This is a genomic window from Paenibacillus sp. FSL R7-0273, from assembly GCF_000758625.1.
Taxonomy (GTDB): Bacteria; Bacillota; Bacilli; order Paenibacillales; family Paenibacillaceae; genus Paenibacillus_AQ.
The window spans coordinates 2,257,326-2,372,668 of record NZ_CP009283.1 but is presented as its reverse complement, the minus strand read 5'-3'; the positions used below and the strand labels follow the sequence as shown (position 1 = coordinate 2,372,668).

Annotated in this window: 103 protein-coding genes and 2 pseudogenes (1 of these 105 only partly in view); 24 read left to right on the top strand and 81 right to left on the bottom strand. The window is 49.6% G+C overall.

Translation table 11 applies throughout. The annotated features are described in order from the left end of the window. Positions 1–5 precede the first annotated feature (5 nt). Positions 6–581 (top strand): LURP-one-related family protein, encoded by a 576-nt coding sequence (locus tag R70723_RS10055; protein ID WP_197071797.1) that lies wholly within the window; start codon positions 6–8, stop codon positions 579–581. Between the two features lie 93 nt (positions 582–674). Here R70723_RS10055 and R70723_RS10050 read toward each other — a convergent pair whose 3' ends face one another. Continuing rightward, positions 675–1,016, bottom strand: coding sequence for a YlbF/YmcA family competence regulator (locus R70723_RS10050; RefSeq protein WP_039871742.1), 342 nt, complete (start codon positions 1,014–1,016; stop codon positions 675–677). Between the two features lie 191 nt (positions 1,017–1,207). On the opposite strand from R70723_RS10050, the gene R70723_RS10045 reads away from it, so the two are divergent. The 7 genes from R70723_RS10045 to R70723_RS10015 all read left to right on the top strand — a co-directional run bounded on the left by R70723_RS10045 (position 1,208) and on the right by R70723_RS10015 (position 8,753). After that, positions 1,208–2,575, top strand: a complete 1,368-nt coding sequence (locus R70723_RS10045; RefSeq protein WP_039871739.1) for a YheC/YheD family endospore coat-associated protein — start codon at positions 1,208–1,210, stop codon at positions 2,573–2,575. A gap of 10 nt (positions 2,576–2,585) precedes the next feature. Further along, positions 2,586–3,755, top strand: coding sequence for a YheC/YheD family endospore coat-associated protein (locus R70723_RS10040; protein WP_047171089.1), 1,170 nt, complete (start codon positions 2,586–2,588; stop codon positions 3,753–3,755). 13 nt (positions 3,756–3,768) lie between these two features. Then, the gene (locus tag R70723_RS10035) at positions 3,769–5,142 is read left to right on the top strand and encodes a YheC/YheD family endospore coat-associated protein (RefSeq protein ID WP_039871738.1); all 1,374 of its coding nucleotides are present in this window, start codon (positions 3,769–3,771) and stop codon (positions 5,140–5,142) included. Continuing rightward, positions 5,139–6,251 (top strand): YheC/YheD family endospore coat-associated protein, encoded by a 1,113-nt coding sequence (locus tag R70723_RS10030; protein ID WP_039871736.1) that lies wholly within the window; start codon positions 5,139–5,141, stop codon positions 6,249–6,251. Before R70723_RS10035 ends, R70723_RS10030 begins: the two co-directional genes overlap by 4 nt. 93 nt (positions 6,252–6,344) lie before the next feature. Continuing rightward, positions 6,345–6,860 carry a GNAT family N-acetyltransferase gene (locus tag R70723_RS10025; protein WP_039871734.1) on the top strand — a complete coding sequence of 172 codons (516 nt, stop codon included), beginning with the start codon at positions 6,345–6,347 and terminating at the stop codon, positions 6,858–6,860. Then, complete coding sequence (locus R70723_RS10020; protein WP_039871732.1) at positions 6,842–7,972, top strand: YheC/YheD family endospore coat-associated protein; 1,131 nt, start codon at positions 6,842–6,844, stop codon at positions 7,970–7,972. Before R70723_RS10025 ends, R70723_RS10020 begins: the two co-directional genes overlap by 19 nt. 466 nt (positions 7,973–8,438) lie before the next feature. Then, positions 8,439–8,753, top strand: coding sequence for a hypothetical protein (locus tag R70723_RS10015; RefSeq protein ID WP_039871730.1), 315 nt, complete (start codon positions 8,439–8,441; stop codon positions 8,751–8,753). 220 nt (positions 8,754–8,973) lie between these two features. Here R70723_RS10015 and R70723_RS32855 read toward each other — a convergent pair. Continuing rightward, positions 8,974–10,013 (bottom strand): IS630 family transposase gene (locus R70723_RS32855; protein WP_197071796.1). Its coding sequence is split into 2 segments (ribosomal slippage): positions 8,974–9,507 and positions 9,510–10,013, totalling 1,038 coding nucleotides; the frame shifts between segments, so codons are not numbered across the junction. Positions 10,014–10,320: 307 nt separating this feature from the next. Here R70723_RS32855 and R70723_RS10000 point away from each other — a divergent pair. Continuing rightward, positions 10,321–11,265 (top strand): ABC transporter ATP-binding protein, encoded by a 945-nt coding sequence (locus tag R70723_RS10000; protein WP_052421254.1) that lies wholly within the window; start codon positions 10,321–10,323, stop codon positions 11,263–11,265. Between the two features lie 13 nt (positions 11,266–11,278). Then, positions 11,279–12,031 carry an ABC transporter permease gene (locus tag R70723_RS09995; protein WP_039871726.1) on the top strand — a complete coding sequence of 251 codons (753 nt, stop codon included), beginning with the start codon at positions 11,279–11,281 and terminating at the stop codon, positions 12,029–12,031. Positions 12,032–12,735: 704 nt separating this feature from the next. On the opposite strand, the gene R70723_RS09985 is transcribed toward R70723_RS09995, so the two are convergent. The 7 genes from R70723_RS09985 to R70723_RS09955 all read right to left on the bottom strand — a co-directional run bounded on the left by R70723_RS09985 (position 12,736) and on the right by R70723_RS09955 (position 21,984). After that, positions 12,736–13,014: a hypothetical protein gene (locus R70723_RS09985; RefSeq protein ID WP_039871724.1), complete on the bottom strand. Its 279-nt coding sequence runs from the start codon at positions 13,012–13,014 to the stop codon at positions 12,736–12,738. A gap of 284 nt (positions 13,015–13,298) precedes the next feature. Continuing rightward, positions 13,299–13,976 carry an HAD family hydrolase gene (locus tag R70723_RS09980; RefSeq protein ID WP_039871723.1) on the bottom strand — a complete coding sequence of 226 codons (678 nt, stop codon included), beginning with the start codon at positions 13,974–13,976 and terminating at the stop codon, positions 13,299–13,301. Between the two features lie 169 nt (positions 13,977–14,145). Further along, positions 14,146–14,403: an AbrB/MazE/SpoVT family DNA-binding domain-containing protein gene (locus tag R70723_RS09975; protein WP_039871721.1), complete on the bottom strand. Its 258-nt coding sequence runs from the start codon at positions 14,401–14,403 to the stop codon at positions 14,146–14,148. Between the two features lie 387 nt (positions 14,404–14,790). Beyond that, on the bottom strand, positions 14,791–16,887 hold the full coding sequence (locus R70723_RS09970) for a glycoside hydrolase family 36 protein (RefSeq protein WP_039871720.1): 2,097 nt from the start codon (positions 16,885–16,887) through the stop codon (positions 14,791–14,793). Positions 16,888–17,138: 251 nt separating this feature from the next. Next, entirely contained in the window at positions 17,139–18,467 is a 1,329-nt protein-coding gene (locus R70723_RS09965) for a type 2 periplasmic-binding domain-containing protein (protein WP_039871719.1), read from the bottom strand. A 123-nt stretch (positions 18,468–18,590) separates the two neighbouring features. Beyond that, complete coding sequence (locus R70723_RS09960) at positions 18,591–20,237, bottom strand: response regulator transcription factor (protein ID WP_039871716.1); 1,647 nt, start codon at positions 20,235–20,237, stop codon at positions 18,591–18,593. Between the two features lie 4 nt (positions 20,238–20,241). Continuing rightward, positions 20,242–21,984 carry a cache domain-containing sensor histidine kinase gene (locus R70723_RS09955; protein WP_231574860.1) on the bottom strand — a complete coding sequence of 581 codons (1,743 nt, stop codon included), beginning with the start codon at positions 21,982–21,984 and terminating at the stop codon, positions 20,242–20,244. Positions 21,985–22,280: 296 nt separating this feature from the next. Between R70723_RS09955 and R70723_RS09950 the strand changes: the two genes are divergently transcribed. From R70723_RS09950 to R70723_RS09935, 4 genes are all read left to right on the top strand, one after another. Beyond that, positions 22,281–23,171 (top strand): carbohydrate ABC transporter permease, encoded by an 891-nt coding sequence (locus R70723_RS09950; protein ID WP_039871714.1) that lies wholly within the window; start codon positions 22,281–22,283, stop codon positions 23,169–23,171. Then, on the top strand, positions 23,171–24,004 hold the full coding sequence (locus R70723_RS09945; protein ID WP_039871712.1) for a carbohydrate ABC transporter permease: 834 nt from the start codon (positions 23,171–23,173) through the stop codon (positions 24,002–24,004). Before R70723_RS09950 ends, R70723_RS09945 begins: the two co-directional genes overlap by 1 nt. Positions 24,005–24,328: 324 nt before the next feature. Next, positions 24,329–24,643 (top strand): helix-turn-helix domain-containing protein, encoded by a 315-nt coding sequence (locus R70723_RS09940; protein ID WP_052421141.1) that lies wholly within the window; start codon positions 24,329–24,331, stop codon positions 24,641–24,643. A gap of 5 nt (positions 24,644–24,648) precedes the next feature. After that, on the top strand, positions 24,649–25,581 hold the full coding sequence (locus R70723_RS09935) for an IS3 family transposase (protein ID WP_052421140.1): 933 nt from the start codon (positions 24,649–24,651) through the stop codon (positions 25,579–25,581). Positions 25,582–25,820: 239 nt separating this feature from the next. Here R70723_RS09935 and R70723_RS09930 read toward each other — a convergent pair whose 3' ends face one another. The 4 genes from R70723_RS09930 to R70723_RS09915 all read right to left on the bottom strand — a co-directional run bounded on the left by R70723_RS09930 (position 25,821) and on the right by R70723_RS09915 (position 29,644). Next, a complete protein-coding gene (locus R70723_RS09930) occupies positions 25,821–26,855 on the bottom strand; it encodes a CapA family protein (protein WP_052421253.1) in 1,035 nt (344 codons plus the stop codon). 77 nt (positions 26,856–26,932) lie between these two features. Then, positions 26,933–27,592, bottom strand: a complete 660-nt coding sequence (locus tag R70723_RS09925) for a class I SAM-dependent methyltransferase (RefSeq protein ID WP_039871710.1) — start codon at positions 27,590–27,592, stop codon at positions 26,933–26,935. 72 nt (positions 27,593–27,664) lie between these two features. Next, positions 27,665–28,687, bottom strand: a complete 1,023-nt coding sequence (locus R70723_RS09920) for an SDR family oxidoreductase (protein ID WP_039871709.1) — start codon at positions 28,685–28,687, stop codon at positions 27,665–27,667. An 18-nt stretch (positions 28,688–28,705) separates the two neighbouring features. After that, the gene (locus R70723_RS09915) at positions 28,706–29,644 is read right to left on the bottom strand and encodes an aldo/keto reductase family protein (RefSeq protein ID WP_039871707.1); all 939 of its coding nucleotides are present in this window, start codon (positions 29,642–29,644) and stop codon (positions 28,706–28,708) included. Positions 29,645–29,998: 354 nt separating this feature from the next. On the opposite strand from R70723_RS09915, the gene R70723_RS32000 reads away from it, so the two are divergent. Continuing rightward, positions 29,999–31,363, top strand: a complete 1,365-nt coding sequence (locus R70723_RS32000; protein ID WP_052421252.1) for a tetratricopeptide repeat protein — start codon at positions 29,999–30,001, stop codon at positions 31,361–31,363. Positions 31,364–31,443: 80 nt separating this feature from the next. Here the strand turns inward: R70723_RS32000 and R70723_RS09905 are convergent, their stop codons facing one another. After that, positions 31,444–32,151 carry a glycosyltransferase gene (locus R70723_RS09905; RefSeq protein ID WP_144027221.1) on the bottom strand — a complete coding sequence of 236 codons (708 nt, stop codon included), beginning with the start codon at positions 32,149–32,151 and terminating at the stop codon, positions 31,444–31,446. Positions 32,152–32,280: 129 nt separating this feature from the next. On the opposite strand from R70723_RS09905, the gene secD reads away from it, so the two are divergent. Together secD and secA are read left to right on the top strand one after the other, a co-directional pair. Next, the gene (gene secD, locus R70723_RS09900) at positions 32,281–34,521 is read left to right on the top strand and encodes a protein translocase subunit SecD (RefSeq protein WP_231574859.1); all 2,241 of its coding nucleotides are present in this window, start codon (positions 32,281–32,283) and stop codon (positions 34,519–34,521) included. A gap of 12 nt (positions 34,522–34,533) precedes the next feature. Continuing rightward, positions 34,534–36,906 (top strand): preprotein translocase subunit SecA, encoded by a 2,373-nt coding sequence (secA, locus tag R70723_RS09895; protein ID WP_047171086.1) that lies wholly within the window; start codon positions 34,534–34,536, stop codon positions 36,904–36,906. A 94-nt stretch (positions 36,907–37,000) separates the two neighbouring features. On the opposite strand, the gene R70723_RS34240 is transcribed toward secA, so the two are convergent. After that, positions 37,001–39,301, bottom strand: a complete 2,301-nt coding sequence (locus R70723_RS34240; protein ID WP_052421251.1) for a BclA C-terminal domain-containing protein — start codon at positions 39,299–39,301, stop codon at positions 37,001–37,003. A 374-nt stretch (positions 39,302–39,675) separates the two neighbouring features. Then, a complete protein-coding gene (locus tag R70723_RS09885; protein WP_039871705.1) occupies positions 39,676–40,815 on the bottom strand; it encodes a response regulator in 1,140 nt (379 codons plus the stop codon). A 395-nt stretch (positions 40,816–41,210) separates the two neighbouring features. Between R70723_RS09885 and R70723_RS09880 the strand changes: the two genes are divergently transcribed. Both R70723_RS09880 and R70723_RS09875 read left to right on the top strand, forming a co-directional pair. After that, entirely contained in the window at positions 41,211–41,753 is a 543-nt protein-coding gene (locus tag R70723_RS09880; RefSeq protein ID WP_039871702.1) for an NADPH-dependent FMN reductase, read from the top strand. A gap of 210 nt (positions 41,754–41,963) precedes the next feature. Further along, positions 41,964–42,176: a hypothetical protein gene (locus R70723_RS09875; RefSeq protein WP_039871701.1), complete on the top strand. Its 213-nt coding sequence runs from the start codon at positions 41,964–41,966 to the stop codon at positions 42,174–42,176. A gap of 65 nt (positions 42,177–42,241) precedes the next feature. Here the strand turns inward: R70723_RS09875 and R70723_RS09870 are convergent, their stop codons facing one another. The 25 genes and pseudogenes from R70723_RS09870 to R70723_RS09750 form a co-directional block, all read right to left on the bottom strand. Then, the gene (locus R70723_RS09870) at positions 42,242–43,060 is read right to left on the bottom strand and encodes a serine/threonine protein kinase (RefSeq protein ID WP_039871700.1); all 819 of its coding nucleotides are present in this window, start codon (positions 43,058–43,060) and stop codon (positions 42,242–42,244) included. Between the two features lie 358 nt (positions 43,061–43,418). After that, the gene (locus R70723_RS09865) at positions 43,419–43,850 is read right to left on the bottom strand and encodes an SMI1/KNR4 family protein (RefSeq protein WP_039878524.1); all 432 of its coding nucleotides are present in this window, start codon (positions 43,848–43,850) and stop codon (positions 43,419–43,421) included. A gap of 7 nt (positions 43,851–43,857) precedes the next feature. Next, entirely contained in the window at positions 43,858–43,959 is a 102-nt protein-coding gene (locus R70723_RS32850; RefSeq protein ID WP_081957334.1) for an HNH endonuclease family protein, read from the bottom strand. Between the two features lie 173 nt (positions 43,960–44,132). Beyond that, positions 44,133–44,525 carry a hypothetical protein gene (locus tag R70723_RS09855; RefSeq protein WP_039871694.1) on the bottom strand — a complete coding sequence of 131 codons (393 nt, stop codon included), beginning with the start codon at positions 44,523–44,525 and terminating at the stop codon, positions 44,133–44,135. A 314-nt stretch (positions 44,526–44,839) separates the two neighbouring features. Then, a complete protein-coding gene (locus R70723_RS34235; protein ID WP_256704685.1) occupies positions 44,840–44,965 on the bottom strand; it encodes a hypothetical protein in 126 nt (41 codons plus the stop codon). A gap of 513 nt (positions 44,966–45,478) precedes the next feature. Further along, positions 45,479–46,081 (bottom strand): pentapeptide repeat-containing protein, encoded by a 603-nt coding sequence (locus R70723_RS09845; RefSeq protein WP_039878523.1) that lies wholly within the window; start codon positions 46,079–46,081, stop codon positions 45,479–45,481. An 11-nt stretch (positions 46,082–46,092) separates the two neighbouring features. Further along, positions 46,093–47,772, bottom strand: coding sequence for a hypothetical protein (locus R70723_RS09840; RefSeq protein WP_156123802.1), 1,680 nt, complete (start codon positions 47,770–47,772; stop codon positions 46,093–46,095). A gap of 773 nt (positions 47,773–48,545) precedes the next feature. Next, complete coding sequence (locus R70723_RS09830; RefSeq protein WP_039871692.1) at positions 48,546–49,013, bottom strand: DUF6985 domain-containing protein; 468 nt, start codon at positions 49,011–49,013, stop codon at positions 48,546–48,548. 18 nt (positions 49,014–49,031) lie between these two features. Further along, positions 49,032–49,649: an HNH endonuclease gene (locus tag R70723_RS09825; protein WP_047171373.1), complete on the bottom strand. Its 618-nt coding sequence runs from the start codon at positions 49,647–49,649 to the stop codon at positions 49,032–49,034. A 2,330-nt stretch (positions 49,650–51,979) separates the two neighbouring features. After that, entirely contained in the window at positions 51,980–52,210 is a 231-nt protein-coding gene (locus R70723_RS33360) for a hypothetical protein (protein ID WP_144027227.1), read from the bottom strand. Continuing rightward, positions 52,189–52,448: pseudogene (locus R70723_RS32845) on the bottom strand (zincin-like metallopeptidase toxin domain-containing protein). Before R70723_RS32845 ends, R70723_RS33360 begins: the two are co-directional and overlap by 22 nt. Positions 52,449–52,952: 504 nt before the next feature. Continuing rightward, positions 52,953–53,462 carry a hypothetical protein gene (locus tag R70723_RS09815; RefSeq protein WP_039871688.1) on the bottom strand — a complete coding sequence of 170 codons (510 nt, stop codon included), beginning with the start codon at positions 53,460–53,462 and terminating at the stop codon, positions 52,953–52,955. After that, a complete protein-coding gene (locus R70723_RS09810) occupies positions 53,449–53,814 on the bottom strand; it encodes a hypothetical protein (RefSeq protein WP_144027226.1) in 366 nt (121 codons plus the stop codon). The genes R70723_RS09815 and R70723_RS09810 overlap by 14 nt, the downstream gene beginning before the upstream one ends. A 101-nt stretch (positions 53,815–53,915) precedes the next feature. Then, positions 53,916–54,824: a hypothetical protein gene (locus tag R70723_RS09805; protein ID WP_039871684.1), complete on the bottom strand. Its 909-nt coding sequence runs from the start codon at positions 54,822–54,824 to the stop codon at positions 53,916–53,918. Between the two features lie 634 nt (positions 54,825–55,458). Then, positions 55,459–55,968 (bottom strand): hypothetical protein, encoded by a 510-nt coding sequence (locus R70723_RS33965; RefSeq protein WP_231574858.1) that lies wholly within the window; start codon positions 55,966–55,968, stop codon positions 55,459–55,461. Beyond that, positions 55,961–58,147 carry a hypothetical protein gene (locus R70723_RS09795; protein ID WP_156123801.1) on the bottom strand — a complete coding sequence of 729 codons (2,187 nt, stop codon included), beginning with the start codon at positions 58,145–58,147 and terminating at the stop codon, positions 55,961–55,963. Before R70723_RS09795 ends, R70723_RS33965 begins: the two co-directional genes overlap by 8 nt. Positions 58,148–58,256: 109 nt before the next feature. After that, positions 58,257–58,556: a WXG100 family type VII secretion target gene (locus R70723_RS09790; RefSeq protein ID WP_039871682.1), complete on the bottom strand. Its 300-nt coding sequence runs from the start codon at positions 58,554–58,556 to the stop codon at positions 58,257–58,259. Positions 58,557–58,660: 104 nt separating this feature from the next. Beyond that, positions 58,661–61,207: a DUF5704 domain-containing protein gene (locus tag R70723_RS33960; protein ID WP_231574857.1), complete on the bottom strand. Its 2,547-nt coding sequence runs from the start codon at positions 61,205–61,207 to the stop codon at positions 58,661–58,663. An 876-nt stretch (positions 61,208–62,083) separates the two neighbouring features. Beyond that, positions 62,084–62,647, bottom strand: a complete 564-nt coding sequence (locus R70723_RS09780; RefSeq protein ID WP_039871681.1) for a hypothetical protein — start codon at positions 62,645–62,647, stop codon at positions 62,084–62,086. Beyond that, entirely contained in the window at positions 62,634–63,269 is a 636-nt protein-coding gene (locus R70723_RS09775; RefSeq protein ID WP_039871678.1) for an S-layer homology domain-containing protein, read from the bottom strand. The genes R70723_RS09780 and R70723_RS09775 overlap by 14 nt, the downstream gene beginning before the upstream one ends. A gap of 122 nt (positions 63,270–63,391) precedes the next feature. Continuing rightward, complete coding sequence (locus tag R70723_RS31490) at positions 63,392–63,679, bottom strand: hypothetical protein (protein WP_144027222.1); 288 nt, start codon at positions 63,677–63,679, stop codon at positions 63,392–63,394. 365 nt (positions 63,680–64,044) lie between these two features. Further along, positions 64,045–64,296 (bottom strand): hypothetical protein, encoded by a 252-nt coding sequence (locus R70723_RS09765; RefSeq protein ID WP_039871677.1) that lies wholly within the window; start codon positions 64,294–64,296, stop codon positions 64,045–64,047. Positions 64,297–64,308: 12 nt separating this feature from the next. Next, positions 64,309–64,635: a hypothetical protein gene (locus tag R70723_RS09760; RefSeq protein ID WP_047171085.1), complete on the bottom strand. Its 327-nt coding sequence runs from the start codon at positions 64,633–64,635 to the stop codon at positions 64,309–64,311. A gap of 148 nt (positions 64,636–64,783) precedes the next feature. Next, positions 64,784–66,027, bottom strand: a pseudogene (locus R70723_RS31485) (IS110 family transposase). A gap of 123 nt (positions 66,028–66,150) precedes the next feature. Continuing rightward, the gene (locus tag R70723_RS09750) at positions 66,151–66,927 is read right to left on the bottom strand and encodes a recombinase family protein (RefSeq protein ID WP_039871675.1); all 777 of its coding nucleotides are present in this window, start codon (positions 66,925–66,927) and stop codon (positions 66,151–66,153) included. A 167-nt stretch (positions 66,928–67,094) separates the two neighbouring features. Here R70723_RS09750 and R70723_RS09745 point away from each other — a divergent pair, with 167 nt between their 5' ends. Continuing rightward, positions 67,095–67,295 carry a helix-turn-helix domain-containing protein gene (locus R70723_RS09745; protein ID WP_039871674.1) on the top strand — a complete coding sequence of 67 codons (201 nt, stop codon included), beginning with the start codon at positions 67,095–67,097 and terminating at the stop codon, positions 67,293–67,295. 2 nt (positions 67,296–67,297) lie between these two features. Here R70723_RS09745 and R70723_RS09740 read toward each other — a convergent pair whose 3' ends face one another. The 30 genes from R70723_RS09740 to R70723_RS09595 form a co-directional block, all read right to left on the bottom strand. After that, positions 67,298–68,146 carry a hypothetical protein gene (locus R70723_RS09740; RefSeq protein ID WP_039871673.1) on the bottom strand — a complete coding sequence of 283 codons (849 nt, stop codon included), beginning with the start codon at positions 68,144–68,146 and terminating at the stop codon, positions 67,298–67,300. 513 nt (positions 68,147–68,659) lie between these two features. Then, positions 68,660–69,106 carry a contact-dependent growth inhibition system immunity protein gene (locus R70723_RS09735; RefSeq protein ID WP_231574856.1) on the bottom strand — a complete coding sequence of 149 codons (447 nt, stop codon included), beginning with the start codon at positions 69,104–69,106 and terminating at the stop codon, positions 68,660–68,662. Between the two features lie 17 nt (positions 69,107–69,123). Next, positions 69,124–71,166, bottom strand: a complete 2,043-nt coding sequence (locus R70723_RS31990; RefSeq protein ID WP_156123800.1) for a polymorphic toxin type 28 domain-containing protein — start codon at positions 71,164–71,166, stop codon at positions 69,124–69,126. A 107-nt stretch (positions 71,167–71,273) separates the two neighbouring features. Then, on the bottom strand, positions 71,274–71,573 hold the full coding sequence (locus R70723_RS09725; RefSeq protein ID WP_039871671.1) for a WXG100 family type VII secretion target: 300 nt from the start codon (positions 71,571–71,573) through the stop codon (positions 71,274–71,276). Between the two features lie 182 nt (positions 71,574–71,755). Next, positions 71,756–74,116 carry a DUF5704 domain-containing protein gene (locus tag R70723_RS09720; protein ID WP_156123799.1) on the bottom strand — a complete coding sequence of 787 codons (2,361 nt, stop codon included), beginning with the start codon at positions 74,114–74,116 and terminating at the stop codon, positions 71,756–71,758. Positions 74,117–75,081: 965 nt separating this feature from the next. Beyond that, entirely contained in the window at positions 75,082–75,972 is an 891-nt protein-coding gene (locus R70723_RS09715) for a copper amine oxidase N-terminal domain-containing protein (protein ID WP_039871669.1), read from the bottom strand. A gap of 18 nt (positions 75,973–75,990) precedes the next feature. Further along, positions 75,991–76,872 carry a hypothetical protein gene (locus tag R70723_RS09710; RefSeq protein ID WP_156123798.1) on the bottom strand — a complete coding sequence of 294 codons (882 nt, stop codon included), beginning with the start codon at positions 76,870–76,872 and terminating at the stop codon, positions 75,991–75,993. An 85-nt stretch (positions 76,873–76,957) separates the two neighbouring features. After that, on the bottom strand, positions 76,958–77,509 hold the full coding sequence (locus R70723_RS09705) for a hypothetical protein (RefSeq protein ID WP_039871667.1): 552 nt from the start codon (positions 77,507–77,509) through the stop codon (positions 76,958–76,960). A 15-nt stretch (positions 77,510–77,524) separates the two neighbouring features. Then, positions 77,525–77,887, bottom strand: coding sequence for a hypothetical protein (locus tag R70723_RS09700; RefSeq protein ID WP_039871665.1), 363 nt, complete (start codon positions 77,885–77,887; stop codon positions 77,525–77,527). Next, the gene (locus R70723_RS09695) at positions 77,887–78,426 is read right to left on the bottom strand and encodes a hypothetical protein (protein WP_039871663.1); all 540 of its coding nucleotides are present in this window, start codon (positions 78,424–78,426) and stop codon (positions 77,887–77,889) included. The genes R70723_RS09700 and R70723_RS09695 overlap by 1 nt, the downstream gene beginning before the upstream one ends. A 26-nt stretch (positions 78,427–78,452) precedes the next feature. Continuing rightward, the gene (locus tag R70723_RS09690; protein WP_039871661.1) at positions 78,453–78,977 is read right to left on the bottom strand and encodes a hypothetical protein; all 525 of its coding nucleotides are present in this window, start codon (positions 78,975–78,977) and stop codon (positions 78,453–78,455) included. A 26-nt stretch (positions 78,978–79,003) separates the two neighbouring features. Then, positions 79,004–79,510, bottom strand: coding sequence for a hypothetical protein (locus R70723_RS09685; RefSeq protein WP_039871660.1), 507 nt, complete (start codon positions 79,508–79,510; stop codon positions 79,004–79,006). Between the two features lie 13 nt (positions 79,511–79,523). Continuing rightward, entirely contained in the window at positions 79,524–81,605 is a 2,082-nt protein-coding gene (locus tag R70723_RS09680; RefSeq protein ID WP_039871658.1) for a hypothetical protein, read from the bottom strand. Then, complete coding sequence (locus tag R70723_RS09675) at positions 81,602–83,449, bottom strand: Flp pilus assembly complex ATPase component TadA (protein ID WP_052421247.1); 1,848 nt, start codon at positions 83,447–83,449, stop codon at positions 81,602–81,604. The genes R70723_RS09680 and R70723_RS09675 overlap by 4 nt, the downstream gene beginning before the upstream one ends. Then, on the bottom strand, positions 83,442–84,218 hold the full coding sequence (locus R70723_RS09670) for a hypothetical protein (protein ID WP_039871657.1): 777 nt from the start codon (positions 84,216–84,218) through the stop codon (positions 83,442–83,444). Before R70723_RS09670 ends, R70723_RS09675 begins: the two co-directional genes overlap by 8 nt. Before the next feature lie 56 nt (positions 84,219–84,274). Continuing rightward, positions 84,275–84,853, bottom strand: coding sequence for a hypothetical protein (locus R70723_RS09665; RefSeq protein ID WP_039871656.1), 579 nt, complete (start codon positions 84,851–84,853; stop codon positions 84,275–84,277). 5 nt (positions 84,854–84,858) lie between these two features. Beyond that, positions 84,859–85,905 carry an SAF domain-containing protein gene (locus R70723_RS09660; protein WP_039871655.1) on the bottom strand — a complete coding sequence of 349 codons (1,047 nt, stop codon included), beginning with the start codon at positions 85,903–85,905 and terminating at the stop codon, positions 84,859–84,861. 21 nt (positions 85,906–85,926) lie between these two features. Continuing rightward, positions 85,927–86,193, bottom strand: coding sequence for a hypothetical protein (locus tag R70723_RS09655; RefSeq protein ID WP_144027204.1), 267 nt, complete (start codon positions 86,191–86,193; stop codon positions 85,927–85,929). Between the two features lie 99 nt (positions 86,194–86,292). After that, positions 86,293–87,747 carry a hypothetical protein gene (locus R70723_RS09650; RefSeq protein ID WP_039871651.1) on the bottom strand — a complete coding sequence of 485 codons (1,455 nt, stop codon included), beginning with the start codon at positions 87,745–87,747 and terminating at the stop codon, positions 86,293–86,295. Positions 87,748–87,775: 28 nt separating this feature from the next. Further along, positions 87,776–88,027 carry a hypothetical protein gene (locus R70723_RS09645; RefSeq protein WP_039871650.1) on the bottom strand — a complete coding sequence of 84 codons (252 nt, stop codon included), beginning with the start codon at positions 88,025–88,027 and terminating at the stop codon, positions 87,776–87,778. Beyond that, positions 87,996–88,754, bottom strand: a complete 759-nt coding sequence (locus R70723_RS09640) for a hypothetical protein (protein ID WP_039871649.1) — start codon at positions 88,752–88,754, stop codon at positions 87,996–87,998. The genes R70723_RS09645 and R70723_RS09640 overlap by 32 nt, the downstream gene beginning before the upstream one ends. Positions 88,755–88,774: 20 nt before the next feature. Further along, entirely contained in the window at positions 88,775–92,764 is a 3,990-nt protein-coding gene (gene essC / locus R70723_RS09635) for a type VII secretion protein EssC (protein WP_076418553.1), read from the bottom strand. Between the two features lie 521 nt (positions 92,765–93,285). Further along, positions 93,286–93,855 (bottom strand): manganese catalase family protein, encoded by a 570-nt coding sequence (locus R70723_RS09630; RefSeq protein ID WP_039871648.1) that lies wholly within the window; start codon positions 93,853–93,855, stop codon positions 93,286–93,288. Positions 93,856–93,888: 33 nt separating this feature from the next. Beyond that, the gene (locus R70723_RS09625) at positions 93,889–94,158 is read right to left on the bottom strand and encodes a spore coat protein CotJB (RefSeq protein ID WP_039871647.1); all 270 of its coding nucleotides are present in this window, start codon (positions 94,156–94,158) and stop codon (positions 93,889–93,891) included. Between the two features lie 4 nt (positions 94,159–94,162). After that, positions 94,163–94,381 (bottom strand): spore coat associated protein CotJA, encoded by a 219-nt coding sequence (locus tag R70723_RS09620; protein ID WP_039871645.1) that lies wholly within the window; start codon positions 94,379–94,381, stop codon positions 94,163–94,165. A 167-nt stretch (positions 94,382–94,548) separates the two neighbouring features. Continuing rightward, complete coding sequence (locus R70723_RS09615; RefSeq protein ID WP_039871644.1) at positions 94,549–95,907, bottom strand: hemolysin family protein; 1,359 nt, start codon at positions 95,905–95,907, stop codon at positions 94,549–94,551. Between the two features lie 18 nt (positions 95,908–95,925). Further along, on the bottom strand, positions 95,926–97,062 hold the full coding sequence (yfkAB, locus tag R70723_RS09610) for a radical SAM/CxCxxxxC motif protein YfkAB (protein WP_039871643.1): 1,137 nt from the start codon (positions 97,060–97,062) through the stop codon (positions 95,926–95,928). 284 nt (positions 97,063–97,346) lie between these two features. After that, positions 97,347–98,435, bottom strand: a complete 1,089-nt coding sequence (locus R70723_RS09605; RefSeq protein ID WP_039871642.1) for an HD-GYP domain-containing protein — start codon at positions 98,433–98,435, stop codon at positions 97,347–97,349. A gap of 95 nt (positions 98,436–98,530) precedes the next feature. After that, on the bottom strand, positions 98,531–99,358 hold the full coding sequence (locus R70723_RS09600) for an undecaprenyl-diphosphate phosphatase (protein WP_039871640.1): 828 nt from the start codon (positions 99,356–99,358) through the stop codon (positions 98,531–98,533). Between the two features lie 77 nt (positions 99,359–99,435). After that, positions 99,436–100,875, bottom strand: a complete 1,440-nt coding sequence (locus R70723_RS09595; protein ID WP_039871638.1) for a bifunctional metallophosphatase/5'-nucleotidase — start codon at positions 100,873–100,875, stop codon at positions 99,436–99,438. Between the two features lie 138 nt (positions 100,876–101,013). Between R70723_RS09595 and R70723_RS09590 the strand changes: the two genes are divergently transcribed. The 3 genes from R70723_RS09590 (at position 101,014) to R70723_RS09580 (ending at position 103,232) form a co-directional block, all read left to right on the top strand. Beyond that, positions 101,014–101,727: a molybdenum cofactor biosynthesis protein gene (locus tag R70723_RS09590; protein WP_039871635.1), complete on the top strand. Its 714-nt coding sequence runs from the start codon at positions 101,014–101,016 to the stop codon at positions 101,725–101,727. Positions 101,728–101,806: 79 nt separating this feature from the next. After that, positions 101,807–102,850, top strand: a complete 1,044-nt coding sequence (locus tag R70723_RS09585) for an HD-GYP domain-containing protein (RefSeq protein WP_039871633.1) — start codon at positions 101,807–101,809, stop codon at positions 102,848–102,850. Between the two features lie 136 nt (positions 102,851–102,986). Next, positions 102,987–103,232, top strand: a complete 246-nt coding sequence (locus R70723_RS09580; RefSeq protein WP_039871631.1) for a DUF7667 family protein — start codon at positions 102,987–102,989, stop codon at positions 103,230–103,232. A gap of 125 nt (positions 103,233–103,357) precedes the next feature. Here R70723_RS09580 and R70723_RS09575 read toward each other — a convergent pair whose 3' ends face one another. The 10 genes from R70723_RS09575 to R70723_RS09530 form a co-directional block, all read right to left on the bottom strand. Next, positions 103,358–105,229 carry an ABC transporter ATP-binding protein gene (locus R70723_RS09575; protein WP_039871628.1) on the bottom strand — a complete coding sequence of 624 codons (1,872 nt, stop codon included), beginning with the start codon at positions 105,227–105,229 and terminating at the stop codon, positions 103,358–103,360. Then, the gene (locus tag R70723_RS09570) at positions 105,219–106,994 is read right to left on the bottom strand and encodes an ABC transporter ATP-binding protein (protein WP_039871627.1); all 1,776 of its coding nucleotides are present in this window, start codon (positions 106,992–106,994) and stop codon (positions 105,219–105,221) included. Before R70723_RS09570 ends, R70723_RS09575 begins: the two co-directional genes overlap by 11 nt. A gap of 410 nt (positions 106,995–107,404) precedes the next feature. Further along, entirely contained in the window at positions 107,405–108,802 is a 1,398-nt protein-coding gene (sufB, locus tag R70723_RS09565) for a Fe-S cluster assembly protein SufB (protein ID WP_039871626.1), read from the bottom strand. Between the two features lie 18 nt (positions 108,803–108,820). Continuing rightward, positions 108,821–109,258 carry a Fe-S cluster assembly sulfur transfer protein SufU gene (sufU, locus tag R70723_RS09560; protein ID WP_039871624.1) on the bottom strand — a complete coding sequence of 146 codons (438 nt, stop codon included), beginning with the start codon at positions 109,256–109,258 and terminating at the stop codon, positions 108,821–108,823. Then, positions 109,245–110,471 carry a cysteine desulfurase gene (locus tag R70723_RS09555; RefSeq protein WP_039871623.1) on the bottom strand — a complete coding sequence of 409 codons (1,227 nt, stop codon included), beginning with the start codon at positions 110,469–110,471 and terminating at the stop codon, positions 109,245–109,247. The genes sufU and R70723_RS09555 overlap by 14 nt, the downstream gene beginning before the upstream one ends. After that, positions 110,468–111,769 carry a Fe-S cluster assembly protein SufD gene (gene sufD / locus R70723_RS09550; protein ID WP_039871620.1) on the bottom strand — a complete coding sequence of 434 codons (1,302 nt, stop codon included), beginning with the start codon at positions 111,767–111,769 and terminating at the stop codon, positions 110,468–110,470. The genes R70723_RS09555 and sufD overlap by 4 nt, the downstream gene beginning before the upstream one ends. 29 nt (positions 111,770–111,798) lie before the next feature. Beyond that, entirely contained in the window at positions 111,799–112,581 is a 783-nt protein-coding gene (sufC, locus tag R70723_RS09545; RefSeq protein WP_039871618.1) for a Fe-S cluster assembly ATPase SufC, read from the bottom strand. Positions 112,582–112,813: 232 nt separating this feature from the next. Then, positions 112,814–113,383 (bottom strand): DUF1802 family protein, encoded by a 570-nt coding sequence (locus R70723_RS09540; protein ID WP_039878510.1) that lies wholly within the window; start codon positions 113,381–113,383, stop codon positions 112,814–112,816. 262 nt (positions 113,384–113,645) lie between these two features. Then, a complete protein-coding gene (locus tag R70723_RS09535; protein ID WP_144027205.1) occupies positions 113,646–114,110 on the bottom strand; it encodes a Dps family protein in 465 nt (154 codons plus the stop codon). A 250-nt stretch (positions 114,111–114,360) separates the two neighbouring features. Next, positions 114,361–114,663 carry a YunC family protein gene (locus R70723_RS09530; RefSeq protein ID WP_039871616.1) on the bottom strand — a complete coding sequence of 101 codons (303 nt, stop codon included), beginning with the start codon at positions 114,661–114,663 and terminating at the stop codon, positions 114,361–114,363. A 229-nt stretch (positions 114,664–114,892) separates the two neighbouring features. Here R70723_RS09530 and R70723_RS09525 point away from each other — a divergent pair, with 229 nt between their 5' ends. Beyond that, positions 114,893–115,343: the 5' portion of a hypothetical protein gene (locus R70723_RS09525; protein ID WP_039871615.1), read on the top strand. 89 nt of this gene lie beyond the right edge of the window; only the first 451 of its 540 coding nucleotides appear in the window; its start codon is at positions 114,893–114,895; the stop codon falls past the right edge of the window.

The window sequence follows — 115,343 nt, the reverse complement described above, 5'->3', positions numbered from 1 at the left end:
CGCACTTGAATCAGGCATATGGCTACACGGAGTATACGATCCGTAAAAAGGTTTTTTCGATTATGAGCACCAAGCTGCACATTTATAACAGCTCTGAGGAGCTGGTGCTTTATTCGCAGATGAAGGCGTTTAAGCTAAAGGAGGACATTGCGCTCTACACGGATGAATCGATGCAGCGGGAGCTTTTGCGGATCAAGGCACGGAGTATTATCGACTTCAGTGTTACCTTTGACGTGATCGATTCCGAGACTGGTGAGCATGTAGGTGCGCTCCGCCGCAAGGGGCTCAAGTCGATTCTTAAGGATGAATGGATCATTCTCGACAGGCATGACCAGGAGCTGGGCCTGATTAAGGAAGACAGCACCTTTATGGCACTGCTGCGCCGGGTGATTTCTTTTATTCCCCAGAAGTACAGCATCGAGCTGCAGGGGGACCCGATTCCGACCTACAGCCAGAATATCAATCCGTTCGTCACCAAAATAACCGCCGATTTCTCCGGCGACCGCACCGGCCAGCTTGACCGCAGACTCGGGCTGGCAGCCGGCATTCTGCTCTGCGCCGTTGAAGGCAAGCAGGATTAGCAGAACAGGCAAAGCAAACAAAAAGGGGATTCTCCAGCCAGCCGGCCGGGGAGTCCCCTTTTGCTTATTGTGCTCCAGCAGGAGCAGTGATGATTATTGTCCGCCGTACATCTGCGACAGGCTGTCCGTAATGATCTTGTTCACATCTTCAATGACAACACTGAGGCGGCGCTCAGCGTCGAACAGCCGGCGGATGCCGAGATTCAGGTTCAGCACCTCGAACAGCTTCTCCATCTTTTCCATTTCCTCCTGTGGAGGCATTTCCCCGTTCATCATCCGCTGCTGCAGCTCAATCTGGTTCTGGCGGAAATTGTCCAGCATCTGCTTGCTTTCCGGATCGGCTTCAATCACCTTCATGGCGCTGCTGATATCGGAGAATTCCGTGCTTTCTTTAATGGCTCTGGCCAGCTCATGGGCCTTGTCGATTACGTTCATTGTGTTACCTCCTGAAATTTGTTGTTGTGTCTGCGGTCTGCCGCCTGCTGCAATAGCGATTTACGCCCGGCACGGCTTTTTACAGAATAGGTCAATCACCAAGGGTCAGATGTCTCCATATGATGAATGATATGTAACCCTTATGATTCATAATTGCCGGCATCATGCTGCCTACCGGAAGGAGATCCACGATGTCTAAGTTCAAGATCCCGGTCCAAACGGTCCACTCGGGCATCCTGCAGGAAAACGCGATAATGCTTGGCGACAAATCAATGAAAAGGCTCAAAATACCGGCTCACGGCGTCATCCAGCTGAGCTTCGGCTCATTCAGACAGGAGGTCACTGTCATTCCGGTCCCCAAAGCAGACAGCCTGCGCGTTAGCGAAGGGCTGGCCCGCCGGCTCGGCTGGAGAGGACGTCCTTCACTGAATGCGACCTACAGCACCGGAAGCCGCACCCTGCGGCTCGGGCCGCTGATCGGAGTGCTGGTGAGCCGCGACCATCCGGACCAGCCGGACAGAGTGTTCGGACAGATCACGATGTTCTGCCGGGAGCTTACCAATGCCTGCCAAGCACAAGGTGCCTATGTATATTTCTTTACCCCGGAAGCGCTGGAGACACGCAGCTCTTCCATCCAGGGCTGGGTATACGACGAGGGCTGGCGGAAGCTGAGTCTTCCTGTCGCCGATGTAATCAACAATCGGCTTACTACGCGCAAGGTGGAGAACAAACCTAGCGTACAGCATTTTCTGGCGGATGTAAAATCCCGCTACGGAACCCATTTCTTCAATGAGAAGTTCCTTGACAAAACCGAGGTATTCGAAGCACTGGCCCAGGATGCCGCCCTGCAGCGGTATTTGCCGGAATCGCACGCCTTTAACGGTTTTGCCGTCCTCAAAAAAATGTGCAACAGCTACTCCAGCGTCTTCCTGAAGCCCGTACGCGGAAGTCTGGGCAAAGGCATCCTGCGCATCTCCAGAGAAGAAGGCGGCGGCTACCGGCTGCTGTCCACAACGCCAATGGGCACCCGCAAGCAGAGCTATCCCAGTCTGGCAAAGCTGTTCCAGTCGATCTCCCCCAAGATGAAAACCACCCGCTTCCAGATTCAGCAGGGTCTCCCTCTGATGGAGCTCGGCAAGCGGCCGGTAGATTTCCGGGCACTGGTGCAGAAGAACGGAACCGGCAAATGGGGCGTCACCTCCATTGTGGCCCGTACGGCCGGAAGCAACCATTTCGTCTCTAACCTGGCCCGGGGCGGCACGCTAAGCACCGTAAAGGAAGCCATCAGTAAAAGCAATCTCCCGGCGGGAATGAAAGAGAGCTCGCAGGTGCAGCTTCCCCGGGCGGCACTGGCAATTGCCAGAGGTGTCGAGACCTTTATCCCGGCACACTTCGGGGAGCTGGGCATTGACCTCGCCCTGGACCAGTCCGGAAGAATCTGGCTGCTTGAGGTCAACTCCAAGCCGTCTAAAAATGACAACACCCCGCTAAATGACCAGAAAATCAGACCGTCCGTTAAACAGATGATTCTATATTGCCGTTATCTGGCCGGGTTATAAGGAGGGCATTATGACAGAGACAGCACAGGGCTTCCTCGGAATAATGACCGGCCGCCGCCAGGGGAATCCGCCGATTGCAGAGCCGGAATTCTGCAGCCAGCTTAGCGCTGCGGCCCCGCTGTTTGATCTGAAGGTGCTTGTATTCCACCCGGAGGATGTTGCTGATAACGGCAGCTCCATAACAGGCTATACCTGGAGCGGGGGCCACTGGCAGCAGACGGTGGCGCCTCCGCCTGATATCCTGTACAACCGCTGTTTGTATTCGAGCCCGCAGGAGAAAAAAGCGGCTGCCGCCGCACTCTCCGCACTATCCCGCACCGTTCCCTGGTCAAGGGGGCTGCCTGATAAATGGAGGGTGTATGAGCTTCTCCGGCGCAGCCCAGCCGTGGCATCACTGCTTCCGGAGACGAGACTCTACACCGGTCCGGACGGCCTCGGCTCCATGCTGGCTGAACGGGAATATGGCGTTTTTTTGAAGCCCAAGGCAGGCTCTCACGGCAAGCGGACCCTGCATGCCAGGCTGCTGGGCGGCAAGGAAGGCGGCGGACTAAGCATCCGCGGACGGGACCGGAACAACGGGGCGTTCCGCCTTCACTTCAGAACGCTTGACCAGGGCCTCAGCTGGATTCACCGGTTCACCGGGTCCCGCCGCTACATCATGCAGCCCTACCTGCATCTGACCAGCAGCCGGAATCAGCCCTTTGATGTGCGGGTGCTGATGCAGAAGAACGGCCGCGGTGCATGGACACTGACCGGCATGGCTGTACGGCTCGGCGGCTGCGGGAGCCTGACCTCCAACCTGCACGGCGGAGGCACGGCCGTTGCCGTGTTGCCCTTTCTGCTTGCAGAGTATGGAGCAACCGGAGCTGAGCTCCATGAAGAGCTGGCCGCTGCAGCAGCCGTCCTCCCTCCGCTGCTGGAGGAAACCTGCGGAAGGCTCGGAGAGCTGGGACTCGATTTCGGGATCGATGCCGGAGGCAGAATCTATCTGCTGGAGGCCAATTCAAAGCCGGGGCGCTCCGTGTTCCGGCTGACGGGCGACAGGCGGGCTGCTAAGCTCGCAGCCGAGAACCCGCTGCGTTATGCGCGTCACCTGCTGCTGCACTCGCCGGCAGGCCGCAGAAACAGCAGCTATAATACGCTCCGCTACAGACAGGAGAATGAAATCAATGGTTCCTAAGGAGGATTCATCAATGAGTCTCACTTTTTGCAACGTCCATTTTACCAAGCAGCCCCAAAGAGTTGTGTATGTGTCGGGTGAACTGATGAAAAGCCTAAAGTTATCCGGCAAAAAAAACATCCGGCTGCGGCTCGGCAAGGATGCCATTCCGGCTATGATCAAGCCGATCAAGCGGGCGGGAAAGCATCTGTTCCTGGCTTCCGGCGTAAAGAGCGCCATCAAGGTTCCCAAAACGGGCGGCGTCTATCTGCGCAATCTGCAGAATGACGAGGTGCAGCTCGGTCCGCTGGTCGGCATTCTGTCCGATGGTCCTACCTCATCCGTCAACCCCTTCGGCTCACGTACCGGGTTCATCAAGCAGCTGCTGCGCGAGGGCAGCAACAAATGCTATATCTTTGCCTTCACGCCGCGCGACATTGACTGGCAGAAGGAGCAGGTCAACGGCTTCTTCCTGAATGCCAGCGACAAATTCGAGCGCAAACTGGTCCCGCTGCCGGATGTCGTGTACAACAGGCTGCCGAGCCGCCGGGCCGAAACCTCCCCATACATCAATCAGCTCCGCGAAAGGTTCGGGCGGAAGCGGATTCCATATTTCAACTGGAGCTTCTTCAACAAATCGGATGTATACCGGCTGCTGGAGAACGACAATGCAGCCTACCGCTACGTCCCTGAGACCGTCTCTAACCCAAGCTCAGAAAAAATGCGGGATATGCTGGACCGTCATCATTTCGTATACTACAAGCCGTCTGCGGGCAGCCTGGGACACGGCATTTACCGGCTGACCTACCTGCCCAAGAAGGGCTACTTTGCCCGTTACCGTAAAGGCGGCAAAAATGTGCTGCTGCGCTTCACCAGCTTTGACAGCCTGATGCGGATGCTCCGCTCCCGCCACGGGCAGCACCTGCAGAACTATGTGGTGCAGCAGGGCATCCGCCTGATTGAAATCGACGCCTGCCCGATCGACTTCCGCTTCCATATGCATAAAAACGGCAGCAACCAGTGGGTCGTAGTCGGCATCGGAGCCAAAAAAGCCGGCCGCGGCAGTGTCACTACACATCTTAAGAACGGGGGAGCCCTGCTCACTCCACAGCAGGCGCTGGGTCGGGTGTTCGGCGCAAGATCGGATGAAGTGCTGCAGCGGGCCAAAACAACGGCTGTCAAGCTCGCTGAAGCGCTGGAAATCCAGCACCGCCATCTGCTTGGCGAGATCGGCTTTGACCTGGGCATTGACCAGGATGAAGATATCTGGATGTTCGAGGCGAATGCCAAACCGGGACGTTCCATCTTCCGCCATCCTTCCCTGCGTGCTGAGGGCAAAGCTTCCGTTGAGCATATTCTGGAGCACTGCCTGTATCTCAGCAAATTCCGCAGGAGGGATGACCTGTGAATACCCGCTCCCCTGACTCCGGTAAACCGGTAATTGCTATACTGACAACCAGCGACAGGCTGAAGCAGTTCCGCGGCAACCGGAACAACTTCCGCGACATCATCCGCACCGGCAAGGAAATGGGCTATCTCGTCTATGTCGTCACCGTCCGCGACCTGAAGTTTGAGGAGCAGACGGTGAACGGCTTCATCCCTTCGCCCAGCGGTAAAATCTGGTATAACGCTCCGATGCCCCTGCCGCAGGTCATCTACAACCGGATTCCGAACCGGGATGAGGAGGAGAAGGCTCCGGTCGCCCGCAAAATAGCCGAATGCCTGGAGCACGAATCCATCCTGATGTATAACCCCGGGTTTTTCAACAAATGGAATCTGTTTGAATGGCTGAAGGAATCGAAGGCCACTGTCCGGCATGTGCCCAAAACAAGACGCCTGCGCAGTGCCTCCACGCTCGTTGCAATGCTGAAAAATCATGACAGCCTCTACCTCAAGCCGGAAAACGGCAAGGCCGGCAAAGGCATCATGCGGATTAAATACGCGGCAGAGGCCAGCCTCCCCTTCCGGCTGCAGATCCAGGGCGGCAAAAAAAATATAACCTACAAGGCGGCCTCCATCGACCGGCTGTGGACCCGGATCAAACGGGAAAAGGGGATCTCCCAGTACATCGTCCAGCAGGCCATCGGGCTGGCTACCCACCGCGGCCGCCCCTTTGATCTGCGGGTGCTGCTGCAGAAGAACGGCCGCGGCGCCTGGGCGGTGACCGGAATCGGCGCCCGGCTGGCCGGTGTCCGCAGCATTACCACCCATGTGCCCAGAGGGGGCAGCATAGAGGAGCCTGCGGCCATGCTGGAGGGAACCTTCGGCACGGAGCGGGCTGCCGTCATCCTGAAGAACGTCCCTACCACCGCCTTGCTGATTGCCCGCCAGATTGAGCGGGCTTCGGGCGCCATGCTCGGTGAAATGTCGATGGATCTCGGCGTCGACGAGGAAGGCGGCCTCTGGTTCTTCGAGGCCAATTCACGCCCGATGAAATTTGATGAGCCGGCCATCCGCAAGCTGTCGCTGGAGCGCATCTTCCATTACAGCCAGCATCTCGCCCGGCAGGGTAAGTAGAAACGGCTACGCCGTCCTAAACAGGACGGTAGCCGTTTCTGCGAGAAAGATAAGGATAAAGGATAGCGTGAAATCCTCTAAGGAAGTGAACCCATGCAGATTACTTCTATATATGACAGCAATCCTGACCGCTGGAAAGCAAGGATCGCGGGGCTGCTTGATTTCCTCCGGGAGCACGGAGACCGGCGGATCACACTGCGCGGCTGCCGCCTGCTGGCCCGGCTGACGCCGGAGCAGCTTGCGGTTCCCGGCGTTTCTCTCCTTGTCGCTACAGTCCGCGGGCAGAGCGGCCGGCAGCTGGCCGGCATCAGCTTTGTCTCCGGCTACGGTAAGGAAGCCTGCCTGGTTGCCGTTCACCCCTTATACCGGGGCCGCCATACCGGTACAGCGCTGCTGTCAGCCCAGCTGCAGCGCCTTGGCCGGCTGGAATGCCAGGTGGCCTCTGATAATCCGGCCAGCCTCAAGATGTGCTTCAACAGCGGGCTGGCCGCCGTTGACCTGATAAGCGGCCCGACAGGCAAGCCCACGCTGCTGCTGCAGTCTCTAGCCGGCCGCAGCGCGGTAACTCTCCCACAAGAAGGTGAACTCCTGTGCCAGAACCCGTCTTAGGCATCCTGACGCTGTATTTAAATGACGCCAAGCAGCTTGAGGAGCGCAGTGTCTACCGGAGGATGATCATCGAGGGCCGCAAGCTCGGCCTGGATGTCTTCGTATTTACCCCGATGGACGTTAACGCCGCCAAAGAACAGATACATGCCATGGTCTTTGATCCGGCGAGCGGCAAATGGTCGCGTAAATGGCGCTCTTTTCCGCATATGATCTATGACCGCTGCCGGATTCAGCGGAGCTCCCGGTTCGAGCAGCTGCTGCGCTTCCGCTCACGGTACAATCATCTGACCTTTCTGAACCGTCCGCTGCGCAACAAATGGACGATCCACCAGACCTTTTCACAAAAGACCCGCTTCCGCCAGCATATGCCCGAGACGCTGCTCTACCAGTCTTCGTCCGATCTGCTGCGGATGCTGAAAACGAGCCCGGTGGTCTATGTGAAGCCGGTTAACGGTACGGGCGGACGCGGCATTTTGCGGATCGAACGGCTCAAAGAGGGGCAAAGCCTCTATGATATTCAAGGCCGCCGCCAGAACCGGCAGATCATCTCCCCGCGCAAGGTAACGCTCTCGAAGCTGGAGGCGATTATCCGCCAGTGGTGCGCCGGCGGGCGGTTTCTCGTCCAGCAGGGCATCCCGCTGCGGCTGCCGGGCGGACGCTTCCACGACTACCGCATGCTCGTGCAGAAGAACGGGCAGGGCGTCTGGGAGCTGACCGGCATGGCCGGCCGCGTCGGCGCCGCCCGCAGCGTCACCTCGAACCTGCACGGCGGCGGGCATGCCGTCCGTGCGGAGGTGCTGCTGAAGGAGTGGCTCGGCAGCCAGGAGAAGGCCGACAAGGCCATGAAGTCGGCCGAGAAGCTCGGCCTGGAGGCGGCAGTCTTCCTGGAGGAGAGCTTCGGCACGTTATGCGAGCTGGCGCTCGACCTCGCGATCGACCGCCAGGGCCGGATCTTCGTGCTGGAGGTCAACCCCAAGCCGGCCCGCGAGGTGTTCGCCCGCACCGGCGACGCCGCCACCTACCGCACAGCGCTAATCCGCCCGCTGGAGTACGCGCTGTGGGTGCACAAGAGTAAGAGCGCGCCTGCCCCGGCTAAGGCGGCGGAGGAATAAAGTTGATGCCCCCTGTCCGGGAGATCCCGGAGCGGGGGCATTTGTGTTTACTGTGGCAGCAGCATCCTGTGGGGCTGGTGAGCCATAAAGATTTAGTTTGATTTTCGCCACCTAATTCCGCACATTAGCGTCTTTTGCCGGCATTAGTTTTATAAAAGACATCTATTTCAGCCGAAATCTCCACTTTGATGCATATCCGCTAAATTAGGTATCCTTTTTCCAACTAATATTAAAATATCGTTGTTTGACGAAGAATTAGGTGACGATTTTCCACTTAATCTGATTAGGATGTGCTTTGAACTTCAACCTCGTTCCTGTAAAATATATGAAGCAGTTGTACCAATGTTTATCCAGTATAGATTGGCGACTAGGAAGAAACGAAGAGGTAAGGCCGCACTCCTTAAGAGTAACCTTAAATTTCAATAACTAATTGTGCATAGCCACTCCTCAAGGGGGATTAAGAATAATGAAACGGAAGCATCTGCGCATCATTTTAATTAGCTTAGTACTCCTATTAGGCATATATGTCCTCTTCTTTGGGTTACCTTGGAAATCTATAGCACTTAAAAAACAATTCAAAATCTACTTAGAAGACAAATATCAAACCGAATTCAAATTAAGCAAAATGGACTTTGATTTTATGCACCGCACCTACCTTACTTACGCCTCCCCTATAAATGACCCTACTCTTGTGTTTTTTGTTGGCCAAGATATTGAAGACAAAAAAATTCATGACCTATATCAATATGAATTAAATAAACGTAAAGCTGGAGGAAAATAGGTAAGTGAGAGCAAACATAAACATCGGGCACATCGGGAATATCGGGTACTAGCCTCGAGTTAGTTTGATTGTCGCCACCTAATTCTGCGCATTAGCGTCTTTTGCCGGCATTAGTTTTAAAAAAGACATCTATTTCAGCCGAAATCTCCACTTTGACGCATATCCGCTAAATTAGGTTCCCTTTTTCCAACTATATAGATTGAACTAAAGAAACGACTGACTAGAACCTCACACAGAGCCGGTCGACGATGGTTAAAGGCGATTTCATAATCTCCTCCATAAATTGTTGGACGTTGGTGCGAATTTCAGCGACGGTGTGGTAGAAGACGTTGTTAATCACATCCGATTTCAACCATTTCCACAAGCCTTCAACGGCATTAAATTGAGGGCTATAGGGAGGCAGAAAAACCAGTTCCAGTCGCTCTTTCATCTCCATGAGCAGCGGTGTTAGCAGCTTTGCATGGTGGATTCGCGCATTGTCCAAAACCATCACGATTTTACCTGTGGGATACTCCTGTATGACTTTTTTCAAAAAGCTTAGAAAAGTTTCTGCAGTATACTGCTCATCTTCCTGCCATACGATTTTGCCTGTTTCATAGTCAACGGTTGCCAGCAATTTGACACCGCGATGTTTGCCAGTAGTCGGAATAATCCGTTGTTTCCCGCGGAGAAACCATGTTTTCTGAATGGCCTGATAATCTCGAATCATGGATTCGTCTTCGAATAGCAAATGGTCAATTTCGCCATTGATCACTCTTTTTTTAAGCCGGGAAACGTAGCTTCTGTAAACATCCGTTGTTTTTCTTCGTCTGCTGCGGCCAAGGTATACGTTGGTTTGGTGTAGCTTAGCCCCTGGCGATGCATCATTTTGGAGATCCCGCGAAGCGAGTAATTGATGCCAAATTCCCGTTTAATTAAGGCTGCAAGGATCTCTAGTGTCCAGTTATGACGCGCTGTAAAACCTACATCATGCGGAACCGAGCTTACAATGGTTTCTTTCAGTTTTTCTTGTTGTTCTTTAGTTAGTCGAACGGGTGCTCCAGGAGAATATTTCATTTGAAGACCTGAAAGTCCTCCTGTTTCATACGCCCCAATGTAACCGATCACGGTTTTCTGACTTCGATTGATGATATGGGCAATTTTCTCGACTTCAGTTCCTTGTAGATACAAATATAGTGTCTGGTATCGTTCGTACATCCGACGTTTTTTGGCTTGTTTCATTGCGGTTTCGATTTCTTGAAAAGAAGCTGTTTGGCCCATTACATTTCCCTACCTGTCTGAAGTTATTGTCTATATTACTTCGACATGTAGCAACGAAATCCTTACCATAGTTTTCTAATCTTTAGTTCAACTTATATAACATTAAAATATCGTTGTTTGGCGAAGAATTAGGTGACGATTTTCCACTTAATCTGATGAGGATGGGCTATAAATACTTTTATCACATCCACTTTTACCCATATATAGATATAATATTATAACAAGCAAGTTAATTCTTCTGCGATTCTTCAAGGTTGGAATTGGAGCGCATTAATGAACTAAGAAACGCTTAAGGAGCATTATCCCTATGCACACAGATAAAATTTACAGGATCAGGCAGCTGCATAAACAGTTTGACCAGAGGGTTATCCACGATAAATTGACGTTCGATGTGACTGCAGGTGAGATATTCTGTGCACTGGGCAAAAACGGGGTTGGCAAAACAACCTTAATCAAACAAATGCTCAATCTCATTCTTCCTACGTCGGGCACTATTGAGTATAAAGGCAAGGAAATACATACATATGGCAAGCGGTATTATGCAGAAGTGAACGCGGTATTGGAGGGTAGCAACAATCTGTATTATTTTTTGACCGGGTATGAAAATATAATGTATTTCGGGGGCCTGCACGGACTAAGCCGCAAGGAAACGCTGAGACGGTCGGCGGCTCTGATTGACCTGTTTGAACTGGACCGTGATATTCATAACAATAGCGGCCAATATTCACGGGGCATGCAGCAGAAGCTGGCGATCATTTGCGCATTGGTTAACGAGCCTTCGGTGCTGTTTTTGGACGAGCCGACACTGGGGCTGGATGTACAGTCAAAAAACAATGTGGTGGAATCGGTACGCAAGCTGTCCAGCGACTTTGGGACGACCGTCTTTTTAACCTCGCACCAGTTGGATGTAGTGGAGCAGCTTGCGGATACTGTGATGCTGCTGCACGAGGGGAATGTACGGTTTTCAGGCAGCGTGAAGGCTTTTACAGCACAGTATTCCCAAGAAAAATCCACCGTTATTATCGGGCAGAGAGCGGACAGTATGCTGGCAATTGAGCGGCTGAAGCAGGAGTTCAGGCAATTTCAATTCTCGGAAGACAAGCATGGCAATATTTCACTTGAAATGTATTCGACTGAGGCACTACAGGTGAACGAGGTTTTGCGGAGGCTCCTGGAAAGCGATCTGGAGATCCTTCAGTACACTAAAGATTCCGCTGATCTTGAAGCCATGTTTCTAAATTCTTTTAGTTAAAGGCGGGGTTACTGTGCTATTCACGATTTGCCGCTCCGAAGCCAGGAAATACCTGCTCGAAGTGAAAAAATATTATGCCGACCAACTCGTAAGCGTTCTGATAACCTACATTATCTTTGGAGCTTTTTTTCTGAGCTTAGGGAAAACCGCTGATGGAAGCTTTTATGTGGGTTATATTTACTGGTTCCTTGCCAGCTCCGTTATTGGTGAAGCATCTGTATCCATCTCTTCCGAAAAGCAGATGGGCACATTTGAGCAGTTAATGATGAAGCCTGTGAATATTGGTGTGCTGATGACAATAAAAACAGTAGTATGGCTGGGTGTTAATTTTCTTAAGGTTTTGCTCCTGTTGCTTATTCTTAAATTGACGCTCCCTATCGAAATCGCTTTTCATCCGGGAATTATTCCGGTATTCCTGCTCTCAATGACAGGCGTGTACGGGTTTACACTTATTCTGGTGGCGCTGACGATCAAATATACGAAGACAGCCTCCTTTGAAAGTGTTATTTCGTACGTGCTGCTCTTCTTCTCAGGTTCCTTGTTCAGCCTGAACAATATGCCGGACCTTGTAAAAACGCTGGCCTCCTCGCTGCCTTTAACCTCAGGGATCGAACTCTCGAGACGAATGATCCAGCACGAATCCGTGTCCTCCGGCGAGGTGGCGGGCCTGGTTCTTCATTCTTTGCTCTATTTATTGTCGGGTCTGGCGCTCTTCCTGATCATTATGAGACATAGCAGAAACCAGGGCATTAACAGCCGTTATTAGAACATTGCTTGTATTGCTGAGGTTCTTTTCAGCTTAAGCGTACCGCTCACCCTCCGTCAGTAGCTCATTTAAAATTTAGTTTGATTTTCGCCACCTAATTCCGCACATTCGCGCCATTTTCCCACATTAGTTAGAAAAAAGACATCTATTTCAGCCGAAATCTCCACTATGGCGCATATCCGCTAAATTAGGTTCCATTTTTCTAACTAATATTAAAATATCGTTGTTTGACGAAGAATTAGGTTCCATTTTTCCACTTAATCTGATGTACACACGCTTCACCCCTCTCTAACCAGCAGCTTTTCATAGAAAATAATCAGCAAGCTCCATAGCCCAGCCTATTATGTAAGGTGCATAGAAGAAGCATACGATTGTAACGATAAAGCAGGATAACATTAGCCCTGACTTATTATGTTTGACTGAAAACATTATAAAAAGCACGTAACAAACCACTATAACTGCCAACACGCTTATCGGAATGACAGGATCATTGTACATGGGACTTATAGTAAAAGATACAAATCCGGCGTCCTCCTCCTCACCGCCAACTGGGTTCATCTGCAATATTAGTTCGATTACGGACAACCAGACCCCGGGCCCTGCAGCAATACTAAATAATACAAATAAAACACTCACCAGAATTACCAGATAAATGCCCCCTTATTATCATCCTTCAATTAAGTTTTTCGTGCAGCTCTTCGGCCTCAGATCGGGAGCCAGGGTGTAAGAAAAAAGGAAAGCAACGCCGTTCCCGCACATATAAGCAGCAATGGCTCCAGCCTCTCTTCCAGCAGATGCCGTGCAAACACAATGCACACAACAATACATAATAATAACAGCGCTATGTAAAAAAATAAGGCATCGTAGCGGGTGACTGTGAACAAACCGCCAGTACCGGCAGAAAAAGCTATACCAATAACTAAATGCCATACACCAGCTCCCATCGCAGCACTTAGAACAATAAACAATAGACTCATAATCATTGAATATACTCCCTCAACTTATCAAGAATGGCATTCACAATCTCTCATAAATTCCCTCCACATCTATTTATCGGATCTTCGCTTCATTTAGTTACATCTGAACAACCCGTTAGTGTCTGTACAACAAACCTGAGCTGCAGATCCGCAAAGGAATCATGTGCTCAGGTGAGCAGCCAACTGCCCCCACCCTCCCTCAGCTTATATGTACAAAAAAAGCACCAAGCGCAGGTTCCCCGCACTTAGTGCTTCTATACTCTTGATCCCAATATTCCGCTCAGTCCCTGCTATTCGGCGTTGTCGTACAGCCCGATCAGCTCATCGAACGCAGAGATGATAACGTCCGAGCCCTTGAGCTCCTCCTGGCGGCCGAAGCCGGCATAACCGCAGCCGATTACGGTCTGGCCGTTGCCTTTGCCGGCCTCCACATCGGAGGAGCGGTCGCCGACCATCCAGGCGCTGCTTACCCCGTTGTCCTTAAGCAGGATACCCAGCAGCTCGGTCTTGGTCGCTGTCCCCTGACCGCCCGCGCTATAAAGCCCTTCGAACAGATCCTTCAGCTCATGCACAATTACAATGCTGTGAATGTAATCCGCCAGCCCGTTGCTGGCGACGAACAGCCGCACTCCGCGCTCGTGCAGAGCACGCAGCGTCTCCACTACCTTCGGGTACAGCAGGGTACCTCCGGCTTCCAGCCCCTCAATCTCCAGCTGCAGCAGCAGCTCATCCGCCCGGCGGTGAACCGCCGCATCCGCTTCCGGCATTACATTATGCCAGATCTGTGCAAGCAGCATGCCCAGGCTGCCCAAAATACGCTCCTCCGGCGGCGTGGGACCGGTGTATAGCCCTTCCTCGCGGAGGATATCGAACATTTTATGATAAGCGGGCAATAACAGGCTTTCGGTCTGGAACAGCGTTCCGTCCATATCGAAGACAATCGCTTCCGGTTTATTCAGTTTCGTCATTGAGTGACCTTCCCTTCCGGTGTTGTTCTGTGTGCTGCAGGTGATCTCTAATCATGATATAGGATCGCGGCATGCGTTGTCTATGAAACCGGAAATCAGGGTAAGTAAAAGAGACCGGAGCATCCACTGTTAAGTGTCAGCACCCGGTCCCTCCATTCAATATTAAATATTATACCCGGTCAAAGCTGGAGATCAGCTCATCCAGAACATCCTTGCTGACCATTTTGCCTCTGAAGTTGATCAGGTTCTCTGCGCTTCCGGAGAAGATGCAGGTAGGCTCGTATTTTCTCAAAATGATCTTTTCTCCGTCAACGAAAATTTCCAGCGGGTCTTTTATATCGATTCCCATTGTTCTGCGCAGCTCAATTGGAATTACAATACGTCCCAGTTCATCTACTTTTCTTACAATACCTGTTGCTTTCATCATTATGCATCCTCCCTTGAAATAAGCACCTTATATAATCATTTGTGTTAAAAGCTATCAAGGCTTCTAAATAGTAGTAATGATTACGCTCATATTTGCATTGTAAAGTGCTATTTCTTCCATGTCAAATTTATTTCTACATCTTTTGATATATATCGACAAATAATTCGACAAAGTTTAGAGATGTTTCGACAAAATATCAAAATAAACACTTTTAAAACCATTTTTCATTTTAAATAGAAATATTATGTTTTTTAGATAGTTTTATTTAAATAATAATGGTATTTTGAGTAAATAGCAAAAAGACACCCTCCGCAAGCACTGGATTTACGTTTCCACGTTGCGAAGGGTGCATATATTCATACGGTGCTTTAGACCTTGCTGCCGGTGTTAAACATGCAGCTCAAACAGTCTGGCTGTCTTCCCGGCGGGAATAGACACCTTTAAGCTGCCCTGTTCCTTGTCCCAGCTCCACTCAGCATTATGCTGCTTGGGATAGGCACAGCGAATCTCAGGCTCCCGGCCTGCCAGCTCAGGCAGCGGCAATGTGATGCCCTGCTCTTCACCAGCAATCCGCCATACAGCCAGATAGCGGACGTTACCATGCTGCAGGCCATAGCTGACCCAATTGCTGCCGCTGCCCGGCAGGCCGAGCGGCCAGAACGGCAGTGCCTGCGGGATCTGTGCGCGGATAGACTTATAGTAGTCCAGCGCTTCCCGCACCAGCTCTCTGCGGCCGGGGGCAAGCTCAGCCAGATGACCGCTCTGGTGTACGCGAAGCAGCAGGGCATTGACCATATTGAAGATAACCTCTTCATCATCACCTTCACGCAGCGGATAAGACCACACAGCCGACTGCTCCGGAGTCAGCGCCAGCGGGGAGCCTGCAGCAATTGCCGCATACTGCACATAATCCTCCTGGTCACTGGTAGACTGGATGCTGTGGCGGCTGAGCATTGCGTAATCCATCCGCATGCCGCCGCTTGAGCAGTTCTCGATAACCAGCTCCGGATAACGCGCGAAGATGCTGTCCAGCCAGGCAAGATAAGCCCGGTTATGCTGCAGCAGCCCGTCACCGAAGCTGTCCGCAGCCGTCTCCGTTCCGATGCCCGCATTGATGTTGTAGTCCATTTTGATATAGCCTACGCCATATTCCTCCACCAGCCGGGCAATCACGCCATCGGCATGTTCAATTACCTTGGGATTGCGGTAGTCCAGCTGATAACGGCTGCGGTCCTTGACCCGTTTGCCGTGCCGCATGAAGAACCAGCTGTCATCCGTCTCGGCCAGCTTAGGACTGTTGATGCCCATAACCTCCAGCTCCAGCCACAGACCCGGAATCATCCCTTTACCGCGGATGTAATCCAGCACAACTTTAATGCCTTCCGGAAAACGCTCAGCCGAGGGCTCCCACTGGCCAACGCCGTCCCACCACTCGCCCGGCGCATACCACCCGGCATCAATGCAGAAGTATTCACAGCCTACATCTGCGGCGGCGTCGATCAGCGGCAGAAGCTTCTCTGTCGTCGGACTGCCCCACAGGCAGTTCATATAGTCATTAAAAATAATCCGCAGCAGCTCATTGTCCTCATTCGGTCTGCGGATGATCCGGCGGTACGCGGTCAGCTGTGCAGCCGCTGCTTCTATCCCGCCATACACGGAGCCGGCTGCAACCGGCACGGAGGTAAACTCTTCACCCGGCGCAAGCTTCAGCCACCAGTGATTGTCATGCTCCGTCGGACCGCTTGCCAGCAGGGTAAGCTGATCGTACTGGTCGGTCAGCTCCCAGTGCCACGAGCCGTTATGCTCGATCTGCCAGAACAGGCTGCTTCCGCTCTCTTTGTTATGCAGCACCGCCATGGGCAGCAGCTCCGCCGCCGACCAGGAGCCGGTATTGCTGGCGGCAATCCGCTTCGAGCCCCGGTCAGCGAGATGGTACATGCCCAGCTCCGGCAGGCTGTAGGTCCGCCACTGCAGCTCACTCTGCCAGCCGCTGTGCGCCAGCGTGACTTCGATTTTGCTGCCCCGGTCCCCGCCGCCCTCTTTATCCACACCTGTAAGGGCAAAGGAAGAAACATATTCAACGGCGGCCCCGCGGTCCCCTTCATTCTTCAGCACCGTCCAGGCGCGCAGGATCTGCGCTCCGCTGTAAAACTGATAATGCTGCACGGCCTTAACACCCGTTACCGGATCAGCGAGCGTCAGTTCCAGCTTGCGCCCCAGTGCATTCACTGTGTCACTATGTCCGCTGTATTCCATCCGCAGTCCCGGATAAGAGGCGCGGTGCGTCCGTCCGTGATACTCATCCCGGTCCTCCCCGGACAGCTGCAGCTCCAGCAGCCGGAAGCCCGGCTTATGCTTGTCCGCAATCACGCCCGGCTCAAGCGGAGCTGCCCCGAAATGCAGCAGCCGCACATCCAGCTCCTCTGTAATTTCAATCGTAAGATAAAGCCCGTTTTCGGCAATCTCAATCAGTCTGCTGGTCATAAGTGTTGAAGCCTCCTGACAAATGATGGTGTCTTCCTTCTCTCCTAATTATAAAGCCTGTGTTTTGGATTTCTACTGCGGCCAGCAGATATAATCAGGAAATCCAAACATAACAGCGGCCGGAAATCCAAACATTCCCCGCAGTTGCGGCAAGCCGCCGAGCAATCCGCTTTAAAAACTCTGTTACATAACAAAGACAGCCCCGCCGGTAAGAACCTTACCATCGAGACCGTCCCGGTTATCACTTTCTTTTATTCAGCTGAACCGAATTGAATCCAAGCTTTTTGAATCTCATCAATCGCCTGGTCTTTAGTCTTGCTGCCGCCGATATAAGCCTGCATCAGCTCACCGAATTTCTGGTGGAAGGTATCCAGCGAGTAGTTGACGGACAGGTCGCCGGACTTCTCGGTTTTGAGAATTTCATTCATTTCCTTAGGCATCTGCAGATCAGGCATAGGTGCATCCTTGATTGGCGGAATAACCTTGGCTACAGTGGAGAACCAGCTCTTGCCGTAGTCGGAAGTGTACAGCCAGTTGAAGAATTCAATTGTTTCGGCAGCGACTGCGGAATCCTTGTTGATGCGCAGCGCCTGGTCAGCACCGGTAATGATTTGGGACTGCTCAGCCTTGTCGCTGACCGGATAGCCGGCGATGCCGAGATCAAAGTCAGGGGTGATTTTCTTAATAGCTTCTTCATCCCATGCGCCCTTACCAGTCATAAATGCTGCTTTGCCAAGGGCAAAGTCACTGACCTGAGCGTTACTGTCACGCTCCAGCGGCTTGTCTGTACCATGTTTAACCGTAGTATCAATGAAGCTGAAGAAGTTATCGTACAGCACCGGATGATCCTTAATGGTCGTTTCCCCGGCGATGAACTGGGCTACAAGCGTCTTAGCATCTGATCCCGCATCGATTGCGGCTGCATCCACGAAGTGCTGGAAGATATGCTTCCATACCCACCACTCTTTGTAGGCATTGGCAAACGGTGTAATGCCCTTGGCTTCCAGCTTGGTGATGGCGTCATCCAGCTCAGCGGTTGTTTTTGGCACTTCAGTGATGCCGGCATCTGCGAGAAGCTTTTTGTTGTACATTAGCACGAACAGATTGCCTTTGACCGGAAGTCCCAGCACCTTGCCGTCTGTTGAGCTCATGTTGGCACGCACCGCATCAGTCATCGCTGCTGCCAGCGGCTCATTGGTCAGGTCGGCACTGTATTCGGCAAAGGTATCGATATCCCCGCCGGCAGTAGTCTGGAAGACGTCCGGTGTGCTGCCTGCGGCAATTTTTGATTTTAGTACGGTATTATAGTCGGCTTGCATAATTTCCAGGTTGATGGTCACGTTCGGCTTCACTTTTTTATATTCGGCAATGTAAGCATTGAAGGCGTCCGTGTACTCCGGAGATGCGGTGAACATATTAATCGTTACGGGCTTGGAGGAGTCTGTTTCGGCAGCTGCATTATCCCCGCCGTTTGTTCCAGCCGTGTTGTTAGCGGCATTATTGTTATTGCCTCCGCAGCCGGCCAGCAATCCCCCGGCGAGCAGCAGGCTCGCAGAGACCGCCATGAATCTTTTTAACATGATGTTGCCCCCTTTTCCTCATGTATCTTGTGTTCTTGGTGTTTATTCTAAATAAAAAGAAAAAGGATAAGAATGTACATAAGTGAACTTCTAAGGGTAAAAAAGTGGGCTAATGTAACCGTTTCACTTTTCTGCCTCCAGCGCCCGGGTCCGGAATTCAGAAGGCGAGCAGTCATAGTAATTGCGGAACGCCTTGCTGAAATAGTTCTTGTCCTTGTAGCCCAGCATTTCAGAAATATCCTGAACCTTGAGCGCCGGGTCGGCCAGCAGATCCCTGGCTTTGTCCATTCTCACCTTTTGCACATACTCATGAATGCCGCAGCCGTATTTGCCCTTGAACAGCTTCATCAAGTATTCTCTGCTCAGGAAATACTTATCCGTGAACATCGATATTTTAATATTCTCGAAATAATGGTTATCAATGTATGCTTTAATATTTTCCAGCACCCCGCTGCGGTTACCGGCCAGCGATCTGCTGATTTCACCGGCATAGGCATCCATAAGCTCATTCAGCAGCCCTTCAAACTGGCTGAACGAGCTGTAATCCCCGCTGAGACCCAGTGCAGCCAGCCCCCTGTTCTTAACCGCACGCAGCGAAGCCGGCGCTTCCTCCAGCTCACCGGCAATGTCGCCGAGCAGAATCAGAAGCTCACGGAGCGTCCGGTCTGCATCCCCCAGGCTGAAATGAGCGGAGGACTGCCACTTCCGGGTGAATTCATTCAGAATGCTTTTGGCATGGGCGGCGTTTCCGCTCTCCAGAATGCTGCGGATCTGCGGCATCCGTCCTGTCAGGGAAGGGCTGTCCTTGAAGCCCTGCACGGCAGGGCCGCCTCCGGCCACCAATGGCCCCTTCAATTGCAGCAGATCGATATCATCGAGCCTTGCTTTAGCCATATCATAGGAGCCGGCAAGCTCAAGGTAGTCACCGTATGTAGCACCGACCGCACCGGCACATACGATGCCGAACAGCTCCTTCAGCGTCGCAGCCGCCTTTTTCAGCTGATGCATGGAGTGAAAGGCCGCGTCCTCCTCATAGCCCTTTTTCAGCGTAAATACCGCAATCAGCTCCCGCTCATTCTTCGGATTCACAAAGCTGAACGCCTCAAATGCCCCGCCGCTGTTCTCATTAATCACGTTCGTCACGGCAAAATGCATCAGATCACGGTCCTCGCGGAACCTTGCGCGGCGCACCTGCTCCAGATTGAGCAGCCGCAGAACGCCGGCCGTGAACTGGCTGCCGGCCGTATCCGCGCCGATCAGCGGCAGAAAGGCCTCATTGGACTGGCTCTTGAAGCTGCGCTCTATAATGGAGAGATACATCTTCTCCTTCAGCTTCGGTACAGACATATTCAGTGTAATATTTTGCGTGATGAACTCACTTCTCTTCCGCCGTTTCGCTTCAAGCATATCTACAGCCTTGCGCAGTGCACTGTTGAGATCGCCGCGGTTCACCGGCTTCAGCAAATAATCGACCACCTTGGAGCGGATCGCCTGCCGGGTATATTCGAAGTCATTGTAGCCGCTGATCACAATCAGCAGCAGCTCTGGAAACTCCTGCTCCGCAATCTGCAGCAGCTGGCTGCCGCTAAGCTCCGGCATTTTCATATCGACCAGGGCCAGATCGAATTTGTCCCTGCGCAGCATCTCCAGCCCGGTCTTGCCGTCATTTGCCTCCAGCACCTCGCTGACCCCGAGTCCCTTCCAGTCGCCCAGAATATGAATCGCTTCGCGCAGCGGCTCCTCATCATCAATGATCAGTACTTTATACATGTTGTTATTGGCCTCCCCGCGGTAAAAGAATATCCATTTGCGTTCCGTTTCCCTCACTTGTTATCAGCAGTCCCGCTTCATCCCCGTACAGCAGCTTCAGCCGGGTGTTTAAATTTTTTAGCCCGATGCTCTCGTGCCCGCCATCCCCAGCCGCTTCCCCGCCCAGCTCTTCCTCCCACTGGATCTGCAGCGAGCCCAGCACCTCACCGAGCCGTTCCTCCGTCATTCCCGGGCCGTCATCCTTCACTGAAATGACACTGTAGGCCGGTGTGACATGCGCCTCAATCCGGATGGTGACGGTGGCAGATACCTTTTCCAGGGCATGCTTGATGCAGTTCTCGACCAGCGTCTGCACCGACAGCTTCGGAATCCGCAGCTCCATCAGGCTCTCATCCCAGTTGTATACCACTTGCATCCGGCTGCCGAACCTTGCTTTCTGCAGAGCCAGATAGCGCTCTATATGCCGCAGCTCCTCGCTGGCCTGGACAACATCCCGGCCGCTGATGCAGTATCTGAGCGTAAGCGCCAGATTGTCCACCATCTCGACGATATCATCATTGTTGTTTTTGAGCGCCTTGGTGGAAATCGCCTGCAGGGCATTATAGAGAAAATGCGGATTGATCTCCGCTTCAAGCGCTTTAAGCACCGCGTTTTTCTCGACGATTTTCATTTTATAGCGTTCATTGATCAGCTCGTTCGTCCGCTCCACCATCTTGTTGAAATGCCGGGACAGATAGGCAATTTCATCATTGCCCTCCACTCTCGCCTCCGCCTCAAAGCTGCCTGCGCTGAAGCGCTTCATCTGTAGGGACAGATTCTTCAGCGGGCTGGTAATCCGGTTCGACAGGAAGCCGACCAGAATGACCGAGGCCATCAGAAACAGCAGCCCGATCGAATAGCTGAGCTTGCGCGTCGTTGTCGCCGCTTCGTAAATTTGCTTGTAGGGAATCGGCTTAACGAGCTTCCAGCCCTCTTTTTGACTGATATCATAGATAACCAGGTACTTCTCCGCCTCATCCGCCCAGGTCAGCTGTCCGCCCTGCTCAGGTGTAAGCTGGCTCAGCAGCTCCGCCTCTTGCGCACGGGCATAAAACGTCCGGTCATCCACGACAAACGGCTCGTTGTCCGGGCTGATATACATTAGATGCTCCCCTTCTGCGAAGGGAATATCCTTAATAATCTCATCCGTCACACTGGAGTTGAAATACAGCGACAGCACCGCCTGCGGCTCACGGGAAGATATCGAGCGCAGCAGCCGGTGATAGCCCATGAAGCTTGCATCCGGCTTGACCTGATAGTCCCCCTGCTCTGCCGTACCATTAACAAAAGACTGGTAGGAGCGGTTGTTCGGACTGCCGAGTGCACGCTTGTACCAGGTCAGCTGATCAATCGGCGGATGCTCGGCGACCCGGACCGTAATATTATAGTTCTCTTTTGTCACATAATAATATTTCTGCTCCTTGATGATGTAGAGATAGATCGACTCCAGATCCTTGCGCGAAAAATAGAGATTCTTCAGATAGTCCTCCACATACATCTTGGAAGCATAATCCTGTGATTCATGCGTAATGGCGTAAGCGAATTCGTCATAGGAGATCTGCGGCAGGGACAGCTGCTCAATCCCGTCCAGATAGCTCTCCAGATTCCGGCCGACCAGCAGCAGGTTGTTGCTTGTGCTCGATATGCTGTTGTTCACCGATTCCTTGCGCAGCATTCCGTAGGAGATGAACGTCAGCGAAGTGACCACGAGGATGACAATAATGGAGAACAGCAGGATCAGCTTATTGGCCAGACGGCGGGAAATCCGCTCCAGCAGCGGCTCCAGCAGCTTTTGCAGGGTGTTTTTGATAATGGCCGAAGCCTCCTCGCCTGTAATTTTGTTTCCGCTTTCAGTTCACTTTTTTACCCCTAACTGTCTTCTTAAATCCATTTCTGAGTATACGGCGCTGCCCTATAATACACAATATAGACTAACCGGAATGGTTAAGTGTGGCAAGCGGGGTCAGTTACTCCCACCCTATAAATAGCAGAAGAGGTGCATCCATGTTAAAATCACTCGGCAGAAAATGGCGCGAGAAAACGGAATTCGGGCTCTTCACCCTCCCCGTTCTCATCTGTATCGCAGTAGCCTTCTACATCCCGTTTATTATGACCATCCGTTATTCCTTAACCAAATGGAACGGAATTTCCAAGCATCCCAAATTTGTCGGGCTGGACAACTTCAAGCAGATATTTACGGGGGATACCAACTTCTCCGATTCGGCCTGGTTCACGATTAAATATGCCGTACTCTACATCGTAATTGTCAATGTGCTGGCCATTCTGCTGGCCGTGCTGCTTGATATGAAGCTGAAGTCCACCTCCTGGCTGAGAGCGGCCTTCTTCATCCCTTATATTCTCAGCCTGGTTATCGTCGGCTTTATCTGGAAATTCATCTTCATGCAGGGCTTCAACTCGCTCGGTGAAAGCACCGGCTGGGCCATCTTCGATCTGAGCTGGCTGGGGACGCCGGGGCTCGCTTTTATATCCATATTAGGGGTATCCATCTGGCAATCTATCGGGTTCTATCTTGTCATTTACATCGCCGGCCTGCAGTCTGTGCCTGAGGATCTAAAAGAAGCAGCAACGGTGGACGGCGCCGGGGCGCTCAGACGTTTCTTCAGCATTACGCTGCCGCTGCTTGCACCATCCATTACAATCTCGGTATTTATGGCGCTGACCAACTCCATTAAAGTATTCGACGTGATCCTGTCGCTGACCGGCGGCGGTCCCGGCGGAACCACCTACAGTATCGCCTATGACATTTACCGTGACACGTTCCAGAACAACCTGTACGGCTACGGTACGGCGAAAGCGCTTATCCTGTTCGTTGCGGTGCTGATCGTTACCGTTATTCAGCTTACATTCTTCAAGAAAAGAGAGGTGGAGGCATAATGAAAACCAACAACAAGGCAGGCAAAATTGTACTGGAGATTGTGCTCGTCCTCCTCTCCCTGCTGTTCCTGTATCCGCTGTTCCTGACCATTATCAACTCGTTCAAAAGCTTCGGCGAGGTCATGACCGACGTCATTGCCCTGCCGCAAAAGCTGACGTTCGCCAACTATTCCTATGTATGGGAATTCATCAACTATCCGCGCCTGTTCCTGAATAACTTCATCATTACCGGACTGGGGCTGCTGGGTATTGTGTTTGTCTCCTCCATTGCCGCCTATAAGCTGGCGCGGACCAAAACAAGATGGAGCGGTGTCATCTACTTCCTCTGCATTATGCCGATGCTGATTCCGTTCCAGTCCATCATGCTGACCGTGCTGCAGACGGCCAAAAACCTAAATTTGTCTGAAAGCACCTGGGGCCTGGGCCTGCTGTACTGGGGCTTTGGTGCACCGCTTGCCGTATTTATCTATCATGGCTTCGTGAAAGGCATTCCGCTGGAAATCGACGAAAGCGCCACGATTGACGGGGCCTCCGGCTTCCGACTGTTCTTCAGTGTCATCTTCCCGCTGCTGAAATCGGTAACAACCACCATTGTCATCATCGATGTAATGTGGATCTGGAACGACTTCCTGCTCCCGCTGCTGATGGTCAACGGCTCACCGGATACGAAGACGCTGACGCTGGCCGCTTACACCTTCGTCGGACAGTATACCTCTGACTGGCAGTATGCAATGACAGCTATGGTAATGGCCGTATTGCCATCGATCATCGTGTTCATCTTCCTGCAAAAGTATATTGTCAAGGGCGTTGTTGCCGGGGCGGTTAAGGGCTGACCGGGTAGAGCTGTTGCAGTCTACAGCATGATTTAACTATAAAAAGCACCCCGCAGCCGTGATGGCTGCGGGGTGCTTTTGGGTTTGGTATGCCTGATGCGCCTATCGCCTGTCTGCGGACTAAACTCGTTAGGCTTCGTTCAATTAAGTGGAAATACGTCACCTAATTCCGGGCTGAGTGCCGGGAAGAGAACATTAGCTGGAAAAAGGACACCTAATATTGCTGATTTCGCTCCGAGGGAGGATTAGCTCCACAGCCCCCTAAAGAAGTTGGAGTCCTCCCCCACAAAAATGTAGACTAGATACAGGAGGAGGATGAACGGTATGGGACACTTAACAGGAACAAGAGAGAAGGCCGCGCAAGAGGTGTTGTCTGGCATTAAGGCAGCGGTGGTTGCCCGAAAGTATGGAGTGACCCCATCGACGGTGAATCAGTGGGTGAGAGATTACCGGGAAGCCCATGGGGAACAAGATCATCCGTATCCCCAAGATCAGGTGGAGGAACTGAAACGCCTGCTGGATGTCGAGCAGAAATACGAGAAGGCTGTGAAGATCCTCGGTGAAAAGGAGCTAGAGATTGAGATTTTGCGTGAACTGCTAAAAAAGCCAACCCCTGCTTATCCGAAAAAATCGAGGTAGCCGATATGTTCATTAAGCAGGGGAATAAAGCAGCGTTGGTACTACGTCTCGTGGGGCTAGCAGAGTCTACGTATTACGACCGTAAGAAACGCAAGTCACAGGATGCCCAGGCCGTACCTCAGGGGCGCGGAAGACCCGTACCCGGCTATTCCCTGACCGAGTCTGGAGAGAAGATTAGCGACGGGCAGATCCAGGAAATGCTTCTGGAACTGGTCGCTGGAGAAGAGCACGTGTACGGGTACAAGCTCCTGGCCAAGTGCTTATGGAACCAGCACAGCCTTAAGCTCAATCACAAGAAAAGCTACCGGCTGTGTCAGGCGCTGGAGATCCTGCAGCCCCAGCGTCACAAGCGCTTTAAGCATCCCCGGAAGCTGCCGGAGAACCGGGTTATTACCGGAGCGGGTCAGCTCTGGCAGATGGACATTAAGTACGGGTACGTGGCGGGCCGGGACCGGCATTTCTTCGTCCTGAGCATTATCGATGTGTTTACCCGTGTCATCGTCGGCTACCACCGCGGATCGTCGTGTGAGGCCAAGCACGCCTGCCAGACGCTGGGACGCGCCATGGAGCAGCACTGCGCCCAGGACAGTGCACGCCCGGTGATCCGCACCGACAACGGCCCACAGTTCGTCAGCCACCTGTTTGGTGACATGTGTGAAAGCTGGGAAATGACTCATGAACGCATTCCGCCTCGAACACCGGATTTAAATGCTTTTATTGAATCGTTCCACAGTAATATTGATCGGGATTTGTTCCGTAAAGAGGCATTCGAAACGTTCGACGAGGCCTATGAAGCCGTGGACCGGTACATGGATTTCTACAACAACCGGAGAATGCACACCAGCCTTCGCAACATGCCACCGGTTGAATTTTCAGAGTGGGTCATGGGCCTAGAAGACCGGTCCGCCTTCTTCTGGCCGAGGAAAAAAGCGAAATAAAGAGCATAGCTACGACAAGTACCGGTTTTATACTGAGGACTCCGGGATAAGGGGGTCTCACCGTTAGCGGCGAATTAGGATACATTTTTCCGGCTAATCGCCTTGAATTCCACATTGGCGCAGGATTAGGTGACTAAAATCAAACTAATTGCCGGTTAGCAGCAGAAGCAGCTAGCGTGGAACTGTAGGGTGAGCGGCTAAGGTTGAAAGGTGCTAAGCTTATGACATCAGCCTGCAGCTCACTGCTTCTCGCTGACTGTTCCGTCCGTGGCGATCTTGGCGTTGAATGACAGCTGGTTCAGCTTTTGGATTGCTTCCTTATTATAGGCAGCGCCCATAAAGTTCGGCTGTCCCCCGATAATCTTGACCGGAGTAATTCTGCTGGTAATACCCGATTTCGTAATCGTAAAGTCAGCCAGCATCGAATGCACGGTCTTCTCTCCGCCGCGCGTGGACTTATTGAACACAAAGTTACCCAGCGAGTAGTAGATCGGCTTGTGCTTGTAATACTCAATGCCCATCAGGCAGTGGCTGTGCGCACCGATGATGATATCAGCGCCGCTGTCAATCATCTGCTTGGCCAGTGTCCGGGCATATTTCTCAGGATAATCCTTGAACTCCTCGTTCCAGTGCAGATATACGACAGTATAGTCGTTATCCTTGGCAGACTTTTTGATGGCACTGAGCAGCGGCTCGGCAGTGTAGGCTGACGCGGCTCCCGGGGTATCCTTCCCGGCATGCCAGGAAGGGCCGGACAGCACCCGGCTTGCACCGAGCACGGCGATCCGTTTGCCCTTGACCGTTTTGACATACGGCTTGAATGCCTCGCTGATATTGCTGCCGGCTCCGGTATGGCCGATCTTGTATTTATCCAGATGGACCAGCGTATCCAGCATCGCAGCCTGCCCGTAGTCAAGGATGTGATTGTTCGCCAGTGTCACGCCGTCAATGCCGGCATAGCTCAAGCCTCCGAGCGCCGCCGGCTTGGAGCGGAAGGCAAAGGTCTTCTCCGCCGCCTTGCCGCGCACCGAGACTGGAGTCTCCAAATTTGCGAAAGCCAGATCAGCCTTTTGCAGGACAGGAGCTACCTTGGCAAACGGGAAATTGACACCGTATCTGGCAATCTGATCCCCCACGAAGCCGTCCAGCAGGATATCTCCGGCGAAGGTCAGGGTGATCCGGTCTGCCGGCTGTGTTTGGGATGCCTCACCAAAAACCGCCGGGACCGGGATCAGCATAAAGAGGATTACAATAAGTATGGCAGCTCTGCGCACTCGGGTTACTCCTTTTGATAAGATATTTATCAACTATAACGATAATATTCATTACCCAAAAGAGTAGAAAGTCCCTGCTAGCTTTGCGCTTTTTTCAGCACCGCCCGGAAGCAGTTCAGCCCGCCCCACTGGTCTGTCCGCAGGGCATCCGCCGGAAGCTGGAAATCCGTCTCCCCCCAATACTGGAATCCGGCCTGCAGCAGCACTTCGTTCATCACCGGCAGATTCACGGTCGGATAATCAAACGTCAGCACCAGCAGCCCCTCCCCGTTCAGGGTTCTGTGGAACTCCCGGATCGCCAGGACGGCATCGTCCACGGACAGATGCTCCAGCACCGAGATGCAAAAAATTGTATCAAAGCTTTCGTCACCATATGGCAGCGAAGTCAGGTCGGCCTGAGCCAGATGCAGGCTGGTTGTTCTTCTGGCCATTACCTGCCTTGCCGCCTCCAGCCCGATATCATCTGCAATATCCTGGAGGATAGCTTCCTTTGAAACGATTCTGGCATCTATATCGCAGGCATACACCTCGGCGCTGTAGCCGGCAAGATAGAACTTGAGCGGATGGGATATACCACAGGCGGCATCAAGCACCACATCATGGGGCGAAATGAAATTCGTACACCATTCATATTCATAAGGCCGGCTCCACCAGGACTCCGGCAAATCGTAAATCAGCTTGTCACGGCGGGCATCGGAATTGACAAAAAAGCGGGATACATAAGGATGTGTCGGCATGGCCAGGACTCCTTTTTACGGGTTTCGGTAGTGAGAGTATATTCACCATTCCCTGATTCATGCCACATCCTGTTACACGTAATAGGACAACAGCTTGGCGTCGATGCCGTGTCTGCTGATCAGCATGTCCAGCATTTTGGACCACTCCGCGTCGACGGTGCAGCGCTGCGGGCGTGCCTCGAACCACTCAACGGACTGCCTGATCCCCTCAGCAAACGGAACTGTAGCACTGAATTCAGGCACCAGCCGCTTAATCTTGCTGTTGTCGAACACGCTGCTCACCGCCTGGTCGCCGATCAGGCCGTCTGCGGTTCCTGCCGGGGTATGGCCGGCGATGAAATCTGTCGAGATATGAACCACCTTCGGCTCTCTTCCCGCTGCTTCGCCAATCGCGGCATAAATCTGATTCCAGTTCAGCGATTCATCAGACGTGATATGAACCGCTTCGCCAATTGCTTCCGGATTGCCCAGCAGGCCTACAAAGCCTTTGGCAAAATCCGTATTGTGAGTCATAGTCCAGAGAGAGGTGCCATCCCCGTGAATGACAATCGGCTGTCCCTTGCGGATCCGCTCGACCAGTGACCAGGGATGCTTGCCGCTGGTCAGGGCTGCCGGAATAGCTGTAACTCCATAGGTATGTGAAGGACGTACGATCGTTACCGGAAAGGCGCTGCTGCGGTGTTCCTCCAGCAGCAGCTCTTCGCAGGCGATTTTGTTGCGGGAATATTCCCAGTACGGATTAACCAGCGGCGTTTCTTCCGTAATCAGATAGCTGCGCTGCGGCTTCTGATAGGCCGAGGCTGAGCTGATAAAGATATACTGCTTCGTCTTACCGGCAAACAGCCCGATATCGGTCTGTACATGCTCCGGCGTGAACGCAATCCAGTCTACAACGGCATCAAATTCATAACCCTTCAGGGCTTCAGCAGCTCCCGCCGCATCACGGATGTCCCCCCGGATCACCTTTGCCCCTTCAGGCACGAACGCATCCCGCTCTCCGCGGTTAAACAGATACAGCTCGATTCCCTGTCCTACTGCAAGCTTCGATACGGCCTCGCTGATTAATCCTGTGCCTCCGATAAAAAGTACCTTCATCTGTATCTGCTCCTCTCTCTATTCAATGATAGCGGCAATACGCGACAATACCTCATCGTTCAGTTCAATACCTGAAGCCTTAACATTCTCCTCCACCTGCTCCGGTCTGCTCGCGCCGACAAGTGCGCTGGCCACATTGGGCTGGCGCAGAATCCAGGACAGGGCCAGATTGCCTACAGAGATGTCCAGCTCAGCTGCTATTTCGCCTAGCGCCTGTACTTTCGCGATTTTTTCCTCCGTGATCCCATGGCGCATCCGCTCCAGCTTGGACGCACGGCTATCCTCCGGAATGTCATCAGCCGAGCTGTATTTTCCGGTCAGCAGTCCTTGGGCCAGCGGTGAGAATACAACCTGTCCAATGCCCTTACGCTCTCCAAGCGGAATAATTTCCTTTTCAATGTAACGCTCGAACATATTATAAATAGGCTGATTGACGACAATACGGTCCAGCAGATAGCGGTCAGCAACCGCAAGCGCTTCAGTCATCTGTGCAGCCGTCCATTCACTAACACCGACATAAAGCACCTTGCCCTGCCGGACCAGATCATCCAGTGTGCGCAGGGTTTCCTCTACCGGTGTCTCCGGGTCATAACGGTGGCAATACATTATGTCCACATAATCAGCGCCAAGCCGCTTGAGGCTGGCATGGCACTGCTCCGTAATATGCTTGCGGGACAGCCCGCGGTCATTGGGCCCGTCGCCCATAACGCCGTACACCTTGGTGGCCAGGACATAGGATTCGCGGGGAAATCCGCGCAGTGTCTCGCCCAGGAGCGTCTCGGCCGCACCCTTTTCATACACATTGGCTGTATCAAAAAAATTCACGCCTAATCCGTAAGCGGTTTCAATAGCTTTAACAGCATTGTCCCGCTCCACATATCCGCCGTACGTCAACCAGCTTCCCAGGCTGATCTCACTTACCTTCAGCCCGCTCCCGCCTAATCTGCGGTACTTCATTCCACACTTCTCCTCTCAATCCTCTTTATCTGCCCTGACAGAGCAGGCAGTACTTGCACTTGTTATTCTAGACCAGTTTGGAATGAATTTCTATCTCTTTGATTAAAACCCGGACTACAGCAGCCTTTTTAAGCGTCCCTTACACCGCCCGCTCTATCATTTTTGATTGTGTCAAATAGGTGAACCCCTATATAATAGAAGAGGTTGAAGCGTAAACAAACAGGCCAAATAATGTAATAAATCATACAAAAAAGACTTCTTCTCTGCAAGATTCAACTTTCACCAGCACCAACCTTATATTGTCTATGATTAATAACACTATCATTCAACATCTCCCAGGAGAGGACTACCTCTATGAACAGCCCGCAGCTGCTTATCGCAAGCCCCATTAGACAAAAGCCGGAAATACTCAGCCTGTTCCTGCATTCCCTTGGCAAGCTAAATACAGCCGGTCTTGGAGCGGACTATATGTTCGTCGATGATAATACCGACCCGGCATCCTCCAGGCTTCTGCATCAGTTCGCCAGACGGGCAGGCGGAGCTGTAACCATAGTTTCACCCCCGGAGGAAGGAGCCGCTGCCTACCTTCGTGATGACGACAGCCACCGCTGGCCGGAGGCCGCTGTCTGGAGGGTCGCCGCGATGAAGGATCAGATTCTGCAGGCAGCCGTCGACGCTGACTATACGCATGTCTTTCTTGCCGATTCCGATTTGCTGTTCCATCCGCAGACGCTTAAAGCGCTGCTGGACTGCGGCAAGGAGCTTGTATCGGCTATATTCTGGACCCGGTGGCAGACAGATACAATGGAGATGCCGCAGGTATGGCTGCACAGTGAATACGGCCAGCATCCTCTAACCAGGCGTGAGGAGCTAACCCCCCGGCAGTGCTGGAGCCAGGTTCAGAGCTTCTATGCGAAGCTGCGCCGGCCGGGCCTGCATGAGGTCGGCGGTCTCGGAGCCTGCACGCTCATAAGCCGGCAGGCACTGCTGCAGGGCGTGCGGTTCGCGGAGATTCCCAATCTTGGCTACTGGGGCGAGGACCGCCATTTCTGTGTCCGTGCTGCTGCACTCGGGCTGCAGATGTTTGTTGAAACGACCTACCCTGCCTATCATATCTACCGCAGCTCGGATCTGGCCGGCTGCTCTGCGTTTTTTGAAGCCTGCAGCCAGGCAGCGCAAGCGGCGGGCTCGGACCTGGAAATAGCCTTGGAATATATTCACTACGGATATGATGAGGCCGCAGCTCAGCGGCTTGAGCAGTTTCTTATGGAGAATCAGGGGAGCGAGGATGAACAGGTTACCGCGCTGCTGGAGCTCGATGCCTGTTACGGCAGACTCGGCGATACAGAAAAAGGCCTCGTCTTGCTTACCAAAGCTGCAGTTAGCTGCAGCCGGGCTGAGCTTAGCTTCAGAATCGGCGCCAAATGGATGGATCAGCAGGCCTGGGAGGAAGCGCTCCGCTGGCTCAAGCAGGCGCTGGCTGCACCACGTCCGGCTCACTGGGAAACCCTGCCCGGCAAAGATACGTGGACCTGGAAGCCCTGCATTCAGCTATGCGTCTGTTACAGCAGGCTCGGCAGCTGGCAGACAGCATACGAATACAATGAGCAAGGGCTTACCTATAACCCGGATCATCCGGTTTTACTTACTAACCGCAGTGCATTGCTGGACAAGCTCGGCTCCGCTGAAATGCAGTCCGCTATCCAAGAAACCGGCTAAGACCAAATGGCCGGAAATGACAAAAAAGGCTGTCTCCGGCATTTGAACGGGAGACAGCCTTTTACAGACGGCAAGAAGAATCAGTCCTCCCATTCCAACAGCCGGGGCTCCGGATCGAGGATGGAATGATACTGGGCAAGACTGCCGTTAATGCCTCCCGGATCAAGCTCCATGTAGCGGCGGTGCTTGCTGACGCGGTCCTCTGCCCTGGCCCAGCCCAGATGCTTGAGGCGCAGCCCGGATATTTCATTGTGCAGCCCATATATATTGTCGGGAAAACGTCCGCAGTGCTGGCTGGTTTCACGCCAAGTATATTGGTAGCCCGGCTCATAACGGAGCAGGAACGGACGGTAATAATGGTGTGCCTGCCAGTATGCATCATCCCTGTAGGCTGACATAGTCCAAAAATCATAAAGGCGGAAGGAATACAGATATACGCCATCCCTGGATATAAGAGATTCTACCTGCCCGTCAAAGGCATCCTCAAACCACTCATCCGCATCCAGATTCAGGATCCAGTCCGGCTTAACGGCAACCGTCTCCTCCCATTGCTGCCGGCGCAGTTCAATTTCATTGCTGAACCGTGAGGCCTGATTCCGGATCAGTTTGACTTCTATTCCCTGAAGCATTTCCAGGCACAGCCCCGGGGTTCCGTCTGTACTGCCGTCATCAATAATAACGGCATCACTGATATAATGCCGATGGCGTTCCAGGGCATGCCTGAGGTATCGTCCCTGTTCATTGCGGACAACCATGGAAAGGGTCAGACGCGGTTTGTCGCTGCTCAAGAAACCACCTTCATTTCTTTTGTTATGAATGATCATCCAGACAGCCTCTACTATAGCAGCAAAACAATAAAATTTGAAGGATCACAGCCGGAAACGGCTTTACGGCTTCATACGGGAGGAACCTGCAGCGTGACGATAAACCGCAGACGAATATTTGCTTTTACAGCAACGGTAATTATTCTTTGTACTATTATAACAGCAACCATTCCCAGGGTTCTGGAGGAGGTGCGGCTCGGGCTTGACCTGAAGGGCGGGTTCGAGGTGCTGTATGAAGCTCAGCCGCTTGAGCCCGGTGGTGTAATTACGCCGGAGAGCCTCCGGCAGACAGCTGCCAGTCTGGAAAAAAGAGTTAACGCACTCGGTACCTCCGAGCCTGAAATCTGGACAGAAGGCACGAACCGGATACGCGTCCGCCTTCCGGGCGTTACTGATGAGCAGAATATCAGAGAGCTGCTCGGCAAACCGGCCGAACTGACGGTAGTTGGTCCGGACGGTTCACTTGAGCTTCGCGGAGATGACTTTGTCGAGGGGGAAACGCTGGCAGTACGCGATGAATTAGGCCATCCGGGTGTCCTCGTCACACTGAAAAACCCGGATAAACTCAAGGAAATGTCAACCCGCCTGCTGAACCGGCAAATCCGGTTTGAACTGGACGGGGAGCTGCTTACTGATCCGGTCGTCCAGGCGGTCATGACGAACGGACAAATGCGGATTGTCGGCGCTTTCTCACAGAAAGAAGCTTCTGAGCTTGCAGACATCATTAATATGGGGGCACTGCCTCTGAAGCTGAATGAGAAGCTGAACCAGACCATCGGCGCCTCTCTCGGTCAGGAAGCTTTAACACAAACACTGCGGGCTGCAGCAATCGGCTCTATAGTAGTGCTGCTGTTTATGCTGGTCTTTTACCGGCTGCCCGGATTAATTGCTTCCTTCACCCTGATCACCTACGGGTGGCTGCTGCTGATCTGCTTCAATCTGGTCCAGGCTGTCATGACCCTCCCGGGAATAGCCGCCTTTGTGCTCGGCGTCGGGATGGCCGTTGACGCTAATATCATTACCTATGAGCGGATTAAGGAGGAGCTCCGCTCCGGCAAAAGCCTGCCGTCCGCGCTTACAGCCGGCTCCCGTCATTCCTTCAGGACCATTATGGACTCCAATGTAACGGCACTGATCTCTGCCATCTGTATGTTCTCGCTCGGCTCGGGAGCCATTAAAGGATTTGCAGTAACCATGATTCTGAGCATTGTGCTGAGCATCCTTACCAATGTCTATTTCTCCCAGTGGCTGCTCCGCCAGCTTGGGCGCTCCGGCCGGCTGCAGAACAGCAGATGGTACAGTGTGAAGCCGTCCGGGATTCATGCATTCGGTGCGCATGAAGCACATGAGGTTACAGCCTCTCACCGGAGCTTTAATTTTACGGGATCGCGCAAATATTTCTATGCCTTTTCCGGTGTGCTGTCGGTCATTGGCATCGTCAGCCTGCTGATTCAGCAGGTGAATTACGGCGTCGATTTCCGTGCAGGCACCTCACTTGATATTCAGCTCTCGCAAAGCATCACGCAGCCGCAGGCAGAGAGCATCATCCGTGAAGCCGGGTTTCAGCCTGCAGTAGTCACCATCGGCGGAGAAGCTGCAGACCGGGTGTCACTGCGCTTTAATGAGACCTTTCCGCCTGACAGCGGAAACGCCTCGATTATCGGCAATGCTCTGACAGCCCGGATCGGCGGTACTGCCAGTCTTGAGGAGAACACCGTTGATCCGGATATCGCCAGAGAGTTCGCCAAGAAGGCCGGCCTGGCAGTAGCACTGTCCTGTCTGGCTATTCTGGTATATGTCGGTCTGCGCTTTGAAAAAAGATTTGCCTTTGGAGCGATTATTGCCCTGCTCCATGATGTGTTCGTTGTAATCACTATATTTTCTATCTTTCAGCTTGAAATCAATCTTCCGTTTATCGCAGCAATGCTGACTATTATCGGCTATTCCATCAATGATACAGTGGTCATCTTCGACCGGATCCGCGAGAACCTGAAGGGCGGTATCCCCCGTGACCGTAAACAGCTGGAGCATATCGTAAATACAAGCATTAACCAGACACTGCTCCGCTCGGTAAATACATTTTTATGCGTACTCTTTGCCTCTGCGGCCATTCTGTTCTGGGGCAGTGAGTCTATCCGACTGTTTTCCCTGGCAATGACGCTGGGTCTGATTACAGGCGTATACTCCTCCGTATGTATAGCCAGCCAAATGTGGCTGTCCCTGACGCTGCGCAAGCTTAGCCGGGAAGAACGGAATGCCATAGATGACGCCGATCCGTACCGGATGTCTGCACTGCAATTGGAATATGAGGATGCCGATGAACCGGCACGTTAAGGAGGAACAGCGATGCTGCGACAAGTTCAGAAGATATTTAATCATGAGGACTGGGAGCTAAACAGGCTCAGCCGGATCATTGAAAGTATGGATAGAATAGCTCCGGAGATTACGGCGCTTAGTGACGACGGGCTTAGAGCCCGGACCGCTGTCTTCCGCACACGGATTAATAACGGCGAGCCGCTGTACGAGCTTTTGCCTGAGGCCTTTGCTGTTGTGCGCGAAGCAGTCTGCCGGGTCCTGGGGCTTATCCTCTACGATGTGCAGCTTCTGGCAGGTGCAGCTCTGCTTGAAGGCGATATTGCGGAGATGAAGACCGGTGAAGGAAAGACATTAGCCAGTATTCCGGCCGGCTATGTCCATGCCCTGACTGGCAAAGGCGTTCATATCGTTACAGCCAATGAGTATCTGGCCGTCCGAGACAGCACCCAGCTTCAGGCCGTATATCAGTTCCTGGGTCTTTCCGTCGGCTGTACGCTGAACGGCATGAGCCGGGACCAGAAGCGCCGGGCTTACGCCTGCGATCTCACTTACGGTACTGCAAGTGAATTCGGCTTCGATTATCTGCACGACCACTTGTCCCTGTACAGCGAGCAGCTGGTCCAGCGCCCGCTCTATTATGCAATGATTGATGAGGTGGACTCCATTCTCATTGATGAAGCCCGGACCCCGCTGATTATCTCCGGCAGGGGACAGCGCCCTTCTATGCTGTACTACCGGATGAACCGCTTCATTCTACCGCTTAGGGAAGGCTTTGATTTCAGCATTGACCTGAAGGCCAAAACCCTTACCCTGACCGAACTCTGCGTCCGGAAGACCGAGCGTGAATTCATGATTGATAACCTGTTTGATCCTGAGCATTCCCTGATTCACCACCATCTCAATCAGGCGCTCAGAGCCCACCACCTTATCAGGCGGGATATCGAATATATCGTCAAGGATAATACCATTCTGCTTATTGACCCTAATACCGGGCGCCTGATGCCCGGCCGCAGATACAGCGACGGTCTCCATCAGGCGATCGAAGAAAAGGAAGGGCTGCACGTCGGAACGGAGATGGTTACCAGGGCAGCGATGACCCTTCAGCATTATTTTGCCGGATATCCGAGGCTTGCCGGAATGACCGGAACTGCCGTTACAGAGCATAATGAATTCCGTCAGGTCTACGGACTGCATGTCGTCCGGATTCCGACCCGTCTGCCCTGCATCCGCACTGACCTGGAGGATCTTGTCTATCTGACCGAAACTGCCAAGAACAGTGCAATCCTCTCCGAGGTGCTTGAACGGCATGCCAACGGCCAGCCTGTCCTGATCGGAACCGTCTCTATCGAGAGATCGGAAAAATTATCGGCACTTCTGCAGGAGGCCGGAATTTCGCACCGGGTGCTGAATGCCCGCCGGCATGCTGAGGAAGCCGAAATCATCGCCGTGGCCGGCCGGAAGGGTGCGGTTACAATCGCTACTAATATGGCGGGAAGAGGCACCGATATTCAGCTTGGGGAAGGCACCGCCGAGGCCGGAGGGTTACATGTCATCGGAACAGAGCGGCATGAGAGCCGGCGGATCGACCACCAGCTCCGCGGACGCTCAGGCCGGCAGGGAGATCCGGGCTCCAGCCGTTTCTTCCTCTCGCTGGAGGATTCTCTGTTCCAGCGCTTCGGTTCGGATTCGCTTAGCCGCAAAATGCTGAAATTGGGCCACGATGAAAACAGCCCGCTTGAAGGCAGGCTGGTCAGCCTGAGCATTGAATCCGCACAGCATGTAGTTGAAGGGATCCATTATGACACGCTGCTGCATGTCATTCAGTATGACGATGTAATAAACCGGCAGCAGAAGCTGATCTACCGGGACAGGGAGGAAGTTCTGTTAAGCCGGACCGACGGAGGTCTGGTCAAGACTATGCTGGAGCAATGGTGCAGGGACCTTATTGGTCTGCACTGCCCTGTTGAAGAAGTACCCGAGGAATGGAAGCTTGAGGTGCTGCAATCCGCCGTCAATTCCCTGCTTGATTCCGGCTTACAGGTAGGTATTAGCGATTTGCGGGGATTGGATCAGCCACAGCTGTATTCATGCCTGACAGAGCGCTTGAACGAGGCTTACCGGAGAAAAGAAGCCGCGGTTGGCAGCTTCGCAATGCGCAATCTCGAGAAATTCATCATTCTGAGCCAGGTGGACCGTAATTGGATGGAGCATCTCGATGCAATGGACCAGCTCCGGGAGGGTATTCATCTGCGGGCCTATGCCGGCAACGATCCGTTCCAGGAATATCAGTACGAGGGGCATGAAATGTTCCTGGCCATGATCCGCAATATCGGGGAAGCCGTATGCAGGGAGCTGCTCCAGGTCAGGATCTCTCCGGCGCTGCACTCCGGCACGGAAGGCTAATTAACCCGGCATAAGACAATAAAGCAAAGGGGCAGCCGCACACCGGAATGAACCGGGGCGGCTGCCCTTCTCTTTTAAAGCAGTTTGTTTAAAGTTAAATAGGAGGTGTTCCCGGCCCGATATAAATAACATTCATCGATGCCCCGTCTCCAGGGGTCAAAGTAGCGGCTCCTAACAAATTAAATAATTGCAGTTCCAACGTTTCACCGGCATACAGCTGTACGATAAATCCGTTATTAAATTGCGATCTGCTGTCGTTAGGATTAATTACGCTCGCATTGATCTGCATCCCGCTTCGCAGCACCCTTGAGCTGACCATTAATGCAGAAGTCAAATTGATATCATATTGAATATAGTAGGTTCCGGCAGTATTAATTGTAAAAATACTGTTGCTGAAGCTGACAGCAGAGCTTTGTGTGTCTAAATTCAGCGGCACACGGGTACCGCCCAGTATAACCGCAATAGTTCCGCCTGAAGCGACCCCGCTGGCGTATCCGCTCCCTCCCTCTGGTCCTGTTACTCCCGCCGGACCCGTTACACCTGTTGCTCCGGTCGCTCCAGTTACTCCTGTCGCTCCAGTTACTCCTGTCGCTCCAGTTACTCCTGTTGCTCCAGTTACTCCTGTCGCTCCGGTTACTCCTGTCGCACCAGTTACTCCTGTCGCACCGGTTACTCCTGTTGCTCCAGTTACTCCTGTTGCTCCAGTTACTCCTGTCGCTCCAGTTACTCCTGTTGCTCCAGTTACTCCTGTTGCTCCAGTTACTCCTGTCGCTCCAGTTACTCCTGTTGCTCCAGTTACTCCTGTTGCTCCGGTTACTCCTGTCGCTCCAGTTACTCCTGTCGCACCAGTCACACCGTCACTTCCCGTTGCTCCGGTCACACCAGTCGCACCGGTCACACCGTCACTTCCAGTTGCTCCGGTCACACCAGTCGCCCCAGTCACACCTTCACTTCCGGTCGCTCCCGTTTCACCCGTCGCGCCGGACGGCCCGGTTGCTCCCGTCGCTCCCGTTTCTCCCGTCGCGCCTACCGGTCCGGTTGCTCCCGTCGCTCCCGTTTCTCCCGTCGCGCCTACCGGTCCGGTTGCTCCCGTCGCTCCCGTTTCTCCCGTCGCGCCTGCCGGCCCGGTTGCTCCTGTCGCTCCCGTTTCACCCGTCGCGCCTGCCGGCCCGGTTGCTCCTGTCGCTCCCGTTTCACCCGTCGCTCCCGCCGGCCCGGTTGCTCCTGTCGCTCCCGTTTCACCCGTCGCTCCCGCCGGCCCGGTTGCACCTGTAGCTCCTGCCGCTCCATCACTTCCCGCAGGACCGGTTGCGCCTGTTGCACCAGCTCCTCCGTCACTTCCCGCAGGACCAGTTGCTCCAGTCGCGCCAGCCGGTCCTTGAGAACCAGCGTTACCGCTGGAGCCTGTTGCCCCTGTTGCTCCGGTAGGGCCGGCAGGACCGGTCGCTCCTGTCGCTCCGGTAGCGCCTGTTTCGCCTTTGACTGCCAGCTGGGCGAGCTGGGCCTTAATCTGCGGCAAGGAAACTGCCTGACTGGTTACCTCAATCATCGCCAGGCCGCTTGCATCAGATACGAGAGATACAGGCTGTCCTACCTTAAGCTGCGAGAGATTAATCGCTGCAGCGTTAAGCCCGTAGACCGCCAGTCCTTCAGTGAGACTGTATGTCGTTTTAACGCCTTCTGTATCAATTACAAGACGGTCGGCTGTAATTTCACTGATTACGCCGTATTTTACCTTTTGTGCTACCGGGGAAGTTTCATCAAGAGCGAGATAAGGCAGTGAGGCGTTAAGTATTTTTGCCATCTGGGCGCGGGTTACATTCTGTAAAGGCTTGAATTCATTGTCCGGAAAACCGTTTACGATTTTCAGCTCAGTAGCGACATGAATGGCATTTACAAGATTGGCTGAAGCATTACCGATATCTGTGAAGGGCGAAGAATCCGCAGACAGCCCGCTGATCTGGTTGGCAGACTGTATGCCGCGGACAACCAGCTCTGTAACGGTTTCACGGCTGGCCGAGTCTCTGCCCCAGCCCGGACCCAGGTCATCCTGGTCGAGCAGTCCAAGATCAATAGCAAGCTTGATGTAAGACTGTGCCCACTCATCAGCCGGATAACCGCTCACCCCTGCAGACAGCTGGCTATCCAGCCCCATCAGCCGGATCATCATGATGACAGATTCCTGGTTGGTCACGTTATCCTGCGGAGCAAAGGTGCTGCCGCCGCGGCCCTCAATGACCTCCAGCAGATTCATCTGCGTAATTTGCTTCTCAGCCCATTTCACATGCTGCAGATCTGTGAAGCTTGCTTTGGCAGCAGCGGCTGCCTGAGCTGCACTCGACAGGAACAGGCTGAAGCTGAGACCCGTCATAATCGCTTTTTTCTTATCCTTCAAAATAATCCCCCGTCCAATGTGATTATTATTACTGCGTCGCAGGTATTCAAACACTACAATTAACTGACAAGTTTGTTTACTGTGACAAAAGATACCTTCAGGCATTACAATCCTACAAGGATTTCATCTTCCCCACCTTCAAATGCTCCGCATTCCTGTCTTTTTTTGTAGCAGATAATACCTCCTATCGAAAAATGTATACACTGATTAAATGTATCACCGGACTATGGACATTTTCTGGACATTTTCCGACACATTTTTTTGTGCTGCTTAGTTGTGAAATAATCACAATCCAGCGTAAGGATCTTTTACAACCGCACACAAAAAAACACCTTCCGGCGGGGGAAGATGTTCGCTTTTTACGTCATATACATTCATAGCTTGTACAGCATATCGTTATACAGCTGTCTGACTGACTCTCTCGGCTCAAGCCCGAGCTCATGATTAAGCAGCTCCTTCATGGCATGATAATGACGGATCAGGCTGATCCGGTCCTTTTGCCGGAAATAAAGGCCCAGCAGCAGTTCATGCGCCTCTTCGTCAAGCGGGGCATGCTGCAGCAGCTTACCCATCCGCTGAATAGCTTCCTCCGTTCTTCCCTCATTCATGTAGAAGCCACAGAGCCTTTTGGACAGCTTAATATAGAAGCTCAACATTTCCTCCCGCTTGGAGATGCTCCACAGGTAGTCCGAATCGGCGAATAAATCTCCGGTGTACAGCTCCAGCACCCGCTCCACATTCATGGCGTTCGCTGTATCAACAGCCTTGTTTTCACTGATGAACGTCTCGAACTCCCAGATATCTCCTGTAGCGCGTTCAAGCTCCATCCGGTATTTTCCGCTTTTAAAATGAATAACGATGTTGATTCCCGCTGCCTTCAATGCCTTCTTCAATTTATACATAGTGGTGTGCAGGTTGGATTGGGCCTGCTCATCGCTGCAGTCCGGCCAGAGCGCCTGAATAATCTGTCCCTTGTACACATTGGACAACCCTTTCAAGAACAGGAATGACATTAGCTCCTTCGTTTTGGAGGTTCTCCATTTCACTTCCTCTTCCTCGCCCGAGGTATTCAAAAGCTTAAGTCCGCCGAAGCCGACAATACGGGTTTCTTGCGGTATGGATCGTGCGGCGGCGTTAAAAGCTCCACGCAATACCCTTTTTTTCTGAAGCCGGGTAACCGCACGGTCCAGCTGGTCCGGAATCAAGGGCTTCAGCAGATAATCGAGAGCTTCCACTTTAAAAGCATCTAAAGCGTAGGAGGTATGAGCGGTTACAAAAATAATATCCAGCTCCCCGCATAATTTCAGCAATGCCAATGCCAGCTCCACGCCGTTCATGCCCGGCATTTCCATATCCAGAAACACGGCGTCCGGCTTAAGACCGGCGATCTCCCGTATAGCATCCGAAGGCTTCCGGAAAGCACCAATCACTTCGATACGTTTATCCTTTAGCAGCATATTGCCCAGTACATCAAGCGCAGGCTTTTCGTCGTCGATGATTACCGCTCTTATCATAATTTTCCTCCAGTATACATCTGGCTGCCAAAAACCCGCTCTTACTGCGGCAGTTACGCTCAATCCATATTTTCTGCTACAACCTCATACAATTGTAGAGAATACACTTATCGCCGCGGTGAAATCATATATGAAAATACAGTCTGCCGAAAGTTAATTAAATTTTAAAATAACCATTTAGGCTAATAGTTTATCATGAAGCGTTTTTCCTGTAAATCCGCTTCCAACAGTTAATCCGGCAGGAATGAACGCTTATTTTCCCGTTAAATCTGACTGCAACTGAAAATGTATTTTAGTTTCATTTTTATACTTGCTTTATAAAAGTAATATGCTATAATAAAAACACAAACAACAAACAAACGACATTTAATATCATTACTTGGGAGGAATATCAAATGACTACTTTAAACATCGGAATTATTCTGGGAAGCACCCGTCAGGGCCGCGTTAGTCCGCAAGTTGGGGAATGGGTTAAAGGCATTGCAGATGCACGTGGAGACGCTAATTATGAAATTGTGGATATTGCCGACTTTAAGCTGCCGCTATTGGGCGAGAGCGACGATTATGCCCCTGCCGCAGCCTGGGCTGCTAAGCTGGCTACGCTGGATGGTTTTGTATTCATTGCCCAGGAGTATAACCACAGCATCACCGGCGCGCTCAAGAACGCGCTCGACTCGGCACGTGATGAATGGAATAACAAGGCGGCAGGTATCGTAAGCTACGGCTCGGCAGGCGGCGCCCGTGCAGCCGAGCATCTCCGCGGCATTCTCGGAGAGCTTCAGGTTGCAGATGTCCGGGTACATCCGCTGCTCTCCCTGTTCACTGATTTCGAGAACGGAACCGTGTTTAAGCCGGCTGACCTGCATAAAGCAAACGTCAATGCCATGCTTGATCAGGTACTGGCCTGGAGCGGTGCTCTCAAGACTCTGCGCGCGTAAGCAGGATTACTCACAGCAAACAGCCGCCTCCTGTCCGGAGGCGGCTGTTTGCTGTAGCTGCTGCAGGATGCCAGCACTCTAGCATAAATACTGCACCTACAAAAATGAAAAATTCCTCATGAAACCTTAATGTAATTACGGCGTACTAACGGGTAATTATAGAGTAAGATTAAATTACAAGCGCAACATAACATATAAGGAGGAATAACAATGCTCAGAAAACTTCTTGGTAAAGTGCTGCATTCCGTGGAACACTCCAGGCCCGGCGGTCACCGCAGGCATTCCAGCAGTCATAAAGGCCGCTCATTTTACGGCAGACACTCAAGCAGCAGCCGCGGCTATAAGCGGTATTCATCCTCCGATGCCCGGCGCGGAGGAAGCGGACACAAATATTATAAGAACCGTTACGGCAGCTCAAGCTAAGCATTGGTAGCCGAAATAACACTAGAGGCGCTTCCCGTTCAAACCGGAAGCGCCTCTTTCTATTACTACAGCAGCTTCTCATACAGTGCTGCAGCCTCACGGGCAAAGGCCTCTATGTCAGGATATGGCTCAGCCTGCTCACCCAGCAGCCGGCTGAGCAGCAGCCGCATTTCAGGTGAGAGCTTCAACTCCTCCCTCCAGCTCCGCTCCTCTTCACCCCTTACCGGCTCATAGGCAGAATACAGCATAAACAGCATCAGCCGGCCCATGTCATGCAGATCCGAGGCGACCACCGGCGGCAGCTGCTCAGGCAGCAGTGCCGGATCAAGGCGTACCTGCGCTTCTGCCGTTCTTTCTTCTCCGATTCTGCTAGCCAGTCCAAAGTCAATCAGATACAAAGCATCCTCCTGCAGGATCACATTCGGAATCCGCAGATCCAGGTGCACATAGCCGCGGGAATGAACATGGGCCACCAGCTCCGCCAGCTTCATAATGACAGCCAGGCTCTCCCGTTCACCGTAGATGAGCTGATCATCAAAGATCAGATCCTCCAGCGTTTTTCCCGTAATATAATCACTGACCAGCCAGTTCGATCCTTTATACTCCAGATAGTCCCGGCACCGGGGGATATTCGGATGCTCCATTGACCGCAGGATAGTATACTCCTTCTCCAGCAGCACCCGTCCGGCAGTCTTTTTGCTCGGCCTGGACTGCTTCAGCGCGTAAACCCTGCCGTTCTCTATATCACTACAGCGGTAGGTTAGCCCATAGCTCCCTTCACCGATCAAACACTCAATTGTATACCTCCCGCCAATCCTTGACCCTTCGTGAAGCGGGTAATCCTTCCAGGCCCGAACAAACCCGTTCAGCCACTCAAATGCCATAGCTTGTTTTCTCCTGTCCCAGAAGTTTTAATGCTATTATCACATAATTTGCTGCAGGTTGGAATGCCGCCGGCTAAAGCGGAGGTGCAACGCACCTGCACTTATTTCTCCAACTCCGCCATAGTCTGAATGTACTGTTTATTTAGTTAGGTTAATTTGCATTGTATTAGTTTCACCCAATTTATTCCACATTAATTTGTTTTATTTCTATATTTCTCTATCTTTTTTAGTAATTCCTAGCGAACTAACAAAAACAGGTCAATCATGGTGGTATCTGACCATAATCGACCTGTTTGATGTAACGGAATATTCGGTACTGGGTAACCTCTAAACAATCAATTCATCTATTATTATCAAATTATTCTACTGTCTCGTCATACAGTTTCTCTAAAAATTCTTTGAAATCCTTAGCAATGAAATACATATTACTCATATCTTCGGGGTCTTCATCATGAATCCAAAAGTAAACATTGCCGGAATACTTTTCAGTAAGACCTAAACAAATTTGATTTCCACCCGAATCATCTGCGATTGGAAAAAAACCTATATCTATTATATCGTCAAATATATCAATTCTCTTTTCTAAATTGTCATACATCTCACCAATACCATAGAAAATATTTACCATCCCAATGCCTTGCTCTTGTGAGATTCTAAAGTAATATGGTTTGGGATAACCTCCATTGTATTTCAATAAAAATTCTCGATACTGTTGGGGAAGTTGAACTCCATTCATTCTCTCAAAGTCTTGAAGTCTTGATTCTGTTAAGACTTCACTATTCGCTTGCATCTCCAACTTAATCTCCTCCTGTTCCATTTACAATGGACTGTCCGCCCATGTGCTTAAATTCGTCGTGAATATCTTTTTCAACCAGTACCATTGTCTTTCCATCCTCCATATGATGCCATGTATAACCTTCTGGAGGCTTATTTTTCCTGCTACAGATGGGATAGATGTTTTACTAAGTCCTGCCTCTGTATTTGCCGCCTGGACCTCCAGTCTCTTGGCCAGCAGCTGGCTTTTTGCCCATTCACCTTGAATGCCCGGTTCCATCGTCCACCGCAGCAACAGCTAATACGCCTCATCCTGCAGCAAAGGCACGCTACCGGCAGTCATCGACGGATTATATTCACAGGCCTGTACTGCCGCCTGCTTAAAGTAGCCGCTTAGATCTTTTCCCGGCTCATACTGCAGCTTATTTACTCCCAGTGACTCCAGATTCTGACGGGCCGCTTCTGCTACTTGGTGCATCGCCTCCATCTGTGTCCGGTTCCCAAAAGCCTGATACACCCCGTAAGCCGTCTGTGCTTTTGCGATCTGATTTCGTGCCTCGTAGATTTCGGCAAGCTTGATTTGTGCTGCAAACCAGTCAACGCTGCCAATGACAGAGGTTTTCATCACTCCCTGCAGCTTTTGCACGGCCGCTTCACAGCTCAGCTCGTCCCGGCCAAACAGGATGGACACGCTGGAAGTAAGTGTTATTCGCCTGACGGCATGTTATGTAACTGTCTTTCTCCTGTTTCAAGTCTAGTTCTGCGAATGCGCCCTCGTCGTCAATGTAGTGAAACTGGGTTTTCATGTCATTCAACCATTGATATACTACCATGTTTTTCAAAACGGCAAGTATTTACGATAGTAATCCATATGAGATTGTCGGATAGCCGCCAGTCATAGTTATTTAAGAATCGAGCAATCTTTGCTAAGACTTGATTCCGATGAACGACATCATTGTGCTTCGATTTAAGCAAGGTGATGAGCACACTTAGCTCAATTTGCTCTTATGAAATCGGGTCTTTGATATGTTTGACGATGATTTCAATTAATTCATCAAGACCAAAGCCATGTCTTAGCACATTCTCCCGCCTCATCAGGGCTAGGGCTGTTTCTAAAGGTAGTCGTTTCATGGATGCATCCTCCCTTCTGTGGTAGCGTGGGCGTCTAGTTTTTGCTGAACGCTCCATTTCCTCCATAAGAGATACTGCCGCTGTGCTTCCTACTCACCAGACATACAGAAGCATAGGACGTTTTTGAATTCTTGATTTTGTCACAACCGTAGTAATCCATGATTAACTCCATTAGATTACCGCATCTCGACACATTATCTGATGATTTTCTCATTCGGTTAAATCTTCGAATAGGCATGAAAAGTTGAATTTGCTTGGCTTCGTTATCTCTCTCTAGCTTAACAGACGGTGCTTGATGCGCATGATTGGCGGTAAATAAAAAACAGGTCAATCATGGTAATATCTGACCATAATGACCTGTTTGATGTAACGGAATAGGGATATTTAGGTTATAAAATTAAAGCATATGATGTGCATACAAACATATTTAGTAAAACTTCATATGGAGCTGACAAGAGTTAAGTCTGTTTGAGCATTGCTACCCATTTCACTCGGCACTGTTAGCCAATCCTCTTAACCACTTACTTCACATTTTTCTAACATCCATTTCTTTGCTTCATCTGATTTCAACAAAATCGGTTTCTCCAACGTACCAATATTAATACTTTTAATATGAGCTTCTTCTATACCTTTAATATTTTTCAAAGTCACTCCGCCTAATAATGTTTCTTCAAATGTCGCTACACTTATATCTATATTTTCTAGTCTTGCCCAACTAAAATCCGTTAAGTAAAACGATACATTAATCAAATTACAATCTAGTAAATATGCATTTCTAAATATTGCTTCCCAACAATCACCTTTACTAAATCTACTGTTTTTAATGACACAGTTGGAAAAATCCGTATATCTAAGATCTGATTTATAAAAATCACATTTATCTAAATATGCATTTTTAAATGTTGACGACGCTAACAATGATGTGTGAAAATCAATATTTTCCAGTCTGAGATGATCAAAAATACACTCTATTAAATAAGCTTGTTCAAGCAATATACCGGATAAATCAAAACTTCTTAAATCCACTTCATCTAACTTCAACATTTCGCCTTCTTTACCAATTGTCTCAACCCACTTTTTATGCAAATCAAACTTCCTATTTAGATTTCCTTCCATTTTCCCACCCCTTAAGGATACCATATTATTTTATCTGTTACTCCTTCTTCATCAATTGCTTTCTTGAGTTGTTCAACATGCTCAGGCTCCATTTTTCTTGTGTCAATAATTATGTTGTTCCCATTATCAAATTCTTTTTGTAGCTTTTTCATACCTTGTTTGATAGTAAAGGCACCCTTTTTGGGATTTGTTATAGGAACTCCATTGTCACCACTTGGGTATGATTCAAAGCTTTTCACATCCCACTTTAAACCTGAAGAAGTATCAATAAACTCTGCTCCATTTTCTGCTTGAGGATCACGTACTAGCTTTCCCAATCGACCTCTTTCTTCTACTGCTAATCCAACTTCCCTTTCCCTGATATTTTTAGGTTCTATTTTCCCATTACTTGCTGGATCTCGAGCTAAGTCATCCAATTCCTTCTGAGTTCTACGGCCAGTATAATTTCCAGCCTTATCATAAAGGTTAGGCTTGTTACCTTCTCCCACCCCTTCAATCTTCCCCGCCTTCCCATCCCCCAATCCATCCATCTCACTCAAATAATGCTCCTGGACTGAGGTTTTAGGCAACGGATTCGTTTCAGGAATCTTCCCCGCGTTGAAGTTGATGGTAAAGCCTTCCGGTGTCGTTACGAATGGATTCCGATCCGGGAATTTCTCGCTGTTCTTCAGGGCCTTGCCCAGGTCCTTGACCCCTTCCACCGCTTTGTCCGCCAGGCCCTGCACTTCGTCCAATACCTGGCCTACCTTTCCGCTCTTGGTGACCGAGAGGCCCGGTACCAGGACTGACGCTACGGATCCCAGCATCGCCGCCCGTTCTTCCGGTGTTCCTTCCTCAAAGTTATGGTACACTGTCTTCGCTGCTTCGACCAGTACCTCCGGGTGATTGATCAGGTAATTCGCCTGGTCGAGCACTTCCTGGGTCGTTTTCTCCGGGTCCACAGCGAGATTGAAGGCAAATTTAGCGGTGTCCACTACGCCCATAACGATCTCTTTGATGAGCGCTTCAGTAAACGACATTACTACCGCGTCAGCCTGAACCACTTTCTTCCGCCATTCCGTCATCCCATAGGTGTCTTCCAGCCATCCCAGGTATGCTGTATACATCGGCGTAAGCTGGGCATCCGCGTTATACACCTTGTCCTGGAAGTAGGCCAGAGTTATCTCATTCTCTTTGTTCTTCGCGGTGATTGGTGTCCCGTCCGGCAGATTCACTGGCGGACCTGCCAGCCGCTGCTCGGCTTCGATTTTTGCTGCCAGTATCTTTGCCGTCTGCGCCAGCTGGACCTCCAGTCTCTTGGCCGGCAGCTGGCTTTTTGCCCATTCACCTTGAATGCCCGGTTCCATCGCCATCCGCAGCAACAGCTGATACGCCTCATCCTGCAGCAAAGGCACGCTACCGGCTGTAATCGACGGATCATATTCACAGACCTGTACGGCCGCCTGCTTAAAGTAGCCGCTTAGATCTTTTCCCGGCTCATACTGCAGCTTATTTACTCCCAGTGACTCCAGCTTCTGACGGGCCGCTTCTGCTACTTGGTGCACCGCCTCCATCTGTGTCCGGTTGCCAAAGGCCTGATACACCCCGTAAGCCGTCTGTGCTTTTGCGATCTGATTTCGTGCCTCGTAGATTTCGGCAAGTTTGATCTGTGCTGTAAACCACGCTAAGCTGCCAATGGCAGAGATTTTCATCACTTCCTCCAGCTTTTGCACGGCCGGATCACGGCTCAGCTCGTCCCGGCCCGATAGGATGGACACGCTGGAAGAAAGTGTTATTCGCCTAATGGCATGTTATGCAACTGTCGTTCTCCTGTTCCAAGTCTAGTTCTGCGAATGCGCCCTCGTCGTCAATGTAGTGAAACTGGGTTTTCATGTCATCCAACCATTGATATACTACCATGTTCTTCATCCTCTTCTATGTTGTCAGGAGCTATGCTCTTTCAACTTCTCTATACGATAGGGTGATGTGATAGTTAAGACCTGTGCAACAAAAAGAAAATCCCCGCACAACGGCGGGGAACAGGTTAGCCAAACAACAGCAAATATTTACGATAGTAATCCATATGAGATTGTCGGATGGCCGCCAGTCATATTGATTTAAGAATCAAGCAACCTTTGCTAAGACCTGATTCCGATAAACGACATCATTATGCTTCATTTTAGCAAGGTAATGTGCGAGGTTCAGTTCGACTTGCTCCTGAGACATCGGGTCTCTGACATCCTTAAAAAATTTGAGTAAGTTCATCAAGATCAACTCCATGTCCTAGCACGTTCTCCAGTCACATCGGAAGTAATCTATGAGGTAATTCCTAAATACATTTGATTAAATTACCACTCTCGTCACACTATATGGATGATTTACCGATTCGGTTTAGTCTTCTCACGGGCAAGAATATTTGCTTGGCTTCGTTATCTCCCACCTGCTTGATATATGATGCGCGGTGTACTACTGGCTTATTTGACTACTAAATTACAATATCCTGGTATCCTACATCAACCACCTCTTCATTCAATAAACGAAGTCCCAATCCATTTTCCTGGTCCCATGTGCAATTAAAAAGCAATCCAATATCTCGACCTTCTCTTATATCTCCATATGGGACCACAATTCCCTCTAGAGCAATCATTTCAAGAATTTGGTCACTTGTTTCGACTAAAGGATAATTTCCATTCTGAGCGATATCGTAACCTAATTCATATCGCTTTTGTCGATAATAATTTAAAATTGGTTCAAGAAAACTCCCATGTAATTGTTCCCAACTCTTCATTAACGCTTGGTATGCCGCGTACTGTTCTTCATCAAATTCCCCATCTTCTTCGCCATCAATCATTAATGTAATATCAGTTTCTCTTCCGAAAAAAAGAATAGTAGTATCCTTAGACCAGCTATAGTTATACTCAAGATCACCAAAGATTAGATCATTTTTTTTCATTTTATGACCTCCTTTTGATTATTTGGCAAAACCTCCAGGTTCAAATGCCCCTGCATTAATCTCTCCTACACCGCCAAGATGTCCAAACGTGCTGTTCATATTTGTTGGCACTAGTTGCATTGTTTTTACGTCATTTAATTCATGCCATGTTAAGTTGTTTTTTTCACGATAAATCTTTATATCCCTTGCACTAATTTTACCAGACTCCATTCCGAATTGGCGTGCTAATTCAGGAGAATTATTGAGTTGCTCAGCCAATTTTGAATCTGATTGAATGAAATTTTCCCTTCGTGCTTTTCCTCCATAAGTTCCTTTTCCGCCTAGCATATATTCGATTTCTACTTGTGCTTTTGCTACAGGTGAAAAGTCTGGTACAGCATTTTTATATTGTATACCATCAATGCCAGCCTCATCTAATACTATTTGTAGATCAGGATCAGGTGGCGGCTTAAGAGTACACTTAGATTCGCCCCTAGTTCCTTCAAAACCAACTTTTGGATTTTCAGGTGCAGGTGTCTGACTAAATCTTGCTTCATAAGAACTGGCAAACTCAGTTTGCCTGAAAGCAGGCGGAGTATTGTCAATCTTACCCGTCCCCTCAATCTTCCCCGCCTTCCCATCCCCCAGTCCATCCATCTCACTCAAATAATGCTCCTGCACTGAGGTTTTAGGCAACGGATTCGTTTCAGGAATCTTCCCCGCGTTGAAGTTGATGGTAAAGCCTTCCGGTGTCGTTGCGAATGGATTCAGGTCCGGGAATTTCTCGCTGTTCTTCAGGACCTTGCCCAGGTCCTTGACCCCTTCCACCGCTTTGTCCGCCAGGCCCTGCACTCCGTCCAATAACTGGCCTACCTTTCCGCTCTTGGTGACCGAGAGGCCCGGTACCAGGACTGACGCTACGGATCCCAGCATCGCCGCCCGTTCTTCCGGTGTTCCTTCCTCAAAGTTATGGTACACTGTCTTCGCTGCTTCGACCAGTACCTCCGGGTGATTGATCAGGTAATTCGCCTGGTCGAGCACTTCCCGGGTTGTTTTCTCCGGGTCCACCGCGAGCCGGAAGGCAAATTTCGCGGTGTCTACCACGCCCATCACCGTCTCTTTTAGGAGCGCTTCAGTAAATGCCATTGCTACCCCGTCAGCCTGCACCACTTTCTTCCGCCACTCCGTCATCCCATAGGTGTCTTCCAGCCATCCCAGGTATGCCGTATACATCGGCGTAAGCTGGGCATCCGCGTTATACACCTTGTCCTGGAAGTAGGCCAGAGTTATCTCATTCTCTTTGTTCTTCGCGGTGATCGGGGTCCCGTCCGGCAGCTTCACCGGCGGACCCGCCAGCCGCTGCTCGGCTTCGATTTTTGCCGCCAGTATCTTTGCCGTCTGCGCCAGCTGGACCTCCAGTCTCTTGGCCGGCAGCTGGCTTTTTGCCCATTCACCTTGAATGCCCGGTTCCATCGCCATCCGCAGCAACAGCTGATACGCCTCATCCTGCAGCAAAGGCACGCTACCGGCTGTAATCGACGGATCATATTCACAGGCCTGTACGGCCGCCTGCTTAAAGTAGCCGCTTAGATCGTTTCCCGGCTCATACTGCAGCTTATTTACTCCCAGTGACTCCAGCTTCTGACGGGCCGCTTCTGCTACTTGGTGCACCGCCTCCATCTGTGTCCGGTTGCCAAAGGCCTGATACACCCCGTAAGCCGTCTGTGCTTTTGCGATCTGATTTCGTGCCTCGTAGATTTCGGCAAGCTTGATCTGTGCTGCAAACCACGCTAAGCTGCCAATGGCAGAGGTTTTCATCACTCCCTGCAGCTTTTGCACGGCCGGATCACGGCTCAGCTCGTCCCGGCCCGATAGGATAGACACGCTGGTAATTAGCTTCATAACCGCCGTCTGGGCCAATGCCGGAATCCCGATCCGACCGGCTGCTGCGCTTCCGTCCAGCCTGCCGAACAGTACACCCAGCACGCTAAACTGCTGCATGAGCTGATTCGCCCGCTGACTATTCTCCTCCTGTACATTCTGGACTCCTTTTGCGGCTGTCCGTATGAGATCTTCCAGTCTCTCCGCTTCCACCGTCAGCTCGTTAAGGAGCACCTGGGCTTGCTGTAGGCTGGACCCCAGCGGAATTCCGCTCCAGTTCCCGGCCTGACCTTTAAACTGCATATACAGCCGGTTCGTGTCTTGACTCACCTGACCGATTTTCCTCTGTAGGCGGTCTGCTTCTTCTATGTCAAAGGTTAGCTTCATTGCGGACATAGGATTCCTCCTGCTTGCACTTAATAAAATTTTATCCGGTGCTTGAACTCACTCAAGTTTTATTCCTGAGTTCCTTGATCTGCTTTATGTAATGCATTTGGTTCATATGTATTTTAATTCGTGGAATATTCCCTCCTATTCTTCATCCTTCACAGTTAATCAGACAGAATGTACGCATAGGTGTTATGAATATTTGAAAATATTAAATCCCTCTTTATTATCGGTTATATTTTCCATTAATTTTATAGAATTCCATTCAAAAGTTGATAATAACCCATGCGGATGATCAATTAAGCATTTGTAAGTTGACGAAAGAAATGATTAATGCTTAAAGAAGTACGCTTTGTTCATTCATCCTTAAGCTTTAGCATTTCCTATTTGGATAAGGATACGGAATGTAATATTTTCTTTGTTGGTACGTTCAGTGGAAAACGCAAGAAAGTGAATAACAACAAAAACAGGTAAATCATGGTGGCTCAAACCATAATCGACCTGTTCATTGTAAAGTTTTAGCTTTGATGTGCGTACAATTGAAATGACGTAATCCTAAGACGGCATTACAAGGTCTTGCATTTAATTTTGTGTAAACTCTTTTAAGTACGGATTCCCCACAGAGGGAATTCACAATTAAACACAAGTCCCATGTGTCCCCCCAACCTTTCTCTTACTTCCATTTTCATGGATTTGAGAGTTACACAATATTTTCAATTCTATTCTTCACTTTCTTCATCCCACAGTGAATCAAATTCTTTATCCGTCATACCGCTTATTCCTTCTACATGTGGGGCGTAATAATGTCCATTAGCATCAATAATGTATTCAACTTTTGCCTTTATATCAGAAATAACTATAGAAAATGCATCATTTGCATGATAAACGGTAGGTACTATAGAAACTAGGACAATCCACGCAATTCCTACTACACCCCTATCTCCATCCATTGCTTTGCATGATATGATTCATGAATTGCGCTTAAATAAGTCGGATCTTTTCTTAAGATTATCGTTCCAGTAGCTGGATCGAAAGCTGCGGCTACGTCATCTGGTAGTATAGTCCTTTTTTATCAGGGATAATACTAATTCCATCTGTATTCATTTCTTTTTCAAACAATTTCAAATCACGAATACTTATTAATCTTTGACCGTTAGGTGCGAGTTTAATCTGACCACTTACGGGCATATCTGCCCATTCCTTGTAATCAAAATCACCCGTAGCTTCAACCTCTTTAACCTTCACTTCCGGTATGGACCGGTTCACGATTTTCTTTATACCGGCTAGCCCTTTGCTGGCGGTCGTTATCAACACACTCCTGCTCCGGCAACCACGGTGTTGACGCCTACTGAGATTAATCGTTCCCCCAGGCTCTGCTTCCCATCATCCCGGTAATCATTGACGGCGTCAAACGCTTCTCCAATTGTTCCGCTTATTGCTCCTGATACCATTGATTTGTATACGGTCGGTGAGAAAGTGTTACTCTTTTAATGATAGGTACATTCGGTACTGGATGGGATTTGAGACCAGGGCAAAAGAAAACCACAATACGGTCGGATAGCTCGCATTGTGGCGTTAATGCTTGTATTTAACATGCATACTGCTCATACAAAGTGATTTATAGTTTTTTTCTGAAATAGACAAACAATAAAAATAAAAAAATTCAGCAATAGAAAGAATCAAAAATATAAATCATACTACTCTATCTATTTCATCTAGTCTCTCCATGTTTAATTCACTAAATTCTGTTCTTGGAAAATGATAAACATTCTGAGGCCATCCATATTTTCCACAAACAAGCTCATTATGGTGATAACTAACTCTCCCCCCTCTCTCAAACAACAATATTATAGGTTCATAAAGATCTTCAAAACGTAAATCTATCTTTTCTCCAACGCTAATTATCCACTCCCACTCTAAAAAATATTTGCACAAGAACTCTACTGTCCAACCTTGTTTCAATAATTCCAATTCCTCAACTTTTTTTTGAATATTAAGCAGTATTTCTTCTTTAACACCAATAATCTGAGCCGCACTGTATATAGGTTTACGTATTTTATTATCAGGACAATAAACATCTCTAAAAATGTTACCCCTATTAATAAATTCAGTTACAAGTAATGCATGTGAAGGAAGGTCTTGCCTCCTGGCGTTCCAATCAATATTTATAATCCTTTGTACTGCTTTTTCAAACCTTTCCAAAGTTCCCCCTGCTTTCTTTATGGTATGTTTGAAATCTGTTACTAGGATGATTATGAGTAAATATAGTATCCTTTGCTATATCTTTATAAGAAGAAAGATCAATTTTTGCTTGTTCACCATCAGAGATTAATTTACCAATCACATTGCCGTCTTTATCGAAAAACAGACCATGCTCAAACGGCTCATTTCTAATACCGTCTTCCAAGTATTTAACTGTTGATGGAGCTTTATCTACTTTCCCTATACTTGATAGTAAATTTTGACCACCCGAACCCTCGCTTACTACACCAATCTTACCCGTCCCCTCAATCTTACCCGCCTTCCCATCCCCCAGTCCATCCATCTCACTCAAATAATGCTCCTGCACTGAGGTTTTAGGCAACGGATTCGTTTCGGGAATCTTCCCCGCGTTGAAGTTGATGGTAAAGCCTTCCGGGGTCGTTACGAATGGATTCAGGTCCGGAAATGGAATTTCTCGCTGTTCTTCAGGACCTCGCCCAGGTCCTTGACCCCTTCCACCGCCTTGTCCGCCAGGCCCTGCACCCCGTCCAATACCTGGCCTATCTTTCCGCTCTTGGTGACCGAGAGGCCCGGTACCAGGACTGACGCTACGGCTCCCAGCATCGCGGCCCTTTCTTCCGGTGTTCCTTCCTCAAAGTTATGGTACACTGTCTTCGCTGCTTCGACCAGTACCTCCGGGTGATTGATCAGGTAATTCGCCTGGTCCAGCACTTCCTGGGTTGTTTTCTCCGGGTCCACCGCGAGATGGAAGGCAAATTTCGCGGTATCTACCACACCCATCACCGTCTCTTTTAGGAGCGCTTCAGTAAATGCCATTGCTACCGCGTCAGCCTGCACCACTTTCTTCCGCCACTCCGTCATCCCGTAGGTGTCTTCCAGCCTTCCCAGGTATGCCGTATACATCGGGGTAAGCTGGGCATCCGGGTTATACACCTTGTCCTGGAAGTAGGCCAGAGTTATCTCATTCTCTTTGTTCTTCGCGGTGATCGGTGTTCCGTCCGGCAGGTTCACCGGGGGACCCGCCAGCCGCTGCTCGGCTTCGATTTTTGCCGCCAGTATCTTTGCCGTCTGCGCCAGCTGGACCTCCAGTCTTTTGGCCGACAGCTGGCTTTTTGCCCATTCACCTTGAATGCCCGGTTCCATCGTCCTCCGCAGCAACAGCTGATACGCCTCATCCTGCAGCAAAGGCACGCTACCGGCTGTCATTGACGGATCATATTCACAGGCCTGTACTGCCGCCTGCTTAAAGTAGCCGCTTAGATCTTTTCCCGGCTCATACTGCAGCTTATTTACTCCCAGTGACTCCAGCTTCTGACGGGCCGCTTCTGCTAGTTGGTGCATCGCCTCCATCTGTGTCCGGTTGCAAAGGCCTGATATACCCCGTAAGCCGTCTGCGCTTTCGCAATCTGATTCCGTGCCTCGTAGATTTCACTAAGCTTGATCTGTGCTGCAAACCAGTCAACGCTGCCAAAGGCAGCAGTTTCATTGCTCCCTGCAGCTTCTGCACGGCCGGATCATGGCTCAACTCGTCCCGGCCCGACAGGATGGACACGCTGGTAATTAGCTTCATGACCGCCGCTTGAGCTAATGCCGGAATCCCGATCCTCCCGGCTGCTGCGCTTCCGTCCAATCTCTTTCCTAACCTTAAAGTCTGTACATCCTGATCGCTGCAACTCTGCCGCCTGTTCACGTAATCCTCTTGCTTGCTGACTGTAATTACCAATTTAATCCATAATATGTTCATATGCTACTTGTACCTGAGCAATGAAACCCATATGTTCTTCTATTTCCTGTACTTGTTTTACCATGTCATTCAGCTCCTTCGTTTATTTTCTGCACGCAAAAAAGCTCATTCCTACTCATAAAACAAGTTGGAAAGAGCTTTAAAAGTTTATCAAGTGTTTGAATGGTTTAGTGGTTTGTTGGTTGTATTGTACGACCTTGTTGCTGGAGTTGTAAACACAAACATTTAATTTCAATTACTCTCTATATCAACGTTATCTAAATTTTCGTCTGAAATATCAATAGCATGTAACTTTGAATATCGTTCACGCCAATTATCTATAGGAAATGCACCGAATCCATAATCTAAATAGATACCTTGATCAAGTCTAAGAGTTCCCCCCCTTTCAAAATACTTAATTATTGGCTCGTAAATATCTTGATAATCACCATTAATTATTTTTCCTTCCCCAACTAAAGAGACCCATTCAAGATAACGCAAACAAATTGTTTTACATAATAGATTTGGTTTATCTGACGCGGAAAAAATACCAGTGATAACATCCTCTAAATCCAGATTAGAGTCCAACACCTTTGAAGGACTAAAGAAAGGTCCCGATTCAATTGAATACTTCTCCAAAAATAGTGAGCTTCTCCTCAAATACTCGGCAATTAAAAGTTCACTTGATTTCCTTTTTGTTTTAGATGTTCCCCAAGCAATTTTTGAAATACGTGTTATTGCCTTTTCCAAGAAATCAATCATACAGTTCACTCCATCTGAGATTATAAAATTTAGCAACATTTTCTTCGTACCCTGGGAATGAGCCAAAATCAGGTTGCTTAGGTGCCAAGTCATGCGCACCAGGTGGATCATTTGAAAATTTCATTCCTTCCCATGAGTCGGGATGTCGGTAACTAAGGCCACTCTCCATTAGTTTTTTTTCTGCTAATTCATGTGCTGCTAACTGTTTGAACCATCCCTTACCTTGAGGAGTTAATTCTCCAGTTTGCGCTTTAGTAAACGCATATACAACTTCTGAATCAGGGGTAAGTCTTGATTTATAATAATAAAGCCCTTTTTGATCATAATGACACAATTCATATTCATTTAAAAACATATGGGATTTTAGATTTTTAGCTTCCTCAAAACTAAGGCCTGTGTTTTTAGCAAATTCCTCAATATTATCCAATCCATTTGCCCTAATCATTTCTGCCTTATTTTCTGTCGCTACATCAATTTTCAGTTTTGGTTCAATAGGAGGCTCCCCAAATCTTTTAGGAGCTTGTCTCGTCCCCACAACCCGAACGTCCTCAAGCTCCTTCGCTGCTCCATCGATCTCCGTCTTGGCTTTGCCCGTCCCTTCAACCTCTTTAACCTTCACTTCCGGTATGGACCCATTCACAATTTTCTTTATACCGGCTAGCCCTTTGCTGGCGGTCGTTATCAACACATCTCCCGCTCCGGCAACCAAGGTGTTGACGCCTACTGAAATCAATCGTTCCCCCAGGCTCTGCTTCCCGTCATCCCGGTAATCATTGACGGCGTCAAACGCTTCTCCAACCGTTCCGCTTATCGCTCCCGATACCATTGATTTGTATAGGGTCGGCGAGAATTTGCCTACCGCTCCCGTCGCCTGCATCCCACTACCGAGGTACTTCCATGGCAGACCAATGCTGATTAATCCCCCTGCCACCTGTCCCGCTGTCTTCCCGTAGGGCTCATCCAGCGGACTGACATAATCCTCCGGCTTCGGGCCCGTAATCCAATCGGTCACCGTTCTCGCTATTCCGAACGAGGCTGTATCGATCGCATTCACAATCATATTGCTTCCGCCCACCAGAATATTCGCCAGCGTCTGATTCCCTACTCCACTTCCCGTCAACCGGTTTTTGTCCGCTGCTTCCTTCTCCTGCTTCTCGTAGTATGCCTTGAGCTCTTCATACCGCCGGTCCTGCTCCTCCGGCGCCAAGGTGAACCAGTACGTTTCCTTCAGCCGCCCAATTGCCTCCGGATCGTTCCGGTTCAGGATGTCCGCTTCGGATACGCTGTTATACCGGTCCACCGGACCTAGCGTCGCTTCCGGCTTGACCAGCGCCAGCTGCTGCTTTGCCCACTCTCCTTGTATCCCCGGTTCCATCGCCATCCGCAGCAGAAACGCATATTCTTCATTCTCCGGCAACGGCACTCTTTTGTCTATGACCGACGGATCATAATCACAGGCTTTGATTGCCGCCTGCCTGAAGTAGCCTGTAAGATCTTTACCTGCCTCATATTGCTTCGCGCTGATCCCCATCGATTTCAGCTTCCTGCGCGCTTCCTCTGCCTGCTGATGTGCAGCCGCCATCTGAGCCTGATTCCCAAACGTCTGATAGACCTCGTAGGCTGTCTGTGCCTTGGCAATCTGCTCCCTCGCTTCATAGATCTCTTTCAGCTTGACCTGCGCGGACAGTCCCTCAATGCTTGCCAGGCCCGACTGCTGGATAATTCCCCGCAGCTTCTGCACTGCCGGATCACTGCTCAGCTCATCCCGGCCGCTCAGCATTGAAAGCGTACGAATGAAGCTAGTCACAGCCTTCTGTGCCAAGGTCGGGATGGAAATCGGACGGAACGCCTCACGGTTCCCTGCGCTTCCAAATAGTCCCGCCAGCACACCCAGCTGCCGGCTCAGCTGATCCGCCTCCCGCTTGTTCTCTGCCTGCACGCCCTGAAACCCCTGGACGGCGCTGCGGATCAGATCCTCCAGCTTCTCCGCTTCACTGGTTAGCTCATTGATGAGCACCTGGGCTTGCTGCAGGCTAGATCCCAGCGGTATTCCGCTCCAGGTACCGGACTGGCCTCTCAGCTGCAGGTACAGACGGTTCGTGTCCTGGCTGACTAATCCAATTTTCGTCCGCAGGCGCTCTACTTCATCGGCATTAAACATTAGTTTCGTTGTCGCCATGACTTCCCCCTGCTTATTTCTAACAAAATCAGCTATGCAGTATGCTGCATAGCTGATTGCATTCTTATGTAGTAGGGCTCATGCTGTTTTATTGGAATAAAAAGGATTATTAGAAGCTTTTGTTCTGGGCCGTTTTAATATTTTTGGATAGCTCCTGATAACTCTCCGAGACATTTTTCATGTGGATACCAATGTTATCCAACGCTTGACCAAACGATTCAAAGGTTTTTTGCATGCCTTTCACCTTCTCCTCAAACTCTTTAGCGGCTGCATCCTCCCAGATACTATTCAGCGTCGTAGCCGTCGTCACTATCTTTTTCATTAGCGCATCGTATTCCTGTTTTTGCCGCTTAATACTATCTGCCTGTTGTGCCAACCCTTGATAACTGACTGTAACTTTGTCTGCCATTATAAATCGCTCCTTTATTAAATAGTTTTATATAAAAATGAACTTGCCAAACATACTGGAATTTCAAGTTCATTAGTATAACTCCGGTTCTACTTAGTTTATGTTTATTTTCCCTGTCCCAGATAGTCATTCCGTACAGAAAAGTCGGATTCAAACAAGATAATATCTCCCGAGGAAAAAGAGAACGTTTGTCCCATCTCATCCGTGTCCCCCGTCATCTGCCCTTCTATCGCCCACATGTTGGCAATCGGGGCCTTATAGCCCAGAATCCGCGTGCCCGCATCGCTATTTTTGACGGTATAGATCTCGAACTTCACCAGGATGTAGCCGCCGGTTATGAATTCCTGTTCATGCCCGTCAAGAACCCCACCGTAATGATTCGCCAGCGCCACAATATCTGTTCCTTTGGGCAGGATGTAAGGAGCAATCGGCAGGTTATATTCCCCGTACCAGTGCTGCACGCTGCGTACCGCGGCAATAGGGTTTACGCCATTCGGGATAGCCGTTGGGCCCACTAAGGTCCGCGATGTATAGGGCAAAATTTCCAGGTTATAGCCTGCTGCAAGCTTGGTTTTACGCTTTTTATACTGCTCATAGAACTTCAGCCAAGGGGTTTTATTCCGCTCCGCCTCAGTCAGGATGTAGTTATACTCATAGCTGGCTGCTGTAGACAACTCGCCGTCCGCTATATTCCGCAGACCGTCCGCCAGGCGGTAAGTACGGGTGTAGCTTAGCTTGTCCTTTTGGGAGCCCACGCCGATCATTTTATTGTTCGAACCAGAGATGTCATAGTACAGGTCAACGGGCGCCGCAGTCCCTCCGGTCTTCGGAATAAAATAGAAGCTCGGCTCGATCCGGATCCCCTCTCCCGGCTGCCACAGATTCCCGATCGTACGAAAATCAAACAGAAACGAGTAGCCGTTATGCGGAACGGTCAATTGTTCTGTAGGATGTGAACCTTTACGGACCGGGAGATGCCACTGTGTTTGTCCGCTTAGAGCTGTCGGTGTGCCGTTCTCATCATTGCCGCCCGTATAATACATCGCTGTACTATGGCCGAGGTTGCCCGTGCCTGTACGAAACACCTGTTCAAACCGGAAATCCCCAATGTCCCAGATCCGAAAATCGAACAGCCGGCCGACCCCCCCGACATTGAAGCTCTCCGAGGCACAGTAATTCGCCAGATTCCCGTTCAGATTTTTCTCACATAGATCCGCAGCATCGGATGGGGCATTAATTGCCCAGGATTGTGTATGAATGATATAGTCACCTTCGTTAACCCAGGTCGGCAGGGTGAAGGTCATAGACGGTGTCCCGACAGGAATATTAATCCACGTATTCTCCGGATAATACTGCCCCTCTTGAAACACACCGAACGGAAACTGGATCCGTTTATTCTGTGTATACTTGGCATAATTACGGTTCCCGTAACCGGGGATGTTCAGATGCTGCCCGCTCTCCGTAAAGTGGACCGTGAAGGGCCGGTCCAGAATCAGCACCGTCCGGGTATAATCGGGTACCATCCGCTGGTCAAACGGACGGTTGTCGTCCGGAAGTAGGGAATAGTTGACGACTGGTGTGTGTACCGTGACAGGGTTAATACCATTAATCGGATACACGTTTTCCTGTGAACCGCCATTGATATTCCCGTTCATCGGCGCATAGGAAATCTCGCCGGTGCTGGGCAGATTCAGCGCGTTCGAATGCATGGGTTCAATTGTATTTCCCGGACGGTATAGCACGTTGTCGCCAACGGGCAGCGGATTAGGAATAGTCCCCGGAGCCGGGCCTGTCTCCGTCACTTCACTTCCATTCATGATGGTCTGTCCAAGGAAAACAAAGCTGTCATTTTGCACTTGGATCTTCTTGGCGGCTTCCTCAGCCTTGGACCGGAAGATTTCCAATTCATCGGGAGGTTCCGGCTGGCTTGTTCCTCCCTGCACATCAGTGGACGGAACCGTGATTGAAGCCGGAGCTTGAGGAGGCAAATATTTGCCCTTAATCTCCGTAGAGAAATCCGGAGCTGTATATCCGCTCGGCTCGATGACTAATTGTCCTCCGGGCAGTGCATCATTCACCAATAACGCTCTGGCAAGTGCATAAACCTCAAGCGTATTCACAGTCCAATACGAATAAGGCCGGGTTATACTGTAAGGATATTCCACCGGCTTCGGTTTGCTCTGAGGGTCAGGAAGGCTCCCGCCCCCGGTAGGAGCCGGTTTGGTTGGATCCCATTTCAGGTTATAGGTTTTATTAATTTTAATGTTATATGTGCAGGTGCCCTTCATCTCTACAAACTTATTCTGATACAGATAACTATTGGTAGAGGCATGACCATATAAGCTTTCAGAGCTTGGAATCCCCTGGAGCACATCGAACTGCTCGTTACCACGCTGATCCGCCCGGATTTCAGCAGCCGCACCGGGTTGAAGGAACTCACCGGAAACGGTTTGTCCCGGGACAGGGTTTGTACATAGTACTGTCGAGTTCCCGGGTGTGGAAGCTGGTGTCGGTGTCGGGGAAGTAGTTGTTCCATTTTTGACATACACCTCATAAACATTGGGATAACGGTAAGTAAAGGACTTGATATCAAATTTATAAAGGGCAAAGTAGTACATGGTAGCTGAAGAACCGTTCGATGCGATGTTCACCTTTAAACCTGCATGGTCATAATTTTGGCTAAATTTTATAGTTGCTGCATTCAAATCCTTTATCTGCAGACCTTTGATAACCGTACTTGAATCTGTGTATCCACTCACATCAGGGACACGAGGATTCCCTGCAGAATCCACCACTTGAACACGTTTTCCAGTATAGATAGAAACGTTTACGTTATTCTGGAATGGATTTGCGGCATTGAGTGTTTGGGTGCTGCTATCAATTATCTTTGTGGATATCGCACCATAATCCACTCCTCCAACTGCATAGTATGGTTTATCTCTTTGATATGAAACTTCCATAATTACTCTTTTCCCAGGCCATGCGTGCCTTGTTATTCCACCAATAACTTCGCTCCCATGATCACTATTTTCAGGTGTATCGTAGTCCCAATTCCCACCTAATCCAGGAGTCCATTGCTCTCCACTAACCGTTCTGTCCCATGCAAACCAAGATCCCCAAGGAATATTGTCTACTGATTTCACAGGTACGGGTTCACCATGCAAGGTCAAGGAATTATTATAGGTTTGAGCATTTACATTTATGGTTTGTAGTACTTGATTATCTTTTTTCAATACAATTCTGGTGATTATTTTTCCATTTCCAGCATTAAAGCTTAACGGCTTGGTAGTTATCTCCTTCTTATCATGAAATACAGATTGATAATTCCTAAGTATACTGTCAGGATCTGTAACACTGTATTGTATACCATCGGTTTCTAATAAAATTTCACCGTCTTCTGCAGCCTTCAGAGACTCTGTCTGAAAACCAAAAAACATTAGCCACAAAATAAATAATGTAGCCATAGCAGTACACGCCAATGTTAGTTTTAATGGTCTTTGTTCCATATTGTTCATCTCACAATACCATTACTGGACAAGAGGTATGTTCAAAAGCTCCTTAGTCTCCCCATTCCATTGAGTTGAGGGGGTCCTCATATCGATCAGAATGTTATGATTTCTTTTCCAGCCTGTTTTGGGGAATATTAGCGCAGTGACATCTCCCCAATTTTTTCGATACACAAACCCAGGAGCCGCTAACCCACCGTTAGAAGTGATAATGTGTCTTGCATCAAAACCATCAATAGCAAATCTAGCATGTGCATCTTTGTGAAATTCAGTATGTACAAATATTGTCTTAAAGTAGATGATGTAACTGTTCATAGATTTTGTTACTGGAACACCATCCTGGTATGAATAGTTTTCCCACTTTAATGTAGATACAGGAGGGATAACTTTTAAGTTCGGATCATTCTTATCCGATAAATCAATCACTATCACTTCCTCGACACGTTCAATGAATCTTTTATCTCTAGTAGAGATCTGATAATTCTCTTCCTTCCAGCGTTCTTCAATATTGAGATCTATTTTTGGATCACCGGATAATAAAATCTCCCCCATCATCGTAAAAATATTAGTCTTATGCCAAGCCAATTCCGCGCTGCTGACAGCATATTTTATCTACCTTGAGCTTGCCTCCGCTGTTTACAGTCAGAACACGCTCTACGGCAGCTACAGATTGGGCTCTTGTGGTATGTTCCTGTTCGCCAAGCTTGCCTGCACCCAATCCGGAGATCAAGCCCGTTTTTGCAGCCAAATACATCCATTTATTGTCTTCTTTTGTTTCAAGTCCTGCGGCCCGGGCAACGATACGCGCCATCTCCCGGCGGGTAATTTTCCGGTTCCATTCCAGCTCCGAATTGGCAAAATCACCTGCGGCATACAGGCCCGCCTGCTGCGCAGCACCTACATAGCTTTCGAACCACTTTCCTTCAGTCGCTTCTACCGGCTGCCCGGTTGCGGTCACAATCATTTTAATAAATTCGGCCCGTGTTACACTGGCATCCGGCATGAATAACCCGCCTGGGTACCCCTCCACATAACCTTTATTTACTGCAGCATCAATTCCTGATTTCGCCCAATGAGCAGCGGGAACATCTTTAAATCCGGCAGCTGCCGCTTCGGCGCCAGGATTGGATGAGGCTGTCAGGCTTAAAGAAAACAATAAGAACAACAAGCCGGCCTTTTTATTCAGTTTCTTCCGATATGTATTCAAAAAGCTCTTCCTCTCATAGTTAGTGGAATTTGGTTCATATGTATTGTCTTGTACCACAGAATTTATCTGATACGCTTATCAAGGACTGACTATTTTTACAATAATAAATATGACACCTATCCCTAGACTGAAGGACCCCAATAATGCATTGGGATAAAAAACAGACTATGCAAGGTTCCCATTCGATATCGCTCTCCTGTTTCCGCATCAATCAGCACTCTCCCTGATTTAGCGTCGAGAGCCTTCCCCATGTACCAAATAATCACTCCTGCCACTATAAACACAAAAGCCCGCGACAGCCGGAAATCTACCGATTCAAACCCTAGTAGTGATAACGTACTATCGACAATCAACAACAACACTACAATAACAACAAAATTCAAAATGCCTAAACCTTTCCAAATCACCATCTAAAAACTCCCTTTCTGTTATGAAGACTATGTACTCACATCTGGAATAAATATCTAAAAAGATTAGATATCCCCTTTATTATTGGTTATATTTTCCATTATTTTTATAGAGTTCCATTACAAGAGTAAGTTAAGCTGCGGATCAGTCCTTTTTCTGTAACAAAAACAGGTCAAGCATGGTAGCATCTGACCATAATCGACCTGTTTGATGTAAAGGAATAGCGTTATTTAGGTTATGAAATTAAAGCACCTAATGTGTGTACAACCGAAAATAGAAAAATCTTCATACGGGTATTACAAGGGTTATATATGTTATTGGTTGAGTGATGGATTCATTCGGTACTGGATAGCCCCCACCAGTAACCTTAGGATTCAAATGTCAATTTCTCAGGAAATACACCGCCCTCCTTAACTAGACATCTCGCCATTCTTTGAGCCGCTCTATCGAAGTAAAATTGATTTGAATGATTTTGGTTGTTAATCGGTTCTAGTTCAGCAAACATTCTAGTTTCTTTGTTTAATTGAATCTTTCCCATTATATCTTCTTTAGGACCGAATCTATAAATCACAACTGATTCATCTTCATAGTCTTTCAAGAGTAAGACAAAAGCTCCCATTTATAATCACCTCTAATCTCCTATTTCCCACGGACGACCTGACCTGACAGCGGCGTCGTGAGCCGTTTCATAATTTGTCTTAAATATACCTTCAAACCTTGATTCAAACAATTCATGATTCAATAAATCGATATCTTTCGTATTGTAAGTTCCTTGCTGTAATCTAGTCCATGCTTGAGCAATTTCATAATCAGGGTCAAACCTTCCATTTCCGCTCGACTTGATATGCTCATTATTAAATACATGGTCTTTGATGCGCTGTATCCGGCTTTCTGCAATTCCTGTATTCTTTGAAATCCCCTGAACATCTGAAGTTGATGCTTTTATGCTATCATACATTTTCGATGCTTCAGCTTCTTGACGAAAATATTCATCTACTGAGAGGTTATTACGACCTCCAGTTTGAACATTACCCGTCCCCTAAGTAGTAATCTTAAATTCTACTAAAGGAAAGGTGATAACTGTTTTACCAATTATCACCATTGTATCATCCGGCTTTCAATTCTGTTAGAGGACTCACCGCCCTATATTCGGTTTTGTTCTTCATCATGCTGTAGATGATGTTCACAAGCCTTCTCATCACGCATATAAGGGCTTGTTTCTTCGTCTTCCCTTCTGCTAGCTTCCGTTGATAGAACTCGTAGAAGATGGGATTCCGTTGCTTCTTGTTGTCGCCTTTAGCTACTTGGATTTGTTGAACAGCTAGGTTATGGAAGATTGCGTTCAATGCTCGATTGCCTTGTCCGCTAGCTTGGTCTTTGCCTTTTCCGCCCGAACTAAAGTGTATCGGTGCGATTCCGGAGAAACGAGCTAACTTATCCGCATTGGAGAAGCGGTGAATGTCTCCAATCTCAGCGACCAGTTCCGCTGCTGTAACGATGTTGATTCCGTCCATCGACTCTAGCTTGTAGTCAGTTTGTGCTAATACGTGACGAAGCTGTTCCTCTGTCTGCTTGATTAGTTCTCTACTTCTCCGCATGTCATGAACCATATTAATGACTAGGAAGTCTCTGTATTCTTGGAAATTCCTCTTCGTCTCCCCATCCTGCCTAACCAGTTCAAGTATTTCTTCTGCCTTACGGGTAGAACAAGTATTATTACTGGAATTACGTAGATATTCTGCTAGTTCTTCGACCCCCACAGTTAATGCTAGATGCGGTGCAGGATACTTCTCCCAAAAGGCTAAAGCAGCTTTACCGTCAATGTCACAGAAGAACTTCTTATAGGACGGATAGTGGTAGCTCAATTGTTGATGCATCTGATTCTTTAAGCCACTGGCATGTTTGACGATGGAATTACGTCTTGCTACCAATTGCCCGATTGTCCAGTAAATGTCCTGTGGATTCGCATCAGGCAGTTCATCCAGTCTGGCAAGCAATACTTTGGCGATGCAATAAGCATCCCAACTATCACTTTTCTGTGTAGTTGCATTGCTCATACGTTCGTTGTACGAGAGGGCAGAGTTGACTTCTTTTACGACTTGCTTGTTTTCAACAAGATGTACGGCTAAGGCTCTACCATTGCCGCCCGTATCTTCTAACCCATACACTGGGGTCAAGCCTTTTGCACATTGTTTCTTGACGAACTTCATCAACTCATCGAACGCTGTGGGCTTATTATCAATTTGAATTTCGCCTAGTTTTCGTTCCAACAGTTAACGATAACCGCTGTATGGTGGGCTTTATGTAAATCCAAACCGACATAGATATGATTTTGCTTGTAGTGTGTCAAAAGGATTCACCTCTGTATACGGATTCTGTCGTGACTTGGGTAAAGAATAGGGGCAACCTCAGTTCGAGCGTTAACCTTTCGGTTCGCAATGGGACGCAAGCCTCTCTATTCCGTTCCTAGTTGTCACAGTATGGCTTCATGTAAGCCAATGGCTTCTATATCTCCATAGCGGTATGTGCCGCTATAAAAATCTCGTTTGTCTAAGATTCGTTTCACTTGTACTTTCGTAAATAAATTGCCTTGCCCAGTTGTAAAGCCTTGTTCATTCAATGATTCTGCTATTCGAGTCAAAGTCCATGTTGGATGCTGTTCTTTTAATTCAAACACTCTACGGACAATTTGTGCTTGCTTCTCATCTATTTGGATGCACTTCTGACCTTTCTTTGCCTTGTAGCCAAATGTTGCTCTTCCACCTGCATAGCCACCCTCTTGGGCTTTCTGGTTACGACCTCTGCCTAGTTTCAACGCAATCTCCAATCGTTGGTACTGGTCAAGCAATTCCATCAACCCATTAATCAGGAAGTCGTTCGGGTCTTTCTTATGAATGCTGTAGGTCGGTTGTTCAATGCTCTGAACGTCCACCCCATGTTTCTTAAACTCTCGATGCACCAACACTTTCACGATATCAGACCGCCATAAACGGCTCGTATTGAGGACAATAACTGCATCAATGGATTGAGTGGATAGGGCAGATAACATGCTCTGAAATCCAATTCTATCCACTTCAAGAGCATCTTCATTAACCTTCGCCCCACTGATACCTTCATCGCTGTATATGTTTATCAGATTCCATCCTTGCTCCTGACAATAAGAGCGAATTTCATCCTGTTGGTACGCTAAACTATAGCCATCCTTCGCTTGTCCTTGTGTCGAAACTCTGATATAACCGATGACATTCATGCTGTTTCCTCCCCCACCGTTACAGAAACTAAGATCACTGTAACGCTTAACCGAACTATTCATTGATTATATAACGCTTAACCGAAACAATCAATGAAATTATGCATTAACGATGCTATAATTTCATTAGTACGCTCAAGCGTTACTCTATTTATGGGGGAGAAAGTATGCCTATCAAAGTTCGGCTTCAAGATATCCTAGACAAGAAAGATATGCCTCAACGTGAACTAGCACGCTTAACGGGATTGCGACCTAGCACAATCAATCATCTCTGCTCAGAACGAGTTGATAGAGTGTACCTTGAAACATTGGAACTTATATGCAAGAAACTTGAAATAAGCATCGATGAATTGATTGAAATAACGTAGCGCTAAACTGTACAAGCTACTTTATTAATCACGCCGCTCAAGACAGCACAAGGAATTGTTACGGCTTCTTCCCACTGCGCCGCCGCTACCTCATCGAAGTCCAATGTAGTCTGCTTTCTCATTTCTTCTACAATTAACCTTCGATAGTAGCCTGACACATCCTTTTGTTGCAGTTCTCCGCTCATTAGTCCATAGACTCTTTTCCGTTGCTTGGGCTTCAAGCGTTCAGGATAAGTCAGATGGGTGCACAGATAAAGCCTATTGAACTTGGGCGGAAACTGCACGATAGCTTCAAGTGGAATCTTCTCGTCAGGTACATAAACAATTTCAAACCTCGTTAATTCACCCTCAATAATTTTTCCATACCGTTGCATCAGTTGACGCTTCTTATCATAAATTCGGCTGTACCCTGCTACTTGCCTTTGATGCTTCTTATTGGAGTAGCGAGTCCCTTTCCAAGTCCGCATATTCCGTCCAGTGAGCGATAAAGTGAACAACTCTGATATGAGCAGCGGTATGTCAAATGCTACATCACACCGAATAAATAATATGTCAGTAGCATTGTCCTTTAATGGCTTGAGCCAAGAATAGAAATGAACGAGACTGTCTGGATGACACTCGATTCTTAGCGTGTTCTTCCTCGACTTTGGAACGAAGGTCAGTTGATATGAGATGTGCAGGTAATGCCCACGATCTCTTACATGTAAATGATACTTAAACCCCTTTTCTTTCAAACGAAGGTTAGCATTTAAATACTCACGAAGACGTAATTGAAAAGGATTAAAGAAATCCCAATACACATCCGTAAACTCTACTACAATACGGTCAATTGAAACTTGTACGTCTTTCATGTTCAGCCCCCAACCGAAATTTTTTAACGAATTTCGGACTATATTAGAGGGCAAGGTGGCTAGCCTTACAACGTTGCCTTACCTTTTATGTTGACTGGTCGTCACCAGATTGCTTTCCTGCACCGTAATCATCGTTGCAAGTGTCAGTTAAGTTGCGGACAAAGTCCTATTCTTTGCATAAACCTTTACTATAGTTGTCGTGCTATCCATCATAAAGGTGCGATTCTGTCTTCCTCTCCCTCACTATCGCTACAGGGTAATCTACAGTTGCGAATAAATTTGAAAAAACCGCAAGAAAGCGAACATAACAAAAAACAGGTCAATCATGGTGGTATCTGACCATAATCGACCTGTCTTATGTAACGCACTAGCGTTATTTAGGTTATACTTTTCAAGCATTATTGTGCGTACAAACAAAATGACAGAATCTTTATACAAATATTACATGGGTTATATGTGTTAATTGTTGAATGATGGATTCATTCGGCACTGGGTAGCCCCTTCACCAAAATATCATTTAATTTTATTTTGTATTATATTGATATAGCCTTGATACGTTTCCTTCTGTTCATCGAACATCCAAACATCTGCTAAATCTATTAAGTTATTCTTTTCAAGATTTTCAATCATTCTATCTAATTTACTCTTATGTGCTGAGAGCATTTCCGAACTGATTGATGATAATTTTTCCATCAATTCCATTGAATCAATATCAGCATAAAAAGGTGTGTTCTGTTCATCAATCCTTTCAATAATTTCAAACGTTGCTAAATCCTTGAAAACATCTTGCCTAATACAACGAATCAAATCAAAGTTTGATAACTCATATAGACATTTCCCTGTAATTTCTAAGTGCCATACAGGTAGTGACATATCAGAATACTGAGTTGCATTTTGCATTACACTTTCGTATTCTTCATTAGTCAAAAACTCTTTTAATGTCATTTTTCTATTTATCATATACATTACTCCAATCATTATTTAGGTGGATACACTCCGCCATTGGGGGCAAACATATCTTCAATTTTTTTCATTGTAGCGTTTACCTCATTCAACTTAGATGTGTAAAGTTGTCGAAGTTCATTATCTAAATTAGGATTTTTGAGCATCCCTTCCCAACTTCGGTTCAAATCAACTAAACCACGATATGCGTCAGAAACTTCTTGAGCATGATCATAATAATCTCCACCTGGTTTTGGAACAGGGTCACCAACTAAGTCCCTCTGTGCTCCTTTTAAATCCATTTCAGTTAAATGTGAGTATGTTCTTTCCTGTTGATTCAAAGTAGCCCTCTGACTAGTAGTGATTTTTGATTTTGCAATATCAGATAAATCATCAACACTTGAGAATATCCTGCCACCATTACCCGTCCCCTCAACAGCACCCCCCTCAAGCTCCTTCGCCTTCCCCTCCATCTCCGCCTTGGCTTTGGCCGTACCTTCAACCTCTTTAACCCTCACTTCCTCAATGGACCCGCTCACGATTTTCTTTACACCGGCCAGACCTTTGCTCACGGAGGTTATGAACACATCTCCCGCTCCTGCAATCACGGTGTTGATGCCTACTGAAATTAATCGTTCACCCAGGCTCTGCTTCCCATCATCCCGGTAATCATTGACAGCGTCAAACGCTTCTCCAATCGTTCCACTTATCGCTCCTGAAACCATTGATTTGTATACGGTCGGCGAGAATTTGCCTACCAGTCCCGTCGCCTTCACCGCATTACCAAGATATTTCCATGGAAGACCAATACTAATAAAGCCCCCTGCCACCTGTCCCGCTTGTTTCCCGTAGGGATCATCCAGTGGACTGACATAACCTTCCGGCTTCGGACCCGCGATCCAGTCGGTCACCGTCCTCGCTATTCCGAACGAGGCTGTATCGATCGCATTCACGATCATATTGCTTCCGCCCACCAGCATATTCGCCAGTGTCTGATTTCCTACGCCGCTTCCCGTCAACCGGTTTTTGTCCGCTGCTTCCTTCTCCTGCTTCTCGTAGTATGCCTTGAGCTCTTCATACCGCCGGTCCTGCTCCTCCGGCGCCAAGGTGAACCAGTACGTTTCCTTCAGCCGCCCAATTGCCTCCGGATCGTTCCGGTTCAGGATATCCGCTTCGGATACGCTGTTATACGGGTCCACCGGACCTAGCGTCGCTTCCGGCTTGACCAGCGCCAGCTGCTGCTTTGCCCACTCTCCTTGTATTCCCGGTTCCATCGCCATCCGTAGCAGAAACGCATATTCTTCCTTCTCCGGCAGCGGCACTCTTTTGTCTTTGACCGACGGATCATAATCACAGGCTTTGATTGCCGCCTGCCTGAAGTAGCCTGTAAGATCTTTCCCTGCCTCATATTGCATCGCGCTGATCCCCATCGATTCCAGCTTCCTGCGCGCTTCCTCTGCCTGCTGATGTGCAGCCGCCATCTGAGCCTGATTCCCAAACGTCTGATAGACCTCGTAGGCTGTCTGTGCCTTGGCAATCTGCTCCCTCGCTTCATAGATCTCTTTCAGCTTGACCTGCGCGGACAGTCCCTCAATGCTTGCCAGGCCCGACTGCTTAACGATCTCCCGCAGCTTTTGCACCGCCGGATTGCTGCTCAGCTCATCCCGGCCATTCAGGATCGAAACCGTATGAATGAAGCTAGTCACGGCCTTCTGCGCCAAGGCCGGGATGGCAAGTGGACCGAATGACCCACGGTTCCCTGTGCTTCCGAATAACCCTGCCAGTACACCCAGCTGCTGGCTTAGCTGATCCGCCTGCCGCTTGTTCTCCGCTTGTACACCTTGAACCCCTTGGACGGCGCTGCGGATCAGATCCTCCAGTTTTTCGGCTCCGCTGGTTAGCTCGTTAATGAGCACCTGGGCTTGATGAAGGTTTGATCCTAGCGGAATTCCGTTCCAGTCCGAAGCCTTTCCCTTGAACTGCAGGTATAGCCGGTTCGTGTCCTGGCTGATCATGCCAATTTTCGTCCGCAGGCGCTCTACTTCATCGACATTAAACATTAGTTTCGTTGTCGCCATCGCTTCCCCCTGCCTATTTCTAATAAAATCAGCTATGCAGTAGGCTGCATAGCTGATTGCATTCTTATGTAGAAGGGCTCATGCTGTTTTTTGGATAAAGAGGATTATTAGAAGCTTTTGTTCTGGGCCGTTTTAATATTTTGGGAAAGTTCCTGATAGCTAGTCGAGACATTTTTCATGTGGATACCAATGTTATCCAGCGCTTGACCAAAAGCGTCAAAGGTTTTTTGCATGCCTTTAACCTTTTCCTCAAACTCTTTTGCGGCTGCATCCTCCCAGATACTATTCAGCGTCGTAGCCGTCGTCACTATTTTTTTCATTAGCGCATCGTATTCCTGTTTTTGCCGCTTGATACTATCTGCTTGCTGTGCCAATCCCTGGTAGCTGACTGTAACTTTGTCTGCCATTATAAACCGCTCCTTTTATTAATAGTTTTATATAAAAATGAATTTGAAAAACATACTGGAATTTCAAATTCATTATTATAGCTCCGGTTCTACTTGATTTATTTATCGGCCCAACAAGTCAATAAATTTATATTTAATACCTATAAATGAATATTTTACCTTATTTAAAATTAAATTTATATTTATTTCCTCTGCCCCTGATAGTCATTTCGCACGGAAAAGTCCGATTCGAACAGGATAATGTCTCCCGAGGAAAAAGAGAACGTTTGTCCCATTTCATCCGTGTCCCCCGTCATCTGTCCTTCTATCGCCCACATGTTGGAAATCGGGGCTTTGTAGCCCAGAATCCGCGTCCCGGCATCGCTATTTTTGACGGTATAGATTTCGAACTTCACCAGGATGTAGCCGCCGGTCATGAATTCCTGCTCATGCCCGTCCAGCGACCCTCCGTACTGATTCGCCAGCGCCACAATGTCTGTTCCTTTGGGCAAGATGTAAGGGGCGATCGGCAGGTTGTATTCTCCGTACCAGTGCTGCACGCTGCGTACCGCGGCAATGGGGCTTACTCCACTTGGAATCTCCGTTGGCCCCACCAGAGTTCGCGAGGTATAGGGCAGGATCTCCAGATTATAGCCTGTTGCAAGCTTGGTTTTGCGCTTTTTATACTGCTCATAGAACTTCAGCCAAGTGCTCTTATTCCGCTCCGCTTCTGTCAGGATGTAGTTATACTCATAGCTGGCTGCTGTGGACAACTCTCCGTCCGCTATGTTCCGCAGGCCGTCCGCCAGGCGGTACGTACGGGTGTAGCTCAGCTTGTCCTTCGGGGAGCCCACGCCGATCACTTTATTGTTCGAACCGGAAATGTCATAGTACAGGTCAACGGGCGCCGCAGTGCCTCCGGTCTTCGGAATAAAATAGAAGCTCGGCTCGATCCGGATTCCCTCTCCCGGCTGCCACAGATTCCCGATGGTCCGGAAATCAAACAGAAACGAATAGCCGTTATGCGGAACGGTTAATTGCTCTGTGGGATGCGAGCCTTTGCGGACCGGGAGATGCCACTGTGTTTGTCCGCTTAGAGCTGTCGGTGTGCCGTTCTCATCATTGCCGCCCGTATAATACATCGCTGTACTATGGCCGAGATTGCCCGTGCCCGTACGAAACACCTGTTCAAACCGGAAATCCCCGATGTCCCAGATCCGAAAATCGAACAGCCGGCCGACCACCCCGACATTGAAGCTCTCCGAGGCACAGTAATTCGCCAGATTCCCGTTCAGATTTTTCTCACATAGATCCGCAGCATCTGATGGGGCATTGATTGCCCAGGACTGCGTCTGAATGGTATAGTCCCCTTCGTTCACCCAGGTTGGCAGGGTAAAGGTCATGGACGGTGTGCCGACAGGGATATAGATCCATGTATTCTCAGGGTAATACTGCCCCTCTTGAAACACACCGAACGGAAACAGGATCCGTTTATTCTGAGTGTACTTGGCATAATTCCGGTTCCCGTAACCGGGGATGTTCAGATGCTGTCCGCTCTCCGTGAAGTGAACCGTGAAAGGCCGGTCCAGAATCAGCACCGTCCGGGTATAATCCGGTACCATCCGCTGGTCAAACGGACGGTTGTCGTCCGGAAGAAGGGAATAGTTAACGACAGGGGTGTGTACGGTGACGGTGTTAATACCATTAATCGGATACACTTGATCACCGCGTCCCTGCACATTTTCCGGCAGCATCGGGTAATAGATTGTGCCTGAGCTGATTGTATTCGCCTGATTGTGCAACCCCCGGTTAATCATCAACTGGCTTTGATACAATACCTCTCCTCCGATACCCTGCGGATCAGGAATCCTTCCCGGAACAGGTCCCGTTTTCGTCGAGACGGTATCATTCATAATCGTCTGGCCGTTAAACACCAGCCGGTCATTTTGCACCTTAGGATCTTGGGTTTGCGTTTCTGCCAATCCCTTTAGATCAGCCAAATCATCAACATCGCTTGGTCCGGGCTCACGGTCTCCGCCATCGACCACCTCAGGTGTAAACGAAATCGTTCCGGTCTCGTGGGGAACAACATGCTCTTCCACGACAGTGCTGTTGGCAAGCTCAACCGCCGGAGAAGTATAGTTGTTAGGGTAAAGTGTGACTGCTCCTCCCGGCAGCGCATAATTCTCCATCTGCGCCCTGTCGATGCGATAGACAGATAACTGATCGATCTGCCAATACGCGTATTCCCTTGGTGTCAGCTCAAAATTATATGTTTTGTCAAAGGATCCTGTTTGGGGCAGCGGATCTTGGGGAATCATTTCTCCGTCCTCACCCGGAAGATCATCTTGCGCTTCTTCCCATTTAGTCGAATATGTAACATCAACGCTGCAGGAATAGCGGATCTGTCCTGCCATATTGGCAAAGGTATGCTCGAACAAATAGTTTCTGCCTAAAGCGTTGGCGTATAAATGTTCTGAAGTAGGAATGCCAGCCGGCGCATCAAAATGAATTCCATTCGCAGCATCATCACTAAGAATCACTCCGCTCGCAGTTGGGTCCATAAATGATGCTTGCGGAGCTGCAATCGTATTCGGCGGTTGTATGGTGTACGTGCAAGAACCTGAGCCTGAGCCATCCGGTATTTCAGGCGGACCAGCTAGTTTGTAATAGAAAGAGAGATAATACACAGGATAACTTCCATCATAGGTGAATCCATAGGGATCACCTGGTTCGATTGTTCCACCGTTCGGAGCAGCAACTGTGCTTTTTTTGAAGCCCTGGTACTCATAAGCACTGTTTCCGGACGTGTGTGTAAAAGAATAAGCAGTATTTTTTGTTAGTACCTCCTCCCGGTCTGTAAAACCACTGATTCCGTTCAACGATTGTCCCGTAGTTGTGTAATGTTTAATTATAGCCTTCCCTTCTGGCTCCAGCTCAATAGTCAACATACTCGGAAAGTAGTACCTGTAGCTGATGACTCCCGGATCTACGGGCGCTCCCTGTGCTGTCACATCTTCGCCTGCATTTCCTGGGACTTGAGTAACTAGATCTCCGACTAGACTCATATCAAAAGAAACAGAACCAGTACCTATGCCTGTAATCGCATGCCGAGTAAGTGTGAAATTTTGACTGGAAAATTTACCAATATCCGTCCATTCTTTCTGATAGTACCTGGACTTTTTCCATATCTCTATACCATTACTCCATTGGGAGGGACTAACAAAGTTCTCAACCACAACATTTTTTATTTTCCGACCAGGGAAATCAAAAGAATAAGTAAACTTGGGTATAGTCTTTCCCAGCTGTCCCGGATGACCGTCTGAAGTCCAGGTTTCACCATCAGACCTTCTCCAAATATCATAAGAAAAGAGTGCTACAAAGTAATATATATTAGGATTATTAGTATCAACTGTAGTAGGGAGCGTCCCCGCTGCTGCATGATCATTGGACACAAATAATGAGCCTTCAAATAATAAAAGAAACGCAAAAAGAGCAATTAATAGCTTCTTCAATTCGAGTCCCCTTCTTACTTAAATGGATTCTTTATTATTGAAGCCGATTTGTCATATAGCGAAATTCCAATATATTCAATTTGATTTAACTTGATCATAAATTCATCATCTATAAAGGCAACTCTGTATGCTACCATCTTGGTTCCGTCCTGATTATGCTCCAAAAAGTATCTCATCGGACCTCTAAATTTAGATTCAAACAGAGAACTCAAATAGTATATACTCATTAATTCTTGAGAGGTCCTCGCTCGCAAAAACACTTGATTTCCGTATGTCACCGGCCAAATATCATAATAAATCCTGTCTCCGTTTCGTATTGGGAGTTGGTCGATGGTAAATGTACTAATAGTAGAATACACTTCATCATTACTATCCCAGCGTACAATATCTGCTCCTTTAAATATTTTTTCATATGGGGTAATGGAAACAGCCTTGATTCCCGCTTCCTCCATTGTTGGAATTTTCTTCTCTCCGATCCAAGCCCAATTTCCAACTTGATCCCACTCCAAAGATACACCAAGCCCTAGAGAAACAAAGCGAAGCGGAACATACACACTCCCATTTTTTTCAATTGCCTTGGCATCTATAGTTTTTGCTTGGCCATTAACATAAACCTTGTCTGCTCCAACTTGGATATCCACAGAACGGTCTGCCAGTGTAAAACCTGCCGTACGGGTTGTAGCATTCCATGTAACCTTCGCACCCAGCTTCTCAGCTACATTTCTAATAGGAACCATAACTCTTCCATTTTCCATGTAGGGTTTAGCATTACCAAATTTCACTTTTCTGCCGTCCACAAGAACTGCCAGATTCGGCTCGCCTACTAACTTTGTAGCTGAAGCAGCACTCGCTGCAAGCAAGCTTATCATGGTGAAAATAAGTAGTAAGAATAGTTTCTTCTTCATTGTAAATCCCTCTTTCTTTCACTTGAATGTACAATCCTCAACAAAATACCCTTTCCTCACAGCCTCTTCGGGATCAAACAGACTCTCAATGACGTTCGCCCCGGCCGGTACACAGCCTTCACCATAAGCAATACGCCTGCCTGCTGCAGTCCGGGTGCCAATCAGACTTTTACGCCGCATGACCGCACCGCTGCCGAGCGAATAAGCATCCAGCAGCTCACCTCCGGGAAGCGGGTAGCCTTGGATGAAGGCCATCATTCCCACATCCTGTATTGACTGCTCCTGAAGTCCGCGCGGGAGTGTGAACTGAACCGACAGGCCCATCCGTTTCACCAGCTCCAGGTGTCTATTAATGGCAGTTGCCAAATCCTGTTCGACCAGAGACGTGATCGTGCTCTGACGGACCTCACGGAAGAGTTCAAGTGAGCTGATCGGATCAAGACTCGTCACGGCGGCCAGCTCTTCATATTCTCCCTCATAGAATTCATTTGAACCTGTATCGTAGACCCGGGCGTTGTCGTCCAAAGTAAAATAGAGCAAGTTTCCGTTCCGGAGCTTGTAATAGTAGGGCCGCTCAGGCCAGCTGACAGGTTTAAGCTCCTCTCCGCCGCCGTTACTGGCTGTATCATCAAGCGTAACCAGCGTATAACCGCTGTAGCCAAACATTACCAGGGCAGGGATATGCATTTTTAGATTGTTCAATTCAGCCTGATTGTTCTCCAGCCCAAATTTCATCGCCAGATTGCTATAGAACACACTCAGCACATCATGGTCCAGCTGCAGTTGCCGTTCCCGGCCATAATGAACTGCCGTGATTGTGGGCTGCATTTCCAGCCGTGACAGATAATCCCCGGCATCATCCACTGCTGCCTGAAAATCATTCGAATAACGTTTATACATGTCTTGGTTAAACACCTGGAGCTCTTCTCTCGTATCATTAATAAGAACAAGCGGTATAACCAAAATCAGAAAAACAAGCACTACACTAAGGGGCTTCACTTCGAACCATTCCCCCATACTTTAAATTGAGCGGAATCAGCTCACTGTGAAACAGCAGTGACCGCATCCGTGAAGCCAGTGTTGTTCCTGAGGACTCCAGCCGGACATTGAACAAGTCTCCAACATGCATGGTGAACCTTCTGGCGGGAGCATCTGCAGCTAGAGAAGTACCCGATTCAGGATACAGGACCCCCAAGATATCCTTGTTAAAATATCCGTCAAAACGGACTGTGAAGCTGTTCTGAAACGTGGAGTAGTCATCCGGATTCGTATATAGAGGCTCCAGCTTTTTTTTGTAGTACTCCATTTGGACATCGAATACACCGTATGAAGCATCCAGCGATTGAAGAAACAGCTCATAATCGCCCACATCCACGTACCCTTTGGCACGAACCGTATCTACGAATTCCACTACAGCCGCATTTGCTGCAAGCTTCGTATTCCTCTCAACAACCTCTGATTGGCGGAAGGCCGGGTAGACCCCAAACACAAAGGCCAGCAGAATAACGATAATTACACCTTTCAGCGCATCTGCCATGCGGCTTCTCCTTTCTCAGCGGGAGGCAGAGATTTCCGTAATCATCTCGCTGTTTCGCGTAACCCTTAGCTCATAGGCACCGCCAGGCACTCCCCGCAAATCCACTGCATCCAGGTCTGTTTCTTCATTAAAAATAATACCGTCGATAACCAAAATATAGTCTCCCTCTATTGCCTGAGGAATCATCCCGATTAACTGCGCTCCTGACACTTTTTTCAGATCACCGGTTCCGGCATAAAGGGCCTGCGTAATGGTTGACTGCTCCGGTCCACGGGCCTTAACGGTATGACTGGTTTCCAGCCGCAAAAATGTAAAACCGCCAATCGTGAACAAAATCCAGGCGAATAGGGTCAGCAGAAATTGCGTAACGGTTTTCATTACTTATCCGGGTTCTGATTAAACTCGATGATCCGGACCTCGCCGTTTTTATCTTTATGCAGAGTAGCTCTGAATAAAGAAAGTGTATTAATATTGCAATTGTAAGCATCACCCACTGATACACTTTGATCAAGCATTTGGGATACAGAGTAATTCTTAGCACCCTTGTTTAGTTCTGACAGATTAAGCTCAGTAGCCGCTGTTTCACCTACAGCGTCTTGCGCTGGCTTATAATAAGTTGTGTATGTATTCCGGGCATAAAAGCCTTCCGTGTTGACGCCTGTCTTAATCAGAATGGAGAATTGCGGCCTGCCCTTATACTTCATGGCTGCATTAATGACATCCTGACCCGACACATCCTTGTTATCATACATATTGAATTCAGCCTGATTGATCATTTGTGTCTGAGCCAGAGTCTGCTCCTGGGCACGGATAAAGTAATTGTTAATGATCAGATAAATGCTGACACCCGCAGCGACAATCAGGATGGTAACAATAATACCGATCACCCATTTCAAACCGGTTGAAATATTTTCCATTTAATTCTTCTCCTTTCTAATCCTCTCTATTGCTGAGTAAAGACAATTAAGCGAACCTCCTCATTACTGTCTCTATATACTTGTGCTTTAAAAGTCGCAAGCGTATTTACTAGATGATTGGTACTGCTGTATCTGGGTGTTCTAGTCTGGTCTAGCATTTCCGAAGAACTGATGTTTGTTTCTGTACCGGACAGAGTGTTTTGTAAATTAACAACCGGATTATATGTATCTGTAGGTTCAATATAAAATTTTCCATACGTATTTTCCGCATAGAATCCAACAATATTTTCTCCGGTCTTTATCTTAATTGCGAATTGCGGACGTCCTTTATACCGCATTACTGCACTAATCACATCCTGGCCGGATACATCCTTGTTATCATAGCTGTTGAACTCCGCCTGATTAATCATCTGTGTCTGGGCCAGGGTCTGTTCCTGGGCGCGGATGAAATAGTTGTTGATGACCAGGTAAATACTTACGCCTGCTGCAATGATTAGAATCGTAACGATGATGCCGATAACCCATTTGAGGCCTGTTGATATATTTTCCAAGAAGCGTTCCTCCTCACTTTTCTCTGTTATTGAGCCTGAAAGTAAATGGCCGCTATCCGGTCATTCTCGTCCTTGATTAGCATGGCCCTATATCTGGATTGCGGGCTGATGTAATACGAATCGGATGCATTCGAAATATTATCCTCGTCTACATAGCTGGAACCTGTGCCTTCTTTAAACTCACCTCTTGAATAATCAAAATTACGGCAGCTCCCTTCATCGCTCGGATTCATACTGAATTCCCTGTAATACGCATCCTGCCCGTAGACAGTAGGTCTTTGAACATAGAGGCAGAAGCCCGGCTGAGACTCGTACCGCCGGTAGGCGGTAAGGATCTGCGAGCCGCTGACCAGCTGATTGTCGAAAGCGGAGTATTGCTGCTCCGACAGCTCTCTCGCCTGTGCCGCCGCCTGGCTGTTCGCGAGTTCAACTACAGGCTGTGTTTTCCCCCACAGGAACAGCCCGGAGGAGATAATGGCCAGCGTAATCAGAATCGATATGGTTGTTTTTAAGAAGCTTGCTATATTCTCCATGCCTGTGTCTCCTTCACATTTTGCCGGTAACAACAGTCAGGTCGCCCAGCTGCTGGAAGGCCATATAGACGAAGGGAAGCAGTAAATATAAGGTGAATGTTGCCTGCATCGGCAAGAACCCGAACATTTTACCGAGTGTACTTTTCCTGCTGATTACCTTCTCGTAGTGCTCCTTACGCTGATCCATCGCGAATGTCCTTTCGGCATCCATATCATCAAACGCTTTTTTTACCGGAATCAGATCAGCGGCAACCTGCAGCCGGTCGGCCAGACGTTCCAGGGGAACAAAACGTGCATCCTCCTTTAGCTTCTCAATGGCGTTCCAGCCTCCCGCTTCATAATCCAGCATGCAGCGCAGCAGCTGCCGTTCGAATATGTAACTGTAGCGGTGCAGCCACTCAATGATTTCGTACACGCTGATATTTGGAAACTGTGACAGCATCATCGACAGTGTATTGAAGGCGTCCACCTCATTTTGCATTTCCCACTTCCGCAGCTGTGTCCGGATAATCAGATAAGCATCCGGGAGATAGAAGCCCGCCGCAGCCAGCCCAAAGGCCAGCAGCAGCTCATACCATTTGTAATATTCCCGGTGATACTGCTCTACCCTGTTCATCAGTTGAGCAGCGTAGGCATTTTTGTCCAGGCTATTTTGCAGAAACGGCTTATTCTCCGCCTGCTCCTGAATGTACAGCAGCATTTGGTCCGGAGTGGTATCCTTCGCGATCAATTCTCCAATCAGCGACTGCTCGAAGGCATAACGTTCCTCACTGAGCATCTTTTGGGATTCCGTCTGATTCCCGCCTGTGGTAATTTCCACATTGGGATAGAGGAGGTTATGCCTGATATTCGTATGGATAGAGAATTGAATAATTACAACCAGCAGGAAAATCCCCGCTGCTGCCAGGATTTTCTGCAAATAGTAGGCATGATGGGACAGCCCCGAATTGGCATCCTTCAATTTACCGGCTACCTTGAAATGGACGGGTTCATGCTCTGCCGGAGTAATTCTGTCTGTTACCGTGTATATCCATTTGTTCTTCAACAGCCGGTTTAACCACTTGCCCTCATCCTTAATGGACTGCGTATCCTCATCAACACCTTTTAATATCCGCAAAGCAACAAACGAGACGATAAACGTAATGTACAGCAGGATTAATGAATATAAGCCCCAGGCGGAATTATAATAATTGGATACAATCGGGAACATGCTCTCTGCCCATTTACGGATCGGATCCAGCATGAAGACCGGTGATACAGCTACAAAAACGATTCCGTATAGTAACCGGTCGATGCGCTCCCGGCGGTTAATATCCATATGAATCTCTTCCCGGATATTACCGAGCATGGAAAGATATATAGAACGCTCCCCCTTATGAATATCTGCGTCGCCATATTCACCAATCTTGTAGCTCACTCCCGCCAGCTGCTTCATATACCGGTTAGGTGCAACCTCATAATATCGCTGCAGCTCATCCTCCGGGTCCACCGCTGCGAGAATCCCCGCAATCTGCCGGGCATGCATCGCCACCATAGGCTTAGATCGTTCCGCAGAATTCTCCAGGCTGACCTGCACCATATGTGTCTGATGATATTCATGACGGATATCCAGAATCATAGAGGACTGGTCATACAGCATCTGCTTCACCAAGCGGCCAATGAAGAGATCGCTAAGAATTCCCCCCAAATAAATCGAGACTAGCATTATCGTTGCCCGGCTGACCCAGGATGAGGTCCATAGGAAGGACAACAGCGAGATTAGCAGAATACAGGTGACAATCATTAAGGTCAGCGCAGCTGCACGGCTTCTGATCATAATTTCGTTTCCGGCATGGAGTATGGTCAGGCGGGCCCGCATGCGGTGAAGGAGCTTTTTGATGACTGGAAGCTCATCGAGGACCGGATAAGCTCTGTGCGCCTGCTCCAGCCATCTCCTGTCCTTGGTGCGTGCGGGCAGCAGTGCCTTAAGTCGTCTTTGCTCCTGATAATGTGTACCCTTCAATTTGCGCTGCACAATGCTCAGCAGGATAAGCAGGATGGCCAGTAATAGGCCAGATGTGACCAGAACAATCAGCATAATACTTTGCAGACTCATGCGGTTTGCCCCCAATACTGTTCAAGAAATGCCGTGAATCCGGCTGCATCATCCTCATCCATATTTTTTCGCATCTCATCAACCTTCCGGCTGCTGATCGGGTGCTTGACAACGTATTCTCCGGCTTCCCAGACAATAACATCCCGATATTGATAAGAACGCCTGTCCGTCATCCGTCCAAAGTATTCAGTCATCGTATCCATAAAAGCGTCCAGCTTGTCCGTAATCTCCGCCTGATCCCTGTAACTCTGGGGATACTCAAACTGGGGATCGGCCGGGATAATCTCCGTAATACGCTCAATGTACCGTTTACCGTTTCTCAGAACCAGATGGACATTGAAGCCCAGAGCCTCAACCACCTGCACCTCGGCAATTTTTTCATTGCTGAATGCACCTGAGGCAATCAGGCTGTTGCGGAGTGCGCTGACGAGATTGGCCAGTGTTTTGCCGTGATGGGTAAACAGGGTATACTCTGAAGCTACCTGGGCGGCCTGAATGACATAGCTGACCACACTGTGAGTAGCAGCCTCACCGACAATGTTAACCGCACCGTCGGTTTTCTTTTGCACATCCAGCCCATCCTGCCCGCTGACCGAAGGTGTTTCTCGGAATGAAAGAATATTCTTACCCGGATACATTTTTCTAGCCCAAATTTCAAAAGAGGTTTCCTGAATCCGGATATTTTTGGCGTCAATATATTTGATTAACGCTTTGAGCAGTGTTGTTTTCCCCGATCCCTGCCTACCCGTAATCGCTGTTACCTGATGACCAAGGATAAGGTAGACAAGCATGCTGATCGCAAGCGGTGCACCTTCATCTTTGATCTGCTGGTCCAGCTCTACCAGTGAATCATTGAATTTACGGACAAAGAACGCCCAGCTTTCAGCCATTTTGGGCCTAACCACTACAACACGGCTGCCGTCAGCCATATCGTTGATGATGTATCCCTTGGATTCGTTCAGCTGGCCCGGATTGCCAAAGCCGTAAATGTTCTGACAGACCCGTTTGAGCTCCTTCTCGGAACCAAAGCTCAAAAATTCCAGATGCAGCGACTTTCCGCGGTAGAATGTCCAGACTGCATCATAGGATTGAGGGATGAAATGCTGCTGTTTGGTATATTCCAAAGAATCCGTGGTCTGCACGACATCCGGAGGCATCCCGCTTGTTCCGCCGTTGACGCCATCGATATTCTGGTCCCGGAGCTCATCGATTACTCCAAGCCCCTTATAGATCTGATAAGCACGCTGCACGATAATTTCAATCTTGTCCTGGGCAGATAGTCTCGGCTGCTCCGATTGATAGATATTGCGGATCTGCTGCTCCGTAATCTTGTATCCCCGCGAACCGTCCGGCAGCCTTTGCAGCGTGTCCAGGCTATATTTGCTGACCATTACATTAAATGCGTCCTGCCCGTGATCCTTCTTGAACACATGGAGCAAAATATCGAAGCAATCCTGGGAGGTCAGACGGTTCACATGTCCGAAGCTGATGATCTTATCCACATTTCCTTCATCCAGGCCATAGGTCTGTACCAGCAGATCCTTCATGTACAGCTTCACGTATTTTTTGGCGGATAAATCACCATGCATACAGCTTCTAAGCGCCTTCTGTAATTCTCTGCGCCGTGCTTTGCGGCGGTTATATTCTTCTTCGCTCGGACTTCCTTCATATAGAGAGGAAGCGATAATCTCCTCAAACGCCCGTCTTAGAAACAGAACGATTTCATTCATATCATATTTTAGCTGCACGGACGGCGGAGCTGAGTCTTTACGCTGGCCCAGCCATAGAAACAGGAATACTCCAATAGCAGCCAAAACAACAATTATCAGGATCAGATTAATCATTTGCAGCTTCCAATTCCGGCACAGGGGAGATTTCCAGCGTCTTAAGAATAAGCTGGCCGAGCCTGCGTACTGCAGCAGTGAAATAGGCTTCTTCACTAAATTCCAGAAACCGGGCTCTGGCTTCCCTTGCCTTCAACAGAAACTGAACTGTGCGGCGCTCGTTCTGGGCATCCATAAAACCTATATGGTGAGGTACAAAGCCAACAGCAGATTTTTTGACCCCGTACTGCTTAATCATTCTTTCCTTGTTCATCCTTGAGCTGCGCTCGTAGGCCCCCAGGCAATAGAGCACATTCTTATGCTCCGGCACAGGCGCTTTTCCGTTTGCCACAAAATAGTTATTGAGGCTCACCTGATTTTGGCTCAGATTCACAACGATCAGATCCGCCTGCTCCATGACGAGCGCTGCCACCTCCGGGTCGTCTTCCGACGAAATATCCACGAACAGCAGGTCATAAAATCTTCTGTAATCCCGGAAAATATGCGGAAGCAAAAGCCGGGCCGCATGCTTCTCTGAATGCAGCGAACCGCTTAACAGCTCCAGCCGGTCTTTAAGAATAGATTCCGCATGATCTCTTATTCCCTCCGGAGTAAGCAGCCCGCATTGTACAAGCCGCTCAATCGCGTCCATCCCCCCCGAAGTACTAGCCTGCGCCGCGGCTTTTGTCTGAGAAAACACATGCTCTAGTACCCCTTGCTCTGAATGCGTATGCGTCATCAGCACCCGGATATGATAATCCAGCGCTATCGTTGCCGCAACAACGGCCATATTTGAAGTTGTTCTCCCCTGCCCTCGGGCAGGCCCCCAGAAAGCTACCAGCACCTTTAGTCCCCCCGTTTCCTTGCATACTGCCACAGCTTCTTGATGTCATTCTTAGGAACATTGCAGATTTCAATTAAAAAGTCATTTACCGCCTCCGCAAAGTCCTTATCCACCTTCAGCTTCACCCGCCCGTCATGAACCCAGTCAATTCGCCGCTCAGCGCTGCTTATATAACTGATCTTAGAAGCAATTACCGGATAATAGCTGTCTATATATTTCAGGCCAAGCCCGCATTCCTCTTCAATAATAAGCAGAAGCCCGGGTATACGCTTTTGATCCAGCAGCATATCCACATTTTCCATTGCCTGACGTTCATAGCTGGTTGCAAACACTGTTTTTTCGTCCTCAAGCCCTTCCGGATAACCATGATGCCAGTCATACAGGACAATATCAGGCCTGTCAGCCACAGCCGGCTCAGCATGCATGATCTGTATACCGGATACTTCACCTTCAAAATACTGATAATGCCGGCTGTTGTCTGAAACAATCATGACATCATTATTAAAGTAGCCCTTCAACAGAACCGCCGCTGCCAGTATGAAATCATGCTTCTCGCAATCTCCGGCGACAACAATATTCAAACCCGTCACTCTCCTTCCAGCAGACTATCTTCCGTTGCCGCTTCCGTATTGATTCCCCCAGCCGAGCTCTGATCCGCACTGGAATCAACAGGAGCCTGATTACTCTGATCAATAATACCGTTTACAGATTGGCTGTTATCTGCTTGGGCTGCTTCAGCGGCTGCAGCTCCCTGCTCCGCTTTCCGCTTAATCACACCGCTGCCGCTTGGGGCGTCTGCTCCGACACGTATTTTATCTTCATCCTCAAGAGCTTCCAGCCGCTCCTCCAGCTCCGTACGCAGCTTCTCGGCAAGGCTCCATTTGGCTTGATCAATAATGAAGGGATTGCTCTTCATTACGCCGAGCACATCCAGATTAGGCACATAATTAACCAAAGGCTCAGGCTGGAGCTCTGGCTCCACATATTGCTTCATGTACAGTTCAGCGTCATTAATATAAGCATCTACTAAGGCTGCCTGCAGCAGCTGCGCTTCTTCTTCGCTATCATTAAAAAAGGTATACTGATTCGCCAAGTCTACATCCTCCAGCGATTTTTTTCCGATAACTATGTAATCCTCACCGTTAGGAAATATGATGCGGATATCAACGACATCCCGTTTGGTCAGCCGCAGCGGGAGCTTGATATATTGAGTCTCTTCCTTACGTTCAGAAGGCTCGAGCCTGGCCTTATCCCTTACCATCTCTGTGGTTACCGCCGTGCCCGGCATCGCATTGATCTTCAGGTATTTACCTACAATCGCTTGTGCATCGCTGATCAGATTATCCGGAGATGAGAATTTGGGAAGCTTCTCTTCCATTACATCCTCAGCGGTAATCGCCTCACCGGCGAGCTTTGCCGAGACTAGAACATAGGCTGACTGGGACTGGTCCATATACCGCTGCAGGACGTCATCCTTGTCCGCCAGCTGAGCTTCATATGCAGCCCGCTCATCAATCAGCCGTGCATTGTAATGGCGGTAAGTTGCGAACCATACCCCTGAGGTTGCGACGGCAACAAGGCATCCTGAAATTATCGTGTATCTCAACATTTTTTTCCGCTTGCGTACTGCCACTTCATAACCTCATTTCGGTCCCTATTTAGTTTTACCTGTCATTTTTGCCGCTGCCGCAGCAGCCGCAGCTTGTTCGGCGGCTTGCCGCTGTGCTTCCTTCACTCTCGCAGCCTCTGCCTCTTCTTCTATCTGCAGTTTATTAGCATAATTCATCATTTCAGCTTCAATCTGGGCAATTGCAGCCTTGAATTGATTCATCTTCCTAATCCATTCCGTGCAGTTCTGCCTAAATTCTTCCCCGCCCATATCTACCCAATAATTAGAGATGCCTAAGGTCGCAGCACTCATCTTGTCGCTGCACTCCTGGGCAGGAGCCAGCAGCTGATGGCAGTTGAAAGCCATCCCTCTAACCAAACCTGAATTCATAGCCCGCCTCCCGGTTGTGAATTAACGGCTCTCCGGAACAAAGGAGAATCCGATGCCTATTAACAGTATCGTTACAAACAACACCGCCCCTGCAATTACCCAGAGCAGCGTTTGCTTGCGGAAGAGCTTTTTCTGAACCGTCAGCAGCTTCATCACCCATTCGACAGCCGCTTTATCCGGATATAACGGATCCTGATGTGCCGGCATCAGAGAGGCTCCAATCTCCGGAAAATCCTTTTTCAGCATTTGCAGCACCTCTTGATGCCCGTTCTCCAGGAGCAGCCTGCAACGCTTGCGCTCAAAAGGATTCAGTGTATTCAGCTTCTCTTTCAGCAGCTCATATTTCCACATGGCCCCATTGCCTACCATGATCGGAATCTGTGAGTTCCACCACAGCTCTAATCCCCCGGTCCCCTTCCGTTCACGATGGATATCAAGCCAAAGAATGATATGCGTGAACCCGCTGGCCAGCAGCTCGGACATATCCCACGAATATCCTCTGCGGTAAAAGGTAACTCCCTCATATTCAAACATGTTAGACACGGAATCTTCCTTTTCACCTTTAAAAGCAATCTGTTCAAGCGAGCCGATCTCCGGTCTGTCATCACTGCAGACCAGCGGCTTCCAGCCCAGCTCTGCCAGACCTGCCGCCACAAGAAAAGCAGCCGCGCCAGCATCCTCTTCCCCGCCGATACCACAGACCCCGATTACAAGGGGCACATTACTCCCCAGTATTCTCTGACCCGTAACAGCTGCGGCAGATTCCTCTGCCGGTATAGATTGCGCCAGGCTTTCCAGCGTTTCCGTCTCGGAAGGCGCCGGAGCTGCTGTTCTGGCCGTCGGCCTTGATCCTGGCCCCGCAGGCGTTGCAGCAGGGCGGGTGGCATTGCCGGTTCTCCCGCCGATGCCACCCGGCGGGGATTTCGGAACAGCCACCGGTTGCGGACGGGTAAGTGACTCAGCCGGTCTTGCGGGAGGAGTCGCCGGCTCCTCCAATGCCGGGATTACAGCGGCTGCCGCTGATTTGCTTTTGAACGAAAAAAGGCCCTTCTTTTTCCCCAGAATATGATAGTAGTCTCTTGTCGTTTTCTTTTCCTTAATCCAGTCCAGCAGATCATCGCCCCGGAATTCCGTGGTGAACTGAAGATCATGAATATTCATATTTACCATGGACCTGATGAACTCAACATCTGTACGCAGCACAGGGTCCAGCTGAACAATCAGTCTTGTATGTTTGAGATACTTACGGATCAGTGTCATATAGCCAATGATATCAGCAGTCTTTACCGGTGTTCCCAGCCCTGCTCCACCCTCCATAATTACAATGGATGCAGGATCAACCTCTTTGCTGCTGAAGCCGCTGATAAAACTATGTAAAGTAGAATGCTTACCTGAAATGACGTATCCTTCATGCTCCAGTGATCTGGACAGCAGCATAATCAGTTCAGGTGAGCAAACTAAATGTACGCTTTTCATAAGAATCCTCCCCGGGTAACCTACCCGCTTAGTAAGGCAATATCCGGATTATCGACCCATCACCCTGAATAACATCAGCCAGCAGCACTTCCAGCCCTAGCTCCGCCCAGGCCTCTCCGGTGCTGCTGACCTCACATTTGAATTCCCAATCATCCGGAAGCCAGCTCGCTTGCTTCAGGAGCTCAAGGCATTGCCCCGCCGTAAGAGAAAGGGAAAGCTCCAAATCAATCACTTTGGCCCCGTTTCCTTTAAACTGAAAGGTCGTCAATGCTGTCGGCATGTCCATCCTCCCCCGATAGTATTGAATCCTGCAGCCAAGCTATCAATTCCTTTAACGCTGTTGCAAAGCTAACAGAAGTCCTCATAACCTCTTCATCTGTTTCGCGCCGCAGCAGCCACATTTGATCATCATGGATCAGCAGGTTTAGATCTCTGTATACTTCTGCCTCTTCAGCAGTGCAGCGGATTTCCGCCAGGGAGAGCACCGAGGCTCCGGTTAAAAGACATTGCCCCGCCCACTTTTCAAGCTCAGACTCTTCTGCTGCAGACAGTAACTCTCCGGAGCTATCCGAGCTTTGCACCAACGGGATTCTATTCACCACCTGGAACATTAGCTCATGCCAAGCATAGATTTCCTGCACTCTGTAACTGGTGCCGTCCGGCTGGTGTTCAAGCTCAAACCAGGTTCCTTCCCGGAAGAAATAAGAGACTTTAACCATCCCTTCATCCCATTGTATAATCTGGCTGAGATAAGCCTTGCTGCCTGTGGCCGCACAGATAAATTCATGAAGCTCCTCCTTCACCTGCGCATTCCCCGTAAAATCAGTTTCCAGATATCCCTTCACTTCAAGTGACCTCATCTGGGCATCCATAAGGGAACGCAGGCCGCGATCCGATTCCTCTGTGAGAATAGTTTCCAATCCCGGAAAGCTCGTCCCTCCAGTTAACGCAGTCAGATAAATGATTTCCAGAGCGTTCAATTCAAAGGCTTTACGAGCTGGCTTCATAGCTTTTTTCACCTGCTTATCTATAGTTCTGTAATCATTTTGAGCCGCTGGCTTGCCCCTTCTATTAGCAAAATGGCTTCACTGGCATCCATGACCTGATTTTGTTGCTGATAATCCAACTGATCCAGCAATGCAGCATAACATGTATGATCACTTGGAGTTCCGCCTGACAACAGTGCATTCCCGCTGCTGATCAACTCACCCGCAAGTTCAATGGTGAACTGCATTTTATTTAGCTCAACGGTGTTGCTGCCGACCATTATCAGCACACCCAGCCCGCCGCCAAATCTTGCGACCCGCTCCAAGTGATCCAGTGAGTCATTTTCCATCAAATCAAACGCCGATTTGAAATGCGGCATTAAAATGACGAGCAGCGGATATTTGGACAGAATATAGCCCGATTCATCAAAGGCATCGCGGACCTCGGCCTCGGCAAAAGCTTGCCGGGCATCATTTTTTCTCATCTGCAGCTGTTCTATCAGCCATTGTGTAAGCTTCAAAAACTCTTCAGCCGTATTCATACAGCGGGTAACCACAGGATTGGCCTTCAGTTCTGCCAGTGGGATACCTCCGCTGTCAAACAAATGGAATTCCTTGCTTATCTGATCAGAAGACTCATAGATAGCCTGCACCAGCGAGTTGAACCTGAAATCTGCCAGCTGAGGATTCGTATACGACACTACGAAATTATTGACCCGCTTTATATTCATTTCTGCCGGAACTGTAGTATTCCAGTCGAGTCCTACAGGTACAAGATGCTTTTCCCGCTCCGGATGCTCTTTGCGGGCACGCTCCAGGAGCTCTGCCAGCGAAAGCTTATCCGGAATCACTGCAATGCCTACCGGACTTAATTCTCCCGCCGCAGCCTTCATCTCTGCACTGATCCGGCGGAGCGACGCGGCAATTTGATCATCTGAGCTGCCCTCCACCGGAAGCGCAGTATGGAATTCCAGAATCCGGTTATCCTTGAAGAGCCCGCGTCCGACAGTGTCGGTTGGCTCCATACCGTCTGTCCGGCCCAGAATGCTGATGTAATCCACTCTGTCAGACATCTGATAGACCAGCGCCTGCTTGACATTCTGGCTGATCCGGTAAGGATAGGAACTGACGGAATTAGCTGCAAATACAAAATAAATTCCGTAATTTCCTCCTTCGCGTACCAGCTTAGCCAGATCCATCACATGGTCATCATACGCTTCGGCAAATCCGGTGTAGTTATCGAGGAGAATAACGATGTACGGAACCTTTTCACCTGTAGCTGCACAATAGGACACCAGATTGCTGATGCCGAGCTGCGAGAACTTACGCTTGCGTTCATCCAGCTGGGACAACAGCCAGCTAATCAGCCTGCCAAGCTTCTGTTCATCCTCAGGATAAATAATGTCCCCCAGATGCGGAAGCTCATGAAAGACACCAAATGTACGGGTTCCAAAATCCAATATATAAAAATGTACATAATCAGGATCATATTTTAGGGCAAGCGACATGACAATCGTTTTTAAAAGTGTTGTCTTACCGCTGCTCGGTGCCCCGTACACAAGCAGATGCCCATTCTGGTTAAAATGAATATCCAGATTATATTGCTCCTGATCCGCAGGGTTATCTACCCGCCCCACTGTAGCCGTCAGATTATCCGCCTGCGGCTGCCAGTCAGCTCCATTCCAGATCTGCTGCGGGTCAAGCACCTCCGCCAGTACAAGAGTCTCCGGAAGCGGAGGAAGCCAGAGCTGAAAGGCCTCCCCGATGGAGTGCTCTGCCGAGAGTGCTGCGATGTGATTAACCACTGCCTGCAGCTCGCTCATTTCAGTGGTCCCATCATTGTTTTTCACTTTCGGCAGCAGGGATCTCCGTTCACCACTCAGTGTGACTACATCCATTTGCGGTATTCCCTCCCCATCCGAATCACCGGTATGATAAGGTGCTCCGCTCCAGGAGGACTGGAACAGGGTAAAGACCTCATTATTGCCGACCTGCAAATACCCGCGGCCCTTTTCTTTAATCTCTGCCGCCTCAGGCCGTTTCAGCATTTCCTGGCTATCCGAAGGCGTCTGCACCTTCAGACACAGCTTGAACCTTGAGTTACTCCAGATCTGGTCATCAACCACTCCCGATGGCTTCTGGGTTGCCAGTATTAAATGGATACCTAAGCTTCTGCCTACCCGTGCAGCACTAACCAGCTCCTTCATGAATTCCGGCTGATCTGACTTAAGCTCCGCGAACTCATCCACCACAATAATCAAATGCGGCAGGGGAAGAGTGACTTCCTTATTGCGGTACAGAACGATGTAATGATCAATGCTGGTTACACCGGCGTCACTGAACAGCCGCTGCCTGCGCAGCAGTTCGCTTTTGATTGAGGCCAGTGCCCGGTTAATCTGGTTGCCGCCCAGGTTTGTAATTGTCCCTACCAGATGGGGCAGCCCCTGAAAGGCATTGGCCATTCCTCCGCCCTTGTAGTCAATAAGTACAAAAGCAACCTCATGTGGGTGGTAATTTACCGCCAGCCCAAGCAGCAGGGATTGAAGCAGCTCACTTTTTCCTGAACCGGTAGTTCCGGCAACCAGTCCATGGGGACCATAGCTTTTCTCATGCATATCGAACATAAGGGACTTCCCGCCTGCCCCCAGTCCCAGAGGAATAGAGAGCGTACGGTTTGCCTGATTGCCGGACCATCGCTGGAGGACGTTCAGTTCCTCAACCTGATCTACCTGGAAGCTCTCCAGAAAGGTAACCATTTGCGGGATATAGCTGTTATTTTGCCCTTCCTTGATTCTGAGCGGCGACAGGGAACGGGCAAAAAACTCTGATTGCCGCTTATCCAGAGAATCGGCGACAAAATGATCCGCCAAATGATTTAAGAGCTGGCGGGTATCTTTGCGGACTGACCCTTTACCATCCCTGATTTCCAGAATCGCCTGGCAATTGAGCGGCAAAGCAACATCAATCTTTTCCGAAATGAATATGCTGGTGGCTCCAAGCTGCGGTTGATTGGACAGGAGAACCTTTATCATTTCTGTGCTGTCCCACAATTCAGGAGCAAATACCAGAAATACATAGTGAGGGGTTTGCAGGGTCTGTAAACCATAGCTGTTCTGGCCGCCTTCCTCTCTCTTTCTAAGGATAGGAAGCAGCTCATCGGCAAGATTGGATGCATCATAAGAGGTCGTAGCAATACTTCTGACTCTGCGTTCATTGTCCCATGTATGAGGAAGCCATTTCAGCCACTCCCAGTGCTCCAGATCATCCGGCTGCATTGCGCATACAATTCTTACATCATCGTAGCCTTGGTGCGTAGTCAGATGAATGATGGCTGCATTCAGAAAATCGCGGACCTCCTGCATCCTGCCAAATATGCCAAGCGTATTAATATTTTTAAGCGGTATGTAAACTGGAATATCCCTAACAAAGTACATTTCTTCACAGATTTTGGCGGCAATTTCCTCAAGGGGATTATCATCGTCCGTTGCTTTTGTTTTGGAGCTATATGTAGGTACCAGAGAGATGGGCTGAACGCCCAACCCGATCCTGTTATTCAAGAAGTCATCTTCAATGGCTGTTCTTTCCCATAGCTGCTTGCTTCTACTGCGTACAATTTCAGCACAGCCCGGGACACTTGGATGCGTATATGTATAAGCTTCTCGCTGCATACTGGCAGCGCTTTGTAGATCATTTCGGATCTGGAATAAGTAATTGAGATATTTTTTTTCCAGTTTTTTATTGTGCTCCAGATGCTTTTTCACACTGGATTTATAATTCATAACCGAAACCATAACGGTTAGAATTGTCATACTCATGGTTGAAATCATCATCGTGTAGGATCTGGTCAAGGTTGACATGAATATGGCAATCAGCATCATCCCTAACGGCGGAATAATAATCGTCAGCCAAGAGAAGGTCGGTTTGCCCGAGGGCTTGGCAGGGTCCTCCAATACCAGTTCACCTTCCGGATAATTGGGTTTAAGTCTGGGGGTCCTTTGGACCTGATTGGCCAGTATTTCTTGTAAGCTCATTTTTTTCATCACCACTGAATAGGAATTTTTGATTAAGTGCGTCCACTTTATTTAAAAACTTAAATAAAAAAATATAAATTTTCATTATTCTGGGATTTATATTATGCATTATCGGCAATCCGACAAGATAGTTTATATTTTCCATAACATTAACTGTAAATATAGTTCATTACTCCCTTATAAGTAACTATCCTCTTTAACGCATTGAAATTAACAGAGTATAAAGTTATAGTTCCATGGCCGCACATTTATTCAAAAGAGAGTTCAATATTTATGAGTAACGGCATATGTACAACTTTCTCCAACCCGGGATATCCCCTCATAAACTTTTTGAATAATTTGGATTATTACATAAATTTAATCAGATTCTATTCAACATCCAACAGCTTCTTCATCTACAGCCTTTGCTCCCGTTTAACCGTCCGGGACTTCGTCACTATGAATAATGCCCGGTTCGGAGTAACAAAAAAGCCGCCAAAATGGCGGCTTAACATACAAATAGAATAAATACCAAACCCGTTCTAAAATACCCGCTTCTTATCCCGCTCCTCCATCAGAATCTGCACGGATTCCTTAAACCGGATGGCATGGATAATTTCACGCTCCCGCAGAAACTTCAGGCTGTCCTGCAGATCCACATCATCCGTCATATCGATCAGCCACTGGTATGTAGCTCTGGCCTTCTCTTCGGCAGCAATGTCCTCATATAGATCCGCTATAGGATCACCCTTGGCCTGAATGTAGCTCGCAGTCCATGGAACACCGGCCGAGTTCTGATAGAACAGGGCATGATCGCGCTGCGCGTAGTTAGGTCCCAGCCCGGCAGCCTCAAGCTCCTGCACAGATGCATCCTTGGTCAGCTTATAGATCATCGTGGCAATCATCTCAAGATGGGCAAATTCTTCAGTCGAAATATCCGTCAGCACGCCGATCACCTTATCAGGAATCGAATAACGCTGATTCATATAGCGGAGCGCCGCTGCCAGCTCCCCGTCAGCGCCGCCGTACTGTTCCATCAGGTACCGTGCCATTCTTACATCGCATTTGCCGACACGCACCGGGTACTGCAGCTTCTTCTCATAAATCCACATCCGGAAGCCTCCCTCCTATACGTTAGATTTGCGCTACACCTGCCAGGGCCAGGGGCTCTGGCTCCATTCCCACGGGCATTTGGAATAAGCCCGCCCGAAATTCTGCAGCGGCCCGTACAGCTCCTGAAACTGGTTAGCCAGCCGGGTACGCTCCTGGGTCAGCTGGTTGAACTGCTCAATCGCCTGCAAATCCTCCGGATGAGTATCCAGATACAGATTCAGCTCAACTAGAGCAAAATCCAGCACCTGCAGCTGCTCCAGCATTTCATAGTAACGGGGCTCACATGCTTTTGACTGCTCCATCGGGCTAGACACCCCCTTTTCCGGCTTTGGACTCGTAAGGACTGTAGAAGGCCGGCCAGAGGGTTCCCGCTCTCAGGGCTTCAGCCAGCGGGTACTGCGGCAGGCCTGGCGGCTGAAAGTTCACATACTGGTTAGGCGGCACAACATACGTTTTGAACGGCACCGGCGGGCAAGGATCAAACGGTCCCCGGTAAGTAGCCCATACACGCTCCTGGGAGTTCAATAAAATTCCCCTCCTCATTGATTCACTTTCAATTCTGGCATTCCTCTCTTCGTAACTACTGTATGATGATTAGGCAGGCTGACAGAACGCGGATGAACAAAAAAAGCTGCGCCGCGTAATCAGGTCAATGACCTAACACATCAGCACAGCTCAATCCATTTGTATATTTACTCTTCGTCCTTATCCATATCCGGGTCTGCTTCCTCTGTCAGAGGCGGATTCAGGCGGTGAATGTTGATTCTGGTAATCCGCAGGCGGGTGGATTCCTCCACTTCAAAGCTCAAATCACCAACAATAATCTGCTTGCCCTTGGACGGATTGCCCTCCAGCTCTTTAAACAGCCAGCCGCCGATGGAATCGACCTCTTCATCTTCGATAATGACTCCGGTCAGGTCGTTAACATCCTCAATGAGCATCCGCCCGTCCACCGAAATATAGTCTCCGTTACGTTCAACGTCCGGACGCTCATTCTCGAACTCATCATGCAGATCGCCGACGATTTCCTCAAGAATATCCTCAGCAGTCAGGAGACCGGCCGTACCGCCGTACTCATCAACCACAAGCGTCAGCTGTGCTTTGTTCTTCTGCATGAGCCGCAGCGCATGGCTGATCTCCATGGATTCCGGTACATTCAGGATCGGGCGCACCAGGGAGGCCAGGTCATTCTGCTGATCCAGCGGGGCAAACAGCAGGTCGGTAATATGGATGAAGCCGATAATCCGGTCCTTATCCTCATTGGCTACCGGGTACCGGGAATGCTTGGTTTCTGTAATGATCCGCATATTCTCCTCCAGCGAAAGATTACTGTACAATACATCCATATCGGTGCGCGGCAGCATCACTTCACGGGCTAACAGGTCTGAGAATTCAAAGATGTTATCCATCAGCTTCATTTCATCCTTGTCGATGACCCCGCTTTTGGCGCTCTGGTTCATCAGGATGCGTATTTCTTCCTCCGAGTGGGCCGCCTCAGCTTCACTGGCCGGCTCTACGCCAACCAGTCTCAGAAGCGCATTTGCCGAAGCGTTGAGGACCCAGATAAACGGAAGGAACAGATTATAGAAGAACATCAGCGGTGCGGACAGCAGCAGTGCAGAGCCTTCTGTTTTTTGAATCGCGAGCGATTTCGGGGCAAGCTCCCCCAGTACAATATGTAAAAATGTAATGATGGAAAATCCGATTACCACCGATACGGTAGAAATTAAAGTATGATCGGTAACACCCAGCTTGAACATCAGCGGCTCTACCAGCAGCTCAGATATTGCCGGCTCCCCGATCCACCCAAGTCCCAGTGAAGCCAGTGTAATGCCGAACTGGGTGGCTGAGAGATAGGAGTCGAGCTTCTTGTTGACCTTCAGCGCATATCCGGCCATTTTATTTCCCTCGCTCACCAGCTGTGTCAGACGGGATTGTCTGACCTTCACCAGCGAGAACTCGGCAGCAACAAAGATACCGTTCAGCAATACAAGCACCAGAACCAGCAACAGATTAAGCAATAAGCTTCCTATGTCAAATTCCGTATGCACAATAACAACGCCTCGATTCTACAGAGTGATCGCCTTTCTTGATTTGAAGTCGATCTTTGGATAGTACATATCAGCAACCAGCAGATTAGGCCCGCAGCAGCCGGCAGCATCACAGAAGCAGTTAACCTTCTGGTTGAGCGGATGACTGCTTTGCCATTCAGCAAAAATATCATCCAGCCGGCTTGTCCCAATGTTGCCAAAAGCGGATATATCGGCAAAATCCGTTACGAATACATCACCGGTGAACATATTTACATTCACCCGGTTGCGTCCGTCCGGATCATTGCGCAGTGTTACATTCTTCTCTGTACGCAATCTGCGCAGCAGGGTCTGATGCTCCGCAAGGTCACTGCAGGCAAAAAACGGCAGGGTGCCGAACAGCATCCACATTTCCGGATCACGGGTGTCCAGCAGGGAATGAATCGCATCCCCCATCTCCTTCAGCGACAATACCGGCAATGAGGAGGCGAAGCTGGAGGCATACATCGGATGGACCTCATGCCGTTTTGCCCCCATATCTCCGATCAGCTTATGAATTTGCGGCAGCTTTGTATGGGTCCGGTAGTTAATCATGGATTCTGCCGAGATCAGCATACCGTCCTCACTGAGCCGCCGGGAGTTATCAATCATGGTCTCATACAGCCTGTAGGCTGCTTCCCTGGCGACAGGATGTCCGCTGTTCGCAAAGCCCACCTCGTGGAAGTCGTCCCCATTCACATAATTGAAGGAGATATGCATAACGTCAAGATACGGCAGCAGCTTCTCATACCGGGCATAGGGCATGGTCAGATTGGAGTTAATCTGCGACCGGATCCCCCGCTCATGCGCATATTTCAGCAGCGGCACAATCATATTATCTACCGTTGAAGCCCGGAACATCGGCTCTCCCCCGGTTATGCTGATGGTCTGCAGATGCTCCACTTCGTCGAGGCGCTTCAGCATATTCGTCAGCGGCAGCATATCCCCTTCTTTCATGGTCAGGCTGTCCCCGACCGCGCAATGCTCACAGCGCATATTACACAGATTGGTAACCGTCATCTCCACACTGGTCAGTACATGCCGCCCATGCCGGCGCAGTGAAGTAATCGGATCCCAGGGATCATAGCTTGGCGACAGCTCCTTCATTGTTCTGGATGATGGTTCTAATATACTCATTTTTGCTTTCTCCTTTAATACGTATTCCTAATTATTAACCCAAATTTATGAAAAAGATAGGCAGCTTACCTTTTATGATACCACGGCTGTCAAAAAAACAGCATGTACAGAAACACAAGCTTGCCGCTCCCCCTGTAAACCGCAGCTAACGAAAAACAGCGGGGCGAACACAGGCACTGCCCTGCCGCACTGCTGCGGCCTCCTGTTGTTCGCTCCTCGCTGCTAATGTGGCAGGGGGCTGCAGGTAAAGCCTCCCGCCGCCGCTCCTGCGGTTCAGGCAGACTTCACTGTTCATCGTTATCAGAGACATCGAATATCACTACTGAGAGCGCCGTGCCCAGATCCAGCTCATACGGGGTAACCGGCTCACCCTCCGGACCTGTAAATATACGCACTACAGGCCTGTGCGGCGTGCTCGGGTCAATTTTGACCACAACACCGCTCTCGCCTGTGCTTAGCTTAACGGTCAGGCCAAGCGGATAGATCGCTACACGGTCTCTGAACAGCTCCAGATGCTTCTGCTCGTAGAGCGTGCCAGAGCCTACATAGAGTGCTTCCACAGCCTGATGCGGCAGCATCGCCTTTTTATAGATCCGGTTGGAGGTCATTGCATCATAGGAGTCAGCTACTCCCAGCCACTTGGCATATTCGTGGATCTGCGGGCCGGTCAGTCCGCGCGGATAGCCGGAGCCGTTGATCCGTTCATGATGCTGAAAGGCGCAATGGGCCGCAAGCAGCGGAATGTTGGGCTCTTCTTTTAGAATCCGGTAGCCGATCTCCGTATGCGCCTGCATATGCTTGAACTCCTCATCGCTCAGCATGCCGGGCTTCTGGACGATTTTGACCGGAATCTGGGTTTTGCCGATATCATGCAGCAGCGAGCCGAGTCCGAGCACCCGCAGCTCTTCCCTGCTATAGCCGTAAGCAATTCCCAGCACAAGTGTATATAAGCATACGTTAAGTGAATGGACGTACAGGTAATTATCTGCCGTATGCATATCTGCAAGCATAATCATCGGATCTTCCTGGGAGGACATATCATCCAGGATGGAGTCCATGACTTTGGAGAATTTTTTGTCCAGGTGATAAAAGCCCTTGGTGATTCCCGAGGCGCCGGACATCTCCTGGAACTGGTTCCTGATTACTTTGAGCGCCTGGTTGCGCGTCTCATCATGCAGCATTGTCGTAATCACAACATCGTCCGTATAGGCGTCCTCAACGTAGACGTAACCGATGTCGATCTTAGCCAGCCGCTTAATTAACGCATCCGTAAGTTCTATCCCGTCAGCGAGCAGAACCAGTCCTTCATCATTATAAATCTTTTTTCCGAGCTTCATCCCAGCCTGAAGCCGATTCACGGATACTAAACGCACCTTGGCTCACTCCTGCCTTTAACGGTAAATTACTATTCTGATTCGAAGCCTTTTGCTTTACTTTGTACAATACCGTTATCACGGACGAACCTGTATTAACGCATAATAAACAGCCAGAAAACAGCTGCCAGAATAAAACGGTAGATGGCAAAATGCGTCGGTCTGATCTTCTGGATCAGCTTCATGAACAATACAACCACAAAATAAGCAACCACAAATGCGATCACAAACCCGATGGCGAAATCCATTATCGTATCCTTGGTAAAATACTTGTAGGAATCCAGCAGCTCATACCCGGACGCGGCACACATAATAGGAATGGCAATGAGGAAGGAGAAATCAGCCGAAGCCTTATAGCTCACCCCGCTCAGCATCCCTCCTGAGATGGTCGAGCCTGAACGGGAGAAGCCCGGCCAGAGCACTGAAATGATCTGATAAAGGCCGATCGCCAGTGCCTGCCCGTAAGACAGATCATCCAGCTCATGCGCAGTTACCCGCGATTTGTGCTTGTTCCACCACTCTGCCACAATCATCAGTATCCCCCCGGCGACAAGCGCCCAGAGTACTGTAGTGGCTCCAAAAAGGCCTTTAATAAAATCCCTTGCAAAAAAAGCTACCGCCAGCGCCGGAGCGATCCCGAGAATAATATGGATCAGATTAAGCCGGGGAGCCGGCATCACGCCGCCCCTGCCGCGGCTTTGCCGCCCGATGCCGAGCAAATCCAGCACGCGTCTGCGGTAAACCAGCGCGATAGCAAGGATAGCGCCGAGCTGAATCACTATTTCATAGGTCTTCATAATCGGCTCCTGCTCATCAAAGCCGAGCAACTTGGTGGTAAGGATCATATGGCCGGTTGAAGATACCGGAATAAATTCGGTAATCCCTTCAACTATAGCAAGAATTATTGCAGTAATTGTATCCATGGCTTCCTCCTGTTTTTGTTTAGAAAAAATAACCTGCCCCGAATTCTGCGTGTGCCGTGCTTATGTAGATGAAGCTCTTAAGTGGCTGTGTTCACCCATCGCCTGACGGCGCTCTCCTCAAGGCTGCCCGGACGCTGCAATTCCATCCGCAGCAGATCGCGCAGGAAATGCGGCACCAGGTACACCGGTTCACGTCCGTCCGCAATGCTCTCATAGCCGGAGCGGAAGGTGAACATATCGAGGGTGCCTACCTCATACTCCGTTTCGTCCTCCAGCGGCTCCTCTTCGACAAAAACTGCAATACTATTATCATAAGGCATTACTGCAGGATCGTACAAGATTTTTAATCCGTCGGCTGCCAGGCTGCCGAGCACCTTCCCTCTGAAGCCGTAGCCGAATATCGGCTTTGTACAGAACTCCTCTGTCAGGCTCTGCTGAAGGGCTGTCCGGATATCCTTGCCCTTGAGCTTGATTATGCAGGGGTTAATCGGTGAAGGACACAGCGCATGCAGCATCCCTGCTGTAATAGTGCCTTCCGGAAGCGGGCCCAGCAGCTGCCCGGTATTGACCAGGGACAGCCGGGTACCTGTAAACCGGCGGACAGCCTGGGCCAGCAGGTTCCCGAAGGGCGATTCACCGAGCAGATCCAGCGTCAGCTCATGACCGGTAATCGCAACCGTTTCCTCCAGCGCCTCATGCCCTTGCCGGAGATGCAGCGCGGCGGCCGGAGCCACCACTGATTCTGTCAGCAGCTGATTCAGCTCAATACAGCCGCCGTTGACCAGCCTGAACGGCGCCCCGTCTACAGGACGCTCAAACTGCAGCCGGCCCAGGTAGCGGCCGAATTTGCCGGCACCGCAGACAGCCGTTCCGTTAATCATCAGCGGCTGCTCCAGCAGATGGTGGGTATGGCCTCCGAGAATGGCATGCACGCCCTCCAGCCGCTCTGCCAGTTGCTTATCAGCAGGCAGCCCCAGGTGGGACAGGATGATAACGATATCCGCCTGCTGTGCCAGCTGGCGGCACTCTTCGCGCAGGGCCTCTTCAGGATCCATAACCTCCCAGCCCAGCAGGGCATAAAAGGACGTAAACGCAGCTGTAGCCCCGGTTATGCCGATCCTGATTCCGTTCTTCTCCACGATGGCGTGACGCTTCATCCAATGCGGGGGCTCGCCTGTGGCGGCATCCAGGAAATTACAGCAGACTACGGGGCACTGCAGCCCGGAGAATATGGCGGACAATGTCCCCGGCGGGAATGTAAGACCTTCATTATTGCCTATGGTTACCGCGTCATATCCGGTCAGATTGATTATATCTATGTTCGCCTGGCCCATCGTTCCTTCCGTCTCCACGGCAGCCCGGTCCATATGATCGCCGATATCCACCAGCAGCACGGCCTCCTCACCGGCTGCAGCCTTCAGCCCGGCAATCCCGGCAGCAATGGGGCTCATCGTCTCAAAATGGCTATGTATATCATTTGTATGAAGTATCGTCAGTCTCTGTGGTACAGACTCCATGAGCACTAGTTCCCTTCCTTCTGTAAAGCCGTTCCGGCAGAAGCGGCAGGCATGTAATCTTATGTAGCCTAGCATAACATTTTCAGGGGCAATATGGTATATTGGAATCATTATTAGAACCATGAGGTGAAATGAACAATGGAGATAACTATACGCCTGTTCGCCGGCCTGGCGGAGATGTTCAGCGCATCCGCCCTGAAATTTGAGGTGCCTGAGGCGCCGCTGACAGCTGGCGGACTTAAGACACTGCTTGCCGCTTCATACCCTGAGGCAGCCCAGCAGATCCATACTTCGCTTGTAGCGGTTAATCATGAATATGCACCTGATGACTCGTCTATATCTCCAGATGCGGAGATTGCCCTTATTCCTCCGGTATCCGGCGGTGAACCGGAACAGACCGGCGGGGAGACAGCGGACGGCCTGTTCAGCATTACCGGTCAGCCCTTAAATGCAGAAGTCCTGCTGGACAAGGTGCTGGACCAGAATCACGGCGCTTCTCTGGTATTTGTCGGCACCACAAGGGAAATGACCGGAGACCAGCGGACTACAGCGCTTCATTATGAGGCCTATACCCCGATGGCGCTTGGCAAGCTGCAGGAAATCGGCAGAGAGGTGAAGAGCCGGTGGAATGCAAATTGTGCCATTGCGCACCGTACAGGCCTGGTGGGACTTAAAGAGGCCAGTGTCATTATCGCCGTGTCCGCCGCTCACCGTGACATTTGTTATGAAGCAAGCCGGTATGCCATCGAGCAGCTCAAAGCCTCTGTACCGGTATGGAAAAAAGACATCAATGATTCCGGGGAAGCCTGGCTCGGCTCTGACCCCAAGGCCAAAGAATATAAACCGCTTTAGTTCCTGCTGCAAAATCATTGAATATTTCCCGCTTTGTTGCTATGCTGAGGAAAATTGCGATTAGTAAGGTGGCATAGTATTGAGAGTACATGTGATGGATCTAAAAGCCGGAGATTTTCTGCGGTCGGACACCTTCAGCTCAAGGGGCTTACACGTATTGCCCAAAGGCTCCCGCCTTCAGCTTGAGGAGATATCCAAGCTGATTCAGCACGGGGTTGATTATGTTGATATCGAAGACGGGCGGCAGGAGGCTGTTGTACCAACCAGCAGATCATCCGTTATCCAGACGGTAACCGCCAGCTTTGACACCAGCATTGAAGGCTTCGAATCGGTATACTTGGAAGCGTTGACTAAAGGAAGCTTTAGCCAATCCGTCGTTGATGACATCCTTCAGCCTACTCTGCACGCACTTGATAAGCACAAGGATGTGGTGACACTTCTGCTGCTGCTGGACCGTGAAGACAATTACACCTATAACCATTCTCTGCAGGTTGGCATGCTATCTTATTATATAGCTTCCTGGCTGGGATATTCCAAGCAGGAATGCTATGAAATCGGCCGGGCCGGATACCTGATTGATATCGGCAATTGCCGGATCTCCCCGGCCATTCTCAAGAAACCGGGCAAGCTCACACCGGCGGAATTTGAAGAAGTGAAATTACATACGGTTTACGGCAATGAAATTATCCGCAATTCCATGGATGATCCCTTTACAGCCCTGGTTGCCCTGCAGCATCATGAGCGGGAGGACGGCAGCGGCTATCCCGGCAATCTGACCAAGGCCGATATTCATCCCTACGCCCAGATCGCTGCCGTCGCTGATACCTACAGCGCAATGACCACCCACCGGGTCTACCAGTCGAAGCAGGAGCTCATCTCCGTACTGCGGGAGCTGAATTCGCTCAGCTTCGGCAAGCTTAACGGCAGACATGTTCAGGCATTTGTCCAGCATCTGATGCCTAATTTTATCAACAAAAAAGTACTGCTCAATACCGGTGATATCGGGGTTATCATTATGAACAATCCGCTGGATGTCTTCCGTCCGCTGGTGCAGTGCGACGGTAAATTCCTCGATCTGTCCCGTGAGCGCCAAATTACGATTGTAGAAATTTATATGGAATAGTACAAAGGCTCCCTGACCGTCAACGGTAAAGGGAGCCTCTTTTGTACAGATTGGACTTGGACTCTACAGAGAATGTTTGGGCTGCAGAATCTATGGCGAGGCTGGTAAGACAGGCCGAACAACGGGAGGTGGAGTAATGCTGCTAATTCATCAGCGGCTGGCTGAGCTGTATACGATAAGCCGAACCCGGCCGCTAACACAGCCTGAGCTTACAGAGCAAGAGCACTGCCTACACGCCAACACGGTCTACTGCTGGGAAATGGGCCGGCTGCATATGGAGGAACAGCTTGCGGCACAGACCTCCGATGTGCCCTGGCAGCAGGACATAGCGGCACAGCTTCAGAAGGTGCGCAGCACCGGTAAAGCGCCCAGGCGGCGGTAATGGCTGCTGCACGGCAGGGAGCTGCCGGTGTCTCATTCTTTCTGATTCATACAATTCGGATTAATATCTGTATGCAAACAGCCCGCCTCCGGCAATGCGGAGACGGGCTGTTTACCTTGTAATAGCTACAGGAAGCGGAATTGCGCTTCGATTAATCCGTTATAAATGCCGTCCCGTGCTGTAAGCTCGGCATGTGTGCCTTCTTCCTTGATCTCACCGTGATCCAGCACGACAATTTTATCGGCATGGCGGATCGTTGAAAGCCGGTGAGCCACGATAAAGGAGGTCCGGCCCTTGAGCAGGATTTTCAGCGCGTCCTGGATTTTAATCTCTGTCTCGGTATCGATGCTTGCCGTTGCCTCATCCAGAATCAGAATCCGCGGGTCAGCCAGCAGCGCCCGGGCAAAGGATAACAGCTGGCGCTGTCCCATCGACAAGGCGCTCCCCCGCTCCTCTACCTCTGTGTCATAGCCGCGGGGCAGCTTCATGATGAATTCATGCGCATCCACCGCCTTGGCAACCTCTTCAATCTCCTGGTCCGTTGCATCCAGCCGTCCGAAACGGATATTGTCCCGGATCGTCCCTGAGAATATGAACGTATCCTGCAGCACGATCCCGATCTGCTCACGCAGGGTCTGCAGCTGGACTTCACGCACGTCCTGACCGTCTATCGTCAGCCCGCCGCTTTTAATATCATAGAAACGCCCGATCAGGTTGATAATTGTACTCTTCCCTGAGCCGGTATGTCCGACAAGGGCTATAGACTGACCGGCTTTGACATCGAGCGAAATCCCCTTCAGCGCCGCCCGTCCTTTTTCATACTCGAATACGACATTCTTGAAGCTGATGTTCCCCTGAATCTTCGGCAGCGGCTTGGCACCCGGCTTATCCTGCACCGCAGGCTGCTCATCCAGGTATTCAAAAATCCGCTCCGAGGATGCCATAGCCACCAGCAGCTGATTATACATCTGGCCCAGCCGGTTAATCGGGTCCCAGAAATTGCTGACATACGTACTGAACGCCACCAGGTAGCCGACTGTCAGATCTCCTGACTGGATCAGATACGCACCGTACCAGAACAGAATCATCGTGCCGATCCCGCCGGTAACCTCGATAATCGGGCCAAACGCCTGGTTCATCGCAGAAGCCTTGTTCCAGGATTTGCGGCTGTCCATATTCATCGCGTCAAAATACTGCATGTTCTCCTGTTCCTGCGTATATGCCTGGGTTACACGGATACCCTGGATCGACTCGTTCAGATGGGAATTGATCCGCGAGTTTTTCATCCGCACATCCTGCCAGGCGATCCGGATTTTCTGGCGCAGCTTGGTGGACACAAAGAACATAACCGGCACAGTAATCATTACAGCGAGCCCCAGCTTCCAGTTGATCAGCAGCAGAATGACCATGATCCCGACCAGCTGGACACAGTCGATCATCAGGTTGACGACTCCGTTGGTGAACAAATCCTGCAGGGAGTTAATATCATTCGTTACGCGGACCAGTACGGAGCCCGCCGGTCTTTTATCAAAGAAGTTAAACGACAGCTTCTGGATATGCCGGAACAGATCCGAACGCAGATCATAAATGACCCGCTGCCCGATTACATTGGTGTATTTAATCCGGTACACTCCGGCAATCCACTGGATCAGATAAAGTACGATTACGCTTGCTGTCAATATGTAAAGCAGAGTCAGACTGGGACTCCCTTCCTTGGGAGCTATCGCCTTATCAATCGCCATACTGGTCAGAAAGGGAACCGTCAGCTTGGTTACGGTACCCAGAATCATCAGGACAGAGACCAGCGGGAGCATCTGCTTTGCATATGGCTTCATATATCCGAACAGCCGGGTGAACTGCTTCCAGTCAAAGGCCTTGTCAATCTGGTCATCATCCTTGTACACAAAACGCTCTTCAAGGAGCTGTCCCGCCGCCTTACCCTGCTTTCCGGGCTTACCTGCCGGTCCGCCTGCCGTTTGTTTCTTTTCAAGCTCCATGCCCTGTTCCCTCCCCTCTATCCTGCGTTCTGGCCAGATAATCGGCATATTGTATCCGGTATACGTCCTGATAAGGTCCGGGAACCTCAATCAGCTCAGCATGCGTGCCGGTTTGCACCATCCGCCCCTGGTCCATGACGATAATCTGGTCAGCATGGCGCAGCGAGGAAATCCGGTGGGCAATAATCAGTGTGGTGCGGCCGCGCATAACCTCCTGGAAGCCGGCCTGAATCTCATGCTCCGTCTCCATATCAACCGCGCTCGTTGCATCATCGAGAATCAGAATCCGCGGATTCTTCAGCAACGCCCTTGCAATGGCAATCCGCTGCTTCTGTCCGCCGGAGAGTCCCATTCCCCGTTCACCGACCACCGTATCATAGCCTTCCGGCATCTCCATGATGAAATCATGGGCTTTGGCAAGCTGGGCTGCCCGGATGATCTCGTCCATGCTTACATTTTTGAGGCCGTATGAAATATTATTGCGGATGGATGAGGAGAACAGGAACGTCTCCTGGAAGACTGTTGAGATCTGGGAACGCAGACTGCGCACATTGTACTCCCGGATATCTGTGCCATCCAGTGTAATGCTGCCCTCGTTCACATCGTAGGCACGCATCATCAGCTGGATAATCGTTGATTTACCGGAGCCGGTCCCGCCCAGAAAGCCGATCACTGCCCCTGGCTTGGCTTCGAAATGAATATCCTTGACAGCAGGCATCTTGTTTCCGTAAGCAAAGGTTACATGGTTGAAAATAACCTCGCCTTTTACCTTAGAGGACTCCAGCGGAAGAGCATCTGCTTTATCCTGTACATCAATCCGCTGGTTAAGCACCTCAAGCACCCGTTCTCCGGAGGCTTTGGACTGCGTATAGTTGTTGATGTGGAAGCCAAGTCCCCATACCGGACCGATAATGTACCAGATCAGGCTGAAAAAGGCTACCAGCTCGCCCAGTGACATATTACCTTTGATGACGAGTGTTCCGCCGACACCGAGCAGAATAGCAATGCTGACCGAGGCCAGCAGCTCCATCACCGGGAAAAACTTGCTCCACAGCTCAGCCGCAAAAATCTGGTTATCCTTATAACGTTCATTACGGTGCGAGAATTTCTCAACCTCATAATCCTCTCTGGCGAAGGATTTAACTGTCCGCACACCGGTAACATTCTCCTGTACAGCCGTAGTCAGTGAGCTTAAGGCAAGCCGCATCTCCTGAAAGGCGGGATGAATTTTCGATTCGAATTTGAAGGCTACAGCTGCCAGAAACGGCATCGTAACCAGGGTAACAAGCGTCAGCTGCCAATTAATAGTGAACATCATAATGGAGCCGAACAGCACCATAAAAAATACATTCAGCAGTTGTGCAAAGCCGAAGCCGATAAAGTTACGGATTGCTTCGAGATCCCCGGTCAACCGGGACATGAGATCGCCTGTCTTGGCAGTATCATAATAGCGGAAAGACAGGAATTGCAGCTTCTCATAACAGGCGTTACGCAGCCGGTAGGCCAGAAAGTTACCCAGCCGTCCGCCAAAAAAACCATGGGCAAATTGCAGACAGGCTTTTACAATAACGACTGCCGCAACACTGAGGGCCAGCACAGGCACCTCTGTAAATTTCAGGGGAACAATGACATCATCAATCAGCCTTCTTAGCAAATTCGGGGTTATAAGCCCCACTGCAGTTGCGGCGGCCAAAGCTATAATCGACAGAATCAAATAATGCAGCTTCTCCCGGTAAAAGCCCCGCAGTTGCCTGAGAACATCCATTTCTTTCCTCCTTAAAGCTTAACCTCACATGATAAGCCATATTTATTAGCGCTTTCAGATTAGCGACTTTAAGCAGTTTATCACCCATGTTTTAATGCGGCAAAGGGGAGAATTGACCATTTTACAGGTTTTTTCCGGTTAAATCAGGCTTAACATGGCCTATAATGACTGTCGTATCTTTAATTGCTCCCGTTTCCTTACAAATGCTGCTCAATTTAGCTTTAGCATAATTCAACATAAAGTTAACAGCGTTTCGATTTAAAATAAATGATCAAAAGTGATAGCTGATCACTAATTTGCTGACACATAAAAAAAGTGTCCGCCCGTCTCAGACACAATGGTGTCAAGAGCACAGCGGACACTTATTTATTAGTCAGGGGCGGGAGCAACTAACCCTGTAAATACAAGGTTTAGCCGATCGACCCTTCCATTTCGAACTTAATCAGTCTGTTCATTTCCACCGCGTATTCCATCGGCAGCTCCTTGGTGAACGGCTCGATGAAGCCCATGATGATCATCTGTGTAGCGTCAGCCTCAGTCAGGCCGCGGCTCATCAGATAGAACAGCTGCTCTTCGGATACCTTGGATACCGTAGCTTCATGCTCAAGAATGACATTATCATTCATGATCTCGTTGTACGGAATCGTATCCGATGTAGACTGGTTATCCAGAATCAGTGTATCGCACTTGATGTTCGCCTTTGCGCCTTCTGCCTGACGGCCGAAGGATGCGAGTCCGCGGTAAGTTACCTTGCCGCCGTGCTTACTGATTGATTTGGAGACGATGGTCGATGTTGTATCAGGTGCCAGGTGGATCATCTTGGCGCCTGCATCCTGGTGCTGGTCTTTACCCGCAACCGCGATGGACAATACCGAACCCTTCGCTCCGCGTCCCTTCAGGACAACCGCAGGGTATTTCATAGTCAGCTTGGAGCCGATGTTGCCGTCAACCCATTCCATCGTGGCATTTTCTTCGGCTACAGCACGCTTGGTTACCAGGTTATAGATGTTCGGCGCCCAGTTCTGGATCGTAGTATAACGAACGCGTGCGTTCTTCATACACAGAATCTCAACAACTGCGCTGTGCAGGGAGTTCGTGCTGTAGATCGGTGCTGTACAGCCCTCTACATAGTGCACGAAGCTGTCCTCATCCGCAAGAATGAGCGTACGCTCGAACTGTCCCATATTCTCGGAGTTGATGCGGAAGTAAGCCTGCAGAGGCACTTCGCATTTCACGCCTTTTGGAACATAGATGAAGCTTCCGCCTGACCATACTGCACTGTTAAGTGCGGCAAATTTGTTGTCAGCCGGAGGGATGATCGTGCCGAAGAATTTCTTGAACAGCTCAGGGTGCTCGCGCAGCGCGGTATCCGTATCTGTGAAGATAACGCCCTGATCCTCAAGGTCCTTCTGCATGCTGTGGTAGACAACCTCGGATTCATACTGTGCCGATACACCGGCCAGGAACTTTTGCTCCGCCTCAGGAATACCAAGCTTGTCAAAGGTTTCCTTGATTTCAGAAGGAACCTCTTCCCACGTCTTCCCCTGCTTCTCGGAAGGTCTTACATAATATTGGATATCGTCAAAATCCAGATCGTCCAGATTGCCGCCCCATTTAGGCATCGGCATTTTACGGAACTGCTCCAGGGATTTCAGGCGGAAATTCAGCATCCACTCCGGCTCGTTTTTGATTGCGGAGATTTCGCGGACGATTTCTTCCGTGAGCCCTTTACCAGACTGAAATATTGACTTGTGCTCATCACGGAACCCGTACTGGTACTCCTCCATATCAGGCGCTTTCTTAGCCATGGTATCAGCCTCCTTGTTCTAATGTTGTTGGTGCCCTTCTTCTGTTTCAATGCCTTTGCGCAGCGCGTTCCAGGCCAGGGTGGCACATTTGATCCGCGCCGGAAATTTATTAACACCGGACAGGGCTTCTATATCCTCGTAGTCTCCGAAATCTGCATCTTCACCCTTCATCAGAGAGGAAAAGCTGTCAGCCAGCTCAAGCGCACGTTCAATGCTCTGGCCTTTGACCGCTTCCGTCATCATCGAAGCGGACGACATGCTAATCGAGCAGCCTTCTCCGCTGTAGCGGGCATCCTTGACGATGCCGTCCTCTACTTTGAGCTGCAGCGTAATCCGGTCGCCGCAGGTAGGGTTGTTCAGTTCAATTTTTAGTGCATCGTCTTCAAAAGAACCGCGGTTCCGGGGATTTTTATAATGATCCATAATAACGCGTCTATACAGGTCATCCAAGTTCATAAGAGAAGTACTCCTTTGCCTTGATTAGGCCCTTAACCAGCGCATCTACATCCTCTTCAGTATTGTAGAGATAGAAGCTGGCCCGGGCTGTTGAGCTGACCTGCAGCCAGCGCATCAGCGGCTGGCAGCAATGATGTCCGGCCCGCACGGCAATGCCTTCGGCATCAAGCACGGTGGCAACATCATGCGGATGGACGTCACCGAGATTAAAGGTTACTACACCCACCTGACGGTTGCGCGGCCCGTAGATTGACAGATCGCTGATCCCGGACAGCTTCTGCTCCGCATAGGCGGCAAGCTGCATTTCATGGCGGTGGATATTATCGAGACCGACCTCCTGCAGGAAATCGATAGCAGCCCCCAGGCCGACAGCACCGGCAATGATCGGTGTGCCGCCTTCGAATTTCCAGGGAAGCTCCTTCCAGGTCGAGTCGTACAGGCCGACATCGTCAATCATTTCTCCGCCGAATTCAACCGGCTCCATCGCTTCAAGCAGGGCTTTTTTACCGTACAAAGCGCCGATACCGGTTGGCGCCAGCATTTTGTGCCCGGAAAAAGCATAGAAATCGCAGTCCAGCTCCCGGACATCCACCTTCATATGCGGGGTGCTCTGCGCACCGTCCACCACAATAACCGCACCGTGGCGGTGAGCAATGGCAGCCAGCTCTTTAACGGGATTTGTAACACCCATAACGTTGGATACATAGGCAATCGCCACAATCTTGGTCTTATCTGTGATTGTTGACTCCGCATCCTCCAGCGTAACGGTTCCGTCCTGCTGCAGCGGGATGAACTTAAGGGTTGCCCCTGTCCGCTTGGCCAGCTGCTGCCACGGAATGAAGTTGCTGTGATGCTCCATCTGGGTGATGACGATCTCGTCACCTTCACCGACTGCTGCAGGACCATAGGAGGATGCTACAATATTCAGCGCCGTTGTAGTTCCGCGGGTGAATATAATCTCCTTGACGCTGCGGGCGTTGATGAATTTGGCAACCTTCTCCCGTGCGCCCTCGTAAGCATCCGTTGCCCGGCTGCCTAACGTGTGAACACCGCGGTGCACGTTCGAATTGTCCCATTCATAGTAGGCTTTGACCGCCTCGATCACCTGGCGCGGCTTCTGTGAAGTCGCCGCACTGTCCAGGTACACGAGCGGATGCCCGTTGATCTTCTGGTTCAGAATGGGGAACTGCTCCCGGATACTGCTGTTAATCATTGGCCCAACTTCCTTTCCACAAGAGTCTGGAGCTGATTACGCAGTCCCTCAAGTGGAATTTGCGACACGACAGGTGCCAGGAAGCCGTATATGATAAGTTTCTCTGCGTCATGCCGTGTGATTCCGCGGGACATCAGGTAGTACACCTGCTCGGGATTGACCTGTCCTACGGAAGCGGCATGGCCTGCTGTTACATCGTCTTCGTCTATGAGCAGAATCGGATTGGCGTCTCCGCGCGCTTTCGGGCTCAGCATCAGTACTTTTTCCGTCTGCTGGCCGTCAGCTCTTGTAGCACCCTTCTCGATCTTTGTAATTCCGTTAATAATGGAGTTTGCGGATTCGCGCATAACTGCACGGGTAATCATGTCACTTGGCGTGTTTTTGCCAAAATGCTGTGCTTGAGTAGTGTAGTTCAATTTCTGGGAACCCGAGCCTACTGCAATCACTTTGGCATCCGAGCTTGAGCCGTTGCCCTTGAGCACAGACTTGGTATCGCTCGCTGTATCACCATAGTTCATTTCACCGACAATCCACTCAATCGTACCGTCATTCTCGATGACAGCCCGGCGGTAAGTTACATCCGTGGTGTCCTCGCCAAGCTGATGGACAGTCGCGAAACGCACCTTCGCCCCGGCGCCGACAAACACTTCAACCGCTCCGTTGTGAAGACCTGCTTCAGCCTTGTCAGATACATAGTTGTCTACATAGGTAACAGAGCTGTTCGTGTCAGCAACAATCAGGATATGCGGAACAAAAGAAGCCTTTGCATCATCGGTGAACAGTACTGCCTGCAGTGGAGTATCAATAACAACATTCTTCGGAACATAGAGGAACACCCCGCCGTTCCACAGTGCCGCATGCAGCGCCGCAATAGAATGCTCGCCCGGCAATACAGCCTTATGCAGATAACGCTGTACAAGATCCCCGTGCTCTTTGGCAGCTGTCTGCAGATCAGTGAAGATTACACCCTGAGCAGCCAGCTCAGGCGCCAGACGCGTGTATACAACGCCTGAATTCTGTTGAATAATCAGGCTTCCCTGCTCCTGGTCCTTAATCAGCGCAGCTATAGCTGCAGGTGCTTCATTAAGTGCAGCAAGCGGCTTACCCGCTTTGTAGCTTCCATAGTTGTTCACGTTCCAGCGGTCAATCCGCGTTTTCTCCAGTTTCGGCAGCTCCAGCTCGGCTGCCAGTGCCAGAGCCTGAAGGCGGCTGTCCTTCAGCCAGCCCGGCTCACCGCCGCTCTGCGATAATTCGCTGAGCCGTTCGGCATCCACCGGAAGAATGGTTTGCGTCGTCATAAATGGTTTCCTCCTTCCTGGTGTATGAATTATGCTTCTTGTCCTACAGTTTCATCTTCAATGCCGAGCTCTTCCTTAACCCATTCATAGCCTTCTGCTTCAAGACGCTCTGCCAGCTCAGGTCCGCCGGATTTAACAATGCGTCCCTGCATCATGACATGCACATAATCAGGCTTGATGTAGTTAAGCAGGCGCTGATAGTGGGTAATGACCAGGAAACCGCGTTCCGGGCTTCTCATAGCGTTTACGCCTTCAGCTACAATCTTCAATGCATCAATATCAAGGCCGGAGTCAATTTCGTCAAGAATGACGATTTTAGGATCCAGCATCATCATCTGAAGAATTTCATTACGCTTCTTCTCACCGCCGGAGAAGCCTTCATTCAAATAGCGGTGCAGGAATTCCGGATTCATCTCCAGTTCCTTCATCTTCGCCTCCATCTGGCGGATGAAGCGGATCAGGGAGATTTCTTTCCCCTCTTCGCGGCGGGAGTTAATCGCGCTGCGCAGGAAGTCAGAGTTCGTTACTCCGGCGATTTCACTCGGATACTGCATGGCGAGGAACAGGCCTGCACGTGCACGTTCGTCCACTGCCATTTCCAGCAGGTCTTCACCCTCTAGAATAGCAGTACCTTCAGTAACCTCATATTTCGGGTGACCCATCAGTGCGGAAGCAAGCGTACTTTTACCGGTACCGTTAGGTCCCATGATGGCATGGATTTCTCCGCCCTTCATCTGAAGATTAATCCCCTTCAGAATTTCTTTCCCTTCAATGTTCGCTTTCAGTCCCTCAATGACAAAATCTGCTGCCATAATTAATATTCCCTCCACTCGTCAATTTGCGAAATCAGAAAGTTGTATTGTCACAGGATTTCCCTGATCGCCAGCACAATTAGATTGTATATCACATTATAATAATTATAAACAGAATCATAGTGATTATCAATGATTCTCACTAATTTTATTACAAAGGATGTCTTTTTTCAAATACTGCTTTTCAATTTTCAGCGCTATTCTGCGTTATCCGACATATAAGTGCGGCATGTTAACTCCCCAGCACAGACAGGATTTCCGCTCTCCGGTACTCAAATTCGCTGTCGCTGAGAACCGGACTCCACTGCGGTGCCGGCGGCATGTCAGCCAGCTCGATCCATGAACGGCAGCCCGAATATTCGTCCAATACCGGTACGGACACTGCAGCCTCACTTACATATACGCGAAGCAGCAGAACATGCAGCGGCTCCTTGGCCTTCCAGCGCAAACGTTCGGCAGCAAGCTGTCCGCTCCAGATATGGAAGGGGTACAGCAGCTCTAGCTGCTCCAGATCCCGCACTTCGATATCCTCAACAGCTTCCGCGTACACCTGCAGCCTGACCGTTCCTTCCCCTGCAGCCGCCTCCTCCGCCATAGTCTGTGCAACCAGCTGGCGGTAAGGCTCCTTCAGGAGCTCCTCACGCTGATGCTCATAGGTGGGATAAAGAAAAAACGAATGGCTTTTCAGCTCAAAGCGCCTTGTTTCTTCCGCAATGCCTCCTTTGCGCAGCAGGATAATCTGCTGTCCTCCGGCCAGGGCTTGTATTGCTGAAGCCCATTCCTTTAGCGCGACAGAATTCATATTCAAGAGCAGTCTTCCCCTTTCCGGCTCCGTTTACATAACAGGAGGTTTACTATGGATTATATAACTTGCAGCGGCTGTCTACAAATTGCCAAGATCACAGCTGCTGAAGAAATTTCTCTGCCTGCAGTTTATTCCGCTGTCCCTTCCCGCAAAAAAATAAAGCCTCCGCACGGGCAAAGTTATTAAGATAAGTTAACTTAATAACATTGTCCGCAAGGAAGGCTCTATTCCATTTTCCAGCTGTTACAGTATTACAGTGTTACGCGCCCAAAAACGAACGCAGCATCCACTGGTTTTTTTCCAGATCGGTGCGGATTCTGATGAACAGGTCCGCTGTAGGCTGGTCACTGATCTCCTCGGCCAGCTCGATGCCCTCAGTCAGCTCTTCAGCAACTGTTGCGAAGTCCTCGATCAGCGTCTGAACCATGCCGCGGGTATCTTCCTTGCCCGTTGCTTCCTGAATCGTCCCGATTTCCAGATATTCCTTGAGCGTTGCAGCAGGACTGCCCTTGATGCTCAGCAGGCGTTCGGCCACCTCGTCCATTTTGAGGGTAACATCATCATACAGCTCTTCAAATTTCTCGTGCAGGGAGAAGAACTGTTCACCCTTCACATACCAGTGATAATTATGGAGCTTTACATACAGTATGTTCAGGTTCGCCACCTGGCGGTTAAGTACTTGTTCCAGTGAAGTTGTATCGACTTTGTTTGCTGCTTTTGCCATTGTTAATCCCATCCTTATCCGTAATTTTTGCCGGCTGCATGTCCAACCTCCGGCTGCAGTTGTCTATATTCATAGTACCCTGCATGACCAGCTACGAAACAAGGTCATACCGGCTGCACCTGACAGGCCGGGGCCCGGGCCATGCATGTTCCTCTTACGTAGGATGACCATCTCCTCCAGCCTTATCCGCTGTTCAGACAGGCTGTATAAAAGGGGCCGCAGCGGCCCCTTCAGCTTCAATACAAACGGCCTAAAGCATAAGCAGCAGCGCTTCTTCACCGGTCATTCCCGGAACAATGCCCAGCTTCCCGGCTTCTATGGTAACAGACTCCAGCGGAGCGGCAAGCAGCTGGGCCAGGGTACGCACACCAACCGCCCTTGCTGCAATGATCTTCCGTTCACCCAGCTTCTCGTTCAATAAACCTACATCAAGCGCCCCGCACATAATATATCCCCGGTCCGTGCTGACCGTCAGCAGAGTTGTTTTGGGCAGCTTTACCTCGACTCCGACCAGCGTATGTCCGCCTACCTGAACAGGCTCTAACGTCACCACTTTGCAGTTCCTCCTTATTGTCACAGTCACGTTGTATGTGTATGCTCCCCTCCGGGAGCCGGTGTGGACGTATGGACCAAATGGTCTATAAATTTTATGAGCCGGGAGTCCTCTATCCGGACAAAGAAGTGTATGCTTATCAGCGGTTTAATGGTATAGTTTACTTGGCTTATGAAATGATTAATAGATATTAAAGAATGAAATGATTTGATGAAAAGCTGGGGGATATATGGACAAGAAACTGCAAAATACAGACGGTAATTACCTGTTTAACGTCGACATCCTGATCAATGCCCGTACCAACCCGCTGGCACTGCAATATTTACTTGAACTGCTGAACAACAATAGCGATAAGGTTACGGATTTCAAAATCAACTCGGGCCTTGAGCTGGGAAGAAGCATCGATACGCTGCTCCGCTCAGCCAAAGCAGCCCTTAATCAGGAGCCTGCAAAGCCGGCACCGTTCAAAATGCCGGTTAATGCTGACAGCACAGCGGCAGACAAGACGGCGAAGCCTGCGCCTGCACCGGCAAAACCCGCGCCAGCCAAGCCCGCAGCAGCCGTCCCTGTAGATGCTTTTGCCAAAATACGCCAGTACATTAAGAACAACCAGCTGGTCCGCCTGCGGACGAACCGTCCAGGCAATCAGGTCTCCATGCCCTGCCGGATTCTGAATTTTG

Excerpts from the sequence above, each read along its gene's own strand:
- R70723_RS09830 (WP_039871692.1), bottom strand. The coding sequence starts at position 49,013 with ATGAAAAAAAATGATCTAATCTTTGGTGATCTTGAGTATAACTATAGC.
- R70723_RS33965 (WP_231574858.1), bottom strand. The coding sequence starts at position 55,968 with ATGATTGATTTCTTGGAAAAGGCAATAACACGTATTTCAAAAATTGCT.
- R70723_RS34235 (WP_256704685.1), bottom strand. The coding sequence starts at position 44,965 with ATGAAACGACTACCTTTAGAAACAGCCCTAGCCCTGATGAGGCGGGAG.
- R70723_RS09760 (WP_047171085.1), bottom strand. The coding sequence starts at position 64,635 with ATGTATGATAGCATAAAAGCATCAACTTCAGATGTTCAGGGGATTTCA.
- R70723_RS33360 (WP_144027227.1), bottom strand. The coding sequence starts at position 52,210 with ATGGATGGAGATAGGGGTGTAGTAGGAATTGCGTGGATTGTCCTAGTT.
- R70723_RS09935 (WP_052421140.1), top strand. The coding sequence starts at position 24,649 with ATGTTCATTAAGCAGGGGAATAAAGCAGCGTTGGTACTACGTCTCGTG.
- R70723_RS09575 (WP_039871628.1), bottom strand. The coding sequence starts at position 105,229 with ATGGAGCTTGAAAAGAAACAAACGGCAGGCGGACCGGCAGGTAAGCCC.
- R70723_RS09795 (WP_156123801.1), bottom strand. The coding sequence starts at position 58,147 with ATGGCGACAACGAAACTAATGTTTAATGCCGATGAAGTAGAGCGCCTG.
- R70723_RS09725 (WP_039871671.1), bottom strand. The coding sequence starts at position 71,573 with ATGGCAGACAAAGTTACAGTCAGCTACCAGGGATTGGCACAGCAAGCA.
- R70723_RS09940 (WP_052421141.1), top strand. The coding sequence starts at position 24,329 with ATGGGACACTTAACAGGAACAAGAGAGAAGGCCGCGCAAGAGGTGTTG.
- R70723_RS09970 (WP_039871720.1), bottom strand. The coding sequence starts at position 16,887 with ATGACCAGCAGACTGATTGAGATTGCCGAAAACGGGCTTTATCTTACG.
- yfkAB (WP_039871643.1), bottom strand. The coding sequence starts at position 97,062 with ATGAGTATATTAGAACCATCATCCAGAACAATGAAGGAGCTGTCGCCA.
- R70723_RS09700 (WP_039871665.1), bottom strand. The coding sequence starts at position 77,887 with ATGAAAACCGTTACGCAATTTCTGCTGACCCTATTCGCCTGGATTTTG.
- R70723_RS09735 (WP_231574856.1), bottom strand. The coding sequence starts at position 69,106 with ATGATAAATAGAAAAATGACATTAAAAGAGTTTTTGACTAATGAAGAA.
- R70723_RS09705 (WP_039871667.1), bottom strand. The coding sequence starts at position 77,509 with ATGGCAGATGCGCTGAAAGGTGTAATTATCGTTATTCTGCTGGCCTTT.
- R70723_RS09540 (WP_039878510.1), bottom strand. The coding sequence starts at position 113,383 with ATGAATTCTGTCGCGCTAAAGGAATGGGCTTCAGCAATACAAGCCCTG.
- R70723_RS09915 (WP_039871707.1), bottom strand. The coding sequence starts at position 29,644 with ATGAAGTACCGCAGATTAGGCGGGAGCGGGCTGAAGGTAAGTGAGATC.
- R70723_RS09885 (WP_039871705.1), bottom strand. The coding sequence starts at position 40,815 with ATGATAAGAGCGGTAATCATCGACGACGAAAAGCCTGCGCTTGATGTA.
- R70723_RS10035 (WP_039871738.1), top strand. The coding sequence starts at position 3,769 with ATGAGTCTCACTTTTTGCAACGTCCATTTTACCAAGCAGCCCCAAAGA.
- R70723_RS09825 (WP_047171373.1), bottom strand. The coding sequence starts at position 49,649 with ATGGATGGACTGGGGGATGGGAAGGCGGGGAAGATTGAGGGGACGGGT.
- sufB (WP_039871626.1), bottom strand. The coding sequence starts at position 108,802 with ATGGCTAAGAAAGCGCCTGATATGGAGGAGTACCAGTACGGGTTCCGT.
- R70723_RS09765 (WP_039871677.1), bottom strand. The coding sequence starts at position 64,296 with ATGGGAGCTTTTGTCTTACTCTTGAAAGACTATGAAGATGAATCAGTT.
- R70723_RS10040 (WP_047171089.1), top strand. The coding sequence starts at position 2,586 with ATGACAGAGACAGCACAGGGCTTCCTCGGAATAATGACCGGCCGCCGC.
- R70723_RS09805 (WP_039871684.1), bottom strand. The coding sequence starts at position 54,824 with ATGCACCAACTAGCAGAAGCGGCCCGTCAGAAGCTGGAGTCACTGGGA.
- R70723_RS09790 (WP_039871682.1), bottom strand. The coding sequence starts at position 58,556 with ATGGCAGACAAAGTTACAGTCAGTTATCAAGGGTTGGCACAACAGGCA.
- R70723_RS09675 (WP_052421247.1), bottom strand. The coding sequence starts at position 83,449 with ATGATTAATCTGATCCTGATAATTGTTGTTTTGGCTGCTATTGGAGTA.
- R70723_RS09740 (WP_039871673.1), bottom strand. The coding sequence starts at position 68,146 with ATGAAAGACGTACAAGTTTCAATTGACCGTATTGTAGTAGAGTTTACG.
- R70723_RS09965 (WP_039871719.1), bottom strand. The coding sequence starts at position 18,467 with ATGTTAAAAAGATTCATGGCGGTCTCTGCGAGCCTGCTGCTCGCCGGG.
- R70723_RS09590 (WP_039871635.1), top strand. The coding sequence starts at position 101,014 with ATGGAGATAACTATACGCCTGTTCGCCGGCCTGGCGGAGATGTTCAGC.
- R70723_RS09650 (WP_039871651.1), bottom strand. The coding sequence starts at position 87,747 with ATGAAAAGCGTACATTTAGTTTGCTCACCTGAACTGATTATGCTGCTG.
- R70723_RS09985 (WP_039871724.1), bottom strand. The coding sequence starts at position 13,014 with ATGATTATGAGTCTATTGTTTATTGTTCTAAGTGCTGCGATGGGAGCT.
- R70723_RS09720 (WP_156123799.1), bottom strand. The coding sequence starts at position 74,116 with ATGGACCCAACTGCGAGCGGAGTGATTCTTAGTGATGATGCTGCGAAT.
- R70723_RS09880 (WP_039871702.1), top strand. The coding sequence starts at position 41,211 with ATGACTACTTTAAACATCGGAATTATTCTGGGAAGCACCCGTCAGGGC.
- R70723_RS09950 (WP_039871714.1), top strand. The coding sequence starts at position 22,281 with ATGTTAAAATCACTCGGCAGAAAATGGCGCGAGAAAACGGAATTCGGG.
- R70723_RS09745 (WP_039871674.1), top strand. The coding sequence starts at position 67,095 with ATGCCTATCAAAGTTCGGCTTCAAGATATCCTAGACAAGAAAGATATG.
- R70723_RS09570 (WP_039871627.1), bottom strand. The coding sequence starts at position 106,994 with ATGGATGTTCTCAGGCAACTGCGGGGCTTTTACCGGGAGAAGCTGCAT.
- sufD (WP_039871620.1), bottom strand. The coding sequence starts at position 111,769 with ATGACGACGCAAACCATTCTTCCGGTGGATGCCGAACGGCTCAGCGAA.
- R70723_RS09595 (WP_039871638.1), bottom strand. The coding sequence starts at position 100,875 with ATGGAGTCTGTACCACAGAGACTGACGATACTTCATACAAATGATATA.
- sufU (WP_039871624.1), bottom strand. The coding sequence starts at position 109,258 with ATGAACTTGGATGACCTGTATAGACGCGTTATTATGGATCATTATAAA.
- R70723_RS10025 (WP_039871734.1), top strand. The coding sequence starts at position 6,345 with ATGCAGATTACTTCTATATATGACAGCAATCCTGACCGCTGGAAAGCA.
- R70723_RS10045 (WP_039871739.1), top strand. The coding sequence starts at position 1,208 with ATGTCTAAGTTCAAGATCCCGGTCCAAACGGTCCACTCGGGCATCCTG.
- R70723_RS09960 (WP_039871716.1), bottom strand. The coding sequence starts at position 20,237 with ATGTATAAAGTACTGATCATTGATGATGAGGAGCCGCTGCGCGAAGCG.
- R70723_RS09645 (WP_039871650.1), bottom strand. The coding sequence starts at position 88,027 with ATGCCGACAGCATTGACGACCTTTCAGTTTAAAGGAAACGGGGCCAAA.
- R70723_RS09870 (WP_039871700.1), bottom strand. The coding sequence starts at position 43,060 with ATGGCATTTGAGTGGCTGAACGGGTTTGTTCGGGCCTGGAAGGATTAC.
- R70723_RS09600 (WP_039871640.1), bottom strand. The coding sequence starts at position 99,358 with ATGGATACAATTACTGCAATAATTCTTGCTATAGTTGAAGGGATTACC.
- R70723_RS10050 (WP_039871742.1), bottom strand. The coding sequence starts at position 1,016 with ATGAACGTAATCGACAAGGCCCATGAGCTGGCCAGAGCCATTAAAGAA.
- sufC (WP_039871618.1), bottom strand. The coding sequence starts at position 112,581 with ATGGCAGCAGATTTTGTCATTGAGGGACTGAAAGCGAACATTGAAGGG.
- R70723_RS09845 (WP_039878523.1), bottom strand. The coding sequence starts at position 46,081 with ATGGAAGGAAATCTAAATAGGAAGTTTGATTTGCATAAAAAGTGGGTT.
- R70723_RS09670 (WP_039871657.1), bottom strand. The coding sequence starts at position 84,218 with ATGGCCGTTGTTGCGGCAACGATAGCGCTGGATTATCATATCCGGGTG.
- R70723_RS09980 (WP_039871723.1), bottom strand. The coding sequence starts at position 13,976 with ATGACGAAACTGAATAAACCGGAAGCGATTGTCTTCGATATGGACGGA.
- R70723_RS09680 (WP_039871658.1), bottom strand. The coding sequence starts at position 81,605 with ATGAGTCTGCAAAGTATTATGCTGATTGTTCTGGTCACATCTGGCCTA.
- R70723_RS31490 (WP_144027222.1), bottom strand. The coding sequence starts at position 63,679 with ATGGTGATTTGGAAAGGTTTAGGCATTTTGAATTTTGTTGTTATTGTA.
- R70723_RS10000 (WP_052421254.1), top strand. The coding sequence starts at position 10,321 with ATGCACACAGATAAAATTTACAGGATCAGGCAGCTGCATAAACAGTTT.
- R70723_RS31990 (WP_156123800.1), bottom strand. The coding sequence starts at position 71,166 with ATGGCGACAACGAAACTAATGTTTAATGTCGATGAAGTAGAGCGCCTG.
- R70723_RS09865 (WP_039878524.1), bottom strand. The coding sequence starts at position 43,850 with ATGCAAGCGAATAGTGAAGTCTTAACAGAATCAAGACTTCAAGACTTT.
- R70723_RS09840 (WP_156123802.1), bottom strand. The coding sequence starts at position 47,772 with ATGAAAATCTCTGCCATTGGCAGCTTAGCGTGGTTTACAGCACAGATC.
- R70723_RS09640 (WP_039871649.1), bottom strand. The coding sequence starts at position 88,754 with ATGAAGCCAGCTCGTAAAGCCTTTGAATTGAACGCTCTGGAAATCATT.
- R70723_RS09630 (WP_039871648.1), bottom strand. The coding sequence starts at position 93,855 with ATGTGGATTTATGAGAAGAAGCTGCAGTACCCGGTGCGTGTCGGCAAA.
- secA (WP_047171086.1), top strand. The coding sequence starts at position 34,534 with ATGCTGCGACAAGTTCAGAAGATATTTAATCATGAGGACTGGGAGCTA.
- R70723_RS09555 (WP_039871623.1), bottom strand. The coding sequence starts at position 110,471 with ATGATTAACAGCAGTATCCGGGAGCAGTTCCCCATTCTGAACCAGAAG.
- R70723_RS09715 (WP_039871669.1), bottom strand. The coding sequence starts at position 75,972 with ATGAAGAAGAAACTATTCTTACTACTTATTTTCACCATGATAAGCTTG.
- R70723_RS09580 (WP_039871631.1), top strand. The coding sequence starts at position 102,987 with ATGCTGCTAATTCATCAGCGGCTGGCTGAGCTGTATACGATAAGCCGA.
- R70723_RS32000 (WP_052421252.1), top strand. The coding sequence starts at position 29,999 with ATGAACAGCCCGCAGCTGCTTATCGCAAGCCCCATTAGACAAAAGCCG.
- R70723_RS32850 (WP_081957334.1), bottom strand. The coding sequence starts at position 43,959 with ATGGAGGATGGAAAGACAATGGTACTGGTTGAAAAAGATATTCACGAC.
- R70723_RS09535 (WP_144027205.1), bottom strand. The coding sequence starts at position 114,110 with ATGGCAAAAGCAGCAAACAAAGTCGATACAACTTCACTGGAACAAGTA.
- R70723_RS09695 (WP_039871663.1), bottom strand. The coding sequence starts at position 78,426 with ATGGAAAATATTTCAACCGGTTTGAAATGGGTGATCGGTATTATTGTT.
- R70723_RS09750 (WP_039871675.1), bottom strand. The coding sequence starts at position 66,927 with ATGAATGTCATCGGTTATATCAGAGTTTCGACACAAGGACAAGCGAAG.
- R70723_RS09875 (WP_039871701.1), top strand. The coding sequence starts at position 41,964 with ATGCTCAGAAAACTTCTTGGTAAAGTGCTGCATTCCGTGGAACACTCC.
- R70723_RS09975 (WP_039871721.1), bottom strand. The coding sequence starts at position 14,403 with ATGATGAAAGCAACAGGTATTGTAAGAAAAGTAGATGAACTGGGACGT.
- essC (WP_076418553.1), bottom strand. The coding sequence starts at position 92,764 with ATGAGCTTACAAGAAATACTGGCCAATCAGGTCCAAAGGACCCCCAGA.
- R70723_RS09685 (WP_039871660.1), bottom strand. The coding sequence starts at position 79,510 with ATGGAGAATATAGCAAGCTTCTTAAAAACAACCATATCGATTCTGATT.
- R70723_RS09945 (WP_039871712.1), top strand. The coding sequence starts at position 23,171 with ATGAAAACCAACAACAAGGCAGGCAAAATTGTACTGGAGATTGTGCTC.
- R70723_RS09710 (WP_156123798.1), bottom strand. The coding sequence starts at position 76,872 with ATGTATAAACGTTATTCGAATGATTTTCAGGCAGCAGTGGATGATGCC.
- R70723_RS09925 (WP_039871710.1), bottom strand. The coding sequence starts at position 27,592 with ATGCCGACACATCCTTATGTATCCCGCTTTTTTGTCAATTCCGATGCC.
- R70723_RS09625 (WP_039871647.1), bottom strand. The coding sequence starts at position 94,158 with ATGGAGCAGTCAAAAGCATGTGAGCCCCGTTACTATGAAATGCTGGAG.
- R70723_RS09920 (WP_039871709.1), bottom strand. The coding sequence starts at position 28,687 with ATGAAGGTACTTTTTATCGGAGGCACAGGATTAATCAGCGAGGCCGTA.
- R70723_RS09655 (WP_144027204.1), bottom strand. The coding sequence starts at position 86,193 with ATGAGTGCTGCGACCTTAGGCATCTCTAATTATTGGGTAGATATGGGC.
- R70723_RS10015 (WP_039871730.1), top strand. The coding sequence starts at position 8,439 with ATGAAACGGAAGCATCTGCGCATCATTTTAATTAGCTTAGTACTCCTA.